This window comes from Limnobacter thiooxidans (assembly GCF_036323495.1).
Taxonomy (GTDB): domain Bacteria; phylum Pseudomonadota; class Gammaproteobacteria; order Burkholderiales; family Burkholderiaceae_B; genus Limnobacter; species Limnobacter thiooxidans.
The window spans coordinates 1375784-1491126 of the sequence record NZ_AP028947.1 but is presented as its reverse complement, the minus strand read 5'-3'; the positions used below and the strand labels follow the sequence as shown (position 1 = coordinate 1491126).

Genomic DNA, 115343 nt, shown 5'->3' with positions numbered 1-115343 from the left:
CTTCAAGGAAAGCGCGAGCATAAATACCGGGGGACACGTGGCCCTGGAGGTAAAGCAAATCGCCACCATGGTTTTCGTCTTCTGCATGCCAGAAATGATTGAAACCCACACCCAGCATGGTCGCCAGCGAAGCGAAGGACGCAATGTGGCCACCCAGATCGCCGCCATCAGGTGGGCTTTTCTTGTTGGCACGCACCACCATGGCCATGGCATTCCAGCGCATCCAGGAGCGCAGACGTTCTTCGTATTCCATGTTGCCGGGGCAACGGGTTTCCTGATGAACGGGGATGGTGTTGACGTATTCAGTGTTGGCAGAGAACGGAATGAAAGCACCACTCAAACGGGCTTTGGCAATAAGCTGTTCCAACAGGTAATGCGCACGTTCTGGGCCTTCACGCTCAAGTACGGCCTCCAGGGCATCAAGCCATTCTTGGGTTTCTTGGAAATCAGGATCGTCTGATCCGGGGAAATTGAGTTGCGCTGACATTGCTTCCTCCTGGGGTCTCTGGGTTTCTTATAAAGAAATACAAACTTTTGGCCGTATTTCCTGTTGAGATTAGAGTATCACACCTAATCCAGAAAGTTTCAAAATGTGAGTTGCGATTTCGTATCGTGGAATTTATAAGGATTTTCCCCAATCCCCTTAAAAGGCCTGACCGGTGCTGCTGCATGTTTTGTACACTGCTGTCATCATCTGGTTTTCGAGACAAATTCAACCGTGCGCCTGAGCGAACAACCCCGTACGAGCCCACTGGTTTGGGCTACCCCGCTGGTGGGTATCATCCTGTTCCTGTTGGCCATGGGAGCGTTTTTCTACACGCTTCACTCGGAAGACCAAAACCAGACCCAGTTGCGTGTAATCCGCGATGTCGAACTGGCGCGCCAAACCATCCGAACACGCCTGCTTTCAGCCCAGGAACGCTTGGGCCTGATTTCACGGGGGCTGGAGGAGAGCAGTGCTGACATGGACCGCTTTCGGGCCTCGTCTGCAGCCCTGATGAATGAATTTCAGGAAGTCAGCACGGTGCTGGTTGTGGACAATGAAAGGCGGGTCACGCACCTGTCACTGCCTGCCCTGCGATCTACAGAAATATTGCACCCGCTGTATGAAACCATTGAGGACGCTGAAAGTTACTGGGCCTTCAACACGGCCTCGGAAACACGCCTTCCGGTTTTCTCACGCCCTTTCCTGGGCCCCTCTGGCAAGGTGTACATAGAAATTCACAGTCCGATCATGTCGAAGGGTGAATTTCAGGGCACGGTTGCAGCCACTGTGCCGATGGCTTCCCTGTTGAATGATGCAGTGCCTGATTCATTTGTGCAGCTTTACCTGGTCAGCATTGTGGACGGGGGTGGCAACCCGGTGGCCTCCAACGTCAGTAGATCAATCGACAACGCCAAACTAAGTCACGAGGTGCCACTCGACCCACCCGGGCACGGCCTGAAGTTGCGGGCGGTGCTCTATAAAACCAATACGGAACTGTTCTCCAACATGTTGGCCTGGGCAGTTTTCGGACTGTCGCTGGTGATCGTGTGGAGTTTTGTTCTCTTGTTCCGGCATGCAAAGCTGCGCAGCCAGGCCGAGAAGCGGCTTCTTGCGGAAACCAAGTTCCGGCGCGCCATGGAAGACTCGGTGATTACCGGTATGCGTGCGATTGACATGCAAGGTCGCATTACCTACGTGAACCCGGCCTTTTGCCGGATGACGGGGTATCTGGAAACAGAACTGGTGGGTATGGCCCCGCCCTTCCCCTATTGGCCCGATCGGTCCTATGAAGAACAGCAAGCCAGCCTGGACCTGATTCTTTCAGGCAATGCACCCCAGAAAGGCATTGAAGTTCAGGTTCGCCGTCGGGATGGCAGCGTGTTCGATGCCCGCATGTATGTGTCACCGCTGGTGGACAGCGAAGGGCAGCAAAGCGGCTGGATGACCTCCATGACCGACATCACCGAACCCCGCCGGGTGCGCGATGAACTGGCCGCTGCTCACCGTCGCTTTGTACGCATTCTGGAAGAACTGGATGCGGCTGTGTGTGTCCAGGGTCCCGATGCCGGTGCCGATGAATATATTTTCGTGAACCGCCTGCACCGCGAATGGTTTGCAAGCGCCACCCCGCCCCGCATGTCCAAGAGTCGGCGTAACCGCGCCAACCAGTTTGAACCGTTTGAGTGGCTCAACACCAACTCGCAACGCTGGTACGAAGTTCGCCGCCGCTCGATTTCCTGGGTGGACGGGGTCACCGTGATCATGCAGGTGGCCACCGATATTTCTTCACGCAAGGAAGCGGAGAATATGTCGCGGCAGCAGCAGGAGAAATTGCAGTTCACCTCCCGTCTGATCACCCTTGGAGAACTGGCCTCCTCGCTGGCCCATGAGATCAACCAGCCACTGGCTGCCATCTCGAATTACAACATGGGGAGTGTCGCCCGGCTTAAATCGGGCAAAGTCAGCCCGGAAGAATTATTGCCTGTGCTGGAAAAAGTCAATGTGCAGGCCCAACGCGCAGGCGATGTGATTCGCCGCATTCGTGAATTCGTCAAACAACAGGAGCCCAAGCGTAGCCCCTGCCCAATTGGCAAAATCATTGAAGATGCGGTCAGTTTTTCTCAGCTGGACGCCAAACACCACATGGCACGCATTGAAATGGACATTCCCGATGCGCTGTTGTCGGTGTTGGCCGACCCCGTGCTGATTGAGCAAGTCTTGATGAACCTGATCAAAAACGGCTTCGAAGCCATGGGACATCTGATTGGCGACCAAAAGCATGTGGAGATTCGGGTCAGCCAGTCAGCCCAGTTTGCGCTGGTGGAGGTTCGAGACCACGGTGTGGGGGTGCCGGAAGAAATCCGTCAACGGCTGTTCGAGTCGTTTTTCACCACCAAATCTGACGGAATGGGCATGGGCTTGAATATCTGTCGTACTATTATTGAGTATCATCAAGGCCAATTGTGGGTAGAACCCGCGCAAGGCAGTGGCAGCGTGTTCAAGTTCACTTTGCCGCTGGCCGAAGAAGCGGCTTTGCCCGCGTGAACTGTTTTGTTATGGATGAAAGCCAATGCTGCACACGCAACCCCGACCCACAGAAATGCCCGAAACCGTGTTCATTGTGGATGACGACGAGGCGGTGCGGGACTCCCTGCAATGGCTGATCGAGACAGAAGGCTACCAGGTCAAGACTTTTGAGGACCCCGAACTGTTCCTGAGCCAACTGCAATGGCCCCAGCCTGGCGTGTTGTTGCTGGACATTCGCATGCCGAAAATGTCAGGCATAGAAGTACAGAAGATTCTTAACGAACGCGGAATTCCAATCCCTATCGTGTTCATTACCGGGCATGGCGACGTCACCCTGGCGGTGGAAACCATGAAAAACGGGGCCGTGGACTTTCTGGAAAAGCCGTTTGATGAAACCAAGATCAAGGAACTAATCCAACAGCACATGCAACTTGCACATGGTCTGGCACACGCCTCCAAGCTGGATGAACAGATCAACAAGCTCTACTCCAGATTGACCACGCGTGAATTGCAGGTGCTTGAGCGAATCGTATCAGGCAGGCTGAACAAGCAGATCGCCGACGACCTGAACATCAGCATCAAGACCGTGGAAGCCCACCGCGCCAACATCATGGACAAACTGCAAGTCACCACCGTGGCCGATCTGCTTAAAATCGCATTGAGAAAGTCACCGGAAATGGCCCAGTCTTAACCACCTTGCCTGACAGGGTCTGCACTGCAGGCCTTGTCGACCCCAACACCACCGAACACCCTCTATTAAAGAAAACATTCCGACATGTCTGCACAAATCATCAGCGGCACTGAACTGGCCGCTTCCATTCGAGAAACCATTGCAACCCGCGCTGCCGAATTGACCGCACAGGGACACCAGCCGGGCTTGGCTGTTGTACTGGTGGGCGAAGACCCAGCCTCACAAGTGTATGTTCGCAACAAAGTGTCGGCCTGCGAAAAGGCCGGGTTCAAATCGGTAATGCACCGCATGCCCGAAAACACCAGCCAGGATGCACTGGTTGGCCTGGTGGAGCAATTGAATGCCGACCCAACGATCCACGGCATTCTGGTTCAGCTTCCATTGCCCCGGCACCTGGATTCTCACCTGGTGATTGAGTCTATCAGCGCAGAAAAGGATGTGGACGGTTTTCACATCAGCAATGCCGGTTTGTTGATGACCGGCAAACCCCTGTTTCGCCCGTGCACCCCTTACGGGGTCATGAAAATGCTGGAATTGACGGGCATTGACTTGCGTGGTGCGGAAGCGGTTGTCATAGGCGCCAGCAATATTGTGGGCAAGCCCCAAGCCATGCTGTTGTTGCAACAGGGTGCCACGGTTACCCTGTGCAACAGCAAAACCAAAGACCTGAAATCGCATTGTTTGCGCGCGGACGTACTTGTAGTTGCGGTAGGTCGTCCCAATATGATTACTGGTGACATGATCAAACCCGGCGCGGTGGTGATCGACGTGGGCATCAACCGCCTGCCAGACGGCAAGTTGTGCGGCGATGTCGACTTTGAATCTGCCAGTGAAGTAGCTGGCTGGATTACCCCCGTGCCCGGTGGCGTTGGTCCCATGACCATCACCATGCTGCTGCAGAACACCATTGAAGCCGTAGAACGTAGTATTTAAGCGCAGCCATTAAGAATTTTTTAGCAGGACCCAAGACCATGAGCCAAGACATCAGCACGAGTGCGAACAACCCCCTCCTCGACTTTTCCGGACTGCCCCGGTTTTCAGACATCAAGACCGAGCACGTGGAACCCGCAATTGATGCATTGCTGGCAGCGGCCAAACAACAGCTTGAAATCACGGCCAGCACCGCACCTGAACAAGCTACTTGGGACAACACACTGCTGCCGCTGGATTCAGTCTGCGAGCAACTAAGCCGCGCATGGGGCGTGGTCGGGCACCTGCATTCAGTGGCTGACACTGAGGAATTGCGTGCGGCTTACAACGCCTGCCTGCCCAAAACCACGGAATTCTGGACCATGGTTGGGCAGGACGAGCGCCTGTACGCCATTTACAAAGCTGTTGAACAAAGCGAAGCAGCGAAAGGTTTCACCCCTGCGCGCTTGAAAGTATTGGCCAACTCCATCCGTGGCTTCAAGCTGGGTGGCGCAGAACTGCCTGCGGAACAAAAACCGCGTTACGCTGAAATACAGGATCGACAGGCTGCCATCACGGCCAAGTTTTCTGAAAACGTGCTCGATGCCACAAGTGCCTTTGAACTGATCGTAACCGACAAAGCCGACCTGGCGGGTATTCCTGAATACGCAGTGCAGGCTGCAGAGGAATTGGCCAAATCCGAAAACAAGGAAGGCTACAAATTCACCCTGCAGTTTCCATCCTATTTTCCTGTGCTTCAGTACGCAGACAAACGCGAACTGCGTGAAACGCTCTATGAAGCTTATGCCAAACGCGCATCCGAGTTTGGCCCGGCCGAACTCGACAACACCGCATTGATTCGCGAACTGCTGCAATTGCGCAAGGAAGAAGCCCAGATGCTGGGATATGCCAGTTTTGGCGAGCTGAGCCTGGTACCGAAAATGGCTGATACTCCCGATGAAGTGATCAGCTTCCTGCGAGAACTGGCCGTAAAAGCAAAGCCATTCGCCCTTCGCGACCTGGAAGAAATTCGTGAATTCGCAAAATCCGAACTGGGCCAGGAAGACCTCCAAAGCTGGGACATCAGTTACGTTTCAGAAAAGCTCAAGGAAAAGAAATACGCCTTCAGCGACCTGGAAGTGCGCCAGTATTTCCAGGAAGACCGCGTGCTGGATGGCCTGTTCAAGCTGACAGAAAAACTGTTCAGCGTGAATATCGTGAAGGCTGAGGCCGACAAATGGCACGCCGATGTGCGCTTCTTCGAGGTGCAGAAGGACGGCAAAGCCATTGCACACTTCTACCTCGACCCCTATGCCCGTGCCAGCAAACGCTCCGGTGCCTGGATGGACGACGCCCGTGGGCGCAAGCGCACCGAGCAAGGTGTGCAGACCCCCGTGGCCTACCTGACCTGCAACTACACAAAACCCGCTGCAGGCAAGGCCGCGCAATTGTCGCACGACGATGTGCAAACGCTGTTCCACGAATTTGGACATGGCATTCACCACATGCTGACCCGCATTGACGAACTGGATGTTGCAGGCATCAACGGTGTCGAATGGGATGCCGTGGAATTGCCCTCCCAGTTCATGGAAAACTTTGCCTGGGAATGGAGTGTGGTGGAATCACTGACCGCGCACGAAACCACGGGCGAGCCCATGCCAAAAGCTCTCTTTGACAAAATGGTGGCCGCCAAGAATTTCCAGAGCGGTTTGCAAACCCTGCGCCAGGTTGAATTCTCGCTGTTCGATATGTTGGTACACACGGAATTTGATCCACACGGCGAACGCGACATGCTCGACCTGCTGGCCCAGGTTCGCAAGGAAGTGGCAGTGATGGTGCCACCCGCCTACAACCGCTTTCCCAACTCGTTCAGCCACATTTTTGCGGGTGGATATGCTGCTGGGTACTACAGCTACAAATGGGCAGAAGTGTTGTCAGCCGACGCGTTTGCCATGTTTGAAGAAAACGGTGTGGTCAGCCCTGAAACCGGTCGCAAGTTTCTGGAAGAAATTCTGTCTGTGGGCGGCAGCCGCCCCGCTGCAGAATCATTCAAAGCCTTCCGCGGACGCGAACCCAGTATGGACGCCCTGCTTCGCCATACCGGCATGGTCGACAACCGGCAGGCGGCTTGATGAACGCAGTTCTCGACACCTCCACCATGGACACATCGGCTGGTCATTCGATTCAGCTGGCCACCTGGAATGTGAATTCACTCAAGGTGCGCTTGCCCCACCTGCTGCAATGGCTTGAAACCAACCCGGTCGATTTGCTCGGGTTGCAGGAATTGAAGCTGACCGATGAAAATTTTCCGCTGGCCGAACTTGAAGCTGCAGGGTATGGCGCCGTGTTTGCTGGTCAAAAAACCTACAACGGTGTAGCAATTCTTTACAAAAAAGCCACCATGCCCGTGCCGGTGGACGTGCAGGTCAACCTGCCCAGCTTTCCCGACGAGCAAAAACGGGTCATTGCCGCCACGTTTGGCGAATTGCGCTTCATCAGCGCCTACGTGGTCAATGGTTCAGAGGTGGGTTCAGACAAGTTTGAATACAAGAAAGCCTGGTTGGATGCCTTGCTGAAAGACTGCCAAGGCTGGCTTGCCCAATACCCAAAGCTGGCACTGGTCGGTGACTACAACATCGCCCCAGATGACCGCGATGTGCACGACCCCAAAGCCTGGGCAGGCCAGGTGCTGTGTTCAGAAGACGAGCGCAGCCGTTTCAACACTTTGTTGGGTTTGGGTTTGACTGACAGCTTCAGGCTGTTCGAACAACCCGAGAAAACCTATTCCTGGTGGGATTACCGCATGCTGGGCTTTCAGAAAAACAAGGGCTTGCGTATTGATCATGTGTTGCTGTCTTCACCACTGGCTGCACAATGCACCGCCAGCGTGATTGACCGCGTTCCCCGCAAATGGGAAAAGCCTTCTGACCACGCGCCTGCTGTTGCAACACTGTCCCTTTAAAGCGGTGACCACTTCTTCCACAGCAGGAATGGTCACACGCCCTTGAAATAGGGTGAATTACCCCTCTAATTGGCCAATTAAGTTGGGGGAGACGATGCGATGATCGAAATTGTCCTTCATCACACTTCAGCTGCTAACCATGAACCTCAAAACCCTGCCCCTGGCCAAACAGATCAGTTTTACCAGCGCTGCCCTTGTGGCTTTGATTGTTTTAAGCCTGGTCGGTATTACGGCTTGGTCTACCTTCAAGGCAGCCACACAGCGTACTGAACGCGCGGTATCCACACAAGCTGAAGGTTTGCGGCAAACCATGGAAATTGCCTACAAACTTTCAGAAAACTCAGCCACCCAGCTTGCAGATTTGTTTGAAAAACAGTTCAAAGGTGAACTGGTTGTTGATCCCTCGCAAATGATTTCAATCAATGCGGAAGTACAAGGGCCATTGGTCACGCTGAACTCGAGTCCTGTCACTGGCAATTTTGCAATTGCTGACAACTTCACACGCGTGACCGGCGGTGTAGCCACCGTGTTCGTGCGCACCGGCGACGATTACCTGCGAATTTCAACCAGCTTGAAAAAAGAGAACGGTGACCGTGCGGTAGGAACCAAGCTTGACCGAAACCACCCTGGATATGCCAAGGTCATTCAGGGTGAAACCTATGTGGGCGAGGCCCTGTTGTTTGGCAAACGCTACATGTCGAAATACCTGCCCATCAAAAGCAGCGATGGCAAGCACGATTTGATCCTGTTCATCGGCTTTGACATGACCCAACTGTTTGGTGATGTTCAAAATGCCGTGTTGAATACACGCATCGGTGAAACTGGCGTGCCTTATGTGCTGTACACCAAGGGCGCGGCCAGCAACAAAGTGATGATCCACCCCACGCTCAAGGGCGATGAGTTCAAGGAACTGGCTGCAAGCCAGCCCGACCTGCAAACCCTGCTGGACACAATCAGCAAGGAAGACTCGGGCATGACACAAGTCAGCTGGACCGAACCCGCAACGGGCGAACAACACACCGAATTTGTCGCATTCAGCAAGGTGCCGCAATGGGGCGGTGCAACCATCATTGCACCCGCCCGCACCTCTGAGGTGTTCAGCAGCATCTATTCCATGACCACGCTGATGGTCGTGATGGGTCTGATTGCAACTGCGGCCATTGCCTTGATCCTGTTTTGGGTCACTGGTCGCTTGACCAGTTCTACAAAAGGCTTGACCGCATTGGCATTGAAACTGGGCAACGGCGACATGACTGCCCGCGCGGCGGATGAGGTGACGCTGGGTAATGTGCCCACTCGCAACGAAATCAGCTTGCTGGCTCGTAGCATGAACCGCATGGCAGAAAGCATGGAACAAGCCCTGGGCGCAGTGAAGCGCAGCACCGACCAGGTTCAGGTGGCTTCCGAAGACCTGGTAGAAACAAGCGACGAACTGAGCAAAGGTGCCGCAGCGGAAAGCGACGCAGCATCAGGAATGGCCGCAGCAGTGGAGGAAATGTCTTCTTCGATTTCCAGTGTGGGAGAGTCTGCAACCCAGGCCAAGGAAGTGAGCAACAAGGCCCGCCAATTGGCCGACGATGGCTTGGGTGCGATCAATTCCGCCACCCAGCAAATGCACAAGATTTCAGAAAACGTACAGGGCACCGCACAGGCCATTCAACAACTGGGTGAGCAGTCGCGTGAAATATCGGAAATTGCGCTGATCATCAAAGGCATTGCCGAACAAACCAACCTGCTGGCCTTGAATGCAGCCATTGAAGCAGCCCGTGCTGGCGAACAGGGCCGCGGTTTCTCGGTGGTGGCCGATGAAGTACGCAAACTGGCGGAGCGCACACGCAAGTCCACTGACGACATTCACGGCATGATTGAAGCGATTCAATCGAGTTCAGGTGTTGCCGTGAACAACATGGATATGGCTGTGCTGAGCGTTAAAAAAGGCGTCGAGCTGGTCGATCAGGCCGGCCGGGCCATGAACCAGATCACAGCCGATTCATCCGCAGTGGCCCACTCGGTTGAAAACATTCACGCTGCCCTGCTTGAACAGAATCAGGCCTCTGAAAGTATCGGCCAACAGGTAGAAGTGGTGGCCCAATTGTCGGAAGGCAACCTGGACATGGCCCGCCGTGCAGCCAATGCAGTATCGGGCTTGAAAACAGTTGCGACTGACCTGTCGAGTATCCTGAAGAAGTTTCAGGTCAAGAATATGTGATGCTTGCAATTTGAGCTGTGACGTTTGTTCAAACAAAAAAAACCTCTGCATGCAGAGGTTTTTTTGTGGGCGTCAGATCAAAAACTCAATCAATGTCTTTCACATCAATATTCAGATCCTGGATTTTCCGTGTGATGGTGTTGCGCCCTATTCCCAAGCGCTGAGCCGCTTCGATACGCTTGCCATGAGTGGCTTTCAGGGCAGCCTGGATCATCGTGGTTTCAAACTGGGCCGTCAGCGCATCCATGACATTCGGTTGGCCGCCTTCCAGTGCTTTTTCGGCCTCGATGAACAACAAATCCAGCCAGCTCGCTGCGTTGATCGGTTCTGCCAGCACTGAAGCCAGATCGGACGGCACGGCATCAAAAGGATACTTGCCAGCAGACATGGCTGACACACTGACAGGGGCTGAGGGCGTAGACGCAGGCAGCACAGGTTCAGCCAACCACAGGTTGGGGCTTGGCGAATTGCCAGCCATTTGCTCAAGCGCCATATTTCCACCCGACTGAAACGCTTTCAGTTCAGGAGGCAAATCACGGGCCTCAACCAATTGGGCTGGAGCCATTACGGTGATCCAGCGGCAGACGTTTTCCAGCTGACGAACGTTGCCTGGAAAAGGAAACTCGCTAATGATGCGCACAGCCGACTCGGACAAACGCTTGGTCTCGGTACCCAGTTCCCGGGCAGACACATTCAGGAAATGCTTGGCCAGAATGGGAATGTCCTCCTGGCGCTCACGCAGGGGTGGCAATCGCAAACGGATCACGTTCAGGCGGTGATACAAGTCTTCGCGAAACAAACCCAGCTTGACCCTTTCGTCCAGGTTCTGGTGCGTAGCCGCGATTACCCGGACATTGGCCTTGATGGGCTGTTGACCACCCACGCGGTAAAAGTGTCCATCGGAAAGTACGCGAAGCAGGCGGGTTTGCAACTCGGCTGGCATGTCACCAATTTCATCCAGAAACAGCGTGCCGTTTTCAGCCTGTTCAAAACGCCCACGCCGCAGGGCTTGGGCACCGGTGAATGAACCACGCTCGTGACCGAACAGTTCAGATTCCAGCAAGTCCTTTGGAATGGCTGCGGTATTCAGGGCGATGAAAGGCTGCGAAGCGCGAGGGCTGTGACGGTGCAAGGCGCGTGCAACCAGTTCCTTGCCTGCACCACTTTCACCGGTAATCAATACGGTGACATTGGACTGGGACAGGCGACCAATGGCGCGAAACACTTCCTGCATGGCGGGTGCCTGCCCCAGAATTTCGGGGGCTGCGGACTCGGCCTCTTCAACAAACTCCTCGGTTTGCGATTCCCGAACCGCGCGCATGATCAGCTCAACCGCTTTTTCAATGTCAAACGGCTTGGGCAAATACTCGAACGCACCGCCCTGAAAGGCAGACACGGCACTATCCAAATCTGAATATGCGGTCATGATGATGACTGGCAAATCCGGATGAAGATCGCGTACCTTGGATAGCAGGCTCAAGCCACTTTGACCGGGCATTCGAATGTCGGAAACCAGCACCTGCGGCACTTCGGTTTCCAGTCGTTCTAACACTTCGGCAGCTGACGAAAATATTTCGCAGGGTATTCCTTCGCGGGAAATTGCCTTTTGCAATACCCAGCGAATGGAGTGGTCATCATCAACAACCCAAATTGGACGCATTAAATGTTGTTCCTTAAGCCGCTCAGTTGGTAGCGTGATCAAACTGCAACGGCAATGTGACTTTGAAAATTGTTTTTCCCGGCGTGGAGCTGCATTCAATAATGCCCTCGTGCTGTTGCACAAAGGTTTGCGCGAGGGTCAGGCCCAACCCACTGCCCCCTTCCCGCCCAGAAACCAGGGGGAAAAAAATTCTTTCCATGATTTCTACAGGCACACCAGGACCGTTGTCGATTACTTGCAAGTCTAATGCCAGCCTGTGTTGTTTGCGATTTACCGTGACTCGACGCACCACCCTGGTGCACAAAGTAATCTTCGCGGTGCCTTCTTCAATTTGAGGTGCCAAGGCTTGTGCAGCATTGCGCACTATATTCAGGATGGCCTGAATCAATTGTTCAAGATCACCCAGAAACTCGGGGATGGATATGTCGTAATCCCGAACAAATTTCAAACCTTTGGGGTGCTCGGCCAGGATGACTGAACGCACACGCTCGCACACTTCGTGAATATTCATCATCGACACAATGTGCGGCTTTCTGTGTGGAGCCAGCAGGCGGTCTACCAGGGTTTGCAGCCGATCCGACTCTTTGATGATGACTTGGGTGTATTCCTTCAAATCTGGCGAAGGCAGCTCTACTTCCAGCAGCTGGGCTGCACCCCGAATTCCGCCGAGCGGATTCTTGATTTCGTGAGCGAGGTTTCGGATCAGTTCTTTATTGGCAAGCGATTGGTCCAGCATGCGCGCTTCACGGTCCACCTTGAGTTGTTGCTCGATTTCCCGAAGCTCAATCAGTGTGAAACCATTGGCCCCATCCGGACAGGACAGGGTGACATGCACATGTTCGGACGCACCACTGGGCCTGATCAACTCAAAGACTTGGCGCTTGACGCCGAAGGGATCAGCCAGAGACTTGCGCAACAGGTCCCGAAAGGCCTGTGCCTCAACAAACAGGGCCGGAAAGGCCTGTCCATCCAGGCTGCGCATGGAAACCTCAAGAAGGGTTTCTGCGGAAAGGTTGGCGTACAACACCAAACCATCCTGATTACTCACCACCACTGCCGTGGCCAACAATTCAAGACCTTGAAACCGTTCTTTTTTCAATTCACCCTCGTGCTGACCCTGCCCGAATCACACCGTTCATCGAGACAGTCGGATCAGTTCAGTTTTCAGTATTTCAATGTTGTCATTGGTCACCATGATCTCCTGCTCAAGGCGGGCTACACGATCCAGGTATTTCTGGTAGTTGCGCTCATTGCCTTGTCGATCCGGTTGACCGTTCTTGTATTCGTCCTGCAAGGACTTCAATTTACTTTCTTCGATGCGCAGTTCTTCCTGCAAAATTTTCATTCGATCGTCTTTTGCATTGAAATCTGCAGCAGTACGTCCATCATATTCTGCCGGTGCACGCCTTGCTGGACGAGTGCCCGTTGAATCGCCGCCAGCCCTTGGCGCTACTGATTTGGGCGCCGGCACAACCGTGATTGGGTTCAGGTTCAGCGAAACACACCCGCTTCCACCATCGGAATTCTGATAGGTTCGAACCCCGTCAGCACCGGTACACACGTACATTTCAGTGCCTTTGGCCTGAACTGCCGACCACTGTAACAAACCGAACGCCAGCACAAGGCTGGAGCGCCGAAAGACCGAATGATTCGCCATGCTTGCATCTCAGGAGATTCTTTAAACAGTGTCAATCATACTCGATCACCCGGTGAACACCCTCCCCATTGAAGGCGAGTGTTGATACCAGGTGGGTGACACTTTCGGTCTACAAAGCACAAATAAAAATGGCCCTTTTCAGGGCCATTTTCAGATCGCACGAAAGCACTCAGGCAATTACAGGCCGTAGTACATGTCGTATTCGATGGGGTGTGGTGTCATGCGCATGCGCTGAACTTCTTCCATCTTCAAAGCGATGTACGCTTCGATCATTTCCTTGCTGAATACACCACCACGGGTCAGGAACTCGTGATCTGCTTCCAGTGCTTCCAGAGCCTGTTCCAGGCTGTGGCACACGGTTGGTACCAATGCGTCTTCCTCTGGAGGCAAGTCGTACAGGTTCTTCGTCGCAGCTTCACCTGGGTGAATCTTGTTCTGAACACCGTCCAGACCAGCCATCAACAAGGCAGAGAATGCCAGGTAGGGGTTGGCCATAGGGTCCGGGAAGCGCGCTTCGATACGACGGCCTTTTGGATTGGCCACGTGTGGAATGCGAATTGAAGCGGAACGGTTCTTGGCAGAGTAAGCCAATTTTACCGGTGCTTCGTAACCAGGCACCAAACGCTTGTAGGAGTTGGTGGATGGGTTGGTAATCGCGTTCAGTGCACGTGCGTGCTTGATGATACCGCCGATGTAGTACAGGGCGAAATCAGACAAACCTGCATAACCATTGCCTGCGAACAGGTTAACGCCGTCTTTCCAGACTGACTGGTGAACGTGCATACCTGAACCGTTGTCACCCCACATTGGCTTGGGCATGAATGTCGCTGTTTTGCCATAGCTTGCAGCAACGTTCCACACGGTGTACTTCAGAATCTGGGTCCAGTCAGCGCGCTTGGTCAGCGTGGAGAACATGGTACCGATTTCGTTCTGGCCAGCGCCGGCCACTTCGTGGTGGTGCACTTCAACGGGCACGCCTTGCTGTTCCAGCAACAGACACATTTCGGAACGGATGTCCTGGAAAGAGTCGGTAGGGGAAACCGGGAAGTAACCGCCTTTTACTGTTGGGCGATGACCCAGGTTACCGTGCTCGTAGTCAATACCAGTTGACCATGCAGCTTCTTCGGACTTGATCTTGAAGTGGCAACCGGACATTTCGTCTGTCCATGTCACGCTGTCGAAAATGAAGAATTCGGGTTCTGGACCGAAGTAGGCTGTGTCGCCCAGGCCAGATGACTTCAGGTACGCTTCAGCGCGGCGTGCGATGGAACGTGGGTCACGGTCGTAGCCCTTGCCGTCAGTTGGCTCGATTACGTCGCAAGTCAGGATCAGGGTAGGCTCTTCACGGAATGGGTCCATGCGAGCTGTATCTGGATCGGGCATCAACAACATGTCGGAGGCTTCAATGCCTTTCCAACCCGCGATGGAAGAGCCGTCAAATGCGTGACCAGACTCGAACTTGTCATCGTCAAACATTTTAACAGGCACGGAAACGTGTTGTTCTTTGCCTTTTGTGTCGGTGAATCGGAAGTCAATGAACTTGACTTCGTTTTCCGCAACCATCTTCATTACATCTTGGGCGGTCGCCATTGAAAATCTCCTGGTATGTGAGGTGGATAGTGATCTAAAAAAGTTCCGAGTGAAACGCATCAAATTAAGCGAAACAATAACACGTTCAACATTGCTATATATGACTCTTAGCGCGAATTCACTCAACGACGTGGAGGGTTAAAGCAAAGACCATACCAACAAAACATCAACGGCAAAGCGCGCATCTTGAGTCAGGTGACTCTCACCCGTCCGGGTTATTTGCCCCATCTTGGAGCATCGCGCACTAATATGGTGCATTTTTGCTTTTGGTTTAGTCTAGCGCATGCTTGTATTACAATACACTCATTCAAAACACACACCTCAAGAGAGCAGAACATGTCTAAAACTGCCCAGCAATTACTCGATTTGGCGAAGAATCGGGCTACAGAGAAAGAGCTGACCTACTTGGGCGCGCTCACCCCGCGAGAAGCCTGGGAACTTCTCAAAGCCGATGAAAACGCGGTGCTGATCGATGTGCGCACCGATGCGGAACTGGATTGGGTTGGGCAAGTCAGTTTTTCAGAAGACCGTTCATTTCATGTGGAATGGAACAATTACCCGGATGGCGTACGCAACCCCGACTTCATCACGCAGGTGGCGGACCGGGTACAAACCCACCAACCAGTCCTGTTTCTTTGCCGCAGCGGTGCACGCTCACACCACGCAGCCACCCTGGCAGCCAAACACGGTTTCGAGTTTGCAATCAATGTGCTGGAAGGTTTTGAAGGGGATAAGAACGATGAACACCAGCGCTCCAGCCTGAACGGATGGCGTTTCAGTGGCCTGCCTTGGGAGCAGCACTGAACAGTGCCGGGTTTAATGCCCAAGTACTGAGAACAATTTGCTGGCGATGAAAAATGCAAGCAGACAGCCCAGCACGTGCACTGCGGCGTGACCAAGCGCGAGTGCGGGTTTGTCGAGCAGCAAATTGGCGCCTTCCGCCGTGAAGGCTGAAAACGTGGTCAGGCCACCCAATACACCGGTCATGAGAAACAACCCCATCGGGTTGGCTTTCAACCAGGCCGGGCCCAAAGTGGCAAACAAGGCGCCCGCCAAAAAGCCACCAATCAGGTTGACCGCCAAGGTACCCACTGCGAATGGCAACCAGGCGGGCTGACCCAATATCCACCCAAGGGCGTAACGGCCTACTCCTCCCAAGCCTGCCCCTACAAAAACGGCCAAAGCATTCAGGGCATTCACTGGTCTTGCTCCCAGCGCTTCATGGCGGTGTCGTCGCTATCGCGTGCGGACACCCAGCGCGCGCCCTGCGGCGTGTCTTCCTTTTTCCAGAAAGGCGCTTCAGTTTTGAGGTAGTCCATGATGAATTCACAGGCCAGAAAAGCCTGCTGGCGATGCGCACTGGTCGCGGCTGCAAACACGATCTGGTCTTCCGGATACAAGGGGCCCACCCGGTGAATAATCATCGCCGAGCTGATTTCAAAACGCGAATCGGCAACTTTCAGGATATTTTCCAGCGCTTTTTCGGTCATGCCCGGGTAATGCTCAAGTGTCATGGCCTGAACCATGCTGTTTTCATTCATGTCACGAACCGTACCAATGAAGGTGGCCACCGCACCAATTTCGGGCAACCCTTCCCGAAGCCAGCGAACCTCCGTTGACACATCGAAATCAGCCTCTTGAACCAACACTTTGGATCGCAGCATTCAACCCCCCGTTACAGGTGGAAAAAAGGCCACTTCGGCCACTTCAGGCACGGGGGTGTTGTCATCAGCCATGTCCTGATTGACCGCTGCACGCAAGCGCCCAGCCTGCTCAAACACTTTGGCAAAAGCTGGGTCGCTACACAGGTGGGCACGCAGGCCTGCCACGGTGGCGGGCGAAAAATCAGCCTCAACATCCATGCTGTCTTGCCCCAGTTGTTCTTTCAAACTGGCAAAAAACCGTACTTTCACTTTCATGACATCAAATCCCGATACATCACACAATCAACCCACTCACCGGGACTTACCACCTGCCCCTTGGCCAGACGAACCAAGCCATTGGACTGGGCCAGTGAGGTGAGCACGCCCGAACTCTGGTTGGCAAACAGCCGCGCTTTTCCGGATTGTACATGGACACGCAAAAACTCCTCCCGGCGCTCATCGGGCTTCAACCAGGCGAAATCCGCCTGCACCTGCTGCATGCGCAAACGCCAATCCACCTGGGTCACGGCCTGCCCCTGCAATAGATCCAAAAAAGGCTTCACGATCAGCTTGAATGCAACCGCACTGGAAACCGGGTTACCCGGCAAGCCAAAAAACCAGCTGTAGCCACCTTGCAGGCGGTTGATGTGACCAAAAGCGATCGGTTTTCCCGGCTTCATGGCCACTTTCCATGAACGCAATTCACCCACTTTTTCAATGGCAGGCTTCACATGGTCTTCTTCGCCCACGGACACCCCGCCGGAACTGATCACGGCGTCACAATCGGCCAGTGATTCAAGCGCTGCGCAGGTGGCCTTGAAGTTGTCGGGCACAATACCCACCGACACCACGTCCACGTTCAAGGCACTCAGCAAACCACACCACACATACTCGTTGGAATTGTAGATTTGACCGGCTTTCAAAGGGCTTCCCGGGCGTTGCAGTTCGCTGCCTGTGGCCATCACGCCCACTTTCAGTCGCCGGGCCACAGCCACTTCTGCCACTCCAATTGAGGCCAGCAAACCCACGTGAATGGCATCCAGACGCGTGCCTTTGGACAACACAACCTGGCCTGTGGCAATGTCTTCGCCCGCGCACCGAATCCACTGCCCTGCTTTGGGCAAGGCATTGAAAACAACCTGACCATCACCCAGTACTTGAACGTCCTCTTGCATGACCACGGAATCCGAACCTGGCGGAATGGGGGCACCCGTAAAAATCCTGGCCACCGTACCCGGCAACAAAGCGTCAGGCGAGGCACCAGCCGGAATACGTTGCGACACCTCAAATTGCCTTTGGGCAACAAAATCTGCACTGCGCACTGCATAGCCATCCATGCCGCTGTTGTCATGCTGCGGCACATCCAGCGTAGAGATCACATCTTGAGCCAGAACACGCCCAAGAGCCTGTTTCAATTCAACTTGCTCAATGCCCACAGTTTGCTGAACAGCCAAAGGCCAAATCTGGGCAAGCAGGTCATTCAGTTCAATCATTCAAAAAGTGTTCCAAAATAAATTGCGCAATCGTGGGTGGATCATTCAGCGGCAGAACGGGCAAACCGCGGCACTCGATTTCCGCATCACAGGCCACCGCCACGATATTGGGGTCTTGAGGATACAACATTGGCTTGCCGTTTGCCTCACGCCAGATTTCGATTTTTGGGATATCGGCCCTTTTGAAACCTTCAACAATCACCAGATCGCAAGGTGAAAGGCGAGTTAATTGTTCTTCCAGGGTAGGCTCTGCTTCATCCCGCAGCTCATGCATCAATACCCAACGCTTGTTGGCCGTAATCAATACTTCATAGGCGCCGGCCTCACGGTGTCGATAGGAATCCTTGCCGGGCCGGTCAATGTCAAAGTCGTGGTGGGCGTGCTTGATGACTGACACGCGCACACCTTTGCCAATCAGGATCGGCAACAACTGCTCGATCAATGTGGTCTTGCCTACGCCGGAAAAACCGGCAAATCCAAACACCTTGGGCACTTCAGTTTCCTTGTGACAGTTGCTTTTCAATCAACAGGATCTGTTGACCTGTTTCCTTCAAGATATCGGCTGAAGGTTTGGCCTTGCAACGCAAAACAATTTCAAAACATGCGCCCCATTGCGGCTTGCTTACGGGCACAACCGGGCTTTGCGCGATCAGATCACCACCGTAGCGCTGCACCAGCATGCGCGACACAGGCAAACCCAAACCGGTACCCCGCCCTGCCTGCTTGCTGGTGTAGAACATCTTGAAAATCAGCTGCAATCGTTCGGCGGGGATGGGCTCGCCATTGTTTTGTACGCGTATCCGAACTTCGGCGTGGCCATCTTCAGATGTGGCATTGAAAGTTTCGATGAAAATGGTGGCAGGTTCATCAGGCGATTTGTCTTCCCCATCAAACGGCCCTTCCAGTGCATGTGCCGCATTGATCAATAAATTGACCATGACCTGCTGCAGTTCAGTCCTGCTGATCTGGACGGTTTCAGTGGCATTGAAGTCGAGCTTGAGCCGCGCACGCGCCATTTCAATTTCGCTGCGCACAAACAGGATGCTGTCCTGAATCACTTCATTGACATTGACTGCCTCGGTATAGGAGGCGTATTCATCGGGCCGGCAAAACTGCAACAGCTTTTGAACAATGTTGCGCATTCGGTGAACCTGCTCGTCCAGCAAGCGCAGGGTTTTTGCGCTTTCTGGGTCAAGCAGCGTCATGCGAAGCAAATCCAGGTGGCCCATCATGATGGCCAGCGGGTTATTGAACTCATGCGCAATGCCTGCGGTTAACTGCCCCAGGGCAGCCAGTTTTTCTGAAGCCAGCAATTGCGCAACAGCCTGGTGCAACTGCTGGTTGGCAGCCTGCAGGTCGGCTGTGCGTTCTCGCACCCGCACATCTAGCGCTTCATTCAAGCCAACCAGCTCTGCGCGGCGAGCATCCAGTTGCGCCAGCAAGGCATCAAAGTGGCTGGCAAGGTCGGCAAATTCATCGGCACGCCGCAAGTCGCCCACGCGCGCGCAGGTGTTACCCTGTTCCTGCAAGCTCATGATGTAATTCATTCGCCGAAGTGGGTAAAAAATGCCCGAGGTCAAGCGCACCACCATGAACGCCCCCAACACTATGGCCGCAGCCACCGCAAGCAGGAAAAGCACCAGCAAGCGAGTTTTGATGCTGGCGTAAGGCGCTTCCAGAAAACCCACGTAAAACATGCCGATGCGGTCTCCATCCGGACTCAACAAGGGCGCATAGGCGGCCACATACCAGTCATTCACTACGAATGCCCGCTCGAGCCACACTTCACCGCGCCCCAACACACTTTGCCGCACCACATCGGAAACCCGGGTGCCCAACGCGCGCAGTTCACCCTCACGCCTTACCGTGGTGGCCACGCGCACGTCTTCGAGAAACACGGTAGTGGTACCAATTGACCCTTCAAGCAAAGTATTGGGCGAGTAAATCAGGTTGTTGATTTCATCAACCAAGCCCAAATTACCATTGAGCAGCAAACCGCCCTCCAGATAACCGAGCAAGGCACCTTCATGAAACAAGGGCTGCAATACCTGAACCACCAGCGCGCGATCCTCAGTTATTTTGCTTGAAGGACTTGCGTTGGAGGTGGGGACAATTGCCTGTACTGCGCGTGTGGCCAGTGCGGGTGAAATATCGCTCAGCTCGGCGTTCGACAACAGTACCGTGTAGCTTCCAGATTCGCGAAGCTCCACCGACCGCTGTGCTTCCGGTTCAAGCATGTACGGCAATCGGGCTGGGAACGAACTCAACACCATGCCGCCTGGGTTGATCAGCCGCAGGTAAGCAAATCCCATTTTCTCGGCCTGCACGGCCAGCTCGGCATTGCCCAGGTTGCCGCCATGCCGCTGCAGTACGTTTCGCAGGTAAGCACTTTCAGACCAGGCTTTCAATGCCAGGGATTTGCTTTCCTGAACATCATTGAATTTTTGCTGTGCCAGCACCAGATCGCTGCGTACTTTGGAAATCAGGATTTTCGTATACGCGGCCTGCCCGGCGGACCACACCAGCAGGGCCACAATCGGGATGAGTACAATCAAAGGGATGCAGGCTGTCACCACCAGTTTGGTTTTGACAGTCCAGTGGCTGGGCCAGAAGTGCCCCCGTGGCGGAAACGGCCGCTGACCTATTCCTGGCTCCACGCCATGCACTTTCGTTCAAGAGTTTTTCGGGACACACCCAAACGCCGGGCGGCCTCTGACTTGTTGCCACTGCATGCATTGAGCACACGCAGTATGTGCGCCCGCTCTACAAGCTCCAGTGACTCGTCCTGCGGCTCTTCTGTGGACTCGGCGCGCTCGTCAAGATTCAGGTTCAAAGGCAGGTCTTCCTTGGGGAAATAACCCAGAATCAGGGAACGTTCAATGAAATTTCGCAATTCGCGTACATTGCCTGGCCACTCATAAGCCTGAAGCCGGGCCAGCATGTCGGCACTGATTTTCAAAGGCTCGATGCGCAACTTCCGGGCGAAAATCTTGATGAAATAGTTGGCCAACAGCTCAACGTCTTCCTGCCGGGAACGCAGCGGCGGCATTTCAATCGGCATCACTTGCAAGCGGTAGTAAAGGTCTTGCCGAAAACGGCCGCGCTTGACCTCTGTATCCAGGTTCACGTTGGTGGCGGCAACAATGCGCACGTCCACATCCACTTCACGCGTACTGCCCACCGGGCGAATGCGCCGGTCTTCGAGTACTCGAAGCAGTTTGGTTTGCATGCTCAGGGGCAACTCACCAATTTCATCGAGAAACAGGGTACCGCCCTGGGCGTAATAAAAAAGACCTTGGTGCGATTCATTGGCACCTGTGAATGCGCCTTTGGCATGGCCAAACAATTCGCTTTCGATCAGTTCCGGGGAAATGGCACCGCAGTTGATGGGCACAAAGGGCCGCTCACTTCGAAGACTCATGCCATGAAGGGTACGGGCCAACACTTCCTTTCCGGAACCAGACTCACCGGTCAGCAAGACGGTTGAATCGGTCGGCGCCACCTTGGCGATCAGTTTTCGAAGGTGACGGACGATCGGACTTTCACCCACCATGACCTGTTCGTTTTGCTGAAAAGTGGAAACAGCCCTTTTCAGCACGAAGTTTTCGCGTTTCAGGCGGTTTTGATCCGCGGCCCGGTCAAGGGCATACCAAAGCTGGTCGATTCGAAAGGGTTTTTGCAGAAAATCCTGTGCACCTGCCCGCAGGGCACCAATGGCGGTGTCCATGTCGGCATAACCGGTAATCAGGATGACATCACCCTCATACCCCACCTGGCGAAGCTCGTTCAACCAGGCCAGCCCACTTTTGCCCGGCAAGCTGACATCGAGCACAATGGTGCTGTAATCATGCCCCTCAAAAAGTGCCTGGGCCATTTCCACTGATCCCGCGGTATCTACTCGGGAAAACCGGGTTTCAAGCGCCTTTTCAAGAAAATGGCGCATGCCCGGCTCGTCGTCCACGGCCAAAGCGGCCAAACCTTTCTTGGGCTGGGCGTCAAAGCCTTGGCCCTGAATGGTTTCGGGTGGATCGAGAAGTTTGGAGGACGAGGTCAAAACAATGGGTTCACGGGGTGTTTCTCAACCCCGTCATTGTTCATGATTCCGTTTTGACCCGCAAGTTAGGTAAACCCTATTTACAGGCCAGTGTTGACCGCAATAAAGGCCTTCACCTGATCAACAGACACGGGCATTTCCACCACACGTTGCGGCAGTTTTTCAATACCTTCGAATGCAGCCGGAACCGGCGGTGTTTGACCAGTTGCTTCTTCGATGGTTTCAGCAAACTTCACGGCCAGTGCCGTTTCAAGCACCACCATGGGGACGCCGGGTTCCACGAGCTCACGTGCCACTTTCACTGCGTCGGCCGTGTGGGTGTCGATCAATGTACCAGTGCGTGAATACACTTCGCGAATGGTGTCCAAGCGGTTCTGATGATTCGAGCAACCAGACTGAAAACCAAAGGTTTCTTCAACGCGCTTGAACCGGGCGTCCTGGGACAAATCGAACTGGCCTTCTTTGGCCAGGTCTTGCCACAGGGCTTTCAAAGCCTTGGGGTCACGACCCAGCAAATCATACACAAAACGCTCAAAGTTGGACGCCTTGGAAATGTCCATGGACGGGCTGGAAGTGATGTAAGTTTCGGCAGACTTGCGCGGGCGATACACACCTGTTTTGAAAAACTCGTCCAGCACATTGTTTTCATTGGTGGCCACAATCAGCTTGCGAATCGGCAGGCCCATTTGACGCGCAATGTGCCCAGCCAGCACGTTGCCGAAGTTGCCGGAGGGCACGGCAAAACTGACCGGATCGCCGATTTTTTCAGCCGTGCGAAGGTAGGCGTTGAAGTAGTACACCACCTGTGCAGAAATGCGGCCCCAGTTGATGGAGTTGACCGTGCCGATTTTCTGGCGTGCCTTGTACTCTAGGTCTTCGCTGACTGCCTTGACAACATCCTGACAGTCATCAAACAAACCCTCAACGGCAATATTGAAAATGTTCGGGTCTTGAAGGCTGTACATCTGGGCTCGCTGAAATGCGCTCATCTTGCCCAAAGGGCTCAACATGAAAACACGCACACCCTTTTTGCCGCGCATGGCATATTCAGCCGCAGAACCGGTATCGCCACTGGTGGCACCCAGAATATTCAACTCGCGGTTGGTGCGGGCCAACTGGTATTCAAACAGATTGCCTAGCAACTGCATGGCCATGTCTTTGAAGGCCAGCGTGGGGCCATTAGACAGCTCCAGAACCTTGATGCCATCAAACAACTCGCGCAAGGGTGTAATCTCGGCCGTTCCGTACACCGCTTTGGTGTAAGTTTTCGTGGTCAGTGCTTTCAGGTCTGCTTCGGGAATGTCGGTGGCATAGGCCTTCAACACTTCAAATGCCAACTCACCGTAATTCAGGCTTTTCCAGCTTTCCAGAACAGACAAAGGCACTTGCGGGTAAAACTCGGGCACGGCCAGGCCACCGTCAGGCGCGAGGCCTTCCAGCAGAATTTCGGAAAAATCCTGGGGCTCCATGCCCCCGCGGCTGCTGAAGTATTTCATTTCAGCTCAAGTCCTCTACACGAATACGGGTCAATGGGCCATGCACACTGTCCAAGGCCTCGATTCTGGAAATGGCCTTGTTCACATCGCCTTCAACACAACGGTGAGTCAACAACACAATTTCTGCTGTTTCCTTTTCGCTGGTGGCCTGGCGCTGAATCATGGCTTCAATGGAAATCTGGTTGTCGGCCAGCAGGCGTGTGACTTCAGCCAACACACCTGGGCGGTCGTCCACAGCCAAGCGCAGGTAAAACGCAGTCACCACTTTGTCCATGGCCAGCACTTCCAGATTCTGAACGCCTTCTTTCTGGAAAGCCAGTACAGGTACCCGGCTGGACAATGGAGCCTGGCTTGTTCGAGCAATTTCAATCAGGTCAGCCACAACTGCCGACGCGGTTGGCAAACTGCCGGCACCCGCGCCGTAGTACAAAGTTGGGCCTACCGCATTCGCCTTAACCAACACCGCATTCATGACACCTTCCACGTTGGCGATCAGGCGTTTGCTTGGGATCAAGGTGGGGTGAACACGCAATTCAACGCCCTGCTCGGTGCGCTTGGCAATGCCCAACAATTTGACGCGATAGCCCAATTGCTCGGCAAATTGAATATCTTCCTTGGTCAGCTTGGTGATGCCTTCAATGTACGCTTTGTCGAATTGAACCGGCACACCAAAGGCCAATGAACTCAACAGGGTAATTTTGTGGGCAGCATCCACGCCTTCAATGTCGAAGGTGGGGTCTGCTTCAGCATAGCCAAAGGCTTGGGCTTGGGCGAGCACATCGAGGAAAGGCAGGCCCTTGTCACGCATTTCCGACAAAATGAAGTTGCAGGTACCGTTGATGATGCCGGCTACATACTCAATCTTGTTAGCAGCCAAGCCTTCCTTGATCGACTTGATCACCGGAATGCCACCAGCCACAGCCGCTTCAAACGCCACCATCACGTTGTTGGCTTCTGCGGCTGCAAATATTTCATCGCCATGCACCGCCAGCAAGGCCTTGTTGGCCGTGACCACGTGCTTGCCGGCATTGATCGCAGCCAGCACAAGTTGCTTGGCAATGGTGTAGCCGCCAATCAGTTCAACCACCACGTCGATGTCGTCGCGCTTTACAGCCTCGAAGGCATCGCCCAACACGTCCACGCCGGGACCGGCCAGTTCGCGGGCTTTTTCAGTGTTCAGGTCGGCGATGACTTTGATCTGAATGGGAAAACCCACACGGCGTTCAATTTCACTCGCATTGTCTTTCAGCACATTGAAAGTGCCGGAACCGACAGTACCCAAACCCAGCAGGGCCACTCGAAGAGGTTTGTTCATTTTTAAATCAGCCAAGGTGTTGTTTTCGATAACTTTCCAGGAAGCGAGCAATTCTACCAACTGCGTCTGTCAAATCATCTGTGTTGGGTAGGAAAACCACCCGGAAATGATCAGGATTGATCCAATTAAAGCCTGTTCCCTGAACCACGAGCACTTTTTCAGCCTCCAGCAGTTCAAGAACAAAGCGCTGATCATTCTTGATGGGGTAAATCTTCGGATCCAGGCGCGGGAACAGGTAAAGCGCCGCCTTGGGCTTTACGCAGGTAACGCCAGGGATGGAAGTCATCAGGTCATAGGCCAGGTCGCGTTGACGGGCCAGGCGCCCGCCGTTGCCCACCAGGTCGTTAATGCTTTGGTAGCCACCCAGCGAAGTTTGAATTGCATATTGGCCAGGCACGTTGGCACACAGGCGCATGGACGCCATGATGCCCAAGCCGTCGATGTAATCGGTGGCGTGGCGCTTGTCGCCGGAAATCACCATCCAGCCTGCCCGGTATCCGCAGGCGCGGTAGTTTTTGGACAAGCCGTTCATGGTGATGAACAGCACGTCGTCAGCCAGCGAGGCAATCGAGGTGTGCTCTGCCTGGTCGTACAACATCTTGTCGTAAATTTCGTCAGCAAAAATGATCAGCTGGTGTTCACGGGCAATCTGCACCATTTCCAGCAACACTTCCTCGGGGTACAAGGCACCTGTTGGGTTGTTGGGGTTGATGATGACCATTGCCTTGGTTTTTTCATTGATCAGGCTGCGCAGGTGCTTGGTATCGGGGTACCAGTCGCTTTGCTCGTCGCACAGGTAGTGCCTGGGGGTGCCGCCGGAAATGCTCACCGCCGCAGTCCACAAAGGGTAGTCAGGGGCAGGCAGTAACACCTCGTCGCCATTGTTCAGCAAGCCCTGCATGCTCATCACGATGAGCTCAGACACACCGTTGCCCACGATAATGTCGTCAAGGGTGACGCCCTTGATTTTCTTTTGCTGCGTGTAATGCATGATGGCTTTGCGGGCCGCGAACAGGCCTTTGCTGTCGCTGTAGCCTGAAGCATCGCCCAGGTTCATGATGACGTCTTGCCGAACTTCATCGGGGGCTTCAAAGCCAAAGGGTGCCAAATTGCCGATGTTCAGCTTCAGGATTCGGTGCCCTTCCTCTTCCAGCTGCCGCGCTCGCTGCATCACCGGACCACGGATGTCATAGCAAACATTGGCCAGCTTGGCAGATTTGAGAATGGGTTTCATGTCGACCTGTGTGTGGATTGTTTGGGTGGTTATTAAGGTGCTTATTCTTTTGCTTGCGCAAAGTCTTATAATTTAACCGTTTAGGCCAGTACCTGCAAAGGTCTGGCAGCATCCTGGAGCATCTTTCGAATGAAATTTCAACCTGAATCGCTTGGCGATCAATTCGTTGTTCAGCGGTATGACGAAGAAGGTGTCGTGATCAGCGGCAGGCTTCAAACAGAAAGCGTGGTGTTTGGCACCGATTTCACCCCACGGATGTGGGAAAACGCGGGCTCCGGTCCCCTGACCCTGGCTCATTGCGAGTGGTTATATGACCAATGCCCATCGAGCATGGAAGTGCTGTTGATCGGCACAGGGCCCAAACAGGTGTTTCCTGCAATGGATATTCGCAAGTTTTTCGTCAACAAGCGCTGCCCCGTGGAATACATGGACAGCCAGGCGGCCTGTCGCACCTACAATATTCTGATTGGCGAAGGCCGGCATGTTGTGGCGGCGATTCTGCTATGACCACATACGCAGCCATTCTGGTGTTGGCAGGGGTGCTGTTGAATGCAGTGGCACAATTGCTTTTAAAAATGGCAACCAACAAGGTCGGGGTTATTGAGGCATCGAGTGCCTTGAGCCTGGGGGCCATGTCCGCCCTGTTCCTGCAATGGCCCATGATTCTTGGCCTGTTTTGCTATGGCTTTTCGCTGCTGATCTGGCTGATGGCCTTGTCCAGGGTCGATGTGACGCTGGCGTACCCCATGCTGGCAATTGGATACGTTATCAATGCATTTGCCGCCCAGCATTTTCTGAACGAACCGGTCAGCATGCAGCGCTGGATCGCCATCGGCGTGATCGTGCTTGGGGTGGCCCTTTTGGCGCGTTCCTGACACCACCTGCATTTTCAAGCCCGGCGCTGTGGTTATACTGAGCCATCAAAGTACAACCGCAGACGCTCAGGAGCAGTATCGTGTCGCTTGAAATCAATAGCAAAGTCCCCGATTTTTCAGCTACATGCACCGGCGGTGCAGAATTCAGTCTGGCCGCGCATGCAGGTAAAAATCTTGTCATTTATTTTTACCCAAAAGACAGCACACCTGGCTGCACCACAGAAGGCGAGAACTTCCGCGATTTGCATGCCGAATTTGCGCAATCGGATTGCCTGATTTTCGGGGTGTCTCGGGACTCACTGAAGTCACACGAGAATTTCAAGGCGAAACTGGAAATGCCTTTCGAGCTTATTTCCGACCCCGAAGAAAAAGTGTGTGCAATTTTTGACGTCATGAAGATGAAAAACATGTACGGCAAACAGGTGAGAGGCGTCGAAAGAAGTACCTTTGTTATCAACAAGAAAGGTCTTCTTGTGCAGGCCTGGCGCGGTGTGAAGGTGCCGGGTCACGCACAGGCGGTGCTTGACTTTGTACGCACAATCAAGGACTAATATCCTTACGGGCGCGGGAGTGACGACCCCGCGCGATTCATGAGCTTCCTACTTCAGATCGTTGACAATGCCTCTGCCCAAAGAACCCAGCAAACCCGCAACCACACTGAACGAAATTCCTCCAATTTCGGTGCCCAGAACCAAAAAGCCGGCCCGAAGCACAGAATCACTCGAAGTACCCAACAACGCAGCGAAAACCCCATTGGTTCTGGCGAGCAATAACGCTCCGACAGCGAAGGCGCCAGAGTCCAACCGAACACGCAACATACCCAAGGCCGCTTCGTCAAAAGCCAAAATACCTGCACAGACTCCCGCTGGGAAACCACGCCGCCAGGTCACACTCACTGGCAAAAAGATATTTGTGCTCGACACCAATGTGTTGATGCACGACCCGATGTCCTTGTTCCGGTTTGAAGAACACGATGTTTTCCTGCCGCTGATTACGCTGGAAGAACTGGACAATCACAAGAAAGGCATGTCGGAAGTAGCACGCCATGCACGGCAGGTGAGCCGCTCGCTGGACGCATTGATGGAAAACATCGATGACATCGAGAAAGGCGTGGCATTGGACCGACTGGGCAATGTGGACGCACTGGGCCGCCTTTTGGTGCAAACCACTGAACTGGCTGCTGAACTTCCAAAAACCCTGCCCGTTGGGAAAGCAGACAACCAGATTCTGGGTGTGGTGTTTGCCCTGAGCAAACTTCACCCTGAACGTGAAGTTGCCCTGGTGTCCAAAGACATCAACATGCGCATCAAGGCCCGCGCGCTGGGTTTGTTGGCTGAAGACTATTTCAATGACCAGGTACTTGAAGATCGGGATTTGCTGTATTCAGGCATCATGGAATTGCAGTCCGATTTCTGGGAGAAGAACAGCAAAGGCATTGAAAGCTGGCAACAAGGCGGGAGCACCTACTACCGCGTCAGCGGTCCCGCTGTAAAAGACATGATGGTCAACCAGTTCGTGTATTGCGAAACTGGAATCCCCTTGATCGCACAAGTACTTGAAGTCAATGGCCGCACCGCAGTGCTTAAAACCCTGCGCGATTTCAGCCACAACAAAAACAGCGTGTGGGGAATTACTGCAAGAAACCGCGAACAGAATTTTGCACTGAATCTGCTGATGAACCCGGAATGTGACTTTGTCACCTTGCTGGGCCAGGCAGGTACGGGCAAAACCTTGCTGGCCTTGGCTGCTGGCTTGTCGCAGGTGCTGGAAAGCAAGCAATATTCAGAAATTATTGTGACCCGCGCCACCGTGCCGGTGGGTGAGGATATCGGCTTCCTGCCGGGTACGGAAGAAGAAAAAATGGCCCCCTGGATGGGCGCGTTTGAAGACAACCTGGAAGTGCTGAACAAGCCCGACCCCAGCAGTGGCGATTGGGGCCGCTCAGCCACGACCGACCTGATTCGCACCAAGATCCGGATCAAGTCCATGAACTTCATGCGCGGTCGTACCTTCATCAACAAGTTCCTGATTATTGATGAAGCACAAAACTTGTCACCCAAGCAAATGAAAACCCTGATTACCCGGGCTGGCCCCGGTACCAAGGTGATTTGCCTGGGTAACCTGGCGCAGATCGACACACCCTACCTGACTGAAGGCTCATCGGGCCTGACGTATGTGGTGGATCGATTCAAGGGCTGGCCACATGCCGGGCACATCACCTTGCAGCGTGGAGAACGTTCGCGTTTGGCTGATTTTGCGTCGGATAACCTTTAAGTCGCATTGAACTGTGCCTTGCAAGTTGATTGCAAGGCGCAAATTTCTTCGCTTACTCAGACGCAAATCCTAAGGCGTATGTCCAAAAGCACAGCTTTTTATTCGTTTGCTCAGGCGCATGCCGTCTTCCGCCTGAAAGCCTGAACTCTCCCTTGTTGTTGATCCCACGACCTAAGCGCACCCGCTAAAAAGAGGGCGGGCTGCGCTTTCGGCTTTCAGCCGAACGGTCGTGGAATTCAACACAAGGGCAGGCTTTCTTGAATGGCGGTGCGAGGGCAATGCAGCCTTTGCAAACTTGAAGTGGCTGCGCCTGCGACTTGCGATTTAAAGGATGCACGCCGTTTTTATCCCCCGGGGGGAATTGCCAGACAAAAAATTGGTACCCCATGAACTGAATATGTTGGTATGTGCGGTCAATTCAAAATCGGTAATTATTCATGACCTTCAACATCAACAAAGCAATAAAGAAGCTCGTCAGCATTGCAAATACCTCGTCCCAAGGCAAATGCGCACTTCATGTGCGCTTGGCTCTGGACGCTGGCGGCATTTAAATCAGACCAACTCTTGGGCAGGCCAAGCTTTATGATCCAGTACTATCAAGGTACGGATTGAAACTAAATCGATACAGCAAAGGGGTATTGATTGATTCATCAAGTTGCAAGAATTATTCACCTGAAGCTGGCGATATTGCAGTCATCCCCAACGTTGAGGGTGGCAGACCGGAGGGACATATCGCAATGTTCACAGGAAAGGAATGGATTTCAGATTTCAAACAACGTGACATGTGGGGTGGTCCGATATACAGAAAGGCAGATCCCGATGTAGCCATCTATCGATTCCCCAAGGACAGTAAATGAAATTTTCACGGAATTTTTCAGTTGTAATCGGGCTGCTTTCCGCTCTTGGCCTTGCAGTTGTTTTGTGGTTTTTAAATGAAAAATCTGAGCCTAAAGGCGTAGATTTTGTTCAGCATACATATGCTGAGCTGTACCACGAAAACTCAAATTCTTCCTCGTTGGACAAAGCTGATGAAATTTACTCATCAACACTTCTGGGGCTGATTAGAAAAGAGCAGCAACAACAAATTGCATCCGGAGAAATCGGCAAAATTTCTGCCGATCCATTGTGTAATTGTCAGGACCCTGCATCAGTTCAAATTGTTGAAATAACACCTGGAGTTTCAAAAGATGGTCAGGTAACAGTTCGGGTTACCCTCTTGGTTTCCGGAATGACTGAAAAGCTAAGGCTTGATCTGGTTCGAGAAACCGGAAGATGGAAAATTGATGATGTCACTGGTGAACAGACTACAAGTTTGCACAATAGCTTGATCGAGGACTAAACAGGGTCACAGAGCTTACCGAGGATGCAAACTAGCGACTTGTGACTTGCGACGTTGAGTGAATCCCCGCCCTTTCACCGACGCAAGTTCACAGCCTGTGAGGTGTTCGTTTGCTGCATCAACTTGCCGATTCAGGACAAGGCTTCCCTGCTGATTCGCAGCGCGGGGCGATTGCGCTAGCAATCGATGCGAAGACGCTTTGCGTTTCGCATACCCCAAGCCAGAATCAACAAGACGGGAAATCAGCCTTGTCCAAGGCGAGATGAGCAGCAACGAGACCGAAATAGGCTTGCGATACATTGCCTTGTCAAAGGTGGGACACGCAATAACGAACGCCGAACAGGAACGTTATTCGCTTTCGGGTTGCGGGCCAGCGTAGTTTTCAAACTTGGTGTACATACCCAGGAAAGTCACGCGAATGGCGCCAATCGGTCCATTACGTTGTTTGCCGATAATGATTTCCGCCGTGCCTTTGTCCGGCGAATCGGGGTTGTACACTTCATCGCGGTAAATGAACAAGATCACATCCGCATCCTGCTCGATCGCACCGGATTCACGAAGGTCACTCATTACCGGGCGCTTGTTGGGTCGCTGTTCCAAAGAACGGTTCAACTGCGAAAGCGCAATCACCGGGCAATTCAATTCCTTGGCCAAACCTTTCAATGAACGGGAAATTTCGGAAATTTCAGTGGCGCGGTTTTCACCCGGCGACGAAGAACCCATCAATTGAAGGTAGTCGATGATCACCAAACCGAGCTGGCCACATTGGCGCGCCAATCGGCGGCAGCGCGCCCGCACTTCCATGGACGACAAGGCAGGCGTTTCATCAATGAACAGCTGCGCGTTCTGCATTTTCTCGACCGCATAGGTCAGGCGCGGCCAGTCTTCGTCAGTCAAGCGGCCTGTGCGCAACCTATGCTGGTCCAACCTTCCGACAGAGCCCAACAAACGCATGGCCAACTGCGTGGCACCCATTTCCATGGAGAACACGGCCACTGCGTGGCCCTCCTCCACAGCCACGTGTTCGCCAATATTCAAGCTGAAGGCGGTTTTTCCCATTGAGGGTCTTCCAGCCACGATGATCAAATCGCCAGGCTGCAAACCCGATGTTTTGCTGTCCAGGTCCACAAAACCTGTGGAAATACCCGTGATGTCGCTGGTGCTGTCACGATGGTACAACTCGTCGATTCGTTCAACCACTTTGCTGAGAACAGGCTGCAAATCCTGAAAACCACCCGCGCCGCGTGCACCGTCTTCAGCAATCTTGAAAATCTTGCTTTCGGCTTCATCGAGAATGGTTTTGGTGTCTTTGCCCTGGGGATTCAGCGCGGTGGTGGCGATGTCATCGCTAATCGTGATGAGGCGGCGCAACACTGCGCGGTCGCGCACAATTTCCGCATAGCGGCGAATGTTGGCTGCTGATGGGGTGTTGGTGGCCAAGGTATTCAGGTAAGCCAACCCGCCGACGTCCTCGGCTTTGCCCGAGGACTGAAGCGATTCATACACGGTGATCACGTCGGCCGGCTTGGACCCGTCGATCAGCTTGGCAATGTGCTCAAAAATAACCCTGTGGTCATAGCGGTAGAAATCATCAGCTCGAATCACATCACCGATTCGGTCCCAGGCCTGGTTATCAAGCAGCAAGCCCCCCACAACCGACTGCTCGGATTCAAGCGAGTGCGGCGGTACGCGAAGACCCGTCATTTCTTGTTCTGTAAGTCGATTCTCGGACATAGGTTCACAATAGAAAAAGGCCACCTTGGGGTGACCTTTTTTGTTGGTTCAGGCAGACCAAAAGTATAACCGAATGTGGCTTGACCCTTGGACTTAAATAGGATGTTTCACCCAGCCTGAAACCGATGCTGTCAGCTGGCCTTGATCAGGCAGCTTCGCCAGCCACTACAACCTTCACATCCACAACCACGTCGGGGTGCAGTGATACGGTTACAGTGTGCTCGCCAGCAATTTTGAGTGCGCCGTTGGGCATGCGAACCTGTGCTTTTTCAACTTTCAGGCCAGCAGCATTCAAAGCAGCAGCGATGTCGTGGTTGGTTACAGAACCAAACAGACGACCGTCCACCGCAGCTTTTTCGCTAAGGCGAACAGTGGCTTCAGCCAACTTTGCGCCCAAGGCTTGTGCAGCAGACAACTTGTCAGCAGCAGCTTTTTCCAGCTCGGCACGGCGTGACTGAAATTCAGCGATTGCTGTTTCAGTGGCGCGCTTGGCTTTGCCGTAAGGAATCAGGAAGTTACGCGCATAGCCGTCTTTTACACGAACCACGTCACCCAGTTGACCCAGATTGGGCATTTTCTCAAGAAGAATTACTTGCATTGTGAGCTCCCGAGCTGCTTAGTGGTTATCGGTGTAAGGCACCAAGGCCAGGAAACGTGCGCGCTTGATCGCTGTGTCCAACTGGCGCTGATAGTTCGCCTTGGTACCAGTGATGCGAGCAGGCATGATCTTGCCGTTTTCGCCGATGAAATCTTTGAGCGTGTCGATGTCTTTGTAATCAATCTGCTCTACTTTGCCCACTGTGAAGCGGCAAAACTTCTTGCGCTTGAACAGGGGGTTCTGTTGTGGACGACGTCCCTTGCGATCATTTTTACGACCAAAAGCCATAATATTCTCCAACTAATTCAAGTCTTCAACATTCGCGCACTGCGCAAACATGGAATCGAAGACTTTTTGATTTGTGCGAACGAAGAGCAACAAATCCAGACCAGTTCTTCAGGCTTCCCAATTCCAGTCCATTCACTTGGCTAGCTGCAACCCCAAGCGCGAGCGCTTGAACGGTACATTTCACCAATCTTGGCTTGGAGGCTTCAAGCTGTTCACTTTCGTGTTCGAGCTCAAACTCGCAAATGGGCAAACCTGCCGGGGTGTAACGCAACACAGATTTCGCAATCAGTGTGCCGGTCAAGGTAAGCTGGTTGATACCTGCCTTTCCTTCTTCCCCGAACTTGCTTGAATTTGGTTTCTCTTCCTCCTGATTCATCGATTCAGTCAATGGGTTTGACGATTTACTCGTCGTCACCTTCGTCTGAATCGGCGCTGTCGTCATTTGAAGACGCAGTGGCAGAAGCGGCTTTGCGCTCTTGCTCACGCTGAACTTCCTTCATCATTGGAGAAGGTGCTGTTTCAGCTTTTTTCATCTTCACGGTCAGGTGACGCAGTACGGCATCGTTGAATTTGAACGCAGTTTCCAGTTCGTCCAGAACTTCCTGGCTGCATTCGATGTTCAACAACACATAGTGTGCTTTGGCCAGTTTCTGAATGGGGTATGCCAATTGGCGACGGCCCCAGTCTTCGTGACGGTGAACTTTGCCGCCGTTGGCTTCGATGATTCCACGATACTTCTCAACCATGGCTGGCACTTGCTCGCTCTGGTCGGGATGCACGATGAAAGCAATTTCATAGTGACGCATTGATTAACTCCTATGGATTTTCCACAATTGGAAAAGCCACCACACCCCCGTGGTGTAGTGGCAGGTAACCCGAAAGTATAGTGGGTTTTTGCTCACCTGACAATGTTAAAGCCAATTGGCAGGCGAAATTTCAATGAAATCAGGCGTTTTGATCCTGCAAACGCTTCTTTTCCATGTCACGCAGCTCGCGGCGCAACACCTTGCCCACGGGGCTCTTGGGCAGGTCTTTCATGAATTCCACGTGGCGTGGAATTTTGTAGGCTGTCATGTGCTTGCGGCAATGCTCGATCACCTGCTCGGCTGTCAGGTTGTTGTCTTTCTTGACGACGAACAACTTCACGGCTTCGCCAGTTTTGCCATCTGGAACGCCAACCGCTGCCGCCTCGAAAACGCCTTCCAGCATCGTGGCGACGGCCTCAATCTCCTTGGGATAGACATTAAAGCCCGACACCAGAATCATGTCTTTCTTGCGATCGGTGATGTAGAAATAGCCGTTTTCATCCATGTAAGCGATATCGCCAGTCTTCAACCAGCCGTCCTGGGTCAGAATTTCGGCTGTTTCACGCGGCTTGTTCCAGTATCCGCGCATCACTTGCGGGCCTTTGACACACAACTCCCCTTCCTGACCAACTGGTAACTGATTGAAGTCGTCGTCGCGAATGGTGACGTCTGTGGACGGTACAGGCAAGCCAATAGAGCCGTTGTATTCTTCGTGGAGCGGATTAATACACACTGCAGGGGAGGCTTCTGTCAGGCCGTATGCTTCCGACAACCGTGTGCCGGTGACCTTTTTCCAGCGGTCAGCCACAGCGGGTTCAATGGCAGCACCGCCGCCAAGTACAAGCTTCACATGTGAAAAATCAACCTGCTCAAATCCGGGCGTATTCAACAAACCGTTAAACAGGGTGTTAACCCCTGTGAGGGCCGTGAAAGGCACAGCAGTCAAGGTTTTGACAAACGCTTTCATGTTGCGGGGGTCTGTGATCAGCAAGCTATGCCCGCCCACTTTCAGGAACACCAGAATATTGGCTGTCAAACAGAAGATGTGGTACATCGGCAGCGCCGTGATGGCGATTTCCTTGCCTTCTTCAATGTCCTGGTTAAGCCAGGCCGAGGCCTGTTGTAGATTGGCCACAATATTGCCATGGGTCAGCATGGCGCCTTTGGCCACACCTGTGGTGCCACCTGTGTATTGCAAAAAGGCCAAATCGTCCTGGGTGATATTGACCTTTTTCAGTTCATTGTTGGAACCCAGCGCCAACGCTTTCTTGAAAGTAATGGCGCCGGCAATTTTGAACGCAGGCACCAATTTCTTGACATATCGAACCACGAAATTGAGCAACACGCGCTTGAAAAAACCGTGCATTTCGCCCATGGAGGCCAGCACAATGTGCTCAACTGGCGTGTTTTTCAGTACTTTATCCAGTGTGTGGGCCACATTCTCGAAGACCACGACCACCTTGGCGCCGGAATCACGAAGCTGATATTCAAGCTCGGTGGGGGTGTACAGCGGGTTGACGTTCACTACCACGAAGCCCGCCCGGATCGCGCCCAATATGGCGACAGGGTACTGCAACAGATTCGGCATCATGAAAGCAACACGATCGCCCTTTTTCATGCCAGGCAAACTTTGCAGGTAGGCACCGAAATCGCGTGTGAGCGCATCAAGCCGGGCATAGGTCATGCCCGTGCCCATGTTGCTGAATGCGGTGTTATCCGCGAATTTGCGACTGGCATCCTCGAAAATATCCCGAATGGAGGGGTACTGATTCAAATCAACCGCCGTGGGTACTCCGGGTGGGTAGCTTTGAATCCAGGCTTTATCTGTCACAAACGTCTCCTTCATTGCGCACTGCCGTGCTTCGCGACTGGTTGGTATTGGGTGGCAACAATACCGGATTATCAAAGAACATGGATTCTAAAGCACTCAAAATGCAATGTGTACCTGCCAGCAAGCTCAGATCAAGGAAATTTCGACAAGGTACCTTGTCGAATACCGGACAAAATTGACATTTCACGTTCCTGAATAATCTGGAAAAAAAGCGTGGGCTTGTCCAGCGCCGAAAAGGCTTCAAGGCCAATACTCAGAAAATTGTGGAAATCTTCTAAACCTGCCTTTTGCGCTGCACCACGGGTCATCCGCATCAATGCGCCCAGAAACGGCAATTTGACAAGCTTTCGCAAAGATTCACCCACCTCTTGAACCAGAAATACCTGCTTTTCCCGAACGGCAAACTGCGCCTGGCGTTTGAATGCGTCAATGTACATCTTTTCCTGAAGTGATTTATCAGAAAACCATTCTTCAGCATTGATTAAGCTGCTTATTTCATCATCCATCAATTCTGCAAGGTAATCCATGTAAATCACTTTGCGCACGGTATCTACAGCACCACCGGGCAACAGTTTTTCGAGCTTGGGCAGCACCCGTTCCACTTGGTGATCGCGCAGGCTGACATCGTGGGTGCAATACAGTTGGTCCAGAAAAAAGCGACAAGCCTTGTGCATACCCTTGCTTTCAAGTAAATCCTGATAAGTATTTTCCAACCGATTGTTTTGAAATATTTTTACATCTTTTTTCAAGAGTAAAAACTCTGCTGATCTGCCTTCACCACGGCGCAAGGCAGTGATGGCTTTTTGAAGCTCCAAAGGAGAGGAATGAATGTCGATCATGGCGGCAAGATAAAAAGTAGATTGGCGGAGCTCCAGGTCAATTGCTGCAAGGCAGCACAAATCAGACATGGAAAATAGTCAAAATTTATGTTTACATTCGTTAATGTTAATCCGAAGAGTGAGACAACCATGAATGCCCCATCCAAAGCACACGGACAAGAATTAACAGCAGCAGAACTCAAAGCAACTTTGGAATCACTGAAACAGGCCTGTCGAATCAATCCATTTCCGGAGTGGGAACAGCGAAAAGCATGGCTTTTGGCGCTGAGCGACATGATCTACGACAACAAACTGCGTTTTGCGGAAGCTATTTCTGCCGACTTTGGTTACCGGTCACAAAATGATACGTTGCTGGCCGAGGTGTTTCCCTCTCTGGAAGGAATTCGCCACGCGGTGAAGTATGGCAAAAGCTGGATGAAGCCGCGCAATCATGGCGCGAGTATCTGGTTCAAACCAGCCAGCACCCGTCTGATGCCGCAGCCTTTGGGTGTGGTTGGCGTGATCGTTCCCTGGAACTACCCCCTGTTTTTGACCATCGGCCCCATGATTGCAGCGCTAACAGCGGGCAACCGTGTGTTCATCAAGATGAGTGAATACACCCCCCGCTTCAGCGCCTTGATGGATGAACTGCTCAGCAAAACCCTGGGCCGTGACCTGGTACAGGTCATTAATGGCGGTCCTGAAGTGGCTGCTGAATTCTCACGCCTTCCCTTTGATCACCTGCTATTCACGGGTTCCACGCCGGTTGGCAAGATGGTCATGAAAGCGGCCAGTGAAAACCTGGTGCCCGTTACGCTTGAACTGGGCGGAAAAAGCCCCGTAATCATCACGGCACCCACGGTGGCGAACCGGGGCCGATTCGAAAACGCGATTGCCCGTACGCTGTCAGGCAAGTCGATCAACGCCGGCCAGACCTGTATCGCACCCGACTACCTGATGGTTCCGGAAGGCTGTGAAGAAGAACTGATTTCACACGCCAAGGCAATTATTGCCAGACGCTTCCCGGATGGCATTTTGTCCAAAGACTTCACTGGAATTGTGTCGGATCGCCATGCTGCACGCTTGCAGCGCTTGCTGGATGAAGCAGCGGAACAAGGCGCTCGCATTGTGACACTGATGAAAACAGCTGAAGGCGCTGGCCGCAAGGTGCCCATGACGCTGGTGTTCAACGCAAAACCCGACTCCATGCTGATGAAGGAAGAAATTTTCGGCCCGGTACTGCCAGTTGTGACCTACAAGCGACTGGACGATGCACTGGATTACATCAATGAAAGGCCGCGTCCCTTGTCCCTGTATTTGTTCGATGACGAATCGAAGACACAAGACCTGGTCATGAAACAAACGATCGCAGGTGGAGTTTGCTTGAACGAGACCCTGTTCCACATCGCGCAGGAACACTTGCCATTTGGCGGGGTGGGCGATTCTGGCATGGGCCATTACCACGGCAAGTTTGGTTTCGACACCATGACGAAACTCAAGCCCATATTCAAACAGAACCGTTTCCACGTGATGGAAATGTTGTCACCCCCCTATGACAACAAGATGTTTGCATTCATGACCAAACTGCTGACCCGCAAGGTATAAGCTCGATATTCATGAACAGACGTCGATTCATTAAATTGGGTGCCACTGGCTTGTTGATGGCTGGCGGCCTTGGGTGGCTAGGCAGGCATTTTGCGAAAGTGGATGTGGTGGCAGGGCGTTCCGTGGTTTTGCCACAGCACCGTCCCATGCTGCATGCGTTGGCCGAAGGCTTGCTGGATCCGGCATTGCCTGCCACTGGCAGGCAGGAAGCCATTGAAGTGGCGGTGAATGCATTCATCGAAGCCACAAAAACACTGGCAGCAAGCGCACAGGCCGAGTTGGGGCAACTGCTGAACATTCTGGAGAACCCAGTAGGCCGCAGGTTGATTGCTGACCTTGGCACAAACTGGGAGAAGGCCACACCGGCTCAAGTCCAGGCGTTTCTGATTTCATTCAGAGACCACCCTATTCCCGCACTGCAACCCGGCTACCACGCGCTTCACGACCTGATGATGGCTGGCTGGTATGGCCAGCCTGGCCAATGGGTTGACATGGGTTACCCCGGCCCACCCTTTCAAATTGCCTGACCTGTTTGACCACCTAGCCAACCAATGAACGAACAAGAAATCAAGCCTATGGGTACTTTGGTGCCTGACACTTTTGCCGCGGGTATTGCAAGCGGCTGGAATGCGTTTGAAGCGCATTCACGCGAGCTACCCAAACAGATGACAGCCGATGTGGTCATTGTCGGCACCGGTGCGGGGGGAGGTATCACGGCCGAAATTTGTGCGAAGGCCGGACTCAAGGTGTTAATGATCGAGGAAGGTCCACTTAAAACCTCGAAAGATTTCAAGATGCTGGAATCGGTGGCCTACCCCACCCTGTACCAGGAAAGCGCAGGCCGCAAAACCGCAGACAAGGCCATCAATATCTTGCAGGGTCGCACGGTGGGTGGGTCCACTACGGTGAACTGGACTTCCAGCTTCAGGACACCGGCGGACACGCTTGCATTTTGGCAAAGCCGGTTCGCCCTGAAAGACATGACAGTTGAAAACATGGCACCCTGGTTTGAACAGGCTGAACGTCGCCTGAACATTGCCGACTGGCAGGTACCACCCAACGAGAACAATGACATATTGCGTCGCGGTGCCGAAGCCAAGGGCATTTCCTGGGGCGCCATTCGCCGCAATGTGAAAGACTGCTGGAACCTGGGCTACTGCGGCATGGGTTGTCCAACCAATGCCAAGCAATCGATGCTGGTGTCCAGCATCCCGGCGGCGCTGGAGCAAGGCGCACAATTGATTGCATCCCTGCGTGCGCATTCATTCAAGATTTCTCAAGGCAGCATCCGTTCGCTTCGCTGCCAAGTGATGAATCCGGACGGTGTGCTGCCCTCGGGCAAGGAAGTGGAAATTACAGCCAAACATTTTGTGCTGGCAGGTGGTTCCATCAACAGCCCTGCCGTCTTGCTGCGATCCAACGCACCCGACCCCCATGACCATCTGGGCGAAAGAACCTTTTTGCACCCGGTGCTGGTTTCTGCTGCAAAAATGGCCGAAGAGGTTCGCGCCGATGCCGGTGCACCGCAGACCATTTACAGCGACCATTATTTGCACACCGATCCGATTGATGGCCCGCTGGGTTTCAAGCTGGAAGCCCCACCCTTGCACCCCGTGATTTTTGCATCGACCCTGCCTGGTTTTGCCAAAAAGCATGCGGACATCATGCGCAACTTTTCCAAAACCCACATGCAACTGGCCCTGCTTCGCGACGGCTTCAATTCAGACAGCCAGGGCGGGCGCGTGCGGCTGAACAGCGATGACACACCCGTGCTGGACTACAAACTGACACCCGCAATCTGGAACGCAGCAAGGCGCGCACTGGTGGCCATGGCCGAACTGCAACATGCTGCAGGCGCGGAGTTCACCTTGCCGGTACATGAACATGCCAAACCAGCCAACAACATTGACGAAGCATTGAAGCAGATCAACGCACTGGAAATGAAGCCCTTGATGATGAAAGTGGTTTCCGCACATGTCATGGGTGGATGTGCTATGGCCGGTGAGGAAAAGCTGGGCGTGGCCCGCCCGGATGGCCGACACTGGCAGATTGAAAACCTGTCAATTCACGACGGTTCCCTTTTCCCGACCAGCATTGGGGCCAATCCACAGCTGTCCATTTACGGATTGACCAACAAGCTCAGCCAGCAACTGGTGGCCGAGTTGACGGGTCAAGCTGCACCGGCCTTGGCCTGAACATGATCCGGCACCTGAACAGGCTTTACTGGATCGGCTACCTGACCGCCCTGCTTGGTCTGTACTGGGTGTTGAAAAACTGGTTTGGCATGGCCATGGATGACGCTGCGATTGGCGCCCTCGCCCTTGTCATAGGCTCGCTTTTTCTGGCTCACGTGGGTTTCAATATTTCCGGTTTTGCCTTGTCGTACAGTGTTCGTCAAATCCCTCAGATTCGCGACAAGGGCATGCCATTTCACAGCACCGAAGGGGAGGGCTTTCATCGCCTGAACGTCCCGCGGTGGATCAAGGCTGTCACCGTTGAAAGCCTGGCATCATTGAAACTGGTGACACTGCTGCAACCGTGGGCACCCAACCCGGATGGCATCGCACTGGCGGGCAAAACCTGGCGCAAGAAAAAACCCCTGCCCGTGCTGCTGGTGCACGGCTACCTGTGCAATTCGGCTGTTTGGGCGGGCACCCGTGCGCTGCTGGAACGGGCGGACGTGAGTACCCACGCCATTACACTGGAACCGGCCATCGGCTCGATTCGCAGTTATTCCGAGGCCATTCACGAGGCAATCGACGAATTGCTGGTGGCCACAGGTGCACCCCAGGTCAAAATCATCGCACACAGCATGGGTGGCGTGGCGGTGCGTTACCACGCAACCGAGTATGGCCACCACCGCATTGCAGGAATGATTACCGTGGGCAGCCCGCATTACGGCACTGCATTGTCTACCTTGGGGATTGGGAAGAACGTGAAGCAGATGGCATGGGGAAGCTACTTTCTGAAAACACTGCGTGAACACCCCACTGACCGGGAATTTCAAACCAAAATATGGTCGCTGTGGAGCCCGCAAGACAACATCGTGTGCCCACCCGTGTCCAGCAAACTGGAATTTGGAAAAAACACCGCCGTGCCCGGTTGCGGGCACGTGGCCTTGTTGAACGACTCCACCACGGAAGACCTGATTCTCAACTGGCTTGCAGAAGATGCACAGGCCTACCCTTTGGCAGAAAACCGCGCCTGAGCGATTTCCTGCCGCACCAACCCTTAGAAGTGAATACCTTGCATCAGGGTTGAGAAAGCCACCTGTTCTGCCGACGGCCCGCCTCCCTTTTTGCCCTTGGCTGCCGATTCGGAATCGGGGAACATCCTGAACGAGGTGTTCATCAGAATTTGCGCGGGTTTGGGTATCAGCGCATGCATCACCTGCCCCAGCACGCCCAACCGTGTAGCAATACGCACTGGCTTGTGAATCACCGCTTGGGCAATCAGGTCGGCAGCCTGTTCAGGGCTAAGCGTGGGCACATTGTTGTACAGCTTGGTGGGCGCAATCATCGGGGTGCGCACCAAGGGCATATTGATGGTGGTAAAGGTAATATTCAAATCCGCAAATTCAGACGCGGCACAACGCGTCCAGGAATCAAGCGCACCCTTGGACGCCACATAAGCTGAAAAGCGTGGTGCGTTGGTCAGCACACCAATGGAGGAAATGTTGACCACGTGGCCTTTGCGCCGTTCCATCATCTTGGGCAGCAAACCGTACGTAACCCGCAAAGCCCCAAAGTAATTCAACTGCATGGTGCGCTCCAGGTCGTGGAAACGGTCAAAGCTGTTTTCAATGCCACGGCGAATTGAGCGGCCCGCGTTGTTCACCAGCACATCCACATGGCCAAAATCATTCAGAAGTTGCGCAACAAAGCGGTCGCAGTCCTGCATGTCTGCAATGTCCACTGAATAGGTATGCAGGGTATTGCCTTCCGACTTGATCAAGGCCTTGGCTTCAGCCAGCTTTTCCTCATCTCGACCACAAATAATGGTGATGGCACCTGCTGCCGCAAATTTCTGCGCTGCGGCCAAGCCAATGCCCGATGAACCCCCGGTGATCAGCACCACCTTGTCCTTGACCTGGCCATTCAGGCTGCGGTCAATGAACAAATCGGGGTCCAGGTGGCGTTCCCAGTAATCCCAAATGGCCCAGGCGTAATCTTCAAGGCGTGGGCATTCAATGCCGCTGCCATCCAGTGCCGCCAAGGTTTGCCGGCAGTCGTAGCGTGTTGGCCAATTGATGTAGCCAAACACTTCTTCGGGCAAGGCCAGATCTTTCAAAAGAGCATTGCGAATACGGCGCACCGGGGTCAAGCTCATCAAGCCTTTCTTCACGGCACCCGGCACGAAACCAAACATGGCCGCGTTGATGCGCATTTCCATTTTCGGCGCATGGGCCGCGCGCGCAAAAATATTCAGCACATCACCAATTCGACCGGGGTTTGGGTCCACCAGGTGAAAAGCCTTGCCATCCTGATCGGGCAAGTGGGCAATGTAATCCATGGCGTTCACCACGAAATCAACGGGTACGATGTTGATGCGACCACCTTCGATGCCAATCGTAGGCACCCATGAAGGCAGCAGTTTGCGCATTTTCTGGATCAGCTTGAACAGGTAGTACGGCCCGTCAATCTTGTCCATTTCACCGGTTTTTGAATCGCCCACCACGAAGCCCGGGCGATATACGCGCCAGGCACCTTTGACTTTCTTGCGAACAATTGCCTCTGAATCGTGCTTGGTGCGAAAGTATGGGTGATCCAGGTTCTCGGCTTCCTCGAACATGTCTTCACGGAAAATGCCTTCATACAAGCCCGCCGCTGCAATTGACGAGGTCAACTGAAAACAGCCCGCTCCAACTGCATTGGCCAGGTCCACCGCATTCTCGGTCCCTTTGATATTGGTCTCGTGTTGGCTGTCTGCATCGGCTGCCAAATCGTAAATGGCCGCCAGGTGAAAAAAGTGAGCGATGTTCTTGCTGAGTTCCTTGATTTCGGTGGCCTTCAAACCCAGCTTTGGTTTCGTCAGGTCCCCCACCACAGGCACACACTGCCCTTTTTTGGCTCCCCAGTACTTTTGCAAACCAGCAACCTTGTCCAAGCTGCTTTCTCGTATCAGAAAGTAAATGGTCCCTTTGCGCTTTTGTTCAACCAGGCGCTTGACCAATCGTTTACCAATGAAGCCCGTGGCTCCGGTTACAAAATAATTCATAGATGTCTTCTCCGCGCAGGGTTTATTTTTAGAAGTTTTGGGCAATGCGAATGGTTACTATAACTGCCTGCCCTGATTTCGCAAACAGCCACCACTTAAGGTCGCACATGTGTAAGCAGGCTGCTTACGGGAAAACACGTGGTAGGGTTTAGTGTGCCTTCTCTAGTGCGTGATCGATAAACTACTACAATAAGGAAAAAGGCAGTGGTCTGACCTGGCCGCTTTGCCATCACAAGGAGAGACAACATGGCCGGTAAGAAAAAACCCATCAAGGACGCAGTCGACAGCGCACAGCAATTGTGGAGCGCGGGCGTAGACGCCATCAACAAGGCACAGGAAGAAAGCAACCGAGTGCTTGAGAATTTGGTCAAGGAAGGCCAGGAAATCCAGGAGCGAACAGTGAAATTTGCAGATCAGAAAGTAGTTGAAGTGACAGGCAAAGTCAGCAAGCTTGCGGGCTCCATGTCCAGCAAAGCCACACAACATTGGGACAAGCTTGAGCAGGTGTTTGAAGAACGTGTGGCCCGTGCGCTGAGCCGCTTGGGTGTACCTACCAACAAAGACGTGCAACAGTTGACGGAACGCATCGACCAGTTGTCAGCAACCATCCAGGAATTGACTGGCCAAAAAGCAGATCCCAAGTCAGCCCCAGCCAAGCGCCCTGCCGCACGCACCAAGAAGTCTGCTGAATAACACAGCACGCTGACGACTGCAAGACCAATGGCGGTCTTGCAATTCAAAGCCAGGGTTCGGAGTCAACACCTGCATGAACAATAAAAACTCAAGCCCAAAAATCGGGCTGGCACTGGCGGGCGGCGGCCCGCTGGGTGCAATTTACGAGATTGGGGCCTTGGTTGCCCTATCCGAGGCCATTGAAGGCCTCGACCTCAACGACATGCAAGTCTACGTGGGCGTATCAGCCGGTGGCATTGTGGCAACTGGCTTGGCCCATGACCTGACACCTCTGCAAATTTACAAATTATTCATAGAAGGCGAGCCTGAAGAGCTGGCATTCGACCCGTCCATTCTGCTGCGCCCGGCCTGGAAAGAATACTGGTTGCGCATGCGCAAAGTGCCGGGTCTGCTGGGCACGGCTGTTTCCGACTATTTTTTGCGTGATGATGTCACTTGGGTCAGCTGCATTGAACGCTTGGGGGCAGCCATACCCACTGGTTTGTTCAACGGCGATGAACTGCACGAATGGATGGCCGACCTGATTGCCAAAGGTGGCGGCACCAACGATTTTCGCAGCCTACGCAACCGCTTGATCCTGGTTGCAACCGACCTGGATTCGGGCGATTCCATCCCTTTCGGCATGCCCGGTTTTGATGACATGCCAATTTCCAAGGCAGTTCAAGCATCGGCTTCCCTGCCAGGCCTGTTTCCACCCACGCGAATTGCAAACCGGCATTACGTGGATGGTGCACTGAAAAAAACATTGCATGCCTCTACCGCCTTGAAAGAAGGCGTGGAACTACTGATCTGCCTGAACCCGCTGGTGCCTTACGACGATCGGCTGAACCCCAAGAACCACCGCCGCCGCACAAAGGGAAAGGCGTTTCAACCGGGCTCGCGCCTGTATGAAGGCGGGTTGCCACTGGTGCTGTCACAAACATTCCGCTCCATCATTCATTCGCGCATGGACATCGGGATGGAACGCTACGGACACCAGTACCCCAACGCAGACATTGTGCTGTTCGAACCCCAGCATGGCGACGGCGAGTTCTTTTTCACCAACCCATTCAGTTATGCAAGCCGACGCCGCCTGTGTGAACACGCGTACCAGCGTACCCGAGAGGAACTCTGGAACCGGCGTTACGACTTGGCCGAGAAGTTTTCGCGCCACGGCCTGGAGTTGAATCTGGATGTCTTGAAAGACCCGGCACTTCACCTGACCCACAAAACCAGCAAAAAACCGGCACGTGCAGGTTCCATGGTTTCCAAGTTCGACCAGCTCGAAGACTCGCTGAACGAGCTGGATCGTTATCTTCGTGTCGCAAAAACACGGAATGCGGCATAAACAGCTGTATCGGTGCTGATTTATCAAGGGATCAGCACCACAAAATGCTATAAAACAACGTAGACTTACACGATTAATAAAACCAATAATGACTTGCTGAAAAAAGTTTTTGATTCATCCGAAACTTTGGCCAGACAGGAGACGACCCGAATATGGAACGCAAGCCTCCAAGAAGAACAAGAGAACGAATTCTTGATTTGTCACTTCGACTTTTCAACGAATTCGGCGAGCCAAACATTACAACCACCGTGATCGCTGATGAAATGAACATCAGCCCGGGCAACCTTTACTATCACTTCCGCAACAAAGACGACATTGTCAACAGCATCTTTGCAAGCTTCGAAAAAGAAATCGATGGTTTGCTGGATGTGCCCGGCAACCGCCAAGCCAATATCGAGGACGCCTGGTTGTACCTGCAGGTATCTTTTGAGCTGATTTGGCGCTACCGCTTTTTGTACCGAGACCTGAACGACCTGCTGTCACGCAACCGCACACTGGAAATCCACTTCAAGCGCATTCTCAAGCACAAGGTGGATGTTGCACGCCGTCTGTGTGAGGGGCTGGTTGAATCGGGTGACATGATGGCTTCCCAAACCCAGATCAACGCACTGGCCACAAACATGGTGGTGGTGGCAACTTACTGGTTGTCGTTTGAATATGTGCGTGATCCACGCCACTTCAATGACGAGGCCACGATGAGTGCCGCACTGGCCAATGGCGTTTACCAGGTGATGTGCCTTTTGGCGCCCTATTTGCAGGGCAATGCCAAGGAACTGTTTGAAAGCCTGGCGCAATCCTTTATTACTGACGAAAACACATAACAAGACCTAGGAGATTTTATGAGCGACTTGAAAGCCCGTTTCGAGAAAGCAGTGGCAGAATCCAAATCACTGCCTGCCCGCCCCGACAATTCAACCCTGTTGAAAATTTATGCTTTGTACAAGCAATCAACAGATGGCGACAACACAGGCAAGCGCCCCGGTTTTACCGACTTGGTAGGCCGCGCGAAGTTTGATGCCTGGAAAGGCATGGAAGGCACCAGCAACGAACAAGCGATGCAAAATTACATCGACCTGATTGAGTCATTGAAATAATCAAGTTGATTACAAAAAAAAGACCAGCTTGAAGCTGGTCTTTTTTTGACTGTTCGTTTCAGCCAGTCGTTAAGGCTGCTTGAAAAACTCGGGGAAATCACGCGGGCTTGCAGACACCACATCCAGTTTTGCCGCCACATGCACGCACACTGTGCGGCACAGTTCCACCACGGTGGGCTCTTTGACCTGGTAAAGCACCAGCGTTCCCTCTTTACGGCGTTGTAGCACACCCGCCCGGTACATCAGATTCAAATGGCGGGAAATGTTGGATTGCGTGGAGTCCACTTCATCCACAATGTCATTGACCGACTTTTCACCATTGCAAAGGGCATGAATGATTTTCAGGCGTGTGGGCTCAGAGAGCACAGCAAAATAGCCAGACACTTGTTCAAGCAGGGAATCCAGTTCACTCATAGCATGACCATCGTTTTTGGTGTTGCAGACATTGTACCCCCGTTTTCAATCGGGGGAAGTGTCATTGATTGGCCAGCAGCAAGCCTGCATGCTCCCGCATGGGGTGGAATTCAATGGTTTCCCAGCGTTTTTGCATCACATCCAGATCGAACCGGGACGTGGCCAAAAAAGCATGTGTTTCAGCTGCATCGGTCACCATGCGACCCACATTGGCATCCATAAAGCGACGCAGGTCATTTGCATTCTTGCTGGTCACCCAGCGCGCGCAACTGTAGCGGCTGGGCATCAAGCGAACCTCAACGCCATACTCCCCTTTCAAGCGTGCCTGCACCACTTCAAACTGCAATTGGCCAATCGCGCCCAGCAACATTTCTGAACCCAGCAAGGGTTTGAATACCTGAATGGCGCCTTCCTGACCCAACTCCATCAAGCCTTTTTGTAGCTGCTTGCTGCGCATCGGGTCTTTTAGTTCAACCGCTGCAAACAACTCCGGGGCAAAGAAAGGCAGTCCTGTGAATTGCAGGCTTTCACCTTCACTCAAAGAATCACCAAGCTGCAAACCACCATGGGTGGTCAAGCCAATGATGTCACCTGCATAGGCTTCATCTACCCGGTCCCGGCGCTGCGACAGGAATGTCACGACACTGGTGGGGCGAAAATCCTTACCTGTACGCAGCACCTTGAACTTCATGCCATGCTCGAACCGACCTGAAAGTACCCGTACAAAGGCAATGCGGTCACGGTGCGAAGGGTCCATATTGGCCTGAATCTTGAAGACCACACCGCTGAACTTGCCTTCGGTTGGTTTCACTTCACGTTCAATGGCTTTGCGCGGGCCTGGGTGTGGTGCAACATCCACCAGGGCGTCCAGCACTTCCTGCACACCAAAGTTGTTCACCGCCGAGCCAAAAAACATGGGGGTTTGTTTGCCCGCCAAGAACTCGTCCGCGTCAAAACTGGGAGCTGCAGTGGTCACCAGGTCAATTTCCTGCTCGGCCTGCTGGAATTCTGCGCCAAAGCGGCTTCTCAGCAAATCGCGGTTGTCGCCGGAAATGACTTCGTCGTCTTCGCGGCGGCGGTCGGCACCCGGCGTGAACACCCGCATGTGGTTCTTGCGAATGTCAAAAATTCCGTGAAAAAGCTTGCCCTGCCCCACAGGCCAAGCAAATGGCACACAAGGGATACCCAAAGTACTTTCAATTTCATCCATCAACTCAAGTGGATCGCGTACCTCGCGGTCCATCTTGTTGACAAAGGTAATGATGGGGGTATTTCGTGCACGGCAAACTGCAATCAAACGCAGTGTTTGAGGTTCAACACCGTTGGCAGCATCAATCACCATCAAGGCGGCGTCCACCGCGGTGAGAACCCGATACGTGTCTTCCGAAAAGTCCTGGTGCCCCGGTGTGTCAAGCAGGTTGATGACCTGGTCGCGGTATTCCATCTGCATCACGGAACTGGCCACGGAAATGCCCCGTTGCTTCTCAATCTCCATCCAGTCGGAGGTGGCATGGCGGCTGGCTTTGCGGGCCTTGACGCTGCCCGCAATCTGGATCGCACCCGCGAACAGCAGCAACTTCTCGGTCAGCGTGGTTTTACCCGCATCCGGGTGGGAAATAATTGCAAACGTCCGGCGACGCTTTACTTCGGATTCAATGGACACAGCAGCCCTTTGGCGCAAAAGCGGTGATTTTACACGGCCAGCGCCTTAAATTCACGTTCTTTGATTTTCATATCGATTAATGAATCATTACCATGTGACAAACCCGCATGCGGACATCCCGTATTGCCATATAAATCATTAACGAACAAATTACACCGGTGTTTTCAAATATCAAATTAATTCATAAAACGAATAATAAGTCGATCCATGAATTCAAACCCAACTCCAGTCGGGTTTGGCTTCTCTACAACATAGGGGATAAACATGAAATCAATCCTGGCGAAATCTGCCCTTGCAATCAGCATGGCCGCACTGGCCATGGGAACGGCCTATGCCGACAAATCCAAATGGCCGAAAAGCTTCACTGTTGGCACTGCCTCTCAAGGTGGCACCTATTACGCCTATGGTGCAGGTTGGGCCAACCTGGTTGCAGAAACGGTTGGCATCACGGGCGGCGCTGAAGTCACCGGTGGTCCCACCCAGAACCTGGCCTTGGTGCACACCGGCAAACTGGCCTTTGGAATGACCACCATGGGCCCAGCCCGGGAAGCATTGGACGGCAAAAGCCCCTTGGCACCCGGATTGAAAATGAACAAGGTTTGCGCCATGTTCCCTATGTACGAAACTCCGTTTTCAGTCACGGTGCTGTCCTCAAGCGGCATCAAGTCCATCAAGGACATCCCGGCCGGTGCGAAGATCGGCTTTGGCCCCGCGGGATCTACTTCTGATACTTATTTCCCAAAAATGCTTGAAACACTCGGTGTGAAATTTCAACGCCGCAATGGCGGCTGGGGCGACCTGGGCGGCCAACTTCAAGATGGCTTGATTGACGTGGTGGCCTTTGCCGCGGGCGTACCCATTCCAGCCGTGACCCAGCTTGAAGTGCAAACCAAGATCAATATTCTGGAATTCACCGAAGAAGAACAGAAAAAGATCATGGACGCCTACCCTGTTTCTGCATTCCCCATCAAGGCCAATACCTACAAAACCCTGAACAAGGATGCAAGGGCCGTGTCCATGTGGAATTACGCCATTGCCAATTGCGACCTGCCAGAAAGTTTTGTTTACGAAGCCACGAAGGCAGTTCTGGACAACAATCCGAAAATGCAAACCATCCACAAAGGCGCGCGCACCACACTGGCAGAAAACTGGGACAAAAACACCTTCATTCCATTTCATCCGGGTGCTGTGAAGTACTACGAAGAAAAAGGCTTCAAGATTCCCGCCAATCTCCAGCTGAAGAAATAAGCGCAAGCTTTTTATCTGATCGACGCATCACGGCGAGCCAACAACATGGTTCGCTGTGGCTGGCGTCGTCCTTATCCCATTACTTTTTGAATCGGTTCCCACCATGTCCACTTCAACCCGTGCCCCCAATGCCGTCGAAGAAGATCGTCTTATTGCTCAAGGCGTAGACGACGAACCCCCAGCCAATAACCAGCGCACATTCGCACAGCGGGCAGCCTTGTTTGTCTCGGTGCTATCGGCCGCCTATGCCTTCTGGCATGTGTTCACATTGAATGTTTCACCCGTTGAAACCTGGGCTTTTCGAATTCTTCACGTGGCAGGCGCCTTGTGCATCGGCTTTTTGGCCTATTCAGCAGCCACTGTGGATGCGCCTTCGCGCGGCAACCCCAAGCTGATCAAGGTTCTGGCGGCGTTGTTGGCTTTGCCAGCCCTATATTCTCTTGTCATTGTGTTCCAAATGAGCCAATTGATTGCCGCTGGAGAAATGATTGAACCCGACATGGAAACCTGGCAATTTGGCATTCCGTTGGCGGTGACTACCGTGGGCGCGGTGCTTTGTACCTGGCTCTTGCGGCCTGAAGGCAACAAATTCAACTGGCTTGACGCCACACTGGTGCTTGCTGTCATCACCAGCACTGCCTATTTGATGGTTCACTTGGATGGCTCAGCCTTGCGTATGCGCGCCGGCACGCCGTTCGCGTCCCCTGGCAACGCTTGGGCTGCCATGACTGGCCTGATTTTGATTCTGGAACTGACACGGCGTGTAGCGGGCGGCGCCTTGGTCGTAATTTCAGCCATCTTTGTTCTGTACTCGTTCGTTGGCCCGTACTTACCTGGCTTCCTGACCCACGATGGTTTCGACTTCAGCCGTTTCTTCTCGTACATCTACACTGATGCGGGCGTTCTGGGTGCCACCACGGCGGTGTCATCCACCTACATTATTCTGTTCATCGTGTTCGCAGCCTTCCTGCAGGCCTCGAAGGTCGGCGATTATTTTGTGAACTTTGCGTTTGCAGCGGCGGGCCGCGCACGCGGTGGTCCCGCCAAAGTAGCCGTGTTTGCTTCCGGCTTGATGGGCATGATCAACGGGACCAGTGCTGGCAATGTGGTCGCCACAGGTTCCCTGACCATACCACTAATGAAAAAAGTCGGTTACAACGGCAAAACAGCAGGTGCTATTGAAGCCGCAGCCTCCACGGGTGGACAGATCATGCCGCCCATCATGGGCGCGGGTGCCTTCATCATGGCCGAAATTACCGGCATTCCGTATTCGGACATTGCGATTGCCGCAATTATTCCTGCCGTGCTGTATTTCCTGTCCACTTACCTGATGGTGGATTTCGAAGCCGCCAAGCTCGGCATGCGAGGCATGCGTTCCGATGAATTGCCACAGTTCTCGAAAATGGTGAAACAGATTTACCTTTTCATCCCGATCATCATTCTGATTGTCGCCTTGTTCATGGGGTATTCCGTCATTCGTGCCGGTACACTGGCGACTACTGCCGCAGCAGTAGTTAGCTGGCTCACACCCGTCAAGATGGGTCCAAAAAGCATATTCAAGGCTTTTGACATGGCGGGCGTCATGTCCATCCAGATTATCACCGTGTGTGCCTGTGCAGGTATCATCGTTGGGGTTATTGCGCTGACAGGCGTGGGTGCCCGCTTCTCCTCCATCTTGCTGGATATCGCAGAAAACTCGCAGTTGATCGCTCTGTTCTTTGCCATGTGCATTGCAATCCTGCTTGGCATGGGTATGCCGACCACTGCAGCGTATGCCGTTGCTGCGTCGGTGGTTGCACCGGGGCTGATCGAGCTTGGCATTCAACCGCTGGTGGCACACTTCTTTGTTTTTTACTTTGCAGTCATTTCAGCAATTACTCCTCCAGTTGCACTGGCCTCGTACGCCGCCGCCGGCATTTCCGGAGCCAACCCGATGGCGACCTCTTTTACGTCTTTCAAAATCGGCCTGACGGCATTTATTGTGCCATTCATGTTTTTTTACAACGCTGCGTTGCTTATGGAAGGTGAATGGTTTGTCATCCTGCGCGCATTCGTGACCGCATGTATTGGCGTGTTCTTTTTGGCGGCTGCCATTCAGGGCTGGTTCTGGGGTGCACATGCCAACTGGATAGTGCGGGGTATCTTGCTGATCGCCGCACTGTGCATGATTGAGGGCGGTTTGTACACCGACATTGGGGGTGCCCTACTGGCAATTGTTGCAATCATTCTTAATAAGTTTTTTAAAGGAAAAGCTGCACCTAACCCCATGGTTTCTACGCGGGGAATGGATTAAAAAGCCACACAACCTGGGGCTTACACGACTGCTTTTAGTGTAGAGCCTCAGGTTCAAACCCTTTCATTGCGGAATCGATTTCCCTATAGTGCGAAGTGTCACGAAATTTGAACCACCCGCTACCCCAAGGAGATTCCACATGTACGCATTCGAGAAAACTGCTGAGCTGCTGACAAAGACCAACACTGAACTGAAGAACCAGCACCAGGTTGCTGCCAAGGCCTTGAATAGCCTGGTACAAGCCCAGTTTGGTTTGTTGTCACAAGGTTTGGGCAATGCATTCACAGCCGCTGAAAAGCTGCCATTGGCCGACAAGCCAGTTGTAGTTAACGCGCGCACCGAGATCAAGCAAGGCTTGGAAAAAGTAGTGGGTGTCAGCCAGGTTTATACACAAAAGGGTGTTGAGCTGTTTGAACAGCAATTGCCTGTTGTAATCGACAAAGGTTTTTCTTATGCAGCCTTGGCCCTGTCACAAGCCGAGTCTTTGACAGAAAACGCGATCACCATGGGTGTTAGCGCGCTGGAACAAGCCAAGAAAAACGAAACCCTTAAGCCTGCTATTGAACAAGCTGAGCAAATCGCTGCCCAACTGTTCGAGAAGATTGGTGTTAAAGGCGAAGCCGCTGCCAAGAAAGCAGCCAAGAAGCCTGCCGCCAAGAAAGCTGCTGCTCCACGCGCAAAGCGTGCAGCTGCTGCCCCCAAGGCATCTGTTTGAAACGGCATGGCCTAGCTTGCGCTGGGCTTTGACTAGAAAAACCCCCTCGATGATTGTTTCAGGGGGTTTTTTCATTGACGGTCGTCATTCAACACAGCCACAAAATCAATCCATAACAAAAACTTCCACCCAAAACACCTACCATCCATTCGCGGCGTGACTCCAGTTCACCCAGCGTGTGCATGTCGGTCACTTTGTTTGTAAAATCGTCCATGTCGAGTACTCCTGTGCGTCAAGAATGCGATGTTGGTTTGAACATTTAAAGCCAGAAAACATCGCTTGTCTTTCCCACAACAGGGGCCACCTTTTTCGACTAGACTCGTCAATCCTTTAGCAGGTATCGCCATGCCCCAAAACCCGGCATTCGCCTTTGCAGTTGTTGCAGCAGGTGCATTTCTTTTGACAGGTCTGTTCAGCGGGCTCTGGAAATTTATTCAAATGTGGAAAAGTCCGCAAGGCGTGGCTCACCCTTATGTGGACATCGCGCACCGCGCAAGCTTGATGTACGGCTTTGCTTGTCTCGTGCTGGCGGCCCTGGCCCATTTCAGCATGTACAGCGCTTCGTCCAACTTCGTGGCTGTGGTGCTGGTCATCACCTTTTTTGCCTTGGCTGTACTGGGTTACCTTCTACAGGCTGCATTGAACGGGCCTGACAACCAGTTGCGCCAACCTCACCGCATGGGGCGCCACCCCATGCCACGTGCCGGCTTGATGGTCTTCATGGTGGCCTTGATTCTCTGTGAAATTGGAGGAACCCTCTATTTGTTTGCTGGCGCAATGCGGAATCCTTTGCTTCAATTCTGGTCATAGACCGAGACGATTGAACATTCCAGCTTGGATCACCCCATGACGACATTCAAAGCCGTGCTTCTTGCCTGTGTACTTGCCCCCTTTGGCCTGGGCGCATGCAGCACCAGCCAGCCACCAGGCCAGTACACCGCCAAGAGCAACTGGACAAGTTCTTTCATCAGCCAGGTAGTGGGAGGCCAGGCCATGCCCGATGGTGTCAACAATTGGGCATGCAAGCCTGCACCCGATCAAAACCCGGTGGTGCTGATACATGGTACGTTTTCAACGACCATGTATTCCTATGGCGCACTGGGGCCATCACTGGCCAATGAATCGCTGTGCGTGTACGCCATGGACTTCGGCGAAGCCAAGGCTGGAGACTGGTTCAAGGGCGTTGGTCCGGTGGATGAATCTGCCCAACGCATCGCCGATTTCGTGATTTCAGTGAAAACAGCAACCGGGCGCGACAAAGTAACCTTGGTTGGCCATTCGCAAGGCGGGTTAATTGGTTTTTATTACCTGAAAATGCTTGCAGGCGCGAAGCATGTTGACCGGTTTGTGGCCTTGGCACCCAGCGTGAATGGCACCTCCATCGCAAAAACACCCGATCGCAAACTGGTTGAATACTGCCTGGCCTGCGCCGACCAACATCCGAAATCCGCTTTGATGCAGCGTTTGCAGGAAGGCCCAATCACCGTGCCTGGCGTGCAATACAGCATCGTGGTCACCAAGAACGACCTGGTGGTGTTACCGATCGAAAACCAGTTTGTTCGGGAACCTGGGGTTCAGAACATTTACATTCAGGATCTGTTTCCGGACAAAAAGGTGTCTCACAGCGGAATGCTTTACGACCGGGAGTCACTGGGATTGATCACCCGGCTGGTTAAAGGCGAACCCGTGCAGCCAGGTGCCCAACAGGTTCAGGCCAATTGATCGTATGTTTGAGTGACCGCGTTAAATCGATAAACCGTCTCATCGAACAGGGCTTGATCAATCCCCTCCTTTTTTAACTGAACCTTCTGGTACTTGAACGTCCCCGTGGTTTCAACTCCTTTTAACTGACGCACAAACTGTGGCACCGCATAAGTCGGCAGATTTGACACGAGGTGCCGCGCCATTTCGGCCAGGTCCAGTGTAAAACCTGGCTTAACAGACACCGCAGCCATACCGGCACGCCCATCGAAACCCTCCAGTTTCACGCCATACACCACGGCATGCTCCAGAAACGGCAGCTTGGCCAATACCCCTTCCACCTCAGACGTGGCGACGTTTTCACCTTTCCAGCGAAATGTGTCGCCCAACCGGTCCACGAACTGAATATGCTGCCAGCCTTGCCTGCGAACCAGGTCACCGGAGTTAAACCAGCAATCACCCTTCTCAAACACATTACGCAACAGCTTTCCCTCATTGGCCTTCGGGTCGGTGTAACCATCAAATGGACGCAAGTCGGTTACTTCACTGATCAACAAGCCCACTTGCCCCCGTTCAACTGAAGTACAAAAGCCGCGCGGGTTACGTATCACCTGCTCTGTGTCTGGATCACAGGCCACCACTTCAAATGGCATGGGGCAAAAGCCTACGGTTTCCCTCAAACCAAATGCATTCATGAAACCCAGATTGGATTCACTGGCGCCATAAAACTCGAAAATGTGATGAATGCCAAACCGGTTTTCAAAATCACTCCAGATCTCGGGGCGCAATCCGTTGCCCAAAATCAAGCGAACCTCGTGGTTCTGGTCTTCCATGTGCCCGGGCTGATTCAACAGATATCGCAGCAACTCACCGATGTAGCAAAATGCAGTCGCCTGATAGTGCGAAATGCGTTGCCAGAATTTGCTGGCGCTGAATTTTTCATCCAATGCAAAACAAGCCCCTGCAGCCAATACTATTCCCAGCGACACGGTCAATGTATTGTTGTGATACAGCGGCAAGCAACAATAGAACACATCCTTCGAATTCAGTCGAACCGCGCTGTTCATCCCCGAGGCCGCCTGCAGCCAACGGTAATGGCTCATGACCGAAGCTTTTGGCAAACCAGTTGTACCCGAGGTGAAAATATAAAAACAGGGTGAACTGGCTACGATCTGCGCCGTGTGGGCTAGATTGTGCGATGGTTGCGTGCACCAGGCACTGCGAAAGTCGCTGATACGAAGGCTGGAACTGTCTGCTTGAAGCGACAGCACATCGACATCTTTAAGCGCATCATGTTGACCGGAATCAAGCGATTGAATGATTTCAAGTCCCTTGTCACAAGCCAGGAGGAGCCTTGGCTTGACCAGGTTCAAACTATGAATCTGCACTGCCCCCTGTTGATTGATGTTCAACAAAGCGGCCACTGCACCCAGCTTCGCGCAGGCAATCACAGCCAGAAGTGTTTCAGGCCGGTTGGCCGACAACAAACCCACCGTGTCGCCTTGGCTGATACCCATGGACATCAAGCCACGGGCCATTTGATTGCAGATCGCATTGGCCTGTGCATATGTCCAGCTTTGGTCACCGCTTCGCAGAAACACCCGCTTGGCATGTTTTTGCGCAGTTTCCTGAAACAGCAAACCCAGTGATCTGCGCGACTGTGGGCGAAGCAATGCAAGGTTGGCCAGGGAAGGCAGAACCTTGGGCATGTCAGGCAAAAACGCCAAGGCGCCCTTTGCAATCTCGAAAGCAGATACAGTTTTGTCACGCGCTGTCATTTTGTGCGGTCTCCAGGGTGCTTATTGTGTTTTTTTATACAGAAAAAGATACACTCATTGGGTCAACTAAACTTGCATACACACCGTTTTTATCAATGTCTTCAGGCTGCCCAGTCCAGTATTCTTCCATGTCCATTGTCAAAGTACGCCATAACACTGTTCTTTGTCTGCTCGCACTTTTAACGGCATTGCCAGCGCAATGGGTCCACGCCAAAAATTTCATCGGTTACACAGGCAAGGGATGGGTCAGCGACTTTGGAGTTTTGAGAGGTCAATGTGATGCAAAAGGGGTTCAGGGTGAAGCATTGAAAGGCACCTTGGTTCAGCAAATGGCTCATGTTCAGTCCGGTCCCGCTTTCCAATCGATTTTTCCCCAATCAACCTTGGTTGATGCACTTGCCGTGGATTCCCATTGCTTTGGTCACACCATGGAACTTGTTCCTTCAGGTCAGGCCGTGCGCTGGCTTAACCCGGTGAATGGTGTCGGGGTTTACCTGTCGCCGGGTGCGAAGTCTGACACCTGCCGAACATTCTTGGGCGTAACCATTGTGAACGGCGAAAAGAAAAAATTTCGCGGCGAAGTGTGCTCGCCCAGCAAGGGTGCGTGGCAAATTCAGTAGTGAATGGCACCGCGCAGCCTGGCCAACGTGTCAGTCTGCCCCACCAGTATCAACAACAGTTTGGCGCGGGTCATGGCCACAAATAGTTTCCTGAAATCAGATTCCGTAAAATCATCAAAAGCCAATTCCGTCACCACCACAGCTTGCGCTGATTGCCCTTTGAATCGATAAACCGATTCCGCATGTACATTGCCTTCAGTGAAAATCTGGCTCCCGTGCGTGTCATAACGGCCGGTGAAATGTCTCAAGCTGTGGGGCCCCAGGCTGGCCTGTGCCAGAATTCTGGATTTTTCATGTCCGCGCATGCTGAGCACAGCAATCTGGTTGCGTGTAAAACCGTGCCTCAAGCACGCCGTAATCGCTTTAGCGGTTTGCGCAAGCAAACCTTCTTCGCTGTCATACTCAAAAAACTCCAACGGCAAACCTTCCAGCGGACAAGCCGCTTCCACATCCAGATCCAGTTGCGAATCGAACTGGAACGCCTGTTGCATCAACAACAAAGCCTGCACCACCCTTTTCGGATTTCGGAAATTCATGGGCGTGTGCAAATTCACCCAACCGGGAAGGCTGATTGCAGGCTTGCCGTACAGATTTTGAATCGGATCTTCCAGCCAAAGCCAGCGCGTTCCCGAATGGGCGCAACGTTGAAGTACTGGCAACCAGCTTTGATCAAAGTCCTGCCCCTCATCCACCACAATTGAATCAAATACCCAGCGCTTGTCCAGCTGTGTGGCCAAAACCTGCTCGGCCAACCGGCCAAATACACCAGGTGCGGAATAATCCACTTCCTGCCCGGCATCGCGCAGCATGCGGTCGCACAAGGCGTGAAAATTGAAAACAGCCGCACCCATCAAAGCGGCTTCACGAACCTGCTGCGCCATATGAGAAGACAAAGGCCGGTTGTAACACACGTAAAGTGACCGGGCTTTTAGCGTGTGATTGCGCTGAAGCTCTGCAAAAGCCAGCTGGGACTTGCCACTGCCCGCGGTGCCACTGACACGCAAGCGAAAGGGCTCGAAACTGAGCCGGGCCACCCATTGCTCCAGGCCATGCGACAAACGTGTAACCAGAGTTTCCGCAGCCTGAGCAAGCGCCCCCACCTCTGGCACCAGGTTCAGTACATTGCACAAAAAAGAATGAATTTGCCTGTTGCGTGTTTTATCAAACGGCAACTGCACGCTGGAATCAATCGTTTGTAGAAGCCAAGCCAATTGGTCTTTTCTGCGAGCGTCCACTACGCGCTCTGCATTCACGGTTAAACCCGTTAGCTCGGGCACCGTGAAATCGGGGCAATAGAAAATTGGCTCAAGTTGCAAACTCATTGAATGCTGCTGCCGAAACTTTTGAGCCAGCAAAGCGCCCTGCTCAGCCAAGGCATGAAATACATCCTGACGCTGTTCACCCAGTTGTTTGAATACCCGACCTTCTTCCACCTTCATCAAGCCAGTCTTCATCAACACAATAAATACAAGACCGCTGGGGCTTAACACCAAAAACTGGATTCGCCCAGTCACAGTCAGGCCGTGCTCTATGCGCGACCAGTGTATGCCGTGGTAAATCGTGAAATCTCCAGGTAGTTGAGCCTGCAGCTGCAGCAGTACATCCCGTTCACGGGCCTGTGCGCCATCCAGCGCCAAAGCGCTTGTGTCTGAGGGATATACTGTTGCGGGCAAGTGCTTAAACCTCTTTGAACTGTTGTTTCAACTCGGCGCCCGAATAACGGTCAACACCTGCCTGAATTCGAAAGCCCAACATGATTTTGTCCTTTGTACAGTACACCTGCTCACGCAACCATTCGATCACTTCCTTGCCCTCTGAAAACCCGACCGCTTCATATTCCCAAACACGGTCACCCGCGTTCCAGCGAAAGCCCCGGGACTTCAGGAAATCCTTCTTTTCAAATGGCGCTTTCAATGCGGCAATTTGATAAATCGATTCATTCGCACTGTCGAACAAAACCTGAAACGGCATGCGTTGAGAGGTCTTCAATGGTTGAGCGAGAACATGCAGCAGCGCGTTGCAATCTTCCACTGCACGGTGTGCGCCATGAAAAAAACCGCAGTCGGACAACAGATACTCCAGTTTTCGACCCGTGTAACCTTCCTGGGCCCAGGGCAGTTCCCGGAAGGTGCAGGCCCAAGTGGTTTTTTCAAGCCAGGGAAAGCGGCGCAGCATGAAAGGCTTGTCAAACGCCGCATTGTGAGCGACAAAAAGTACAGCCTCATCGCACAAGGCCTTCAAAGCCTGCTCGTCAAAGGTGTGCCCTTTGACCATGTCGTTGGTAATGCCATGAATGGCAGAATTCTCGGGAGAAATAGGCTCCTTTGGCTCTTCAAGCCCGCCAAAGCTGCCCAGCACGACGCCCACTTCTCCGGTATCCGGATCCACTTCCACCAGCAGTGCGCCCACCTCGATGACTTCACAGGTTTCAAAGTCAAGGCCAGTGGTTTCCGTGTCCACAACCAGCACTTTCACCGGGCTGCTGACGGGCCCGCCAAAACGTTCGCGCATCTGAATGCGACGCAACACCTTGTAGTCACCGCTTTTTTCAAGCCATTGGGCCACTGTTTCAGGGTCGATGTTGCCGATGCTTTCTGTTGCGTCATTGCTGTTCAAAGCCAGTGTCCTTTTGTAGGGTATATTGCAGCCGGGCCAAGCCTTTGCTCACTTTGACCGCCCAGCCTTTGTTGACTTGCCTTACACCACCTTTCCTGATCCGCAGTTGCCGGGCCAATTCAAGCAGTTTCAATTTGCCACATCGCACACCCTGCCCCAGCAGCCAGTGGCGCAGGGTCGTCAATTGCACGCTTTCATCCAAGGCGAGCCAAGGTTCAAGCAGCAATTCGCCAGTTGAGCCGACTGCCTGTTGCGCAGCCTCATCGGCCCGGGCATCTTCGTTTGAATAGTGTGCCTGAAAATGCGCAGCCAGTTGCAACAAGGCCTTTGGGCCTTGTGGAAAGTGTTCAGCCAGGCTGGGCAACAACTCGTGTCGAACCCAGTTGCGACGCAAGGTGATGTCTTCATTGCTGAGGTCTACAACATGGCCCAGTTGGTGTTCCCGGGCATAGTTCAGAATGTCAGCCTTGCTGCAAGCCAGCAAAGGTCGCCCCAGCCGCAATTCTGGGTGCAAGTGGCGATCAACACCGACCGGGCCCAACGCCCGCATGCCGCCCACACCGCGCAGGCCCGACCCGCGGAACAATTGCAACAGAACTGTTTCCAGTTGATCATCAAGGTGGTGCGCACACAGCAATACCGTGTGGCCTTGCAGCTTCATCCATTCAAAAATGGCACGGTAACGCGCAAGACGGGCCGCGCCCTCAAGGCCGTCACTTCCTTGGTGCACATCCACCCGCAAAGCGGTGAACGGCACACCAAGCTTTTGGCATTGGGTTTCGCAATGCAATTCCCAATCATTGGCTTGGGGCTGAAGACGATGATTCACATGCACCGCATGCAAGGGCATATGCAAGGCCCGAAGCGCATGAAGCAGCACCGTGGAATCCACACCGCCAGAATACGCAACAACGAAACAGGCAGGCGGTGATTCATCGTGCTTGAAGTTGCTTAAAAACCCTTCAAGCAAAGCCCTCAATTACTTGCTCACCTTGAAATGTCCGTAACTCATCAAACGGTCGTGGCGCGCGTCCAGCAGTGTTTTGGGTTTGTAGGTCACCAGCAAGGTCAATGCAGACTTGATTGACGATTTCAGGTTGCTGGCTGTTTGCGCGTGGTCCCGGTGGGCACCACCAAAACTTTCTTTGACGATTTCCTGAATCAGCCCCAAGTCGCGCAAGCGTTTGGCGGTAATGCCCAAAGCTTCTGCCGCATCGGATGCACGCTCGGCACTGCGCCACAATATGGATGCACATCCTTCAGGAGAAATCACGGAATAAGTCGCAAACTCCATCATGATGACATGGTCGGCTACAGCCAGCGCCAAGGCACCACCAGAGCCTCCTTCACCAATAACGGCACTGACGATGGGCACTTGAATTTGCGCCATTTCAATCAGGTTTCGCCCAATTGCCTCTGACTGTCCGCGCTCCTCAGCATCAATACCAGGATAAGCGCCGGGGGTGTCCACCAGGGTGACAATCGGAATGCCGAACTTTTCAGCGGTTTTCATCAAGCGCAACGCCTTCCGGTACCCTTCGGGGCGCGGCATGCCGAAGTTGCGCAAGGTGCGCTCCTTGACATCACGGCCCTTCTGGTGACCAATCACCATCACACTTTCGCCATCCAGACGGGCCAAACCGCCCACAATGGAAGGGTCGTCCGCAAAATGCCGATCGCCATGCAATTCGTGAAAGTCAGTGAATGCGTGCGCGATGTAATCCAGGGTGTAAGGGCGCTGCGGGTGGCGGGCCACCTGCGAAACCTGCCAGGGTGTCAATTTGCCGTACAGCTCTTTGGTCAATACATCGCTCTTGCCTTCAAGACGACGAATTTCCTCCGACAAATCCACAGCCGAGCCGTCTTGTACCAGGCGCAGCTCGTCAATTTTGCCCTTGAGTTCGGCAATCGGTGCTTCAAAATCAAGAAATGTTTGCTTCATGAGGCTCTCTTAATAGTCAACCACGACAGGGTCAAGGCTGCGCCACAAATACCACGCTGCCACAGTACGCCAAGGTTTTAATTTTTCCCCGAATTGTAGTGCTTCTTTCGGTCCGATGGGTTCGCCTTCGAAAAATTGGCGGGAGATACCGCGCTGCACGCCAATGTCATCCACGGGCCAAACATCGGGCCGGCGCAAACAGAACATCAAGAACATCTGGGCTGTCCAGCGGCCTACGCCCTTGATTTCACAAAGATGTCGGGTGCAGGCTTCGTCATCCATGCTGTCAAGCAAATTCAATTCGAGAAGGCCTTTTTGCTCAAATTCGCTCAAGGCCCGTGAGTACGCAATTTTCTGGCGGGAAAGACCTGTCGCCTTCAAGATGTCATCATTTAGAGCGAGCAAGACCTGACTGCTCAATTCGCCATTCAGGGCTTGCACAACCCTTAACCAAACAGCTTCAGCAGCCTTGACTGAAATTTGCTGACCCACCAGCGAGCGCAGCATGGTTTCATAAGGTGCCCCTCGGGATCGAAGGGCGCGGTCGGTGTGGCGATTGACCAGTTCAGCCCACACAGGGCTTTGCAAAGCCAACGCAGTGCAAGCCTCCTGCCAATAGGCAGGTGCCTGAGGGTCCAGATTCAGGTTCAGGCCCGGCGCCATTCGGTGGCACCGCCCCGTTTGTCTTCCAGAATGACTCCAGCATCTAGCAATTGCTGGCGGATGGCATCGGATTTGGCGAAGTCACGGTCAGCTTTGGCCTGGGTGCGCGCATCAATCAGGGCCTGAATGGCCTGTTCATCAAGCCCGCCAGGCAGTTCACCCACTTCCGCCTGCTGGAACGCTTGTGCGGTACGACCCAGCAAACCCAGAAGATTGGCCAGCGCCTTCAAACGCGAAGCCAGTGCAAGGTCGGTGGTGCGATTCACTTCAGCGGCCATGTCAAACAACACCGACACGGCAATTGGCGTGTTCATGTCGTCGTTCATGGCTTCAGCAAACCGGGCCTCGAACTCCTGATCCCAGTCGATCGATTCAGCAGCAGGCGCATCACCCACGGCGGTGTACAGGCGAGCCAAAGCAGATTTGGCGTCCTGCACATGGCCTTCCGAGTAAGTGAGCTGGCTTCGATATTGGGCGCGCAAGATGAAAAACCGCACCACCTCTGCATCATAAACTTTCAAAATATCGCGAATCGTGAAGAAATTATTCAACGATTTCGACATTTTTTCAGACTGGCCGTTAGTTTCAACCCTCACAAAACCGTTGTGCATCCAGTATTTGGCAAAATCTTCGCCCGAGGCACCCACGCTTTGGGCAATTTCATTCTCATGATGGGGAAATTGCAAATCGGCACCACCGCCATGAATGTCGAATGAATTGCCCAGTAATTTGCAACTCATGGCGGAGCATTCAATATGCCAACCGGGGCGACCCACACCAAAACCGGATTCCCATTTGGCATCTTCAGGCTCTTCGGCCTTCGCACTTTTCCACAGCACAAAGTCTAGCGGATCATTTTTGTTGCCTGAAACGCCTACCCTCTCACCGGCACGCAGTTCATCCAGGCTTTTGCCCGACAATCGGCCATACTCAGGAAAAGCGCGAACGGCAAAATTCACATCGCCGGAATCGTCCCGATATGCCAGACGCTTGTCCATCAGCGTTTGAATCATTTCCTGCATTTCCGCCACATACTCAGTAGCACGGGGCTCGTGGTCGGGCCGCTCAATGCCCAATGCATCGGCATCTTCGTGCATCGCCGCAATAAACCGGTCAGTCAACGCACGAATGCTTTCCCCGTTCTCAACTGCTCGGCGAATGATCTTGTCATCAATGTCGGTGATGTTGCGCACATAGGTCACAGGATAGCCCGAGGCGCGCAACCAGCGTTTGAGCAAATCGAACACAACCATGACCCGGGCATGGCCCAGGTGGCAGAAGTCATAGACTGTCATGCCACACACGTACATCCGGACGTTCTGCGGATCAAGGGGCGAAAATGCCTGCTTTTTCCTTAGAATTGAATTGTAAATTTGGAGAGACGATTTCATTGGACTCGGAAAAAGGACGGACATGGCCGTTCAAAGCGTTACAATCTAAGACAGGATTTGACAGGAAACCCCGTTCAGAAGCCAACCCGCTCTGGGGCTTGCTACAATAGCTGTCGAGTATATCATTACGCATGATCGAGTTTTTCCCAACCAATCAGATGAAACGGGTAACCCCGCAAAGGCGCAACCGAATGCAGGCAAAAAAAACAATCACGTCGTCAATCAGTGGCAAATTCGTAAAAAGCAAGTATGCCTTGCTGTTTGCGCTCATGGGTTTGGCATTCGCCGGTGCGCCCAGCCATGCCGATGAAGCGGATGAAGTGTCCAGGCTCATTCAACGAAGCCAGTTTGAACAGGCACAAGCCCGTGCAGACGCGTATCTGGCCAATCGCCCCAATGACGCACAAATGCGCTTTCTGAAAGGGTTGATCCTCACCGAGCGCAACAAAACCGCTGAAGCGATCACCATTTTCACGAAGCTGACCGAAGATTTCCCTGAGTTGCCCGAGCCTTATAACAACCTCGCCGTGCTGTATGCAGGCCGCGGTGAATATGAAAAGGCACGCGAAGCACTGGAAATGGCCATTCGCACCCATCCAAGCTACGCCACTGCTCATGAAAACCTGGGCGATGTGTATGCCAAGCTGGCCAGTCAGTCTTACGACAAGGCTTTGCAGCTGGATGGCAGAAATTCCACCGCGCAAACCAAATTGTCGTTGGTTCGTAACCTGATCGCAGGCAAACCGGAAGCAGTGGCTGTTGTCGCAGCCGCAGCGCCCTCCGGCAAATCAGCGCCAGCACCAGCACCAGCGCCAGTGGCAAAACCACCCGTGGTCAAGGAAGAACCCAAGGCTGATCCTGCGCCTGTAGTATCCGCCCCGGCACCCGTTGTTGTCGCACCACCGGCTGTTGCTGTAGCGCCTTCCAGACCTGCCCCTGTACCCGCGCCAGCCATTACGGCCAGCAATCCGGCTGAAACGAAAGCCAACACGATTGGCATGGACAGACAAGTATTGGCTTCTGTTGAAGCATGGGCAAAAGCATGGACTGACCAGGACATCGCAGGCTATTTGAACGCTTACAGTCAGGATTTCGACACCCCAGGAAAGATGAGCCGAGCCAACTGGGAAAAAATGCGTGAACAGCGCATTGTTGGCAAGGAAACAATTCGGGTTGTAGTTGAAAACCCATTGATTACCATCACTGGCGATGAAGCCGTGGTGAAATTCAAGCAGAGCTATTTCTCCAACCGACTGAACAACATTTCCAGCAAAACATTGACCATGAAGCAGGAAGGTGGCACCTGGAAAATTGTCAGCGAGCGGGTGGGCAGCTAAATGTTTTCAAAAAGAACGCTACACCGAATTTTCCGGGGCGCCAGGCTTACCCTGCCTCTCGTGTTCTGGACTTTCACGGCAGCGCCCTCTTTTGTTGACTCCAGCTCAAACGATTCAATTCAATTGGCTGGCTATTCTGGTGCTCAGGGCCGGTCGGGCTCACTGGCCGGTCGATTGTTTGAAAGCGAAACTTACAGACCTGTGATTGACACCGCAGTGGAAGACATTTACACCGCGTTAAGCAAGCACGACCTTGACAGGGCGTTAACCCTGACCGACCGGTTACTTGCCGAATTTCCGAACTTTTACCTCGGACACATGCTGAAAGGCGACATTTTGTCGTTGAAAGCTGGCAGACCACTGAAAAACATCGGGGACATGCCGAATGTTCCACGCGGCAAACGAGATGAACTGGCCGAATTGCGAGAAGAAGCAATAGCCCGTTTCAAAGCCGTGAAAGACCGACCTCAGCGAGACCTTCTGCCAGCTGAGTTGATGCAAATGCACGACGATCAGCGCTATGTAATTCTGGTGGACACCACCCGGTCGCGCCTGTTTTTGTATGAAAACGCATTCCCGCAACCGCGTCTGGTCACCGACTTTTACGTGTCACAGGGCAAAATGGGTGCGGTCAAGGTTCGGGAAGGCGACAAACGCACCCCCATCGGTGTTTACACCATTACCGAACTGTTGCCCAAGGAAAAGCTGACTGATTTTTACGGACCCATGGCCCTGCCCATTGATTACCCCAACTCTTGGGACAGGCGTTTGGGCAAGACCGGCTACGGCATTTGGTTGCACGGCATGCCCAAGAATTATGTGAGCCGCCCTCCAAAAGCGAGCGATGGCTGCGTCGTATTGGCCAATCAGGATTTGTTGGCCTTGAAAAAATTTGTGGACATCGGTAACACACAAGTGGTTATCAGCGAACGGCTTGATTTCGTGCCATTGGAAGTCTGGCAAAGCCATCGCAAAGCGGCGCTTCGCATGGTGGACACCTGGAAAAAAGACCTTGAGAAAGGCTTTTCAAAAGGAATTTATCACTACGCCAGCAATGTTAAAATCGATGGTCAGGGCCTTGTTGAATGGCAGCGTAGTAATCAGATCGCAAACAAGTCATTTGGTAAAATCAAGATCGACGATCTGACAGTAATGCGCTACCCCAGTGACAAAGACATGATGCTGATTTCCTTCAAGCAAGCCGACAAGCTGTCTGGTGAAAGACGGAAGCAACAGTATTGGATGAAGGTCGGAACCCGCTGGCAAATTGTTCAGGAAGACACCTATAAACTGTAAGGGAATCGTCTGTGACTCAAAGCAAACGTGTTTTTCTCAAGTGGTCGATGTTCTCAGCGTTTGCTGCCGGCATCGGCAATTTTTCAATCTCCTCTGCGTTTGCAAAAACGAAAAAACAAACCATGGTCAAACTTAAAACAAATTTTGGTGACATCACAATCACCCTCGACGCTGAAAAAGCACCTGCCACAGTGGCCAATTTTCTTGAATATGCAAAAAGCGGCTTTTACACCAACACCATTTTTCACCGCGTGATTCGCGGCTTCATGGTTCAAGGTGGCGGTTTTGAATCCGGCATGAAACAGAAGCCAACCAAAGACCCCGTTAAAAACGAAGCGGACAATGGATTGAAGAACGAGAAGTACACCCTGGCCATGGCCCGCACGAATGATCCTCATTCTGCTACCGCCCAGTTTTTCATCAACGTGGAAAACAACGAGTTCTTGAACTTCAATAGCCCGACACCACAGGGCTGGGGCTATTGCGTCTTTGGCAAGGTCACTGAAGGCCAGGACATCGTCGACAAAATTGTGGGCGTAAAAACCGGTTCCAAAGGCTTCCACCAGGATGTGCCCGTTGAAGACGTGATTATTCAAGGCGTCGAAGTACTTTAATTTTGTAGACCCGAAAAAAGCCCTGTGAAAAGGGCTTTTTTTAAGTCCAATTCTTGTCAGGCAAGACCTTGATCGAAATTCCGCAACACGGTGCCGCATTTTTTGCATCAGACCTGCATTTGTCTGAACACACTCCCAAAACACTCGACGCATTTGAAAACTGGCTCGCTAGCGTGGCTCAAGATGGCGCTTTGGTGTTTCTGCTGGGTGATCTGTTCGAAGTCTGGTACGGCGACGATTACGGCGACCGCACCATAGAACGGGTGGCACAGGCCGTTCAAAGTGCGCAGTCCGCAGGGGCTCGGGTGTTTTTCATGCACGGTAATCGCGACTTTCTATTGGGCGAAAGTTTTGCTGAATCCGCCGGGCTGGAACTGCTGCCCGACCCAGAATTCCTGATGGTGAACCACCACGTCGTGCTGATCACCCATGGCGATCAATTGTGCACAGACGACAGGGCCTATCAGCAATTTCGCATTCAAAGCCGCAGTGAACAATGGCAAGCCAAGCTATTGGCTTTACCCCTTGAACAAAGAATTGAAATGGCCAAGTCCATTCGCAGCGAAAGCAAAATGCACAAGGCCAACAGTGCCTTGAACATCATGGATGCCAACCGGCAAGCCGTTGCCGATTCATTTCAAGGCAAGTGGCCGGACGGTTACTACGTGGGCAAAAGCGACGTGATTCTGCACGGGCACACCCACCGTTGTGCCATACACCCTACCCTTGACAGCAAAGCACCGGAAAAACCGGAAAGCACACAGGCTTTCCTTCAGAAGGGTTTGAGAATCGTGTTACCTGACTGGGACTTCGATCAGCCCGAAAAAAACCGCCACACGGGCGGTTTTGTCAAAATGTTGTCAAACGGTGATTTCAGCCTGACCTTGTTTAATCGGGCGGCCTGAAGCGCGGAGTTAACAGCTGACTCAAGGGCTGACTTAGTGACTTCATTAAAGGCTTACCAAGCTCAACCGACTTAATTGTCTACCAGTTTGTTCAGGGCCTTCAGTTCTTCGCAGTCTGCCACGCCTTCGCAATCTGCTTCAGGTTTGCCCTTATTCAACAGTTTTTCCAGTTGATCAATGCGCTGCTGCTGGGCAATGGCTTGATCAATCAAGCCGTGCATGGCCTTGATCAAAGGGTCATCGCCGTTTTTGGATACGCCGTAAGCTGAAAACTCTTCCTTCGTTCTGGCAGCACCGGTCAGTTCCTCACCCGGAGCGCGCTCTTCGGCCTTCACTATCATTCGGGCGGGGTTACCCACCGCAGTGGCGCCCGCAGGTACCGGCTTTGTTACGACCGCATTCGAACCAATCTTGGCGCCTTCACCCACAGTGAACGGACCCAACACTTGCGCACCCGCACCCACAACAACGCCTTTTTCAAGGGTCGGGTGGCGTTTGCCTTTGGCCAGGGATGTACCACCCAAAGTTACGCCTTGGTAAATGGTCACGTCGTCATGAATTTCAGCGGTTTCGCCAATGACCACACCCATGCCATGATCAATGAACACACGACGGCCAATTGTTGCACCGGGGTGAATTTCTATCCCGGTGAAAAAACGCCCCAGGTGGGACAGAAAACGCGCCAGTGTGGTCAAGCCCGCATTCCACGAACTGTGGGCCAATCGATGCCACATCAATGCGTGCAGCCCGGGATAGCAAAGGAAAACTTCCAACCTGCCGCGGGCAGCGGGGTCCTTTTTCAAAATCGTGTCGATGTCTTCTCGTAATCGAATCCACATGCGCGAAAAGCCTTGAATCAGTGGTTGTGCCAAGCCGCCAATGGCGATTTGCAGAATGCCCAAAGGGCGTCGCCGCAGTGTATCACGGCTGCACTAGGGCTTCTTGCGCTCAAATTCATGGGGATACAGGCGGTTGTCCACCACGCGAATGATATCCGAGAAAAAACCGCGCAGCATGTCAACCTCTTCCTGTTCAAGCGGGGTTTTGGCCAGCATGCGGGCCAGGCGTTGAACCACTTTCTTGGGCTTGTCCGGGTTAATGAAATCCACTGCCTCCATGGCTTGCAACCAGTGGGCCTGCAAATCGGCAACAGCTTTCACGGTGGCCAGCCTGTCGCCCTTCTCCAGAACACTGGAAAGCGATGCTGAGCCTGTGCTTTCAACACCAACGGTTTCAACACCCGAGGCCCATTCAGTTCGCAAGGCATACGCCACAATCTGCACGGCTTGCGACAGGTTCAAGGAACTGTAAACCGGATTCGCTGCAATGGTGACCTGCCGGTTACACACCAGCAACTCGTCATTGCTGAGCCCCGTGCGTTCGGCACCAAACACAAAAGCAGCACCCACACCCTGGCCCGTCAACGCCAATGCCTCTCGGGCAGCTTCTTGTGGACTTTGCAAGCCAGGCCCCAGCTCGCGCAAGCGGGCAGACAGTGCAAAAGCCACGCTTCGGTCAGCCAACGCATCGGGCAGGGAGTCATAAATACGCGCCTTCTCCAGCACATCGGCTGCGCCACTTGCCAGCGAAATGGCCTCTTCAGCGCTGCAAATATCTGCTGTTTTGGGGCAAACAAGTCGTAAATCGCTCAAGCCCATGGTTTTCATGGCCCTGGCCACCGAACCCACATTGCCCGGATGACTTGTTTTTACAAGAACTATTGAAATGGCTTCAAGGGAAATGGCTGCGGTCATTTATAATGTCAGGTTAAACGTATTCAAATTGAAAGGAAAGGCCATGCATCCGATGTTGAACGTGGCGGTGAAAGCCGCTCGCGCTGCGGGAAAAATCATCAACCGAGCGGAGCTTGACCTCGATCAGGTAAAAATCGGGGTCAAAGGCCCCAACGATTTCGTCACCGAAACCGATCAGGCTGCTGAAAGCGTCATTATCGACGTTCTCAAGCAGGCTTTTCCGGACCACGCCATTCTAGCTGAGGAAAGCGGTGCCTCCGGCAAATCCGATTACGAGTGGGTGATTGACCCAATCGATGGCACGGCCAACTTCATTCACGGCTATCCACACTACGCGATTTCCATCGCCTTGCGTGTTCATGGCCATGTGCAGCAGGCTGTGGTTTACAACCCGGCGACAAACGACCTGTTCACCGCATCCAAGGGTGAAGGTGCGTTTTTGAACAACCGCCGCATTCGCGTCTCCAAGCGCAGCAAACCCAATGAATTTCTGGTCGGTTTCGCATTTCCAAGCGGTCAGAACGAAGGCTCGCTGGGCGTCAAGCGCAAGATGCTGGCACTGACTGAAAGCACAGCGGGCATCCGCAAATCCGGCTCGGCAGTGCTCGACCTGGCTTATGTGGCCTGCGGCCGTCTTGATGGCTACATGTGCTTTGGTTTGAAGCCTTGGGACTTGGCAACGGGTGTTCTGCTGGTGTCTGAAGCCGGTGGATTGATCACCGACCCACAAGGCAATGACACCTACATGGAAACAGGCAACGCCGTTGCCGGCAACCCCAAAGCGCTTCAATACCTGTTGAGCTTCAAGTAAGTTGACCCGGCCCGCGAACACCAACAATCAGGCTGCATCACAGGCGTTTGAAAACCACACGCCGATGATGCAGCAGTACCTCACGCTCAAGGCGGAATACCCCGACAAGCTGCTCTTTTATCGCATGGGCGATTTCTACGAGCTGTTTTTCGATGACGCCCAACTGGCAGCGCAACTACTGCGTATCACCCTGACACACAGGGGTCAATCAGCTGGCCAGCCTATTCCAATGGCTGGCATTCCCTTTCATGCAGCCGATCAATACCTGGCCAAGCTGGTTGCACTGGGCCATTCAGTGGCCATTTGCGAGCAGGTCGGTATCCCAGGCGCAACCAAGGGCCCCATGGAGCGCAAAGTGGCGCGGGTGGTCACACCTGGCACTTTGACAGAATCCACCCTATTGCCTGACCAGGAAAACAAAACCCTGCTCAGCCTGTATTCGGAAGATGGCAAATACTGGGGCGTGGCATGCCTGGCTTTGTCGGCTGGTTCAATTCGATTACTGGAATGCGATTCAGGCGCACTGGCTGCACACCTGAGCCGCTTCAATGCAGCCGAGGTGCTGGTGAACAACCGCAACTGGGCGCAGCAAAGCCAGATCACCGGCACGATTGAGCGCCCTGCTTGGCACTTTGATGCGGGCTTTGCCCAAACCCATTTGCAAGCGGTTCTGCAGGCTGCCAACCTTGAAAGCCTGGAACTGCAAGATGCCAAGCTCGCGGTACCCGCCATGGGTGCTGCCTTGCAGTACGCCAAGGAAACCCACCTCAGCACGGACACGTTCAAACATGTTTCAGACATTCAGGTTGAACATGAAAGCGACTTTCTTGTACTGGACGAAGCAGCACGGCGCAACTTGGAGCTCACCGAAACCCTGCGAGGGGAAGCGGCACCCACCCTGTTCTCCCGCCTGAACAGAACGGGCAGCGGTATGGGTGCCCGCAGGCTGAGGCAATGGCTCCTTGAGCCCTTGCGTAACATTGCCCACATCGAAGCCCGGCAAGGCAAAATCGCACACCTGCTGGGTACGCTGGGCAGTGCACCCGACCCTGCCTGTTTCGGATTGGTCAAAACACTTCGGGCCATGGCTGACATTGAGCGCATCAGCAGTCGTGTGGCCATGCAAACCGCAAAACCACGCGACCTGCTGGCCCTGCGGGAAAGTCTGCAAGCACTGCCGCAAGTGGCCGAGTTGATCCGCAGCTTTGGCGATGGTGAGTTCGATCTGGCGTTGCAAGCATTGCAATCACCGCCAGAACTGCTCGCGGAACTGGTGCAGGCCCTGGCCGACAACCCACCTGTGCTGATCCGTGATGGAGGCGTGATTGCGGATGGCTACCATGCCGAACTCGATGAACTGCGCAACATTCAAACCGGCAGCGGCCAGTTCCTGATTGAACTGGAAAAACAGGAACGCCAGGCCACAGGCATTGCCAACCTGAAAGTTGAATTCAACCGGGTGCATGGTTTCTACATTGAGGTGAGTAGCGCCCAGGCCGACAAGGTGCCCGCGCACTACATCCGCCGGCAAACCATGAAGAACGCCGAGCGGTACATCACCGAGGAATTGAAAGCCTTCGAGGAAAAAGCCCTGTCCGCCAAAGACAAGGCGCTGAATCTTGAAAAAGTCATTTATGAACACCTGATGGTTTGGCTGGGTCAGTTCACTCCTTTTCTGCAACGTTGTGCAAAAGAGTTGTCAGAACTGGACGCACTGGCGGCGCTGGCAATGGTGGCTTTTGAAGCCAATTGGGTTCGTCCACACATGGTGCCCCACGCACTGTTGAACATTCAGCAAGGCCGCCACCCCGTGCTCGAAGTGCAGGTTGAACAGTTCACCCCCAATGATTGTGGCCTGTACCCCGGCAAGCACATGGCCCTGATTACCGGGCCCAACATGGGCGGCAAAAGCACGTACATGCGCCAAACCGCGCTGATTGCACTGCTGGCCCACATGGGCAGCTTTGTGCCAGCCGCTTCGGCCCAAATCGGCTTGCTTGATCGAATTTTCACACGCATCGGTGCATCAGACGACCTGGCGGGCGGTCGATCTACCTTCATGGTAGAAATGACCGAGGCAGCAACCATCGTTCGCCAAGCCACTCCACAAAGCCTGGTCATCATGGATGAAATCGGGCGTGGCACTTCCACCTTTGACGGCCTGTCACTGGCCTGGGAAATTGCCAAGCGGCTTGCCAACACCAACAAGTGCCTGACCTTGTTCGCCACCCACTACTTTGAAATCACAGCACTGGGCAATGAACTGGACAGCGTGTTCAACGTGCATTTGTCGGCCACTGAACACCAGGGCAAATTGGTGTTCTTGCACCGCATTGAAGCTGGTCCGGCAAGCCAAAGCTATGGTTTGCAGGTGGCCAAACTGGCAGGTCTTCCAGCCCTGGTCGTGAAAAACGCCCAAAAGCGCCTGGACCAGCTTGAAGCTGAAAAACGCGCCATGACCGCCCAGGTCGATCTTTTTGATACGCCTGAACAAGCTGAAGCTGAAACACCAGCCAGCGCGCACAGCATCAACCTGATTCTCGAAAAACTCAATGAAACTGATCCCGATGAACTGAGTCCAAGGGATGCATTGCAGCTTGTGTTTCAGTTGAAAGGATTACAAGGTTGATAGGAATATTCAGGTTACCAGAAAGTTGTCGTGTGCTGCTCTGGACACTCGCAGTGGCCTGGCTGGCTTTGTTACCCGTAACACAGGCCAAAGCCACGCCATTCAGCTTTGCATTGATGGGAGACCAGCCCTACAACAACCTGCTTGAAACAGCCACAGACAGCCTGATTCAACACATGAATCAGGATACGAACGTGCATTGGATATTGCACGTCGGAGACATCAAGGGCGGCGGGGAACCCTGCACCGATGAGTTGTTGGCACGTCGCATAGAACAACTTCAACGCAGTGAAAGGCCACTGCTTTTCGTACCCGGTGACAACGAATGGACCGATTGTCACCGTGACTCAAATGGTAGTTTCGATTCACAAGATCGGCTGGCGCACCTCCGCAAATTGGCGTTTGCTCAATCAACCTCGCTTGGCAAACAAAACTTCCCCGTACGTCAGCAAACCTCGGCACCTTTTCCAGAACACTTGATGTGGCGCCAGGGCAGCACTCTGTTCATCAGCTTGAATATTCCAGGCAGCAACAACGATCTGGACCACCCCTCCTCCAGAAAAACCAGCAAAGCCGAGGTACAGCGCCTTTTCAAAGAAAGAGAGAAAGCCATCAACGCCTGGCTAAGTGAAGCAGAGAAAGCATTTGGCACAGGCCAAGGATCACCCACTGAAACAGTCATTGCGATTCAAGGCAATCCGATCGATGGTTCTGGAGGGATGTTCAACAATGGCTACAAGAATTTCATGAACCGTTTGGTCAAATACATCAACCAAACCAAGCGCCCCGTGCTGTTGATTCATGGTGACACGCACCGCTTCAAATGGGACAGGCCCTCGTTGAAAAAATTCGGTGGCTCATCTGAAACGGACGCGCTGTTTTACCGGCTAGAGGGCTGGGGGCACCCCTTCGTGAACTCCTGGGTCAAGGTGACCGTCACGCCAGGCACGGACAAGCCCTTTCAGGTCAACAGCATCGCCCAAACCACACAGCCCAACAACTAGGTCGGGCTGCTTTCCTGACTGATTTACCGTATCTCAGTTCAGCTTGTGCGCACCTGGGTTGGGCGCCACGCTAAACAGGGATTGCGCTGCTGCCCCTTGCGCCTTTTCTTCCTCGTTGGCTGAGCGAATATCCAATACCTTGAGATGATAACGCAAGGCCATACCGGCAAAAGGATGGTTACCATCCAGTACCACTTTGCCTTCGGCAATGTCAGTCACTGTCCACACCCGGCCAAACCCAGTGTTCTCTTCAGTGGCCTGTTCGTCTGGCTCATTCTCGTCTTCAACCGGCACCTCTTCAAGCTGCATGCCGATTTCCAGTTCTTCACCAAAGCTGTCCAGGTCTTCCACGCGCATCAGTTCGGGATCGAAATCACCAAAGGCGTCCTCAGGTTCAAGCTGGACGAACACTTCATCGCCCACAACCTTGCCGTCCACGGCTTCCTGCAGTTTTGGGAACACTTCATTTTCACTGCCATGCAGGTAAATGATAGGCTCACCACCGTGTTCCTGAATCAGTTCACCCTGCGCATCACGCAGCTCAAAATCAAGGGTAACCACCGTGCCGTGCTCAACAATCATCGTACATAACTCCAGAAATCAGCGCCCCAACAGTGGGCAGTCTTTTAAGGTGGCCTATGATACCCGTAATCCACAAATCGCCCAAATTGAACCAACAAGCCCATGATTAAACCCCTCAAGCATATTGCAGACCTTTCCGTAGAACAGTTCATGCGGGAACACTGGCATAAGAAACCTAAGTTGTTCCGACAAGCCTTTCCCGATTTTGAACCCTTGTGTGATTTCGACACCATTGCGGAAATGGCCTCGGATGAAGACATCGAAAGCCGGCTGATCCAGCATGGCAAAACAGGTTGGACACTGGAACACGGTCCGTTCGAAGAATTGCCGCCCATGAACAAGAAGGCGTGGACAGTGTTGGTGCAGGGTATCGATCACCATCTGCCGGAAGCGTATGACCTGCTTCAATTGTTCAGATTCATCCCTGATGCGCGCCTCGACGACGTCATGCTCAGCCTGGCCAGTGACGGCGGCGGTGTTGGGCCGCATTACGATTCCTATGATGTATTCCTGTTGCAGATGCATGGCAAGCGGCGCTGGAGAATCGGCCCCCTGCAGGACAAACAAATCGAAGAAGGTGTACCCCTTAAGATTCTCAAGAACTTTAAACCCACTGAAGAGTTTGTTCTTGAACCGGGGGACATGTTGTACCTGCCACCCAACTATGGACACGATGGCACGGCAGTTGACGTATGTTCGACGTTGAGTATCGGATTTCGTGCACCCACACAGGCAGAGGTGCTGAGTGGCATTCTTCGCGATCTGGCCGATCAGATCGACAAAGACCCGGAGATGACCAATTGCCTGTTTTCAGACCCGGGAAGAAGCGTTCAAAAGAACCCCGCAGAAATTCCTGACGACTTGCTGAATTTTGGATTGAATTCCTTGGCCCGGTTCGGCGCTGAATCGCACCAAATCCAATGCAGCATGGGCGCTTTGCTCACAGAACCGAAATCTCATGTGTATTTTGTAAACAACACAGAAGATCAGGAAATACACGAAATAATCAGTGTTTTAGGCGAGCGTGGGATTGCTTTGAGCATGAAAACTAAAATGTTGTTCAAGGAACAGACTTTTTTCATCAATGGCGAGATTGTCAACCCAAAGGCTTCTCTTACCGTTAAACAACTGCAAATGCTCGCAAACCAGCGTGAAATGGAGCCTTCAGACGCGGCAGAAGCTTTAAAAAATCCTGAATTCCAGTATTTTTTAATTGGTTTTGCAAAAGCGGGTTGGGTGGAAACCCTAATGTGATTAATTTCATTTAGGATTTGAAACGACTCGGCAAAGTCAATAGAATTTTGCTTCCAAAATAAGGTCGAAACAATGACTTGAATTTGACAGGCTATTCGTTAGAATTTGCAGAGTTTTCCGCTTGAGTGCTTGAACACCCGGCAGGAAAATGGGTGATTCTGGGTTCTCTTGTGAGCCTATTTGCTCTAAAAAAGGCGCTTGAATCGGCGCCTAGTTCGTGACCCCAAAAGGAATAAACATGAAAAATTCAATTCTGATCGCATCTTTGTTTGCTGTTGCTTTGGCCGCTTGTGGCAAGAAAGAAGAAGCAGCTCCAGTTGAACCAGCAGCACCAGCAGTGACTGAACAAGCTCCTGCTGCACCTGCAATGGAACCAGCAGCACCAGCCGCTGAACCAGCACCAGCAACTGAGCCAGCTCCAGTTGACCCAGCTGCTGCTCCAGCCGAAGAAAAGAAGTAATTTCAATGCGCTTTCAACAAGCGCTTGAATATGAAAAAGCCCCAAGCGAAAGCATTGGGGCTTTTTTTATGTCTCAATTAGAAGTGAGTCAAAAGTCAATTTGTAACAATCAGACCAATCAAGCAGCAAAGGCAGTTGGGTCAAGGCTGCGCCAAGCAAATCCAGCTTCCTGACAGGCAATGTCGAATCCGATTCCCCGAGGGCTCAGCACCTCGTGCCACATTTGCTGCACCACGTCTTTACAATTGGTTGTCTTGCTCAAATGGGCAGCCACCACGAAACGTAAGTTGCCTGAAGTCAGCCTTTTCAGAATGTCACAGGCCACCTGATTGCTCAAATGGCCGTAGTCCCCACTAACCCGTTTTTTCAAACTGGGTGGGTAAGGTGAATTGGACAGCATTTCCGGGCAGTGGTTGGATTCCAGGATCAAGGCATGGGCACGGTTCAACATACCCACCAAATGCGCTGTAGCACTGCCACAATCGGTCAGAATACCCGTAATGAAACCAGCACTTGATTCAATCAGCATTTGAATGGGTTCAGCTGCGTCATGCGGCACAGGAAATGGGTGCAGGGTTAGTTTTTTGATTTGGATTGGGCTGTGGCTGTCTATCAACACCACCCTGCCCGTCTCCAGATAATCTGGTTCCGTTAAACGAGAACGCAGGGCTGCACGCCAAGTGCCGTGGGTAAGGTAAACCGGTGTTCCAAACTTGCGGCTGAATTTGAATACGCCACCAATGTGGTCGCCATGTTCGTGAGTCACAACGATGGCATCAACAGCCTGCGGATCGATTCCGACTCGCTCAAGCCGGGCCACAGTCTCTTTGACCGCAAAACCGCAGTCGACCATCAAACGGGTTGGGGCCTTTTCGGCCCCACACTCGAACAACCAGCAGTTGCCTTCGCTACCACTGCCCAAACTTGCAAATTTCACGTCAATTACCGCAATTTGCCAGCCAGTTTCGTTGCTGCTTCGTCGGAAACAGCGGCATCAACAGCACCACCACGCTCTGAGGTAAATTTGACCGTTGTCGACTTGTCGTTTTCAGGCGCAACAACCACCTGGAAACGTTGATCCGCTTTCAACGAATTGGAACCACCTTTGCCGCTGCCACCAAAGATCTTGCCGAAGAAACCCTTTTTTTCACCTTCGGCTGAAGCGGAGTCGGGGATGTACTTCACGTAATACACGCCATTCGAACGGTCGCGGTCCTCGACAATGAAACCAGCTCGGTCCAAGCCGAACCCCACGCGGCGCCAAGCCTGAGGGAAGTCTTCAGCCAACACAATGGCGGTACCTTCCGGCTTTTTCTGAACCGAGATCAAGGCTTGCCCTACCGGGCGGCCTGATGCCTCTGCTGCTTTTTCGTCACCTGTCAGCTTGACCATCAAACGGTTCAGCATTTCAGCTTCGAGCTCAGGGTCTGCTGGACGGTTCATCCATTGCATTACCGCCTGCGACGGGTTGCTATCAGTGTAATTTTCTTCCATGCCACGGTGTGTCACGAAAATTTCCACCCCACCTTCAACAGGCTCAATCCGCGTGCGATAACGGTCACGGGTATTGCTGGAATAAACACCGTCGAACACAGTACCAATAATCTTGCGCAAGCCGTCTAATGGAATATTGGCGCGGTTTTCCGCCCAATTGGTTTCCATCAGACCAATCTTCGGATCGTCAACTGCCAACTCGAAACCTGTTTCTTTCCAGAAATCACGCAGTTTCGGCCAAAGTTGCTCGGGCGTCATCTTGACTTCCAGCGAGCGCACATTGCCCACACGTTTGATCTTGACATCCTTGCTGTCCACCAGGACAGGTTCGGACGGTTGAACGCGCGCACCCGCGGGGCGCGCTGCTCCACCACTGTAAAACGAAGAGGCGGAAACAGAACCCGAACCTGACTCGCCCGGAATCAGAAACTGTTCATCGGCAGACTGTGCAGTTAGGTCAGGAGGAACCTCCAGACCCAATTCACGCTTTTCAGCCGTTCTGTAGGCAGTTTTCTGACCCTCGACCGCTTCTTTGTAGGAAGCACATCCCGCAGCGGCAGACACAGCGGCTGCAATCATCAGCAATTTGAAAGGGGTTGTCTTGTTCAATTCCATTTGTTTCACAGCCTTAAGTGATCTTTAGTCAATCAACCGGTGTGCGCGCAAGGCAGCATCTACGGTTTGGTGAAATCCGGATTCCAGTCTGGTTAATGGCAAACGAATACCCGGTGCCATCATTCCCATCTTGCTCAATGCATACTTCACTGGAATTGGGTTGGCCTGCACAAACATGGCCTGGTGCAAATCCAGCAAGGAAAGATTCAGTGCATGTGCCGCCTTTGCTTCGCCTGCGATTGCAGCCGCACACAACTCATGCATCAGCTTGGGCGCCACGTTGGCGGTCACGGAAATGTTGCCCTTGCCTCCCATCAACATCAAGTTGACTGCAGTTGGATCATCGCCACTGTACACCGCAAAGTCGGGCGAGGTGTCGCGAATCAGCCAGGCGCCGCGTTCAAGATTGCCTGTGGCTTCCTTGATGCCTACGATACCGTCCACCTTGCTCAGGCGAACGACAGTTGAATGCGCCATGTCAGCCACGGTGCGGCCAGGCACATTGTACAAAATGACTGGCAAATCAACTGCTTCAGCCACTTTGCGCATGTGCAGGTAAATGCCTTCCTGAGTCGGCTTGTTGTAGTAAGGCACTACCTGCAGGCTAGCAGCCGAACCAACCTTGCGAGCGTACTCAGTCAATTCAATCGCCTCGGTGGTGGAGTTGCCACCCGTGCCTGCGATGATCGGAATGCGCCCTGCAGCCTGTTCAACAGCCACACGAATCAGTTCGCCGTGCTCTTCAACATCCACGGTGGGCGATTCGCCGGTGGTACCTACGGCCACGATAGAATCGGTGCCCTGTTCAATGTGCCAATCAATGAGTTTGCGGTAGCTGTCATAGTCCAGCGAACCGTCTTCAAACATCGGCGAAACAATCGCGACAATGCTGCCAGTGATCATTTAATCCCTTTGAGTGAGTGTTATTGTTCCAGATTGTATCTCAGACCATGCCCCTGTAATGCCCATGGCCCGTTGAATCATTGCAGGGCTTGTAGTGCCCCGCAACCCTTGTTCGAATCGCAAAATAGTCAGGCCCGAAAGTCGGGATAAAAGCTCGCCCGGTTGCAAGAGAAAATCGGGGCTTCTTGGTGAACCGAACTTCGCGTTTCCATCCATGAATGTCTCGTACACCAATACAGCATGTTCAGACTTCAAGTTGGCCAAAAGGTTCTCAAAGTGCGGACGGTGCAAGTAATTGGTCACGACAATCAGATCATATTTCTGACCCGTCAGCGGCCAATCGGGTTGCTCCAGATCCATGCACTCAAACTGCACATTGGCTGGCCATTCAGTTTCTGGCGTATTTTTATCCACGGCATGTACGCTGTAGCCTAAACTGGCCAGGTAAAGCGCATGGCGACCCCCGCCACAGGCCAGGTCCAGCGCACGCAGGCCGGGCTTGACAGCACCGGCTGCTGCCAAGCTATCCACACAGGTGCGTACCCAGGGCGACGGGGCCATGGCTGGGTTGCTATGGTGTTGCACCATGTCAGGAATAATCCAGGCCCATGTGCTTGCGCACGTCCTTCATGGTATCGCTGGCCAATGCGCGGGCACGTTCACACCCTTGATCAATGATGCTGCGCACCAGGGCCGGGTTGTCAGCATACATGGCTGCGCGTTCACGCATGGGGGCAAGCTCGCGGGTAATGGCATCAATAATGGGTTCTTTGCATTGAATACAGCCAATTCCGGCGGACTTGCAACCTTCCTGCACCCACTGCTTCGTGGTGTCATCGGAATACACTTCATGCAGTTGCCACACCGGGCATTTGGCAGGGTCGCCAGGGTCGGTGCGGCGTACGCGCGCAGGGTCGGTTGGCATCTTGCGCACTTTCTGGGAAATATTTTCCGGAGTCTCTCGCAAGGCCAGGGTGTTCTGATAACTCTTCGACATTTTCATGCCGTCAAGGCCAGGCATCTTGCTGGCTTCTGTCAACAGGGCCTTGGGCTCAAGCAGAATTGGCTTGCGGCCAATTTCAACGCCCTTGGCGTCGAGCAGCTTTTCCCGGCTGTAGAAATGATTGAAGCGGCGCGCGATTTCACGCGTCAACTCAATATGGGGAACCTGGTCTTCGCCCACAGGCACTTGCGCGGCCCGGTAAATCAATATGTCCGCTGACTGCAAAAGTGGGTAACCCAGAAAACCGTAGGTGCCCAAGTCCTTGTCGCCCAGTTTTTCCTGCTGATCCTTGTACGTGGGTACACGTTCAAGCCAGCTCAACGGTGTATTCATGGACAGCAGCAAATGCAGCTCAGCGTGTTCAGGCACCTTGGACTGAATAAACAGAGTCGCCTTCTCAGGATCAACACCCGCGGCCAGCCAGTCGATGACCATGTCCCACACGCTTTCCTTGATCACTTCCGGTGTTTCATAATGCGTGGTCAGCGCATGCCAATCGGCCACAAAGAACAGGCAGGGAAACTCGTTCTGGAGTTTCACCCAGTTCTTCAACACACCATGGTAATGACCAAGGTGCAACAAACCGGTGGGGCGCATGCCCGACAATACGCGTTCAGGAAACATGGTAATTTAAAAGTTAAACAAGAGAGTTAATGCGCTCAACCCGGCAGTCACAATGGGTTGAATGAACATGGGCAAAATACCCAGCATCAATAGTGCAATGAGCACGATCATGCCATAGGGCTCGGTCCTGCTGAAACTGTACGCTGCAGAACTGGGCAGCAAGCTGAACAGAATGCGTCCTCCGTCCAGCGGCAGGATCGGCAGCAGGTTCAGCGCAGCCAGCACCAGGTTGACAACAATCCCCGCCTTGGCCATTTCTTCAAAAAAGGGCTCGTTCAAGCCTGTGATGAATTGCAGCTTCAATGCCAGCGCCCACATCAAGGCCATCACGAAATTTGCACCGGGCCCGGCAAAGGCCACGTAGCGGATGTCTTTCTTGGGATTGTTCAAGTTGTTAAAATTCACTGGCACTGGCTTGGCCCAACCGAACAGGAATGCGCCAAGGCCCATCAGGCTGGACGACACCAGGATCGCGATCGGCACCAGAATGGTTCCAACCGGGTCAATGTGCTTCAAGGGATTCAAGGTAATGCGCCCTGCGTACATCGCAGTGTTGTCACCATACATGCGCGCCACGTAACCGTGTGCAGCCTCATGGAGCGTGATGGCAAACAACACCGGCAGTGCATACACCGCAATGGTTTGAATAATGCTTGAATCCATTACAGTTCGTCCTGTTCTTCAATGTTCACGGGTTCAAGCGACCCTGTCAACGGGCCAGCCCCGACGCGAACCACTACAGGGTCCTCGCCAGTCCAGTCAATCACGGTGGTGGGAAAAGCGCCGCAGTATTCGCCATCGTCGACAATCAGGTCAACATCATTGCCAACTGCCTCTTGAGCTTCCCAGCCACTGCGCGCAGGCTCTTCCATTCCGGGCATCTGAAGTGTTGTGGCGATAAGGGCACCTTCGGTGTGTTCGAGTATGGCCTGTACCACCGCATGGGCAGGCACGCGCAAACCAATGGATTTCTTGGAAGGATGGGACAGCCGTTTCGGCACTTCCTTGGTGGCTTCCAGAATGAAGGTGTAGGGGCCAGGAAACACGGATTTCAACAACCTGTATTGCACGTTGTTGACCTTGGCATAGCTGCCCAGTTCACTCAAATCCTTGCACAGCAGGGCCAAGTGCTGCTTCTCTGAAATACCCTTGAGCCTGCGCAGTCTTTCCACCGCGTTTTTGTCATCCATGTGACACACCAAGGCATAGCAGCTGTCGGTGGGAATGGCGGCAATTCCACCCCCATTAATGAGGTCTGCAGCCTGTTTGCACAAACGGGCTTGCGGATTTTCAGGGTGTACGTTGAATAACTGGGGCAATGGGGATCCTGTTAACTGAACAACTTGCCCCAATTATCCCAGATTGGCACGCAACCGTCCGGCAGACGGGGCAATTCACCCAAATTAACCCTTGATTCGGTGGGCCCATGAAAATCAGAGCCCCGCGATGCCTTTAATCCCGAGCGAACAGACTTGCGCGCGTAAGTGGCGTATTGGTCCGTGGTGTGGCTACCGGTGACTACTTCAATGCCAACGCCGCCCATCTTCACAAACTGTTCGACCAGCTCGTCCATCTGCATGGGCTTCAAATCGTAGCGACCGGGGTGGGCAATTACGGGAAGTCCGTTTGAATCGAGAATCCACTCCACGGCCTGCTGCAAGCTCGCCCATTCGTGGGGCACATAGCCGGGCTTGCCCGGTGTCAGAAAACGCTCAAACACCTCCCGGATGTCTGTGCAAACCTTGCGCTCAACCAGGCAACGGGCAAAGTGTGTGCGGCTGATCAGGTCTGGATTGCCTACATATTTCAGCGCCCCTTCATAAACGCCGTCAATACCCACTTTTTCAAGCTGACGCGACATTTCCTTGGCACGCTCGGTGCGACCACTGCGCACACTGGCCAATCCATTGGACAAAGGCGAGTCAATGTAGTCCACATTCAAACCCACAATGTGCAAAGTGACCGCAGACCAGGTCACGGAAATTTCCACACCAGGTACAAAAATCATGTTGTGCTCGGCAGCGGCTTTGGCCGCACGGGCCAAGCCACCCACTTCATCGTGGTCAGTCAATGACCAGATTTGAACGCCATTGGCGGCTGCGCGCGCAGCCAACTCTTCGGGGGTCAGGGTGCCATCGGAGGTGGTGGAATGGCAATGCAAATCCGCGTTAATGAGGTGCGGATCGCTCCAGTCAAGGTGTGCTGCTGTACTCATACTCTTGCGATCCACTTATTGGGCGGACTGCTCCAATTCAACTTGCATCAACCAGGCCAATTCTTCTTCAGAAAAACCAGCCTGCGCGCGGGCCTTGAAATTGAAAGGAGATCGGGGTTGCGGTGCAGTGTATTCGCGCAGGCAAGTCTCGAATGCTTCAATGGGGTCGCGTGATTCATTGTGGCATATTTCATTGAACCAGCGATTGCCAATGGTCACATGGCCGATTTCATCGCGCAAAATGATGTCCAATACTTCCGCACTTTCCGTGTCACCGACAACAGCCAGTTTTTCACGGATGGCAGGCGACACATCCAGCCCACGCGCCTCCAGCAAACGGGGTACCAAAGCCAGACGGGCCAACAGGCTGCCCTTGGTTTTCTCGGCCATTTGCCACAGCCCGTCATGGGCCAGGTAATCGCCGTAACTCAATCCCAAGGCTGCCAGGCGACTGCACAGCAAGGTGTGGTGGTAGGCCTCTTCTTTGGCAACTTTTAGCCAGTCGACGTAAAACTGCGGGGGCATTTCAGGAAAACGTACAAGCAAATCCAGCGCCAGGTTGATGGCATTGAATTCAATATGTGCCAGGGAATGCAGCAAGATGCCACGGCCTTCAGGATGAGCCAGTTTGCGGGTGGGCACACGCGAGGGGTGAACCAATTCGGGCCGCTGCGGGCGCCCCACTGCCGACTCCAGAACTTCCATTTCACCCAAAGGCAAGTCCTCCGCAATCGCATGCACAAGCTGCACTTTCTCAAGCGCATTTGCACATTCCAGCGCCTGCAATGCAGCCCGCCTTAACGTAAGTTTCTGTTCACTGCCCATGGCCACACTGCGAAAGCTTCGATGCATGTTATTTTAAGCCAAACAGCCAAAGGCATACTTGAAAACAGGAGACGAATATGGCGAAGTACAAAATCAACGGGCAAGCGCCCACAGTTCATCCAAGCGCCTATGTGGCCGAAATGTCCAGCATCATCGGCAAAGTACAGCTCGATGAAAACACCTCGGTGTGGGACTTCGCCGCCATTCGAGGCGACAACGAGCTGATTCACATCATGGAAGGCAGCAATGTGCAGGAAGGTGCCGTGTTGCACACCGACATTGGCTACCCCATGGTGGTGGGCAAGAATGTGACTGTGGGCCACCAGGCCTGCCTGCATGGCTGCACCATTGGCGAAGGCAGCCTGATTGGCATACGGTCCGTGGTACTGAACGGTGCGAAGATCGGAAAAAACTGTATCATCGGCGCCGGCGCACTGATCACCGAGGGCAAGGAAATTCCTGACCGCTCACTGGTGGTGGGGTCGCCGGGCAAAGTCATCCGCACCCTGAATGACGAGGAAGTGGCCCGCCTGATTGGTGCTGCTTTTTATGTGCAAAAAGCCAAGCTGTTCAAGGACACGCTTGAAAAAATTGACGACTAACATTTTGTACCCATGACAGACACATTACGCACCCTGATTTTCGATCAATCCAGTTGCCGCGCCCACCTGGTGCAACTGACCGAGGCCTGGCAACGGGTGGTCGGCAACAACAGCTACCCCTCAGCCGTGCAAAAGGTATTGGGAGAACTGGTGGCAGCGAGCGCCATGTTGTCTGCTTCATTGAAGTTCGAAGGCTCCCTGATCATCCAGATTCAGGGTGATGGCCCCATTCGTTTGCTGGTGGCCGAATGCAACAGCCGCCTGGGCTTGAGAGCCACCGTAAAACTCGCGGAAAACGCAGTCATTGAAGACAACAGCACGTTCAAGGACCTGGTCAATGCCCGCGGAAAGGGCATTTGCGCCATCATCCTTGATCCGCGCAACAGGTTGCCGGGGCAAGCGCCCTATCAAGGCATTGTGCCCTTGGCAGGCCACACAGTGGCCGATTCGCTGGAAGCTTATATGCACAGCAGCGAACAGCTTGAAACACACCTGGTTTTGAATGCAGATTCAAACACCGCGGCAGGGCTGATGCTGCAGCAAATGCCGCAACACGGCGGTGTGGTGTCCACCCGTGAATTTGATGCCGATGGTTGGGACCGCCTGAAAGCCCTGGTGAACACGGTGCAAAGCGATGAGCACCTTGCCACCGACACCGATGAACTGGCACGTCGATTGTTCTGGGAAGAAGATCCGAGTGGACTGGCTGAACGGCCAGTGCATTTCGAATGCACTTGCTCACGCGACAAGGTCAGCCGAATGCTGGTGTCTCTGGGTCAAACAGAATTGAATGATGCCTTGTCTGAAAACCCGACCGTGGAAATCCAATGCGATTTTTGCAATGCGAACTACTCATTCACCCGGGATGAATGCGACGAACTGTTCGTCGACAGCTCACCAACTCAGCCTGAATCAGGCCCACCCACTTTGCATTGATCAATCCAGAGAGCAGCGCGAGACAACGACATTGCGTTGTCTTGTTCCTGCTACCTGGGAGCGGATGGCGAAGGTGGGTTGTTACCCGCGGATTCACCACGTGGCTCAATCAGCTGGATGAACACCTCTTCTTTCTTGATCATGCCAAAGTCATTGCGGGCACGCTCTTCAATGGCTTCCACACCTTCAGTCAAACTGCGCACATCCCCTTCAAGCTGTTGATTGCGAAGCCGCAATCCTTCATTAACCTGCTTTTGCTCATCCAGTTGCTGCTGCAAATCATTGACGCGCAGCATCCCGCCTTTGCCAAACCACAGAGGGTATTGAAGCAAAAGCAGCAAGGCAAAGAGAATGACGGAGATCAGCCTGGGGTTCATATACAAGAAAGCCCCGCAGAAGCGGGGCCGCCTTTGATTGGTGCCGATTAATCCAGGTTGTAGAAGGCTGAACGACCTGGGTAGTAAGCGATGTCGCCCAAGTCTTCTTCAATGCGCAACAATTGGTTGTACTTGGCGATGCGGTCTGAACGGCTCATGGAACCGGTCTTGATTTGCATGGCATTCGTACCCACCGCGATATCGGCAATCGTGCTGTCTTCTGTTTCGCCTGAACGGTGAGAAATCACCGCGGTGTAACGTGCACGCTTGGCCATTTCAATGGCTGCGAAAGTTTCAGTCAACGTACCAATCTGGTTGATCTTGATCAGGATTGAGTTGGCAATGTTCTTTTCAATGCCTTGCGCCAAAATTTTGGTGTTGGTCACAAACAAATCGTCACCCACCAACTGCACCTTGCGGCCCAGTGTTTTGGACAGGTAGGCCCAACCTTCCCAATCGTCCTCGGCCATGCCGTCTTCAATAGAAATGATGGGGTACTTGTTGCACCAGCTTTCCAGCAGGTGTGAAAATTCCTGTGAGCTCAGTTCCATGCCTTCACCGGCCAGCTTGTACTTGCCACCCTTGTAGAACTCGGAAGCAGCACAGTCCAGACCCAAGGCCACTTGCGTGCCTGGCTCGAAACCAGCAGTGTCAATCGCCTGAATGATCATTTGAATGGCCGCTTCGTGGTTGGCCACTGAAGGCGCGAAACCACCTTCATCGCCCACGGCTGTGGACATGCCCTTGTCATGGATGATTTTTTTCAGGGCGTGAAATACTTCTGCGCCGTAACGAATCGCTTCACGGAAAGAAGGCGCACCCACTGGCAAAATCATGAACTCTTGCAAGTCCAGGTTGTTGTTGGCGTGTGCCCCACCGTTGATCACGTTCATCATGGGCACGGGCAAGCTCATGCCACCCATGCCGCCGAAGTAACGGTACAAGGGCAAACCTGTTTCCTCGGCTGCCGCGCGGGCAACAGCCATTGACACAGCCAAGGTGGCGTTGGCACCCAGGCGTGACTTGTTTTCAGTACCATCCAGATCGATCAGGTTTTGATCCAGGAACACTTGTTCCTGGGCATCCAGACCCAAAATGGCTTCGGAAATTTCAGTATTGATGTTTTCAACAGCACGCAAAACACCCTTACCCAGATAACGGGACTTGTCGCCATCGCGAAGTTCCACGGCCTCGCGGGAACCTGTGGAAGCGCCGGAAGGCACCGCCGCACGTCCCATTGCGCCGCTCTCCAGCAACACGTCACATTCCACAGTGGGATTTCCACGGGAATCGATCACCTCACGGCCAATCACGTCAACAATCGCGCTCATAATTTCCTCTTGGATGGATTAAATTCTTGTTTCTGTTCGACTTGCTTACCGCATCAAGTCGGTTTCAGCCAACGGGGCTGATTTCACCAACCGGTCCAGCTCTTGCAAAGTAGCCAACAGCGCTTTCATGCGCGGCAAAGGCCAGGCATTGGGGCCATCTGACATGGCCTTGGCCGGGTCAGGATGGCTTTCCATGAACAAACCTGAGATACCCACAGCCACGGCTGCCCGTGCCAACACGGGTACAAATTCTCGCTGGCCGCCTGACACTGTACCCTGCCCGCCCGGCAACTGCACACTGTGCGTGGCATCAAAAACCACTGGGCAACCCGTGTTGCGCATAATAGCAAGGCTGCGCATGTCAGACACCAGGTTGTTGTAACCAAAGCTGACACCGCGCTCGCAAACCATGATGTTCTTGCCATCACCGCCTGCATCAATGGATGCCGCACGGGCCTTGTCCACCACGTTCACCATGTCACCTGGGGCCAGAAACTGGCCTTTCTTGATATTCACCGGCTTGCCACACGTAGCAACCGCTTCGATGAAATCGGTTTGGCGACACAGGAAGGCTGGCGTTTGAAGTACATCCACCACACTGGCCACTGCTCCAATTTCTTCAATAGCATGCACGTCGGTCAAAATATTGACGTTCAGGGTTTTTTTGACATTGGCCAGAATGTCCAGACCCTTTTCCATACCCAGGCCACGGAAGCTTTTTCCAGAACTGCGGTTCGCCTTGTCATACGAACTTTTATAAATGAATGGCACGCCCAGCGACTCACAAATTTCCTTGAGTTGTCCGGCGGTGTCCATGGCCATCTGTTCACTCTCGATCACGCAGGGACCTGCTATCAAGAAAAACGGTTTGTCCAGACCCACTTCAAAATTGCAAAGTTTCATATGATGTTCTCCTGTTAGATCCAGCTTATAACGCTTTGCCCAACTTATGGGCCAACGCGGCTTTCACGTAGGCCAAGAACAAGGGATGGCTGTCACGTGGTGTACTGGTGAACTCGGGGTGAAACTGCACGCCAAAAAACCAGGGGTGCTCGGGCAACTCCATGATTTCAGGCAAATCTTCAGTGGGTGTGCGGGCTGAAATACGCAAACCGGCGGCTTCCAGCTGTGGCACGAAGTTGTTGTTCACTTCATAGCGGTGGCGATGACGCTCATTCACCTCAGGACCGTAAATGGATTCGGCCAGGGTACCAGGCTTGATCGGGCAACGCTGTGAACCCAGGCGCATGGTGCCACCCAAATCGGATTGGTCGGTGCGCAATTCAACCTTGCCTGTGCTGTCTTTCCATTCGGTGATCAAGGCAACCACGGGCGTGTCGGCCTGGCTGTCAAACTCGGTGGAATTGGCCTTGGGCAAGCCAGCGCAGTGCCGTGCAAATTCGATCACGGCCAGCTGCATGCCCAAACAGATTCCCAAATAAGGTACCTTGTTTTCACGGGCATATTGAATGGCCTTGATCTTGCCTTCCGTACCGCGCTTTCCAAAACCACCGGGAACCAGAACAGCATCCAGCTTTTTCAGAACTTCGGTTCCAGCTGCTTCAACTTCTTCGGAATCAATGTAATTGATATTGACCTTGGTGCGGGTGTGCAAACCAGCGTGGTTCAAAGCCTCAATCAGCGACTTGTAGGATTCGGTTAGATCAACATATTTGCCCACCATGCCAATGGTGATGTTCTGCGCCGGGTTTTCCTGCGCGTACACAATTTCAGCCCACTTGGACAGGTCTGCTCGTGGCGCTTCGATGTTCAGCTTTTCCAGAACAATGTCGTCCAGCTTTTGCGCTTCCAGCATGGCTGGAATCTTGTAAATGGTGTCAGCGTCCCACACTGAAATCACGGCTTCAAGCTGCACGTTCGAGAACATGGAAATCTTGGCCCGTTCATCATCGGGAATTCGGCGATCTGCGCGACAAAGCAAGGCGTCGGGGAAAATGCCAATTTCACGCAACTTTTGCACACTGTGCTGGGTTGGCTTGGTTTTCAACTCACCTGCTGAAGCAATAAAGGGCACCAGGGTCAGGTGTACAAAACAGGCACTGTTGCGGCCCAAACGCAGGCTCATCTGGCGAACGGCTTCAAGAAATGGCAGGGACTCAATGTCGCCGACCGTGCCACCGATTTCAACAATGGCCACATCGGTTTCGCCGCCCCAGGCAGCGCGCGCGCCTTTCTCGATAAAGGCCTGGATTTCATTGGTGATGTGCGGAATAACCTGTACGGTTTTACCCAAGTATTCACCGCGGCGCTCTTTGCGAAGTACAGATTCGTAAATCTGGCCGGTGGTGAAGTTGTTGGATTTTTTCATCTTCGTGGAGATGAAACGCTCGTAGTGGCCCAAGTCCAGATCGGTTTCTGCACCGTCTTCGGTTACAAAAACCTCACCGTGCTGAAATGGGCTCATGGTGCCTGGGTCCACGTTGATGTACGGGTCCAGTTTGAGCATGGTGACTTTCAGGCCACGACTTTCGAGAATCGCGGCCAATGATGCTGCGGCAATGCCTTTGCCAAGGGACGAGACTACCCCGCCGGTTACGAATACATATTTGGTCATGGTGCCAAGCGGCGCTCAGTTGGGCGCACAATTCAGGAAATTGCGCGCTGTTGGAAACCGGAATTATAACTGAGCACGCTTGGTCCATGCCAGAGAACTTAACCAAACATTAACCAAAGACCAAGTCACAGGCGGTTTTTTCCTGGAGTTCTTCTCGACTCACCCCGGGAGCAATTTCCAGCACTTTCAGCCCATCTGGTGTGACGTCCATCACCGCAAGATCAGTGATGATGCGGTTAACCACGGCCTTGCCGGTCAAAGGCAAGGTACATTCAGGCAAAATTTTCAGGTCGGTTGTTCCGTCTTTCTTGCGCGCCACATGTTCCATCAGCACGATCACCCGAGACACACCTGCAACCAAGTCCATGGCGCCGCCCATGCCCTTCACCAGCTTGCCGGGAATCATCCAGTTGGCCAAGTCGCCCTTGTGGCTGACCTGCATCGCGCCCAGAATGGCCAAATTGATGTGACCCCCACGTATCATCGCAAAAGACTCTGAACTGGAAAAAAATGCGGAGCCCTCCAAGGTGGTCACGGTTTGTTTGCCAGCGTTGATCAGGTCAGCATCCACTTGTTCTTCAGTTGGAAACGGGCCGATTCCGAGCAAACCATTCTCACTTTGCAGCATCACATCCATGCCTTGCGGAATGTGGTTGCTCACCAAAGTGGGCAAACCAATACCCAGATTCACATAAAAACCGTCTTGCAATTCCTGCGCAGCACGGGCTGCCATTTGATCGTGATTCCACGCCATTGTTATTCTCCTTATTGTGCCGTGGCGGCCAGGGTTCGTTTTTCAATCCGCTTCTCGGGATTGGCATTCAACACCACGCGCTGCACATAAATTCCGGGGGTGTGAATGAAATTGGGATCCAGTGCACCTACTTCCACGATTTCTTCCACTTCGGCCACCGTGAACTTGGATGCAGTTGCGCATTCCGGATTGAAGTTGCGCGCGGTCAAACGGTAAATCAGGTTGCCGGACGTGTCGGCCTTCCAGGCTTTCACCAAGGAAATATCGGCCTTCAGGCTGTGCTCAAGCACATAGTTTTCGCCATCAATGACACGGGTTTCCTTGCCCTCTGCGATTACAGTACCAAAACCGGTTTTCGTGAAAAAAGCTGGGATACCCGCGCCCCCTGCCCGCAGTTTTTCAGCCAGGGTGCCCTGGGGTGTAAACTCAAGCTCGAGCTCGCCACTTAGAAACTGGCGCTCGAACTCCTTGTTTTCACCCACATAGGAGGAAATCATTTTGCGCACCTGGCGTGTCTCAAGCAGCCGCCCAAGACCGAAACCATCCACACCTGCGTTGTTTGAAATAACCGTCAGGTCTTTGGCGCCCGAAGCGCGAACCGCTTCGATCAGCGCTTCCGGAATGCCGCAAAGTCCGAAACCTCCCACCGCCAGCGTCATTCCATCCCTGATTTTGTCAGCCAAGGCCTCGGTGGCGCTGGCTGCTACTTTATTCATCCCCATGTGTTGATCCCTTTTGCTTTGAGTTTGTTCGACTAGTTTAACGTTTTGAGGCTTACACTCAACTTGCTGCAATGCACAAAATCAAGTTTCTCAGACTAGAGATCAAAGTCAACTATTTTCTGCGGTTTTGCAATAAGCTTTCGGCTTAAAATCAAAGCAGCACAACGCTGTTGTACCCGCGACAAATTTTAAGGAGAAGCACCCAATGTCGGCTGTCGAAAGAGACATGATGGAATACGACGTATTGGTCGTTGGTGGAGGCCCTGCAGGTCTTGCAACAGCCATTCGCCTGAAACAAGTGGCCGCAGAAAAAGGCCAGGAAATCAATGTGTGCGTACTCGAGAAAGGCTCGGAAGTTGGCGCACACATTTTGTCAGGCGCCGTCATGGACCCCCGTGCAATCACCGAACTGTTTCCAGACTGGAAAGAGCGTGGTGCGCCACTGCACACCGAAGTGACCGAAGACCAGTTTTTGTTCCTGACAGAAACATCTGCCAAGAAAGTACCCAATGCCCTGCTTCCTGAATGCTTTCAGAACCACGGCAACTATGTAATCAGCCTGGCCAATGTGGTCCGCTGGTTGGGCGAGCAAGCCGAGGCCTTGGGCGTTGAAGTGTTTCCAGGCTTTGCAGGTGCAGAAATTCTGTACGACGACAAAGGTGCTGTGAAAGGCGTTCAAACCGGCGACATGGGCATTGGCAAGGACGGTGAACACACTCATGCCTACCAGCCCGGCATGGAACTGCACGCCAAGTACACCGTGTTTGCGGAAGGCGTGCGCGGCCACCTGGGCAAGCGCGTCATTGAAAAATTCAACCTGAATGAAGGCCGTGACCCACAGGTGTACGGCATTGGCTTGAAAGAACTGTGGGAAATTGACCCCGCAAAACACAAGCCAGGTCTGGTCATTCATTCTGGCGGTTGGCCGCTGGACGCCAATACCTACGGCGGATCATTTTTGTATCACTTGGAAAACAACCAGGTGGCCGTTGGTTTCGTGGTTGGTTTGGCCTACGAAAACCCCTACCTGTCTCCATTTGAAGAATTTCAGCGTTACAAAACCCATCCCGAAATTCGCAAGTATTTCGAAGGTGGCAAACGCATTTCCTATGGCGCACGGGCCATCGCTGCTGGTGGCTTGATGAGCCTGCCCAAGCTGGTATTCCCGGGTGGCGCCTTGGTGGGTTGTGATGCAGGCTTCCTGAATGCTTCACGAATCAAGGGTAGCCATGCAGCCATCAAGAGCGGCATGCTGTGTGCTGACGCCATTGCAGAAGCCCTGGCCCAAGACCGTGCAGGCGATGAACTGGAAGCCTATCCAAAGGCATTCCACGATTCATGGCTGTTCGATGAATTGTACCGCGCACGCAACTTCAAGCAGTGGATGAGCAAAGGCTTGTACACCGGCACCATGATGGTGGGTATTGAGCAGAAACTGTTCAAGGGCAAGGTGCCTTGGACACTGCACCACAAGCACGCTGACCATGAGTGCCTGCGCCCTGCCTCGGAATTCCAGCCGATCAACTATCCAAAGCCTGATGGCAAAATCACCTTTGATCGTTTGAGCTCCGTGTTCATTTCAAACACGAACCACGAGGAAAACCAGCCTGCGCACCTGACGTTGAAAAACGCATCTGTGCCAGTGGCCACCAACCTGGCCACTTATGCAGGGCCCGAGCAGCGTTACTGCCCGGCAGGCGTGTACGAGTATGTGAAAAAGGAAGATGGCAAAGACCAGTTGCAGATCAATGCGCAGAACTGCGTGCATTGCAAAACCTGCGACATCAAAGACCCCACGCAGAATATTGTGTGGGTGACACCGGAAGGTGGTGGCGGGCCAAATTACCCGAACATGTAATTGTAAAAATCAACGCCGGCTAAAAAGCCGGCGTTTTTATTTGGCACATAGAGTAAACACAACACATATCAAATCAGGAAGACAGATCACTCTCGGTTTGATCTAGCAACTGCAAGTTTTCATTCGCATCAATCTCGAAAACGAAGTCGCCCTGAATTCCATCAACAGCATACGCAAATCGTCCATTTACCGTGAAGCCATCCATCTTCAGCTCGTAATAACAGGCGCCAGGTTGCATGCAACCAGTTTCAAAAATTTGCCGACTTGTTTTTTCATCTATCCAGTCAACTGAATATTTTTGATCCTGAATATAAAGCTTTACCGGCTTCCATTCCGTTTCGCAAAAATTCTCGATCACCTGCACGCCCCGAGCCTTGTACACCAACTGACAATCCGTTTTTGCAAAATAAGGCAGCTTCAAATTGGACGTTTCTGGCGAATTGGTACAGGCCGAAATCACCAACACACACGCGCCAACAATGCTGCCGAAAAATACTTTCATGATGCAAACACCCTAATGAATTTTTTAACTACAACGCGGCAGCTTGTTTAAGGTAAACAAGCACCGCATACAGACACAATCGAGGGAAGGATGGGAGGGCTAGGTAACTGCGTGGGCAGCAAGCTTGAATACAACGGTGTCAGAGTCGCCGAGGGCGAAATGCTTCAGCCTTTTGGCGAACGCCACAAAAACCGATACACAAAACCGGGAAATGCAAACACAAGAAACAGACAGCCAGTGAGCGCGTAAAACTCCCATCGCTGCGGGGTGACCTGGCTCAAGCTGCCCTCAATCGCAAAGCCGACAAGGCCCACAATGAAGTAACCTGCTATAACCTCAAGTACCCGCGTCCAACCGCCTTTGTTTGCAACGGGAAGAATGCCCATGATGCGGTTACTGACAAACGGCAGGTTCGCAAACAGCAAGGCCAAGCCGAACAACAACCAGTGCCCAATCGTCTGCGTCAAACCTGCCTCCTGTCCAATGTATTTCTTGTGATAACCGGCAAAATCAACCAGCCAGTGTTTGTTGAATAACGGTCATGCAATATGCCATCAATGGTGCAGGCAGCAAACCAAGTGCAATTACAGCCAAACCATTCAAACCCAGTACTGCACGTGCATCATTGCCCATCACGATTTCTGTGTTGTCGCTTGGTGCTTCAAAATACATGGTTTTTACAATCCGGATGTAATAGAACGCACCAACAAGACTGAACATGACCGCATACACGGTCAACCAGACCTGGCCAGTGGCCAACAGTGCCTTCAAGACGGACAATTTGGCCGCAAAACCCATCATGGGGGGAATACCCGCCAGCGAGAACATCAACAGCAGCATGATCAAAGCCAGCCAGGGTGCGCGTTTGTTCAACCCTTTCAAGTCACTGATGTTCTCGACCTCAAAGCCTTTGCGAGACATCACCATGATCACACCGAAAGTGCCCAACGTGGTCAGCACATAGGTGATGCTGTAGAACATGGCTGCAGAATAAGCCTGCGCAGCGTTGCCTGTGTCTTGCCCGGTAACACCCGAAAGAAAGCCCAGCAACATGAAACCCATTTGCGCAATGGTTGAATACGCCAACATGCGCTTCAAACTGGTTTGTGCAATCGCCGTCAGGTTACCAATGGCCAGCGAAGCGATGGCTAGCACCATCAGCATGTTCTGCCAATCAAAGGCCATGACGAACAGACCATCCACCAACAGACGCATCATCATCGCAAATGCAGCCAGTTTGGGTGCACCGCTAATCAGCAGTGTCGAAATGGAAGGCGAGCCCTGATACACATCGGGTACCCACATGTGGAAAGGCACCACCCCCAGCTTGAACGCCAGACCCGCCACCAGAAACACAATACCAAACACGAAAATGATGGACTTCTGCCCTGACACTGCAGCGGTTGCCGCAAACGCGATGTCAGAATGGTTCAGTGAACCAGTTGCACCGTAAATCATGGACATGCCGTACAGCAGGAAACCTGAAGCCAATGCACCGAGTACGAAGTACTTCATGGCTGCTTCCGTGGCGCGAACATTGTCACGCTGCATGGCCACTGCGGCATACAGGCTCAGTGACAGCAATTCAACGCCCAGATACACCAGCAACAGGTTGTTTGCTGAAATCATGATCATCTGACCAAGCAGGGTGAACAGCACCAGCGCGTGAAGTTCGCCTTTGAACATGTCACGGTCTTTCGCATAGTTCGCACCCACAATCAGAGTGAAGGCGATGGCCAGCGCTGAAAAGCCTTTCAGAGCCAAGGCCATGCTGTCGGCGATGTACATGTTGGAGAAAGCCAGCTCAGTGCCCTCTGAAGGCACTTGCGCCAGGCAATATACGCCCAGCCCGATACAGAACAGCACAACAATGTTGTGCAAGATCGGCAAAATGCGGCCCTTGGTTACACTGTCAGCAATCAGAAATGCGCAGGCGAAAAGCGCCAGTGCAATTTCAGGAATAGCGAGTGAGAGATTCATCTGATCCACGAACATTCCTCAATTAAAGCTTGGACTGAGCCACATGTTGCAACAGGGCATCTACAGAAACCTGCAACACATCAGTAAATGGTTTGGGATAAAGGCCCATGGCCATCACCAGAATTGCCAACGCACCCAGCATCAGAAATTCGCGGGTATTCACGTCAGTCAACTCTTTCACGTTGTCATTGGCCACATCGCCAAATACCACTCGCTTGTACATCCACAGGGAGTAAGCGGCACCAAAAATCAGCGTAGTGGCAGCCAGCAAGCCGATCCAGAAGTTGTATTTGACTGCGCCCAGAATAACCATGAATTCACCCACGAAACCGCTGGTTGCAGGCAACCCTGAATTGGCCATGGCGAACAACAGGAAGAACGCTGCAAATTTGGGCATGGTGTTGACCACGCCACCGTAGGCGGAAATTTCACGGCTGTGAACGCGGTCGTAAAGCACACCGATACACAGGAACATGGCGCCTGAAACAAAGCCGTGGGAAATCATCTGAATGATGGCGCCCTGCACTGCCAAGTCCTGGAACATGAAGAAACCCAGCGTCACGAAACCCATGTGGGCAATCGATGAGTAAGCCACCAGCTTTTTCATGTCTTTCTGAACCAGTGCCACAACACCGATGTAGACCACGGCAATCAGTGACAGGGTAATCATGAAACCTGCCAGTTCGTGGCTCGCGTCAGGGGCAATTGGCATACTGAAACGCAGGAAGCCATAGGCGCCCAACTTCAACATGATCGCAGCCAGCACCACTGAACCCCCTGTGGGCGCCTCAACGTGTGCATCGGGCAACCAGGTGTGAACGGGCCACATGGGAACCTTCACCGCGAAAGCCATCAGGAAAGCCAGGAAAATCAGGATCTGCTCGGTCATGCCCAATGGCAGCTTGTGCCAGGCAGCAATTTCAAAAGTACCCGACTGGAATTGCAGGTAAATCAGGGCCACCAGCGTGAGCAATGAACCCAGCAAGGTGTACAGGAAGAACTTGAAGGCTGCGTAAATGCGGTTTGGACCACCCCAAACACCCACGATGATGTACATCGGGATCAATGTGGCTTCAAAGAACACGTAGAACAGCAAACCGTCAGTGGCGGAAAACACGCCAACCATCAAGCCCGACAGGATCAGGAATGCAGCCATGTACTGGGCCACTTTTTCGGTGATCACTTCCCATGCAGCAACCACCACGAACACGGTGATCAGGGCTGTGAGGATCACGAACCACACCGACAGTCCATCCACACCCAGTCCATAAGTGGCGCCAAAGGCTTCAATCCAGGGCAGGCTTTCAACAAACTGCAACTGCGCAGTGCTGGTGTCGAAACCAAAGTACAGCGGCAAGGTGACCACGAAGCTGATCAATGAGGCCACCAAAGCGGCACCACGGACCATCCCGGCGTTCTTGTCATTGCCCAAGGCCATGATCAGGACACCAAAGGCGATTGGCAACCAGATCGCCAAGCTTAGATAAGGAATATTGTTAGACATTGATATTTTCCAATCGTAAGAACCGAGGTTCCGCCTTGTTTATTTGAGTGTGATGAAAGTAATGATCATGGCCAATACGCCCAGGATCATCGCAAACGCATAGTGGTAAATGAAACCGCTTTGCGCGAATCGAACCACACCCGAGATCAAACCAACCAGTTTGGCGCTGCCGTTAACCAACAGGCCGTCGATCAGCATGCGGTCGCCGAACTTCCATAGCCCCTCGCCCAATTTGCGTGCGCCACCGGCAAACACCACTTCATTGAACTTGTCCATGTAGTACTTGTTGTCCAGCAGCGTGTGCACTGGCTTCAAGACCTTCATGAATGCCGCGGGAATTGCAGGCACCCACAGGTAGCAAACAGCGGCGGAAACCACACCACCCAAGGCCAGCCAGAAAGGCAGGGTATGCAAGGCATGCACGCCCATTTCGGCTGCGCCGTGGAAGATACCACTCAAACCAGCCATGGCACCATGCTCTGGCCTGATGGTGATCACACCGTCAAAGAAAGTACCGTGCAACATCGGCTCAACTGCGATGTAACCAATGATCACAGATGGAATCGCCAGCAAAATCAGGGGCAAGGTAACAACCCAGCGTGATTCATGCGGCTGTACCGGGCCATGGTGGGCATGGCTGTCGTGGTCGTCATGGCCATGGTCGTCATGGTGTTGAACGTCGTGAAAACGCTCTTTGCCGTGGAACACCAGGAAATACATGCGGAAGCTGTAGAAGGCTGTAATGAATACACCCGCCACCACTGCAAAATACGCGAAGTCCGCTGCAGGCAGGTTGCTGAAGTGCACTGCCTCGATGATGCTGTCCTTGGAATAGAAGCCGGAGAAAAATGGCGTACCGATCAATGCCAGTGAACCCAGCAAAGAAGTAATCCAGGTAATTGGCATGTACTTCCACAGGCCGCCCATGTGACGAATATCCTGATCATGGTGCATGCCGATGATGACGGAGCCCGCACCAAGGAACAACAGCGCCTTGAAGAATGCATGCGTCATCAGGTGGAAAATCGCAACCGGATAAGCAGACACGCCCAAAGCGACAGTCATGTAACCCAACTGGGACAAGGTGGAATACGCCACCACACGCTTGATGTCGTTCTGGATAATGCCCAGAAAGCCCATGAACAAAGCTGTAATGGAACCAATCACCAACACGAAGTTCAAGGCAATGTCGCTCAGCTCGAACAATGGGGACATGCGACTGACCATGAAAATGCCGGCCGTAACCATTGTTGCTGCGTGAATCAGCGCAGAAATCGGTGTTGGACCTTCCATGGAATCAGGAAGCCAAACATGCAGGGGAAACTGCGCCGATTTGCCCATCGCACCAATGAACAGGCAAATGCAAGCCACTGCCAACAAGGGCCAATCGCTGCCAGGCATGGTTTGACCTGCCAGGCTGTCTGCTTGGGCAAACACTTCCGCGTAGTTCATTGAACCAGCTGAAGCCATGATCAGGCCAATGCCCAGGATGAAGCCGAAATCGCCAACGCGGTTCACCAGGAATGCCTTCAGGTTGGCATAAATTGCAGTCGGTTTGGTGTACCAGAAACCAATCAACAGATAAGACACGAGGCCAACAGCTTCCCAGCCAAAGAACAGCTGGAGGAAGTTGTTGCTCATCACCAGCATCAGCATGGAGAAAGTGAACAGGGAGATGTATGAGAAAAAGCGCTGATAGCCTTCATCCTCTTCCATATAACCAATGGTGTAGATGTGCACCATCAATGACACACTGGTGACCACCAGCATCATCGTGGCAGTCAGGGTGTCAATCAGGAAACCCACTTCAAAAACCAGCGTACCCACCACAGCCCATTCATACAGAGTGCCGTTGAAGGTGTTGCCTTCCATCACATCCATGAATACAAGAATGGATGCAATCAGGGAGATTGCCACACCGGCAATCGTGACGGTGTGGGCACCGGTACGACCAATCTGCTTGCCGAAGAAACCGGCAAGAATGGAACCGACCAGCGGAGCGAACGGAACGATCAAATACAAGGGATTCATTCGCTTGTTACCCCTTCAGCTGGTCGAGGTCTTCGACGTTGATTGAATTCATGTTGCGGAAAAGGACCACCAAAATTGCCAAGCCAATAGCAGACTCGGCAGCAGCCACTGTAAGGATGAAGAAAACGAACAACTGCCCGGACAAATCGCCCAGGAAGTGAGAGAACGCCACGAAGTTCATGTTGACGGCCAGAAGCATCAGTTCGATGGCCATCAAGATAACGATCAGGTTCTTTCGGTTCAGGAAGATCCCGATCACGCTGATCGAGAACAAAATCGCGCCCAGCACAAGGTAGTGAGAAAGTGAAATCATTGTCGTTTATTCCCGTTTAGGCTTGGCGGCCACTGTTGGTATTACCGGCGGTATCGCTTTTTGTTTGCTTGCGATCCAGATCAGCAGGCATGCTCACCAGTTTCACCCGGTCCGCGGACTTAACTCGAACCTGATCTGAAGGCACTTGGCCCTTGGTGTCCTTGCGCTTGCGCAAAGTCAGGGCAATCGCGGCGACCATGGCCACCAGCAAGATCAAAGCTGCCACTTCAAATGGATACAGGTATTCGGTGTACAGCAACTTGCCCAGTGCCAGTGTGTTGTTGGAGGCCTGCTCAGGGGTTTCCATATTGGGATCCCAAAAACCGCGAAGCAGTACAACCGACATCTGGAATGCAATCAATGAACCCACAATGGCGGCCACTGGGAGATTCTTCCAGAAACCGGCCCGTACCTTGTCCATGTTCACATCAACCATCATCACGACGAACAGGAAAAGCACCATCACGGCACCGACATACACCAGCACAAGCGAAATGGCCAAAAACTCCGCTTCCAGAAGCATCCACAAAGCGGACGCAGAAAAGAAGGACAGCACCAGGTACAACGCAGCATGCACTGCATTGCCTGCCGTGATGACGCGCAAGGCAGCGAACACCAAAATTGCGGCGAACACATAAAAGAAACCGGTTATTGCATCCATGACATTGAGTCTTCTAAGTTTTGTATCAAGTTAACGGTAAGCCGCATCGGCTTGGCGGTTGGCTGCAATTTCAGCCTCATAGCGATCGCCGACAGCCAGCAACATTTCCTTGGTGAAATAAAGGTCACCGCGCTTTTCACCGTGGTACTCGTGAATGTGGGTTTCTACGATGGAATCCACAGGGCATGACTCTTCACAGAAACCGCAAAAAATACACTTGGTCAGATCAATGTCGTAGCGGCTGGTACGGCGAGTACCGTCTTCACGCTGCTCGGATTCGATGGTAATGGCCATGGCAGGACACACCGCCTCGCACAGTTTGCAGGCGATGCAACGCTCTTCCCCGTTTTCATAGCGGCGAAGTGCATGCAGGCCACGAAAACGTGGAGACATTGGTGTTTTTTCCATGGGATACAACACCGTAATCGGCTGCGTGAACATGTAGCCCATCGTCAACGCCATGCCCTTGAGCATTTCACGCAACAACAAACTGTTCAAAAACTCTTTAACAACTTGAAACATGGTTCGCTCTCAATTAATTCCAAATGTTCCAGGGGGTCTGCATCCAGGCAGCAACCACAACCAGCCAAACCAAGGTCAGCGGAATGAACACTTTCCAGCCCAGACGCATGATCTGGTCATAGCGGTAACGTGGAAATGACGCACGGAACCAGATGAACATGGACACCAGCAAGAAGGTCTTGAGACCCAGCCAGATCCAGCCAGGAATAAAGCTCAGGAATGCCACCGGTGCGTCCCAGCCGCCAAAGAACATGATCGCAGCCAGGCAAGACAGCAGAATCATGTTGGCGTATTCGGCCAGAAAAAATATGGCAAAGGTCATGCCTGAGTATTCGACCATGTGACCAGCCACGATCTCCGATTCACCTTCCACCACGTCAAACGGGTGCCGGTTGGTTTCAGCCACTGCCGAAATCATGTAGATCACCAACAAGGGCAAAAGGGGCAGCCAGTTCCATGACAGGAAGTTCAAGCCCATATCGGCAAACTGACCAACAGTCTGTGACATCACGATGTCTGTCATGTTCAGGCTACCAGCCACCAACAGCACGGTGACCAACACAAAGCCAATCGCCAGTTCATAGGAAACCATTTGCGCAGAAGCACGCATCGCGGCCAGGAAGGCATACTTGGAGTTGGACGCCCAACCCGCGATGATCACGCCGTACACTTCCAGTGAAGTGATGGCCATCAGGTACAGCAAGCCCGCATTCACATTGGCCAGAACAGTTTCCGGACCAAAGGGAATCACCGCCCAGGCAGCCAGCGCCGGCATGATGGTCATGATCGGGGCAATGATGAACAAGCCCTTGTTAGCGTTCATCGGCACGATGATTTCCTTGAACATCATCTTGACCGCGTCCGCGATAGGTTGAAGCAAACCCATAGGACCAACATAACTTGGGCCCATCCGGATGTGCATGCGGCCGATCATCTTGCGTTCCCAATAGGTGAGGTACGCAACTAGGCCCAGCAGCGGCAAGGTGATGCAAAGGATCTTTACCAAAGTCCAGACTGGTACCCAAGCCGGACCAAGCAAATCAGCACCAAAGGTGGTGATCATGTCAACGGGTGAGCTCATGCCTGCACCTCGCTGGCCACTACTGCTTCCAGAACGGCGCCACCGAATACGGTACGCAGGCTTTGCGTTTCAATCCGGCCCATTGGAATCAGAACGGTGTTTTCTGCAATAGTCTTGTTCACAAGTACAGCGGCTTGCAAGCTGCCGCCCTCAGAGTCTTTCAATTGAACTTTGTCGCCAGTCTTGAGCGCCAGCGCGTTCGCGGTTTGCACACCGATTTGTACCATGGCAGGCTTGGCGGCTTTGGTTTTGCGCAGAGATTCTGCACGACGCACCAAAGAGTCCGTGTCATAGATTGGCGCATAAGCCGCCAATTCCAGCTTGCCATTCAGTACGGTTCCTGAAACTGTTTGCTCAGGCACGACGTTGTTCAGCAGAGATGCCAGATTGGTCGGCATAAAGGCCTTCAACACTTCTTCAGAACTGTTGAATTCAAAACCATCCAGGCCCAACAGGTTGCCCAGCACGCGAAGCACTTTCCAGCCTGGACGAGTTTCACCAAGCGGGCGAACCGCAGCCTTGAAGGATTGAACCTGCCCGGCGATATTGATGAAGGTACCGGACGTTTCGGTGCTTGGTGCAATCGGCAACAACACATCCGCGTATTGCTTGGCATTGCCGACAAAGGCACTGGCCTGAACCACGAACTCTGCGTCGATCAAACCGCGCACGATTTTCTGGCCTTCCACAGAATCCAGATCAGGTTCCGTGCCAAAAACGATTGCCGCCTTGGCTTTTCCGGCGAGCATGGCTTTGGCGTTTTTACCGCTAGTGGCACTGGCTTGCAGGCCCGTCACGAAAGAACCCACCCAGTTGGCCCCATCACCCAGGAAGCCCAGGGTGGAACCAGTGGACTTGGCCAACTCGGCGGCCTTGGCCAGCACTTGGCCTGCAAACGGGCTCATCAGTACTTGCTGACCAACCAATACAAACTTACCGCCTTCAGGCGCGCTCAATGCATTGGACACTGCGTCGTGACCCAAAGCATCCGCCCATGTGGAAGGTGCGGCTTTCAGCCACACAGCTTTCGGCATCAAGGGATCAAGACCACCTGCGTTCACGATCACCACGCGGGCGCCCTGCTTTGCAGCCTGGCGAATGCGTTGTGTCAAAAGCGGTTGGTCATTGCGGGGGTCTGCGCCCACGACAACGATGGATTCTGCATCAGCCAATTGCTGAACAGATGCGCCCAGCCAAGGCATTGCGCCTGCAAGGTTAAGATTCGCACTGTGGCGCAAACCTGCATCAATGCTTGTGGAACCCACACCATTCATCAAGGCTTTGGCAAGGGCCATTTCCTCGAATGTGCTGTTAGGTGACATCAGCATGGCAATGCTGTTCAAGTCAGCAGATTCACGACGGGCTTTCTTGATGCCTTCAAACACGACATTCAAGGCAGTTTGCCAATCGGTGGTCACCCACTGGCCATTCTTCTTGATCATGGGTTCAGTCAAGCGGTCAGCGGCTTGCAGACCTTCATAGCTGAAACGGTCACGGTCAGAAATCCAGCACTCGTTGATGCTTTCATTTTCTTGCGGAACAATGCGCATGACCTTGTCAGCTTTCACCTGCACCACTACATTGGAGCCCAGGCTGTCATGGGCACCAACTGACTTGCGTCGCGCCATTTCCCAAGTGCGGGCTTGATAACGGAATGGCTTTGAAGTGAGCGCGCCCACGGGGCAAATATCGATCATGTTGCCTGACAACTCCGAATCCACAGAATTGCCGACAAAACTCAAAATTTCTGAATGCTCACCACGATTGGCCATGCCCAGTTCCATCACGCCTGCCACTTCTTGGCCAAAACGTACGCAACGTGTGCAATGAATGCAACGGCTCATTTCCTTTGCAGACACCAACGGCCCGATGTCCTTGAAAAACACCACGCGCTTTTCTTCCTGGTAGCGGGAAGACACACCGCCATAGCCCACGGAAAGATCTTGCAACTGGCATTCACCGCCCTGGTCACAAATCGGACAATCAAGTGGGTGGTTGATCAACAGGAATTCCATCACGCTTTTCTGTGCGTTCACTGCCTTCTCAGACTTTGTGCGCACGATCATGCCGGGTGACACAGGCGTAGCGCAGGCCGGCAACGGCTTCGGCGCTTTTTCCACATCGACCAGGCACATGCGACAGTTCGCCGCAATTGACAACTTTTTGTGATAGCAAAAGTGGGGCACATAGCTGCCAGCCTTTTCCGCAGCAGTAATCAGCATGCTGCCTTCGGCCACTTCAACTTTTACGCCATCAATCTCTAATTCAACCATTTGTATTTACCCGCAGGGAATCAAACGTAAGCCGGCACGATGCACGACTTGTGTGTGATGTGATGCTCAAATTCTTCGTGGAAATGCTTCAGGAACGCACGAACCGGCATGGCTGCTGCATCGCCCAGCGCACAGATTGTGCGTCCCTGGATGTTGTCAGCAATCGAATTCAACATGTCCAGATCTTCAGGACGACCTTCGCCGTGTTCAATGCGGTTCACGATGCGATACAGCCAACCTGTGCCTTCACGGCAGGGTGTGCACTGTCCGCAACTTTCTTCGTAGTAGAAATAGGACAGGCGCAGCAAGCTTTTCACCATGCAACGTGTTTCGTCCATCACGATAACCGCGCCGGAACCCAGCATGGAACCAGCTTTGGCGATTGAATCGTAATCCATGTCGGTCGCCATCATGACATCACCGGGCAACACGGGCATGGAAGATCCACCGGGAATTACGGCCTTGATCTTGCGACCACCTTTCATGCCGCCCGCCATTTCCAGCAGTGTTGCGAACGGTGTGCCCAGTGGAATTTCATAGTTACCGGGTTTTTCAACGTCACCGGAAATCGAGAAAATCTTGGTGCCACCGTTGTTGGGCTTGCCCAATTCCAAGAACCAGTCGCCACCGTTTTGAATGATGAACGGAACAGCAGCGAATGTTTCTGTGTTGTTGATGGTTGTGGGCTTGCCATAAATACCGTAAGAAGCCGGGAATGGTGGCTTGAAACGAGGCTGGCCTTTCTTGCCTTCAATGGATTCGATCAGGGCTGTTTCTTCACCGCAGATGTAGGCACCATAACCCTGGTGCGCATGCAACTGGAAATTGAAGTTCGAACCCATGATCTTGTCGCCCAGGTAACCTGCCGCGCGAGCCTGCTCCAGAGCTTCTTCAAAGCGTTCGTAGGTTTCCCAGATTTCGCCGTGAATGTAGTTGTAACCCACGCTGATTCCCATGGCAAAGGCGGCAATGGCCATGCCTTCAATCACGGAATGCGGGTTGTAACGCAAAATGTCGCGATCTTTGAATGTGCCTGGCTCACCTTCGTCAGAATTGCAGGCCAGGTATTTTTGTCCTGGAAACTGACGGGGCATGAAGCTCCACTTCAAGCCTGTCGGAAAGCCCGCGCCGCCACGGCCGCGCAAGGCCGATTTCTTGATCTCAGCAATGACATCTTCTTGAGAAATACCTTCAGTCAGGATTTTGCGCAGGGCTTTGTAACCACCGCGTGCCTCGTAACCTTTCAGGTCCCAGTTGCTGCCATCGAGACCGGCCAGAATCACCGGGTTAATGTGCCGTCCGTGCAAACAAGTCATGACTTCAACTCCTCTACCAACGCATCAATTTTTTCGTTACTCATGAAACTGCACATGCGGTGATTGTTCACCAGCATGACCGGGGAATCACCACAGGCGCCCATGCACTCACCTTCTTTCAAGGTGAACAGGCCGTCTTTTGTGGTCTCGTTATAATCAATACCCAATTTCTTTTTCAAATATTCAGCAGCATCCGTTCCACCCGACAAAGCGCAAGGCAAGTTGGTGCACACCACAATTTTCGATTTGCCGACTTTCTTGGTGTCGTACATGTTGTAAAACGTGGCCACTTCATAGGCAGCAATCGGCTGGATTTCAAGGTATTCAGCCACCGCTTCAATGGCCTCGGAAGACAACCAGCCCAACTCCACCTGCGCAATGCGCAGGCCAGCCATGACCGCAGAAATTTTCTGGTCTGCCGGATATTTGGTCAGTTCCTTGTCGATCAGGCGACAGGCGTTTTCGCTCAACTTCATGATTCTGTTTAATCCTTAGCGATCAATTTCACCGAACACGATGTCCTGGGTACCAATGATGGTGACCACGTCAGCCAACATGTGGCCGCGAGACATTTCGTCCAAACCTTGCAGGTGCGCAAAACCAGGCGCGCGAATCTTCAGGCGGTAAGGCTTGTTGGCCCCATCGGCCACCAGGTAAATACCGAATTCACCCTTGGGATGCTCCACCGCTGCATACGACTCCCCTTCAGGCACATGCATGCCTTCGGTGAACAGCTTGAAGTGGTGGATCAGCTCTTCCATATTGGTTTTCATGTCCACGCGCTTGGGCGGAGTCACCTTGTGGTTGTCGCTCATCACGGGGCCGGGGTTGACACGCAGCCAATCCACACACTGCTTGATGATTTTGTTGGACTGACGCATTTCTTCGACACGCACCAGGTAGCGGTCATAGCAATCGCCATTCTTGCCAACAGGAATATCAAAATCCAGACGGTCGTAAACCTCATAGGGCTGCTTCTTGCGCAGATCCCAGGCAATGCCGGATCCACGCAACATCGGGCCGGTGAAACCCATGGACAAAGCGCGCTCGGGTGTAACAACACCAACACCCACCAAACGCTGTTTCCAGATCCGGTTGTCGGTCAGCAGTGTTTCATATTCATCCACATACTTGGGAAAGCGCTGGGTGAAATCGTCAATGAAATCAAGCACCGAACCCTGACGGTTCTTGTTCAATTCGTCAACTTTCTTGGCCGAACGCACTTTGGATGGTTTGTACTGAGGCATGCGGTCTGGCAAGTCACGGTACACACCGCCAGGGCGGTAATAAGCTGCATGCAAGCGCGCACCCGAAACTGCTTCGTAGCAGTCCATCAGGTCTTCGCGCTCACGGAAGGCGTACAAAAACACCGCCATGGCACCCACGTCGAGACCATGCGCACCCAACCACAGCAGGTGGTTCAAGATACGGGTGATTTCATCAAACATCACGCGAATGTACTGAGCGCGAACAGGTACTTCAATGTTCAGCAACTTTTCAATGGCCATGCAGTACGCATGTTCATTGCACATCATGGACACGTAATCAAGACGGTCCATGTACGGCAGAGCCTGAATAAATGTTTTGTGTTCAGCCAGCTTTTCGGTACCGCGGTGCAGCAAACCAATGTGCGGATCGGCACGCTGAACGACTTCGCCGTCCAATTCCAGTACCAGGCGCAATACACCGTGAGCGGCAGGGTGCTGAGGGCCAAAGTTGAGGGTGTAGTTCTTGATTTCAGCCATGATTATTTCGCTCCGCCGTATTGAGGTTCGCGAATGATTCGAGGTGTAATTTCACGTGGCTCAATGGTGACGGGTTGATACACCACGCGGCCAAGCTCAGGGTCATAGCGCATTTCAACATGGCCAGACAGGGGGAAATCCTTGCGGAAAGGATGGCCTACAAAACCGTAGTCGGTCAAAATTCGACGCAGGTCTGGGTGACCTTCAAACACGATGCCGTACAGGTCGAATGCTTCGCGCTCGTACCAATTGGCCGAAGACCACACATCAATGACGGAGGCCACTGTAGGCAGGTCGTCATCCTGGCAACATACTTTCAAACGAACACGCAGGTTTTTTGACACTGACAACAAGTGGCAAACAACCCAGAAGCGTTGTGATTCATTCAACTCGTTCCCGTATTCGCTGCGATCAAGACCACACAGGTCAATCAATTGCTCAAACTGCAGGCTTTCGTGATCACGGAGGATAAAACAGGATTCGAGATACGAATCAGCTTTGATGGTCAGATTGACTTCGGCAAATGCAACGCTGCATCCGACAACACGATCACCCAAGGCTGCGATCAAGGCAGCACTGAGTTGTTCAAGATTCTGGGATTGGTTCTGAGACATCACTAGAACCCCTTATCGCGCAATGGTGGAAGTGGTCTTGATCTTGTTCTGCAATTGCAGCAGACCGTACATCAAGGCTTCAGCAGTTGGGGGACAGCCCGGTACATAGACGTCAACAGGCACGATACGGTCGCAACCACGAACCACAGAGTAGGAATAGTGGTAGTAGCCGCCACCATTGGCGCATGAGCCCATGGAAAGAACCCAGCGGGGCTCGGCCATCTGGTCGTAAACCTTGCGCAAGGCAGGTGCCATTTTGTTGCAAAGCGTTCCTGCCACGATCATGAGATCGGACTGCCGTGGGCTGGGACGGAAAATGATACCAAATCGGTCCAGGTCATAACGACTGGCACCCGCGTGCATCATTTCGACCGCACAGCAAGCCAAGCCAAATGTCATTGGCCACAGCGAACCGGTTCTGCCCCAGTTAATCAGCTTGTCAGCTGTTGTGGTGATGAAACCTTCGTTTAAAACGCCGTCAATACCCATTGCATACTACCTTCACGAAAGTGGAGCAAACCATTTGAATCGGTTGCCCATAAATAGCCCGCTTGTCGGCCAGCTTATTGGCCGCTTATTCCCAATCCAGTGCACCGCGGGTCCATTCGTAGATGAAACCCACGACCAGCACACCGAGAAAAATCATCATGGCCCAAAAGCCGACTGGACCAATTTCCCGATAGGCCACAGCCCAGGGAAAAAGGAACGCGATTTCCAGATCAAACAAAATGAAAAGAATGGCAACGAGGTAGTAGCGCACGTCAAATTGCATGCGAGCGTCTTCGAACGCTTCAAAACCACACTCGTAAGGAGAAAGTTTTTGCCCGTCTGGGCGATGGGGGGCGAGGACTCGCCCAGCCAGCATGGCACCGCCGCCAACACCGATACCCACAAGGATGAACAACAAGACTGGAAAATAAGACTCTAAATTCACTGTGACTCCCGTGTAAACCCTAACGACCTTGTATTGGCCCGAAAAAAAGCCGGTCATTGCTTACTAGACCGGCTTTTATTTAAACCTTGGTGCCGACGGCGAGACTCGAACTCGCACAGCCTGTGGCCACTACCCCCTCAAGATAGCGTGTCTACCAATTCCACCACGTCGGCATATGTCTTACTTTGGAATTTCCTGAACTGGTGTTTTTGGTTCGGAGGGCTTGCTCGCTGCAGGGGTTGCCGTTCCCTCAGCAGGAGAAGCCTGAATTGCTTCCATTACACCGCCAGATTCAGCTTCAACACCGGCTCGCGAATAAAACGCCAAACCCAATGTGCAAAGCAGGAAAATTGTAGCACAAAACCCTGTTGCCCGGCTTAAGAAATTCGCAGATCCCGTTGCACCAAAAAGGCTGCCCGATGAACCGCTACCGAAGGCTGCGCCCATGTCTGCGCCTTTGCCGTGCTGCAACAAAACGAGAACAATGACCGCAATTGCGGACACAACCTGCATGACAACCAAAAATGTATTGAAGATGCTCATAATTTAATTAACCCCTCGCGGCGCGTATTATTCCAGAGAAATCGTCAGAAGACAAAGCCGCACCGCCAATTAGGCCACCATCAATGTCAACTTTTGAAAAAATCTCGCTTGCATTGCCCGGCTTGACACTTCCACCGTACAAAATTCGTGTGCTTTGGGCAACTTCTGTCCCCAACATGGCCTGAAGGCGATTGCGGATCATGGCGTGAACCTCTTGTGCCTGATCCGGACTGGCTGTAACACCGGTTCCAATCGCCCAAACAGGCTCGTATGCAATGACCAGATTCCATGCACCGTTTTCAACAAACTTCGCGCAGTGTTCCACAACAGGATCCAACTGGGAAGCAATCACCGCCTCAACCTGTCCGGCTTCCCGTTCTGCAAGGGTTTCACCCACGCAAACAATGGGCGTAATACCGGCCGCCAGGGCAGCCACCGCTTTTTCAGCCACAGCCACACTGGTTTCTGCATGATATTGGCGACGCTCGGAATGGCCAACCAACACCTGCGTAACCTCAAACTCTTTCAACATATCCACGGACACTTCACCTGTGTAGGCACCGCTGGCCTTGGACGACACATCTTGCGCACCGTGAGCTACGCCTTGTTCCTGCAAGAGCTTGGCCACTTGCGCCAGGTAAGGGAAAGGACAAAATACGGAAACATCCACCAGGTCATCAACTTCAGGCAAAAAACCAAGAATCAGCGCTTCATTGGAGTCGAAGCTGCCATTCATTTTCCAGTTCCCAGCTACCAGTTTTTTTCTTGTTTGTTTTTCTGTTGCGTTACCCATGCTTGTCCTTAATCTACAATCCTAATCTTCAATACTAAGTACGATTTTGCCAAACGAGTCGCCCGATTCCATCAGATCATGTGCACTGGCTACTTCATCCAGTCCAAAAGTGGCCTGCACTAGTGACCTTAAGGCGCCTGAGGCAAATCCTTCCTGCAACTGCCGCTCGACCTGCCGCGCCAATTCAGCCTTGAATTCGGGTGAGCGTGGCCTGAGCGTGGTACCAGTAAGCACCACCTGCTTGGTCAACAGCTTTGCAGCATCGATGTTTGCAAAGCGTCCGCCCAACAAGGCGATGACGATCACCATGCCCTGGGGTTTGACACAATTCAAATCCTTGTTCAAATACTCGCCGGCAACCATGTCGAGAATCAAATCGACACCCTGATGCGCGGTATCTTGCAATACAAGCTGCTCCCAATCCTGGGATTTGTACAGGTAGGCCTTATCAGCCCCCAATTGCGTACAAAAATCAGCCTTGTCCTGACTGCCCACTGTAACCAGAGTGCGCAGTCCGTGTTTCTTGCACAACTGGATGGCAGCGGTACCAATGCCACTGCTGCCCCCATGAATCAATACGGTTTGACCTGCTTTGGCACCACCTTTCATGAAAAGGTTCTGCCACACGGTCATGTAAACTTCGGGCAGACTTGCTGCCTCGGTGAAACCAATACCTTCAGGAATCTGCATGCACTGCCTTGCAGGCGTGCACACATACTCCGCATAACCCCCGCCATTGCACAAGGCCATGACGGGTTTGTTCAACATGCTTTCAGAGACGCCCTGCCCCACAGCCACAACCACACCCGACACTTCAAGACCCAAATTCGGATTGGCGTCAGGGGGTGGAGGGTACAAACCCAGACGCTGAAGCACGTCGGGACGATTCACCCCAGCGGCCACAACCTGAACAAGCACCTCTCCAGGCTTGGGAGAAGGCACTGGCAGTTCAGTCAGCTCAAGCTGATCGACCCCGCCAGGGGCCTTCACACGTACCGCCTTCATGCTGACAGGCGGTTGCGCGGCCGGCTTACTCATCAGCCTTCGCTAGAACCTTCACCAGCCTGCTCGGCGGGTGCGTCTTGCGTCAGCAATGCTTTCATGGACAAGCGCAGGCGGCCTTTTTCGTCGGCTTCCAATACTTTGACTTTGACAACTTGGCCTTCCTTGAGGAAATCACCAACGGTGTTGACGCGCTCGTTTGCAATCTGGGAGATGTGCAATAAGCCGTCTTTGCCTGGCAACACGCTGACAATTGCACCAAAATCGAGCAATTTCAACACTGTGCCTTCGTATACGGCGCCCACTTCCACTTCAGCTGTGATGCCTTCGATGATCTTCTTGGCACGCTCGCCTGCGTCGCCATCCACGGAAGCGATGGTGATTGAACCATCTTCCTTGATGTCAATGCTGGCGCCGGTTTGCTCAGTGATGCCACGAATGGTTGCACCGCCCTTACCGATCACATCACGAATTTTCTCGGGATTGATTTTCATGGTGATCATGCGGGGCGCGTAAGCAGACAATTCACCCACGCTGCCACCTGTTGCTTCTTTCATGATGCCCAGAATGTGCATGCGGCCTTCGCGGGCCTGAGCCAACGCAACCTGCATGATTTCCTTGGTGATGCCCTGAATCTTGATGTCCATCTGCAAAGCAGTCACACCGTTTTCAGTACCAGCCACCTTGAAGTCCATGTCACCCAGGTGATCTTCGTCACCCAGAATGTCGGTCAATACGGCGAATTTGTTGTCTTCCTTGATCAAGCCCATGGCGATACCAGCCACCAGTTGCTTCAAAGGAACACCAGCGTCCATCAAGGACAATGCGCCACCGCAAACGGAAGCCATGGAGCTTGAACCATTGGACTCAGTGATTTCTGACACCACACGCATGGTGTACTGGAAATCTTCAGGAGCTGGCAGCATCATTTCAACTGCACGACGGGCCAAACGACCATGACCAATTTCGCGGCGCTTTGGTGCACCCATGCGACCACATTCGCCGGTGGCGTAGGGGGGCATGTTGTAATGGAACATGAAGCGGTCACGGTATTCACCAGCCACTGCATCAATCATTTGTTCGTCGCGGCCTGTACCCAAGGTGGTTACTACCAAGGCCTGTGTTTCACCGCGTGTGAACAAGGCTGAACCGTGCGCACGTGGCAACACGCCAGTGCGAACAGTAATGGGGCGCACGGTGCGTGTGTCGCGGCCGTCAATACGTGGCTCGCCATTCAGGATTTGACCACGAACAATTTTCGCTTCCAGGCCAAACATGATGTCGCCCACGTCGGCATTGGTAATGCCGGCGCGTTGCTCTTCAGTCAGCTTGGAAGGCAGTTCGGCAGCCACTTCCGCTGAAATTTCTTTCAGGCGCTGGCTACGGGCCTGCTTTTCGGTCATTTTGTACGCAGCAGCCAGCTTCTCGCCAGCCAATTCTGTGATTGCGGCAACCAGTGGCTCGTTGGCAGGTGCTGCTTTCCAGTCCCACTCGGGTTTGCCGGCTTTGGCAGTCAATGCATGGATCGCATTGATGGCAGCTTGCATTTGTTCGTGACCGAACATGATGCCGCCCAGCATGATTTCTTCGGTCAGCTCGTGGGCCTCGGATTCAACCATCAACACTGCAGCCTCAGTACCTGCAACAATCAGGTCCATCTTGCTGTCTTTCAGCTGAGTTGCCGTGGGGTTCAACACGTACTGGTCGTTGATATAACCCACGCGTGCGCCGCCCACTGGGCCATTGAAAGGAATGCCGGCAATTGACAGGGCCGCAGAAGCACCCAGCATGGCTGGAATATCGGGGTTCACTTCGGGGTTGATTGACATCACTGTCAGGCAAACCTGCACTTCGTTGAAGAAGCCTTCAGGAAACAGGGGACGCAGTGGGCGATCGATCAAGCGGGCATTCAGGGTTTCCTGCTCGGTGCCCTTGCCTTCACGCTTGAAAAAGCCACCAGGGATACGACCGGCGGCGTAAAACTTCTCAACATAATCGACGGTGAGAGGAAAAAAATCTTGGCCAGGCTTGGCTGACTTGGCGGCAACTACAGTTGCCAGAACAACGGTGTCTTCTACACTAACAATGACAGCGCCGCCAGCTTGGCGGGCAATTTCACCAGTTTCGATGGTGACGGTATGTTGACCGTATTGAAACGTTTCTTTATGGATTTCAAACACTTTGTCTTTCCTTTTAGTAATCTCGCCAGGTCAATACCTGGACGCGAGAGCCCGCTGGTTTTAAAACACAAATGCCCACAACCGGGGTTGCAGGCATTTGAGTCAAATCAACGGCTTGTAGCAGCGACCAATTACTTGCGTAGACCCAAGCTGCTGATCAGGTTGCGGTAAGCATCTGCGTTTTTGCGCTTGAGGTAGTCAAGCAGCTTGCGACGACGAGACACCATGCGCAGCAAACCGCGGCGTGAGTGATGGTCTTTGGCGTTGGCCTTGAAGTGATCGGTCAACGAGTTGATTCGGGCTGTCAACAATGCCACTTGAACCTCGGGGGAACCAGTGTCACCCTTGGCGCGTTGATATTCGGCAAGAATTGCCGCTTTGTTAATTTCTGACATCTTTATTACTCCACTTGCGTGAACTTGCAGCCCGATTTTGAATAAATGGTGACCGCAGTTCCGTGTAAAAAGACCACCTATTTAAAAAGGTGGTCGCCTGAACCCACTATTGTAGGGGAAAACCGGTAAAAATCAAACCTGTGGGTTCAACTTTTCATGTTTTGACTGCAATTTGTTCAGTGCAGACAGGTAAGCCTTGGCCGAAGCCACGACGATATCGGGGTCTGCACCCACGCCATTGACAATTCGCCCGCCTTTTTGAAGGCGCATGGTCACTTCACCCTGAGACTCTGTTGTACCTGATGTAATGCCATTGACCGAGAACAGAAGCAGTTCCGCCCCACTTCGCACCTCGGCTTCAATGGCTTTCACTGTTGCATCCACAGGGCCGTTGCCTTCGCTTTCAGACACCACTTCGCGACTGTCCACTGAGAAAACCACACGGGCCTTGGGTCGCTCGCCGGTTTCTGAATGCTGAACCAGCGAAACATACCGATAGAATTCGGATTCTCCGCCCGTGCCATCACCCGACACCAAGGCATGAATGTCTTCGTCAAAGATTTCTGCTTTGCGATCAGCCAGATCCTTGAAACGTTGGAATGTGTCGTTCAGGGCCTGTTCGCTGTCCATCTCGATACCCAAGGCCTCGAGGCGTTGTTTGAAGGCATTTCGACCCGACAACTTGCCGAGTACGATTTTATTGGCAGACCAGCCCACATCCTCTGCCGTCATGATTTCGTAGGTCTGGCGGGCCTTCAACACGCCATCCTGGTGAATACCAGAAGCATGGGCGAACGCATTCGCACCCACAATGGCTTTGTTGGGCTGAACCACGAAGCCGGTGATGTTGCTGACCAGGCGGCTTGCAGACACAATCTGGGTCGTATCAATGCCCACATCCAGGTCGAAAAAGTCACGGCGGGTTTTTACAGCCATCACGATTTCTTCGAGAGAACAGTTTCCTGCGCGCTCACCCAAGCCATTGATGGTGCACTCCACCTGCCTTGCACCACCGATGGCTACACCAGCAAGGGAATTGGCCACAGCCATTCCAAGGTCGTTATGGCAGTGCACCGACCACACTGCCTTGTCGCTGTTTGAAGTCATTGTGCGCAAGTCGCGCATGAATTCACCATAGAGCGATGGCACGGCATAGCCCACCGTGTCGGGAATATTGATGGTTTTGGCACCCGCCTTGATGACGGCTTCGCACACCTTGGCAAGGAAGGGCAATTCCGAACGGTAGCCGTCTTCTGCCGAAAATTCCACATCATCGGTGTACTGCAAGGCCAGCTTCACTGCTTTGACCGCTTGCTCAAGCACTTGATCGGGTGTCATGCGCAGCTTCACTTCCATGTGCAAAGGTGAAGTGGCAATAAAGGTATGAATTCGTCGACGTTCAGCGGGAGCCAGGGCATCGCCTGCACGCATGATGTCTTTGTCATTGGCACGGGCCAGCGAACACACGGTGGACTCTTTGATGACCGAGGCAATCGATTTGATGGCCTCAAAGTCACCATTGCTGGATGCAGCAAAACCCGCTTCAATGACATCGACCTTCAGCTTCTCCAGCTGCTTGGCAATCCGGATTTTTTCTTCGCGGGTCATGGAGGCGCCAGGGCTTTGTTCACCGTCGCGCAAGGTGGTGTCGAATATGATGAGGCGGTCTGACATGTTGTTCTCCTGAATATCTGGCAAGGATACAACAAGGCAGCCCCTCGGAGGCAACCCCTTGGTCGACCGAAAGCCCTCATCCCACAATTGCTTGTGCGGCTGTCATATGCGTGGTGGAAAAGGCTCGCCTTCAGAGGCAATCCCTTGGTAGACCGAAAGCCCTTTTCTCCCAATTGCCCCCCTGCCCGGCTGAAGGTTTGCCTCCAAAAAAGAGGGTTGGCCAAACCTTCTCGCGCCGCGCGCGACCGCCTTGGCAAAGGGGAAATTGGGTGGGCTTTCTGACCGGTCGACAAGGGATATGCCAACTGAAGACCGCCTTTTCGAACACTGC

At 53.1% G+C, this 115343-nt stretch carries 111 protein-coding genes and 1 tRNA gene (1 of these 112 cut by a window edge); 38 read left to right on the top strand and 74 right to left on the bottom strand.

Annotation, left to right across the window (positions count from 1 at the left end):
* Positions 1 to 487 carry the 5' portion of a pyruvate dehydrogenase (acetyl-transferring), homodimeric type gene (aceE, locus tag RGQ30_RS06795; RefSeq protein WP_130556635.1) on the bottom strand. 2219 nt of this gene lie to the left of the window's left edge, so the window shows 487 of its 2706 coding nt (coding positions 1-487); it begins with the start codon at positions 485 to 487; its stop codon lies beyond the left edge, outside the window.
* A 231-nt stretch (positions 488 to 718) separates the two neighbouring features.
* On the opposite strand from aceE, the gene RGQ30_RS06790 reads away from it, so the two are divergent.
* From RGQ30_RS06790 to RGQ30_RS06765, 6 genes are all read left to right on the top strand, one after another.
* The gene (locus RGQ30_RS06790; RefSeq protein WP_130556636.1) at positions 719 to 3031 is read left to right on the top strand and encodes a PAS domain-containing sensor histidine kinase; all 2313 of its coding nucleotides are present in this window, start codon (positions 719 to 721) and stop codon (positions 3029 to 3031) included.
* A 25-nt stretch (positions 3032 to 3056) separates the two neighbouring features.
* Positions 3057 to 3704, top strand: a complete 648-nt coding sequence (locus RGQ30_RS06785; RefSeq protein WP_298217358.1) for a response regulator transcription factor — start codon at positions 3057 to 3059, stop codon at positions 3702 to 3704.
* Positions 3705 to 3788: 84 nt separating this feature from the next.
* A complete protein-coding gene (gene folD, locus RGQ30_RS06780; RefSeq protein ID WP_130556637.1) occupies positions 3789 to 4637 on the top strand; it encodes a bifunctional methylenetetrahydrofolate dehydrogenase/methenyltetrahydrofolate cyclohydrolase FolD in 849 nt (282 codons plus the stop codon).
* Positions 4638 to 4675: 38 nt separating this feature from the next.
* Entirely contained in the window at positions 4676 to 6745 is a 2070-nt protein-coding gene (locus RGQ30_RS06775; protein WP_130556638.1) for a M3 family metallopeptidase, read from the top strand.
* A 50-nt stretch (positions 6746 to 6795) separates the two neighbouring features.
* Entirely contained in the window at positions 6796 to 7575 is a 780-nt protein-coding gene (locus RGQ30_RS06770; protein ID WP_130556996.1) for an exodeoxyribonuclease III, read from the top strand.
* A 139-nt stretch (positions 7576 to 7714) separates the two neighbouring features.
* A complete protein-coding gene (locus RGQ30_RS06765; RefSeq protein WP_130556639.1) occupies positions 7715 to 9784 on the top strand; it encodes a methyl-accepting chemotaxis protein in 2070 nt (689 codons plus the stop codon).
* A gap of 85 nt (positions 9785 to 9869) precedes the next feature.
* On the opposite strand, the gene ntrC is transcribed toward RGQ30_RS06765, so the two are convergent.
* The 4 genes from ntrC to glnA form a co-directional block, all read right to left on the bottom strand.
* Positions 9870 to 11444 (bottom strand): nitrogen regulation protein NR(I), encoded by a 1575-nt coding sequence (ntrC, locus tag RGQ30_RS06760; protein ID WP_130556640.1) that lies wholly within the window; start codon positions 11442 to 11444, stop codon positions 9870 to 9872.
* A gap of 22 nt (positions 11445 to 11466) precedes the next feature.
* Positions 11467 to 12543 (bottom strand): nitrogen regulation protein NR(II), encoded by a 1077-nt coding sequence (gene glnL / locus RGQ30_RS06755; protein WP_130556641.1) that lies wholly within the window; start codon positions 12541 to 12543, stop codon positions 11467 to 11469.
* A 36-nt stretch (positions 12544 to 12579) separates the two neighbouring features.
* On the bottom strand, positions 12580 to 13101 hold the full coding sequence (locus RGQ30_RS06750; RefSeq protein ID WP_130556642.1) for a DUF4124 domain-containing protein: 522 nt from the start codon (positions 13099 to 13101) through the stop codon (positions 12580 to 12582).
* 177 nt (positions 13102 to 13278) lie between these two features.
* Positions 13279 to 14691, bottom strand: coding sequence for a type I glutamate--ammonia ligase (gene glnA, locus RGQ30_RS06745; RefSeq protein ID WP_130556643.1), 1413 nt, complete (start codon positions 14689 to 14691; stop codon positions 13279 to 13281).
* Positions 14692 to 15027: 336 nt separating this feature from the next.
* On the opposite strand from glnA, the gene RGQ30_RS06740 reads away from it, so the two are divergent.
* Complete coding sequence (locus RGQ30_RS06740; protein ID WP_130556644.1) at positions 15028 to 15495, top strand: rhodanese-like domain-containing protein; 468 nt, start codon at positions 15028 to 15030, stop codon at positions 15493 to 15495.
* A 12-nt stretch (positions 15496 to 15507) separates the two neighbouring features.
* Here RGQ30_RS06740 and RGQ30_RS06735 read toward each other — a convergent pair whose 3' ends face one another.
* From RGQ30_RS06735 to RGQ30_RS06690, 10 genes are all read right to left on the bottom strand, one after another.
* A complete protein-coding gene (locus tag RGQ30_RS06735; RefSeq protein WP_338284854.1) occupies positions 15508 to 15891 on the bottom strand; it encodes a fluoride efflux transporter FluC in 384 nt (127 codons plus the stop codon).
* Positions 15888 to 16355: a molybdopterin synthase catalytic subunit MoaE gene (gene moaE / locus RGQ30_RS06730; RefSeq protein ID WP_130556645.1), complete on the bottom strand. Its 468-nt coding sequence runs from the start codon at positions 16353 to 16355 to the stop codon at positions 15888 to 15890. Before moaE ends, RGQ30_RS06735 begins: the two co-directional genes overlap by 4 nt.
* On the bottom strand, positions 16356 to 16610 hold the full coding sequence (gene moaD, locus RGQ30_RS06725; protein ID WP_130556646.1) for a molybdopterin converting factor subunit 1: 255 nt from the start codon (positions 16608 to 16610) through the stop codon (positions 16356 to 16358).
* On the bottom strand, positions 16607 to 17827 hold the full coding sequence (locus RGQ30_RS06720; protein ID WP_130556647.1) for a molybdopterin molybdotransferase MoeA: 1221 nt from the start codon (positions 17825 to 17827) through the stop codon (positions 16607 to 16609). The genes moaD and RGQ30_RS06720 overlap by 4 nt, the downstream gene beginning before the upstream one ends.
* Complete coding sequence (gene mobB / locus RGQ30_RS06715) at positions 17820 to 18320, bottom strand: molybdopterin-guanine dinucleotide biosynthesis protein B (RefSeq protein ID WP_338284853.1); 501 nt, start codon at positions 18318 to 18320, stop codon at positions 17820 to 17822. Before mobB ends, RGQ30_RS06720 begins: the two co-directional genes overlap by 8 nt.
* 1 nt (position 18321) lies before the next feature.
* Entirely contained in the window at positions 18322 to 20382 is a 2061-nt protein-coding gene (locus RGQ30_RS06710; RefSeq protein WP_130556649.1) for a cache domain-containing protein, read from the bottom strand.
* A gap of 86 nt (positions 20383 to 20468) precedes the next feature.
* The gene (locus tag RGQ30_RS06705) at positions 20469 to 21881 is read right to left on the bottom strand and encodes a sigma-54-dependent transcriptional regulator (RefSeq protein WP_130556650.1); all 1413 of its coding nucleotides are present in this window, start codon (positions 21879 to 21881) and stop codon (positions 20469 to 20471) included.
* 80 nt (positions 21882 to 21961) lie between these two features.
* Positions 21962 to 23377, bottom strand: a complete 1416-nt coding sequence (gene thrC / locus RGQ30_RS06700; protein ID WP_130556651.1) for a threonine synthase — start codon at positions 23375 to 23377, stop codon at positions 21962 to 21964.
* Position 23378: 1 nt separating this feature from the next.
* Positions 23379 to 24692, bottom strand: a complete 1314-nt coding sequence (locus tag RGQ30_RS06695; RefSeq protein WP_130556652.1) for a homoserine dehydrogenase — start codon at positions 24690 to 24692, stop codon at positions 23379 to 23381.
* Between the two features lie 7 nt (positions 24693 to 24699).
* Positions 24700 to 25926: a pyridoxal phosphate-dependent aminotransferase gene (locus tag RGQ30_RS06690; protein ID WP_130556653.1), complete on the bottom strand. Its 1227-nt coding sequence runs from the start codon at positions 25924 to 25926 to the stop codon at positions 24700 to 24702.
* Between the two features lie 129 nt (positions 25927 to 26055).
* Here RGQ30_RS06690 and RGQ30_RS06685 point away from each other — a divergent pair, with 129 nt between their 5' ends.
* The 5 genes from RGQ30_RS06685 to RGQ30_RS06665 all read left to right on the top strand — a co-directional run bounded on the left by RGQ30_RS06685 (position 26056) and on the right by RGQ30_RS06665 (position 30414).
* Positions 26056 to 26433, top strand: a complete 378-nt coding sequence (locus RGQ30_RS06685) for an Mth938-like domain-containing protein (RefSeq protein WP_130556654.1) — start codon at positions 26056 to 26058, stop codon at positions 26431 to 26433.
* Positions 26430 to 26801, top strand: coding sequence for an SMR family transporter (locus tag RGQ30_RS06680; RefSeq protein WP_130556655.1), 372 nt, complete (start codon positions 26430 to 26432; stop codon positions 26799 to 26801). The genes RGQ30_RS06685 and RGQ30_RS06680 overlap by 4 nt, the downstream gene beginning before the upstream one ends.
* An 80-nt stretch (positions 26802 to 26881) precedes the next feature.
* Complete coding sequence (locus tag RGQ30_RS06675; protein ID WP_130556656.1) at positions 26882 to 27352, top strand: peroxiredoxin; 471 nt, start codon at positions 26882 to 26884, stop codon at positions 27350 to 27352.
* Positions 27353 to 27419: 67 nt separating this feature from the next.
* Positions 27420 to 29075, top strand: a complete 1656-nt coding sequence (locus RGQ30_RS06670) for a PhoH family protein (RefSeq protein ID WP_130556657.1) — start codon at positions 27420 to 27422, stop codon at positions 29073 to 29075.
* Between the two features lie 853 nt (positions 29076 to 29928).
* Positions 29929 to 30414, top strand: a complete 486-nt coding sequence (locus tag RGQ30_RS06665; RefSeq protein WP_130556659.1) for a DUF3828 domain-containing protein — start codon at positions 29929 to 29931, stop codon at positions 30412 to 30414.
* A 348-nt stretch (positions 30415 to 30762) separates the two neighbouring features.
* Here the strand turns inward: RGQ30_RS06665 and RGQ30_RS06660 are convergent, their stop codons facing one another.
* The 7 genes from RGQ30_RS06660 to RGQ30_RS06630 all read right to left on the bottom strand — a co-directional run bounded on the left by RGQ30_RS06660 (position 30763) and on the right by RGQ30_RS06630 (position 36579).
* Positions 30763 to 32148, bottom strand: coding sequence for a replicative DNA helicase (locus RGQ30_RS06660; protein ID WP_130556660.1), 1386 nt, complete (start codon positions 32146 to 32148; stop codon positions 30763 to 30765).
* Between the two features lie 145 nt (positions 32149 to 32293).
* Positions 32294 to 32746, bottom strand: coding sequence for a 50S ribosomal protein L9 (gene rplI, locus RGQ30_RS06655; RefSeq protein WP_130556661.1), 453 nt, complete (start codon positions 32744 to 32746; stop codon positions 32294 to 32296).
* An 18-nt stretch (positions 32747 to 32764) separates the two neighbouring features.
* Positions 32765 to 33034, bottom strand: a complete 270-nt coding sequence (rpsR, locus tag RGQ30_RS06650) for a 30S ribosomal protein S18 (protein ID WP_130556662.1) — start codon at positions 33032 to 33034, stop codon at positions 32765 to 32767.
* A 25-nt stretch (positions 33035 to 33059) separates the two neighbouring features.
* Entirely contained in the window at positions 33060 to 33410 is a 351-nt protein-coding gene (priB, locus tag RGQ30_RS06645; protein ID WP_298217383.1) for a primosomal replication protein N, read from the bottom strand.
* Between the two features lie 25 nt (positions 33411 to 33435).
* Positions 33436 to 33840 (bottom strand): 30S ribosomal protein S6, encoded by a 405-nt coding sequence (gene rpsF / locus RGQ30_RS06640; RefSeq protein WP_130556664.1) that lies wholly within the window; start codon positions 33838 to 33840, stop codon positions 33436 to 33438.
* A 139-nt stretch (positions 33841 to 33979) separates the two neighbouring features.
* Positions 33980 to 35671 (bottom strand): AMP-binding protein, encoded by a 1692-nt coding sequence (locus tag RGQ30_RS06635; protein ID WP_338284852.1) that lies wholly within the window; start codon positions 35669 to 35671, stop codon positions 33980 to 33982.
* Positions 35672 to 35802: 131 nt separating this feature from the next.
* On the bottom strand, positions 35803 to 36579 hold the full coding sequence (locus tag RGQ30_RS06630; protein ID WP_130556666.1) for a DUF8198 family protein: 777 nt from the start codon (positions 36577 to 36579) through the stop codon (positions 35803 to 35805).
* 60 nt (positions 36580 to 36639) lie between these two features.
* On the opposite strand from RGQ30_RS06630, the gene RGQ30_RS06625 reads away from it, so the two are divergent.
* From RGQ30_RS06625 to RGQ30_RS06610, 4 genes are read left to right on the top strand one after another with little or no spacing between them, the layout of a single operon-like run.
* Positions 36640 to 38094, top strand: coding sequence for a coniferyl aldehyde dehydrogenase (locus RGQ30_RS06625; RefSeq protein ID WP_130556667.1), 1455 nt, complete (start codon positions 36640 to 36642; stop codon positions 38092 to 38094).
* An 11-nt stretch (positions 38095 to 38105) separates the two neighbouring features.
* Positions 38106 to 38621, top strand: coding sequence for a hypothetical protein (locus tag RGQ30_RS06620; protein ID WP_130556668.1), 516 nt, complete (start codon positions 38106 to 38108; stop codon positions 38619 to 38621).
* A gap of 24 nt (positions 38622 to 38645) precedes the next feature.
* Complete coding sequence (locus RGQ30_RS06615; RefSeq protein WP_130556669.1) at positions 38646 to 40289, top strand: GMC family oxidoreductase; 1644 nt, start codon at positions 38646 to 38648, stop codon at positions 40287 to 40289.
* A gap of 2 nt (positions 40290 to 40291) precedes the next feature.
* Positions 40292 to 41302 carry an alpha/beta fold hydrolase gene (locus RGQ30_RS06610; protein ID WP_130556670.1) on the top strand — a complete coding sequence of 337 codons (1011 nt, stop codon included), beginning with the start codon at positions 40292 to 40294 and terminating at the stop codon, positions 41300 to 41302.
* 23 nt (positions 41303 to 41325) lie between these two features.
* Here the strand turns inward: RGQ30_RS06610 and RGQ30_RS06605 are convergent, their stop codons facing one another.
* Complete coding sequence (locus RGQ30_RS06605) at positions 41326 to 43311, bottom strand: SDR family oxidoreductase (RefSeq protein WP_130556671.1); 1986 nt, start codon at positions 43309 to 43311, stop codon at positions 41326 to 41328.
* Positions 43312 to 43557: 246 nt separating this feature from the next.
* On the opposite strand from RGQ30_RS06605, the gene RGQ30_RS06600 reads away from it, so the two are divergent.
* From RGQ30_RS06600 to RGQ30_RS06585, 4 genes are all read left to right on the top strand, one after another.
* Positions 43558 to 44004, top strand: a complete 447-nt coding sequence (locus RGQ30_RS06600; RefSeq protein WP_130556672.1) for a phasin family protein — start codon at positions 43558 to 43560, stop codon at positions 44002 to 44004.
* A 73-nt stretch (positions 44005 to 44077) separates the two neighbouring features.
* The gene (locus RGQ30_RS06595; protein ID WP_130556673.1) at positions 44078 to 45331 is read left to right on the top strand and encodes a patatin-like phospholipase family protein; all 1254 of its coding nucleotides are present in this window, start codon (positions 44078 to 44080) and stop codon (positions 45329 to 45331) included.
* 152 nt (positions 45332 to 45483) lie between these two features.
* Positions 45484 to 46152: a TetR/AcrR family transcriptional regulator gene (locus tag RGQ30_RS06590; protein ID WP_130556674.1), complete on the top strand. Its 669-nt coding sequence runs from the start codon at positions 45484 to 45486 to the stop codon at positions 46150 to 46152.
* An 18-nt stretch (positions 46153 to 46170) separates the two neighbouring features.
* Entirely contained in the window at positions 46171 to 46425 is a 255-nt protein-coding gene (locus tag RGQ30_RS06585) for an acyl-CoA-binding protein (RefSeq protein WP_130556675.1), read from the top strand.
* 69 nt (positions 46426 to 46494) lie between these two features.
* Here RGQ30_RS06585 and RGQ30_RS06580 read toward each other — a convergent pair whose 3' ends face one another.
* Together RGQ30_RS06580 and RGQ30_RS06575 are read right to left on the bottom strand one after the other, a co-directional pair.
* Positions 46495 to 46839 (bottom strand): ArsR/SmtB family transcription factor, encoded by a 345-nt coding sequence (locus RGQ30_RS06580; RefSeq protein WP_130556676.1) that lies wholly within the window; start codon positions 46837 to 46839, stop codon positions 46495 to 46497.
* Positions 46840 to 46900: 61 nt separating this feature from the next.
* Positions 46901 to 48502 carry a peptide chain release factor 3 gene (locus tag RGQ30_RS06575; RefSeq protein WP_130556677.1) on the bottom strand — a complete coding sequence of 534 codons (1602 nt, stop codon included), beginning with the start codon at positions 48500 to 48502 and terminating at the stop codon, positions 46901 to 46903.
* A 264-nt stretch (positions 48503 to 48766) separates the two neighbouring features.
* On the opposite strand from RGQ30_RS06575, the gene RGQ30_RS06570 reads away from it, so the two are divergent.
* The 3 genes from RGQ30_RS06570 (at position 48767) to RGQ30_RS06560 (ending at position 52758) form a co-directional block, all read left to right on the top strand.
* The gene (locus RGQ30_RS06570) at positions 48767 to 49750 is read left to right on the top strand and encodes a TAXI family TRAP transporter solute-binding subunit (protein ID WP_130556678.1); all 984 of its coding nucleotides are present in this window, start codon (positions 48767 to 48769) and stop codon (positions 49748 to 49750) included.
* Positions 49751 to 49853: 103 nt separating this feature from the next.
* The gene (locus RGQ30_RS06565) at positions 49854 to 52043 is read left to right on the top strand and encodes a TRAP transporter permease (protein WP_130556679.1); all 2190 of its coding nucleotides are present in this window, start codon (positions 49854 to 49856) and stop codon (positions 52041 to 52043) included.
* 139 nt (positions 52044 to 52182) lie between these two features.
* A complete protein-coding gene (locus RGQ30_RS06560) occupies positions 52183 to 52758 on the top strand; it encodes a hypothetical protein (protein ID WP_298217408.1) in 576 nt (191 codons plus the stop codon).
* 88 nt (positions 52759 to 52846) lie between these two features.
* Here the strand turns inward: RGQ30_RS06560 and RGQ30_RS06555 are convergent, their stop codons facing one another.
* Positions 52847 to 52972: a hypothetical protein gene (locus tag RGQ30_RS06555; RefSeq protein ID WP_298217410.1), complete on the bottom strand. Its 126-nt coding sequence runs from the start codon at positions 52970 to 52972 to the stop codon at positions 52847 to 52849.
* Positions 52973 to 53103: 131 nt separating this feature from the next.
* Between RGQ30_RS06555 and RGQ30_RS06550 the strand changes: the two genes are divergently transcribed.
* Entirely contained in the window at positions 53104 to 53568 is a 465-nt protein-coding gene (locus RGQ30_RS06550; RefSeq protein ID WP_130556680.1) for a hypothetical protein, read from the top strand.
* 36 nt (positions 53569 to 53604) lie between these two features.
* Positions 53605 to 54480: an alpha/beta fold hydrolase gene (locus RGQ30_RS06545; protein ID WP_130556681.1), complete on the top strand. Its 876-nt coding sequence runs from the start codon at positions 53605 to 53607 to the stop codon at positions 54478 to 54480.
* Here the strand turns inward: RGQ30_RS06545 and RGQ30_RS06540 are convergent.
* Entirely contained in the window at positions 54468 to 56237 is a 1770-nt protein-coding gene (locus RGQ30_RS06540) for a long-chain-acyl-CoA synthetase (protein WP_130556682.1), read from the bottom strand. The two genes, RGQ30_RS06545 and RGQ30_RS06540, sit on opposite strands and share 13 nt — an antisense overlap.
* A 17-nt stretch (positions 56238 to 56254) precedes the next feature.
* Here RGQ30_RS06540 and RGQ30_RS06535 point away from each other — a divergent pair, with 17 nt between their 5' ends.
* Entirely contained in the window at positions 56255 to 56857 is a 603-nt protein-coding gene (locus RGQ30_RS06535; RefSeq protein ID WP_130556683.1) for a hypothetical protein, read from the top strand.
* Here the strand turns inward: RGQ30_RS06535 and RGQ30_RS06530 are convergent.
* Genes RGQ30_RS06530 through cysS form a run of 6 tightly spaced genes read right to left on the bottom strand, consistent with a single transcriptional unit; the run spans position 56851 to position 63469 of the window.
* Positions 56851 to 58530 carry an ATP-binding domain-containing protein gene (locus tag RGQ30_RS06530; protein WP_130556684.1) on the bottom strand — a complete coding sequence of 560 codons (1680 nt, stop codon included), beginning with the start codon at positions 58528 to 58530 and terminating at the stop codon, positions 56851 to 56853. The genes RGQ30_RS06535 and RGQ30_RS06530 overlap by 7 nt on opposite strands.
* Positions 58531 to 58534: 4 nt before the next feature.
* Positions 58535 to 59473, bottom strand: a complete 939-nt coding sequence (locus tag RGQ30_RS06525; RefSeq protein ID WP_338284851.1) for a 3'-5' exonuclease — start codon at positions 59471 to 59473, stop codon at positions 58535 to 58537.
* Positions 59460 to 60452, bottom strand: a complete 993-nt coding sequence (tilS, locus tag RGQ30_RS06520) for a tRNA lysidine(34) synthetase TilS (RefSeq protein WP_130556686.1) — start codon at positions 60450 to 60452, stop codon at positions 59460 to 59462. The genes RGQ30_RS06525 and tilS overlap by 14 nt, the downstream gene beginning before the upstream one ends.
* Positions 60453 to 61415 carry an acetyl-CoA carboxylase carboxyltransferase subunit alpha gene (locus tag RGQ30_RS06515; RefSeq protein ID WP_130556687.1) on the bottom strand — a complete coding sequence of 321 codons (963 nt, stop codon included), beginning with the start codon at positions 61413 to 61415 and terminating at the stop codon, positions 60453 to 60455.
* Between the two features lie 9 nt (positions 61416 to 61424).
* Positions 61425 to 62078 (bottom strand): DNA-3-methyladenine glycosylase family protein, encoded by a 654-nt coding sequence (locus RGQ30_RS06510; protein ID WP_130556688.1) that lies wholly within the window; start codon positions 62076 to 62078, stop codon positions 61425 to 61427.
* Positions 62063 to 63469, bottom strand: coding sequence for a cysteine--tRNA ligase (gene cysS / locus RGQ30_RS06505; RefSeq protein ID WP_130556689.1), 1407 nt, complete (start codon positions 63467 to 63469; stop codon positions 62063 to 62065). The genes RGQ30_RS06510 and cysS overlap by 16 nt, the downstream gene beginning before the upstream one ends.
* 191 nt (positions 63470 to 63660) lie before the next feature.
* Between cysS and RGQ30_RS06500 the strand changes: the two genes are divergently transcribed.
* The 4 genes from RGQ30_RS06500 (at position 63661) to RGQ30_RS06485 (ending at position 67621) form a co-directional block, all read left to right on the top strand.
* Positions 63661 to 64806: a nuclear transport factor 2 family protein gene (locus tag RGQ30_RS06500; RefSeq protein WP_130556690.1), complete on the top strand. Its 1146-nt coding sequence runs from the start codon at positions 63661 to 63663 to the stop codon at positions 64804 to 64806.
* On the top strand, positions 64807 to 66102 hold the full coding sequence (locus RGQ30_RS06495; protein ID WP_130556691.1) for a L,D-transpeptidase family protein: 1296 nt from the start codon (positions 64807 to 64809) through the stop codon (positions 66100 to 66102).
* 122 nt (positions 66103 to 66224) lie between these two features.
* Positions 66225 to 66716 carry a peptidylprolyl isomerase gene (locus RGQ30_RS06490; protein ID WP_130556692.1) on the top strand — a complete coding sequence of 164 codons (492 nt, stop codon included), beginning with the start codon at positions 66225 to 66227 and terminating at the stop codon, positions 66714 to 66716.
* A 68-nt stretch (positions 66717 to 66784) separates the two neighbouring features.
* A complete protein-coding gene (locus RGQ30_RS06485) occupies positions 66785 to 67621 on the top strand; it encodes a UDP-2,3-diacylglucosamine diphosphatase (RefSeq protein ID WP_338284850.1) in 837 nt (278 codons plus the stop codon).
* Positions 67622 to 67692: 71 nt separating this feature from the next.
* Here RGQ30_RS06485 and cysE read toward each other — a convergent pair whose 3' ends face one another.
* Both cysE and RGQ30_RS06475 read right to left on the bottom strand, forming a co-directional pair.
* Positions 67693 to 68460, bottom strand: a complete 768-nt coding sequence (cysE, locus tag RGQ30_RS06480) for a serine O-acetyltransferase (protein WP_130556998.1) — start codon at positions 68458 to 68460, stop codon at positions 67693 to 67695.
* A gap of 93 nt (positions 68461 to 68553) precedes the next feature.
* The gene (locus tag RGQ30_RS06475) at positions 68554 to 69375 is read right to left on the bottom strand and encodes an RNA methyltransferase (protein ID WP_130556694.1); all 822 of its coding nucleotides are present in this window, start codon (positions 69373 to 69375) and stop codon (positions 68554 to 68556) included.
* A gap of 43 nt (positions 69376 to 69418) precedes the next feature.
* Between RGQ30_RS06475 and RGQ30_RS06470 the strand changes: the two genes are divergently transcribed.
* The 3 genes from RGQ30_RS06470 to RGQ30_RS06460 all read left to right on the top strand — a co-directional run bounded on the left by RGQ30_RS06470 (position 69419) and on the right by RGQ30_RS06460 (position 73819).
* On the top strand, positions 69419 to 70186 hold the full coding sequence (locus tag RGQ30_RS06470; protein ID WP_130556695.1) for an inositol monophosphatase family protein: 768 nt from the start codon (positions 69419 to 69421) through the stop codon (positions 70184 to 70186).
* 64 nt (positions 70187 to 70250) lie between these two features.
* Complete coding sequence (gene mutS, locus RGQ30_RS06465) at positions 70251 to 72815, top strand: DNA mismatch repair protein MutS (protein ID WP_130556999.1); 2565 nt, start codon at positions 70251 to 70253, stop codon at positions 72813 to 72815.
* 32 nt (positions 72816 to 72847) lie between these two features.
* A complete protein-coding gene (locus RGQ30_RS06460) occupies positions 72848 to 73819 on the top strand; it encodes a metallophosphoesterase (RefSeq protein ID WP_130556696.1) in 972 nt (323 codons plus the stop codon).
* A gap of 33 nt (positions 73820 to 73852) precedes the next feature.
* On the opposite strand, the gene RGQ30_RS06455 is transcribed toward RGQ30_RS06460, so the two are convergent.
* Positions 73853 to 74401: an FKBP-type peptidyl-prolyl cis-trans isomerase gene (locus tag RGQ30_RS06455; RefSeq protein WP_130556697.1), complete on the bottom strand. Its 549-nt coding sequence runs from the start codon at positions 74399 to 74401 to the stop codon at positions 73853 to 73855.
* Positions 74402 to 74503: 102 nt separating this feature from the next.
* Here RGQ30_RS06455 and RGQ30_RS06450 point away from each other — a divergent pair, with 102 nt between their 5' ends.
* Positions 74504 to 75655 carry a cupin domain-containing protein gene (locus tag RGQ30_RS06450; RefSeq protein ID WP_130556698.1) on the top strand — a complete coding sequence of 384 codons (1152 nt, stop codon included), beginning with the start codon at positions 74504 to 74506 and terminating at the stop codon, positions 75653 to 75655.
* A gap of 238 nt (positions 75656 to 75893) precedes the next feature.
* Positions 75894 to 76115: a hypothetical protein gene (locus tag RGQ30_RS06445; RefSeq protein WP_130556699.1), complete on the top strand. Its 222-nt coding sequence runs from the start codon at positions 75894 to 75896 to the stop codon at positions 76113 to 76115.
* 118 nt (positions 76116 to 76233) lie between these two features.
* On the opposite strand, the gene RGQ30_RS06440 is transcribed toward RGQ30_RS06445, so the two are convergent.
* Genes RGQ30_RS06440 through RGQ30_RS06400 form a run of 9 tightly spaced genes read right to left on the bottom strand, consistent with a single transcriptional unit; the run spans position 76234 to position 83821 of the window.
* On the bottom strand, positions 76234 to 77052 hold the full coding sequence (locus RGQ30_RS06440; RefSeq protein WP_130556700.1) for an MBL fold metallo-hydrolase: 819 nt from the start codon (positions 77050 to 77052) through the stop codon (positions 76234 to 76236).
* A gap of 5 nt (positions 77053 to 77057) precedes the next feature.
* Positions 77058 to 78224, bottom strand: coding sequence for an outer membrane protein assembly factor BamC (gene bamC, locus RGQ30_RS06435; RefSeq protein ID WP_130556701.1), 1167 nt, complete (start codon positions 78222 to 78224; stop codon positions 77058 to 77060).
* Between the two features lie 24 nt (positions 78225 to 78248).
* On the bottom strand, positions 78249 to 79127 hold the full coding sequence (gene dapA, locus RGQ30_RS06430; RefSeq protein WP_130556702.1) for a 4-hydroxy-tetrahydrodipicolinate synthase: 879 nt from the start codon (positions 79125 to 79127) through the stop codon (positions 78249 to 78251).
* A complete protein-coding gene (locus tag RGQ30_RS06425; protein ID WP_338284849.1) occupies positions 79128 to 79688 on the bottom strand; it encodes a class I SAM-dependent methyltransferase in 561 nt (186 codons plus the stop codon).
* Positions 79689 to 79716: 28 nt separating this feature from the next.
* A complete protein-coding gene (gene trpS, locus RGQ30_RS06420) occupies positions 79717 to 80754 on the bottom strand; it encodes a tryptophan--tRNA ligase (RefSeq protein WP_130556704.1) in 1038 nt (345 codons plus the stop codon).
* 6 nt (positions 80755 to 80760) lie between these two features.
* Positions 80761 to 81417, bottom strand: a complete 657-nt coding sequence (locus RGQ30_RS06415) for a site-2 protease family protein (RefSeq protein ID WP_130556705.1) — start codon at positions 81415 to 81417, stop codon at positions 80761 to 80763.
* Positions 81417 to 82073 carry an L-threonylcarbamoyladenylate synthase gene (locus tag RGQ30_RS06410; protein ID WP_130556706.1) on the bottom strand — a complete coding sequence of 219 codons (657 nt, stop codon included), beginning with the start codon at positions 82071 to 82073 and terminating at the stop codon, positions 81417 to 81419. The genes RGQ30_RS06415 and RGQ30_RS06410 overlap by 1 nt, the downstream gene beginning before the upstream one ends.
* Before the next feature lie 11 nt (positions 82074 to 82084).
* Entirely contained in the window at positions 82085 to 82969 is an 885-nt protein-coding gene (locus RGQ30_RS06405) for a 3',5'-nucleoside bisphosphate phosphatase (protein WP_130556707.1), read from the bottom strand.
* A 15-nt stretch (positions 82970 to 82984) separates the two neighbouring features.
* A complete protein-coding gene (locus tag RGQ30_RS06400) occupies positions 82985 to 83821 on the bottom strand; it encodes a ferritin-like domain-containing protein (protein ID WP_338284848.1) in 837 nt (278 codons plus the stop codon).
* Between the two features lie 50 nt (positions 83822 to 83871).
* Here RGQ30_RS06400 and RGQ30_RS06395 point away from each other — a divergent pair, with 50 nt between their 5' ends.
* Together RGQ30_RS06395 and hslO are read left to right on the top strand one after the other, a co-directional pair.
* Positions 83872 to 84396, top strand: a complete 525-nt coding sequence (locus tag RGQ30_RS06395; RefSeq protein ID WP_130556708.1) for a gamma carbonic anhydrase family protein — start codon at positions 83872 to 83874, stop codon at positions 84394 to 84396.
* Positions 84397 to 84408: 12 nt separating this feature from the next.
* The gene (gene hslO / locus RGQ30_RS06390) at positions 84409 to 85332 is read left to right on the top strand and encodes an Hsp33 family molecular chaperone HslO (RefSeq protein WP_130556709.1); all 924 of its coding nucleotides are present in this window, start codon (positions 84409 to 84411) and stop codon (positions 85330 to 85332) included.
* A 50-nt stretch (positions 85333 to 85382) separates the two neighbouring features.
* Here the strand turns inward: hslO and ftsB are convergent, their stop codons facing one another.
* From ftsB to RGQ30_RS06360, 6 genes are all read right to left on the bottom strand, one after another.
* Positions 85383 to 85709, bottom strand: coding sequence for a cell division protein FtsB (ftsB, locus tag RGQ30_RS06385; protein WP_130556710.1), 327 nt, complete (start codon positions 85707 to 85709; stop codon positions 85383 to 85385).
* Positions 85710 to 85756: 47 nt separating this feature from the next.
* Positions 85757 to 87040, bottom strand: coding sequence for a phosphopyruvate hydratase (eno, locus tag RGQ30_RS06380; protein WP_130556711.1), 1284 nt, complete (start codon positions 87038 to 87040; stop codon positions 85757 to 85759).
* A gap of 45 nt (positions 87041 to 87085) precedes the next feature.
* Positions 87086 to 87943, bottom strand: coding sequence for a 3-deoxy-8-phosphooctulonate synthase (gene kdsA / locus RGQ30_RS06375; RefSeq protein ID WP_130556712.1), 858 nt, complete (start codon positions 87941 to 87943; stop codon positions 87086 to 87088).
* Positions 87944 to 87968: 25 nt separating this feature from the next.
* The gene (locus RGQ30_RS06370; RefSeq protein WP_130556713.1) at positions 87969 to 89615 is read right to left on the bottom strand and encodes a CTP synthase; all 1647 of its coding nucleotides are present in this window, start codon (positions 89613 to 89615) and stop codon (positions 87969 to 87971) included.
* A 109-nt stretch (positions 89616 to 89724) separates the two neighbouring features.
* Positions 89725 to 90369: a 3-oxoacid CoA-transferase subunit B gene (locus tag RGQ30_RS06365; RefSeq protein WP_130556714.1), complete on the bottom strand. Its 645-nt coding sequence runs from the start codon at positions 90367 to 90369 to the stop codon at positions 89725 to 89727.
* A gap of 11 nt (positions 90370 to 90380) precedes the next feature.
* Positions 90381 to 91085: a CoA transferase subunit A gene (locus RGQ30_RS06360; RefSeq protein ID WP_130556715.1), complete on the bottom strand. Its 705-nt coding sequence runs from the start codon at positions 91083 to 91085 to the stop codon at positions 90381 to 90383.
* 211 nt (positions 91086 to 91296) lie between these two features.
* Between RGQ30_RS06360 and RGQ30_RS06355 the strand changes: the two genes are divergently transcribed.
* On the top strand, positions 91297 to 92949 hold the full coding sequence (locus tag RGQ30_RS06355) for an electron transfer flavoprotein-ubiquinone oxidoreductase (protein WP_130556716.1): 1653 nt from the start codon (positions 91297 to 91299) through the stop codon (positions 92947 to 92949).
* A 73-nt stretch (positions 92950 to 93022) separates the two neighbouring features.
* On the opposite strand, the gene RGQ30_RS06350 is transcribed toward RGQ30_RS06355, so the two are convergent.
* The 23 genes from RGQ30_RS06350 to RGQ30_RS06240 all read right to left on the bottom strand — a co-directional run bounded on the left by RGQ30_RS06350 (position 93023) and on the right by RGQ30_RS06240 (position 115012).
* Positions 93023 to 93451, bottom strand: coding sequence for a hypothetical protein (locus RGQ30_RS06350; protein ID WP_130556717.1), 429 nt, complete (start codon positions 93449 to 93451; stop codon positions 93023 to 93025).
* A 164-nt stretch (positions 93452 to 93615) separates the two neighbouring features.
* Positions 93616 to 93918, bottom strand: coding sequence for a DUF2818 family protein (locus RGQ30_RS06345; protein ID WP_298217466.1), 303 nt, complete (start codon positions 93916 to 93918; stop codon positions 93616 to 93618).
* 43 nt (positions 93919 to 93961) lie between these two features.
* Entirely contained in the window at positions 93962 to 95431 is a 1470-nt protein-coding gene (gene nuoN, locus RGQ30_RS06340) for an NADH-quinone oxidoreductase subunit NuoN (protein WP_338284847.1), read from the bottom strand.
* A 22-nt stretch (positions 95432 to 95453) separates the two neighbouring features.
* Positions 95454 to 96935, bottom strand: a complete 1482-nt coding sequence (locus tag RGQ30_RS06335; protein ID WP_130556719.1) for an NADH-quinone oxidoreductase subunit M — start codon at positions 96933 to 96935, stop codon at positions 95454 to 95456.
* Between the two features lie 39 nt (positions 96936 to 96974).
* Positions 96975 to 98966: an NADH-quinone oxidoreductase subunit L gene (nuoL, locus tag RGQ30_RS06330; RefSeq protein WP_130556720.1), complete on the bottom strand. Its 1992-nt coding sequence runs from the start codon at positions 98964 to 98966 to the stop codon at positions 96975 to 96977.
* 7 nt (positions 98967 to 98973) lie between these two features.
* Complete coding sequence (nuoK, locus tag RGQ30_RS06325; protein ID WP_008251215.1) at positions 98974 to 99279, bottom strand: NADH-quinone oxidoreductase subunit NuoK; 306 nt, start codon at positions 99277 to 99279, stop codon at positions 98974 to 98976.
* A 16-nt stretch (positions 99280 to 99295) separates the two neighbouring features.
* Entirely contained in the window at positions 99296 to 99940 is a 645-nt protein-coding gene (locus RGQ30_RS06320; protein ID WP_130556721.1) for an NADH-quinone oxidoreductase subunit J, read from the bottom strand.
* A gap of 30 nt (positions 99941 to 99970) precedes the next feature.
* Entirely contained in the window at positions 99971 to 100462 is a 492-nt protein-coding gene (gene nuoI, locus RGQ30_RS06315; protein ID WP_130556722.1) for an NADH-quinone oxidoreductase subunit NuoI, read from the bottom strand.
* A gap of 13 nt (positions 100463 to 100475) precedes the next feature.
* Positions 100476 to 101525, bottom strand: a complete 1050-nt coding sequence (gene nuoH, locus RGQ30_RS06310; RefSeq protein ID WP_420915171.1) for an NADH-quinone oxidoreductase subunit NuoH — start codon at positions 101523 to 101525, stop codon at positions 100476 to 100478.
* A gap of 14 nt (positions 101526 to 101539) precedes the next feature.
* On the bottom strand, positions 101540 to 103816 hold the full coding sequence (nuoG, locus tag RGQ30_RS06305; protein WP_130556724.1) for an NADH-quinone oxidoreductase subunit NuoG: 2277 nt from the start codon (positions 103814 to 103816) through the stop codon (positions 101540 to 101542).
* Between the two features lie 20 nt (positions 103817 to 103836).
* On the bottom strand, positions 103837 to 105132 hold the full coding sequence (nuoF, locus tag RGQ30_RS06300; RefSeq protein ID WP_130556725.1) for an NADH-quinone oxidoreductase subunit NuoF: 1296 nt from the start codon (positions 105130 to 105132) through the stop codon (positions 103837 to 103839).
* Positions 105129 to 105608 carry an NADH-quinone oxidoreductase subunit NuoE gene (gene nuoE, locus RGQ30_RS06295; protein WP_130556726.1) on the bottom strand — a complete coding sequence of 160 codons (480 nt, stop codon included), beginning with the start codon at positions 105606 to 105608 and terminating at the stop codon, positions 105129 to 105131. Before nuoE ends, nuoF begins: the two co-directional genes overlap by 4 nt.
* A gap of 15 nt (positions 105609 to 105623) precedes the next feature.
* Positions 105624 to 106877, bottom strand: a complete 1254-nt coding sequence (locus tag RGQ30_RS06290) for an NADH-quinone oxidoreductase subunit D (protein ID WP_130556727.1) — start codon at positions 106875 to 106877, stop codon at positions 105624 to 105626.
* A 2-nt stretch (positions 106878 to 106879) separates the two neighbouring features.
* Entirely contained in the window at positions 106880 to 107491 is a 612-nt protein-coding gene (locus tag RGQ30_RS06285) for an NADH-quinone oxidoreductase subunit C (RefSeq protein WP_130556728.1), read from the bottom strand.
* 12 nt (positions 107492 to 107503) lie between these two features.
* Entirely contained in the window at positions 107504 to 107980 is a 477-nt protein-coding gene (locus RGQ30_RS06280) for a NuoB/complex I 20 kDa subunit family protein (RefSeq protein ID WP_008251188.1), read from the bottom strand.
* Positions 107981 to 108065: 85 nt separating this feature from the next.
* Positions 108066 to 108425, bottom strand: a complete 360-nt coding sequence (locus RGQ30_RS06275; RefSeq protein ID WP_130556729.1) for an NADH-quinone oxidoreductase subunit A — start codon at positions 108423 to 108425, stop codon at positions 108066 to 108068.
* A gap of 87 nt (positions 108426 to 108512) precedes the next feature.
* Positions 108513 to 108598, bottom strand: a tRNA-Leu gene (locus RGQ30_RS06270).
* A 7-nt stretch (positions 108599 to 108605) separates the two neighbouring features.
* The gene (gene secG / locus RGQ30_RS06265; protein WP_130556730.1) at positions 108606 to 108968 is read right to left on the bottom strand and encodes a preprotein translocase subunit SecG; all 363 of its coding nucleotides are present in this window, start codon (positions 108966 to 108968) and stop codon (positions 108606 to 108608) included.
* A 7-nt stretch (positions 108969 to 108975) separates the two neighbouring features.
* Entirely contained in the window at positions 108976 to 109761 is a 786-nt protein-coding gene (tpiA, locus tag RGQ30_RS06260) for a triose-phosphate isomerase (protein WP_130556731.1), read from the bottom strand.
* Between the two features lie 21 nt (positions 109762 to 109782).
* The gene (locus RGQ30_RS06255; protein ID WP_130556732.1) at positions 109783 to 110799 is read right to left on the bottom strand and encodes an NAD(P)H-quinone oxidoreductase; all 1017 of its coding nucleotides are present in this window, start codon (positions 110797 to 110799) and stop codon (positions 109783 to 109785) included.
* The gene (gene pnp / locus RGQ30_RS06250; RefSeq protein WP_130556733.1) at positions 110799 to 112943 is read right to left on the bottom strand and encodes a polyribonucleotide nucleotidyltransferase; all 2145 of its coding nucleotides are present in this window, start codon (positions 112941 to 112943) and stop codon (positions 110799 to 110801) included. Before pnp ends, RGQ30_RS06255 begins: the two co-directional genes overlap by 1 nt.
* Before the next feature lie 131 nt (positions 112944 to 113074).
* Entirely contained in the window at positions 113075 to 113338 is a 264-nt protein-coding gene (rpsO, locus tag RGQ30_RS06245) for a 30S ribosomal protein S15 (protein ID WP_008251166.1), read from the bottom strand.
* Between the two features lie 132 nt (positions 113339 to 113470).
* Entirely contained in the window at positions 113471 to 115012 is a 1542-nt protein-coding gene (locus RGQ30_RS06240) for a 2-isopropylmalate synthase (RefSeq protein ID WP_130556734.1), read from the bottom strand.
* Between the last annotated feature and the right edge of the window lie 331 nt (positions 115013 to 115343).

Coding starts and splice junctions, on each gene's coding strand:
- RGQ30_RS06785 (WP_298217358.1), top strand. CDS start 3,057: ATGCTGCACACGCAACCCCGACCCACAGAAATGCCCGAAACCGTGTTC.
- folD (WP_130556637.1), top strand. CDS start 3,789: ATGTCTGCACAAATCATCAGCGGCACTGAACTGGCCGCTTCCATTCGA.
- RGQ30_RS06775 (WP_130556638.1), top strand. CDS start 4,676: ATGAGCCAAGACATCAGCACGAGTGCGAACAACCCCCTCCTCGACTTT.
- RGQ30_RS06765 (WP_130556639.1), top strand. CDS start 7,715: ATGAACCTCAAAACCCTGCCCCTGGCCAAACAGATCAGTTTTACCAGC.
- ntrC (WP_130556640.1), bottom strand. CDS start 11,444: ATGCGTCCAATTTGGGTTGTTGATGATGACCACTCCATTCGCTGGGTA.
- RGQ30_RS06750 (WP_130556642.1), bottom strand. CDS start 13,101: ATGGCGAATCATTCGGTCTTTCGGCGCTCCAGCCTTGTGCTGGCGTTC.
- glnA (WP_130556643.1), bottom strand. CDS start 14,691: ATGGCGACCGCCCAAGATGTAATGAAGATGGTTGCGGAAAACGAAGTC.
- RGQ30_RS06740 (WP_130556644.1), top strand. CDS start 15,028: ATGTCTAAAACTGCCCAGCAATTACTCGATTTGGCGAAGAATCGGGCT.
- moaE (WP_130556645.1), bottom strand. CDS start 16,355: ATGCTGCGATCCAAAGTGTTGGTTCAAGAGGCTGATTTCGATGTGTCA.
- moaD (WP_130556646.1), bottom strand. CDS start 16,610: ATGAAAGTGAAAGTACGGTTTTTTGCCAGTTTGAAAGAACAACTGGGG.
- RGQ30_RS06720 (WP_130556647.1), bottom strand. CDS start 17,827: ATGATTGAACTGAATGACCTGCTTGCCCAGATTTGGCCTTTGGCTGTT.
- thrC (WP_130556651.1), bottom strand. CDS start 23,377: ATGAAATACTTCAGCAGCCGCGGGGGCATGGAGCCCCAGGATTTTTCC.
- RGQ30_RS06695 (WP_130556652.1), bottom strand. CDS start 24,692: ATGAACAAACCTCTTCGAGTGGCCCTGCTGGGTTTGGGTACTGTCGGT.
- RGQ30_RS06690 (WP_130556653.1), bottom strand. CDS start 25,926: ATGAAACCCATTCTCAAATCTGCCAAGCTGGCCAATGTTTGCTATGAC.
- RGQ30_RS06685 (WP_130556654.1), top strand. CDS start 26,056: ATGAAATTTCAACCTGAATCGCTTGGCGATCAATTCGTTGTTCAGCGG.
- RGQ30_RS06680 (WP_130556655.1), top strand. CDS start 26,430: ATGACCACATACGCAGCCATTCTGGTGTTGGCAGGGGTGCTGTTGAAT.
- RGQ30_RS06670 (WP_130556657.1), top strand. CDS start 27,420: ATGCCTCTGCCCAAAGAACCCAGCAAACCCGCAACCACACTGAACGAA.
- RGQ30_RS06665 (WP_130556659.1), top strand. CDS start 29,929: ATGAAATTTTCACGGAATTTTTCAGTTGTAATCGGGCTGCTTTCCGCT.
- RGQ30_RS06660 (WP_130556660.1), bottom strand. CDS start 32,148: ATGTCCGAGAATCGACTTACAGAACAAGAAATGACGGGTCTTCGCGTA.
- rplI (WP_130556661.1), bottom strand. CDS start 32,746: ATGCAAGTAATTCTTCTTGAGAAAATGCCCAATCTGGGTCAACTGGGT.
- rpsR (WP_130556662.1), bottom strand. CDS start 33,034: ATGGCTTTTGGTCGTAAAAATGATCGCAAGGGACGTCGTCCACAACAG.
- priB (WP_298217383.1), bottom strand. CDS start 33,410: ATGAATCAGGAGGAAGAGAAACCAAATTCAAGCAAGTTCGGGGAAGAA.
- rpsF (WP_130556664.1), bottom strand. CDS start 33,840: ATGCGTCACTATGAAATTGCTTTCATCGTGCATCCCGACCAGAGCGAG.
- RGQ30_RS06630 (WP_130556666.1), bottom strand. CDS start 36,579: ATGTCTGATTTGTGCTGCCTTGCAGCAATTGACCTGGAGCTCCGCCAA.
- RGQ30_RS06625 (WP_130556667.1), top strand. CDS start 36,640: ATGAATGCCCCATCCAAAGCACACGGACAAGAATTAACAGCAGCAGAA.
- RGQ30_RS06620 (WP_130556668.1), top strand. CDS start 38,106: ATGAACAGACGTCGATTCATTAAATTGGGTGCCACTGGCTTGTTGATG.
- RGQ30_RS06615 (WP_130556669.1), top strand. CDS start 38,646: ATGAACGAACAAGAAATCAAGCCTATGGGTACTTTGGTGCCTGACACT.
- RGQ30_RS06610 (WP_130556670.1), top strand. CDS start 40,292: ATGATCCGGCACCTGAACAGGCTTTACTGGATCGGCTACCTGACCGCC.
- RGQ30_RS06605 (WP_130556671.1), bottom strand. CDS start 43,311: ATGAATTATTTTGTAACCGGAGCCACGGGCTTCATTGGTAAACGATTG.
- RGQ30_RS06600 (WP_130556672.1), top strand. CDS start 43,558: ATGGCCGGTAAGAAAAAACCCATCAAGGACGCAGTCGACAGCGCACAG.
- RGQ30_RS06595 (WP_130556673.1), top strand. CDS start 44,078: ATGAACAATAAAAACTCAAGCCCAAAAATCGGGCTGGCACTGGCGGGC.
- RGQ30_RS06590 (WP_130556674.1), top strand. CDS start 45,484: ATGGAACGCAAGCCTCCAAGAAGAACAAGAGAACGAATTCTTGATTTG.
- RGQ30_RS06585 (WP_130556675.1), top strand. CDS start 46,171: ATGAGCGACTTGAAAGCCCGTTTCGAGAAAGCAGTGGCAGAATCCAAA.
- RGQ30_RS06580 (WP_130556676.1), bottom strand. CDS start 46,839: ATGAGTGAACTGGATTCCCTGCTTGAACAAGTGTCTGGCTATTTTGCT.
- RGQ30_RS06570 (WP_130556678.1), top strand. CDS start 48,767: ATGAAATCAATCCTGGCGAAATCTGCCCTTGCAATCAGCATGGCCGCA.
- RGQ30_RS06565 (WP_130556679.1), top strand. CDS start 49,854: ATGTCCACTTCAACCCGTGCCCCCAATGCCGTCGAAGAAGATCGTCTT.
- RGQ30_RS06560 (WP_298217408.1), top strand. CDS start 52,183: ATGTACGCATTCGAGAAAACTGCTGAGCTGCTGACAAAGACCAACACT.
- RGQ30_RS06555 (WP_298217410.1), bottom strand. CDS start 52,972: ATGGACGATTTTACAAACAAAGTGACCGACATGCACACGCTGGGTGAA.
- RGQ30_RS06550 (WP_130556680.1), top strand. CDS start 53,104: ATGCCCCAAAACCCGGCATTCGCCTTTGCAGTTGTTGCAGCAGGTGCA.
- RGQ30_RS06545 (WP_130556681.1), top strand. CDS start 53,605: ATGACGACATTCAAAGCCGTGCTTCTTGCCTGTGTACTTGCCCCCTTT.
- RGQ30_RS06540 (WP_130556682.1), bottom strand. CDS start 56,237: ATGACAGCGCGTGACAAAACTGTATCTGCTTTCGAGATTGCAAAGGGC.
- RGQ30_RS06515 (WP_130556687.1), bottom strand. CDS start 61,415: ATGAAGCAAACATTTCTTGATTTTGAAGCACCGATTGCCGAACTCAAG.
- RGQ30_RS06510 (WP_130556688.1), bottom strand. CDS start 62,078: ATGGCGCCGGGCCTGAACCTGAATCTGGACCCTCAGGCACCTGCCTAT.
- cysS (WP_130556689.1), bottom strand. CDS start 63,469: ATGAAATCGTCTCTCCAAATTTACAATTCAATTCTAAGGAAAAAGCAG.
- RGQ30_RS06500 (WP_130556690.1), top strand. CDS start 63,661: ATGCAGGCAAAAAAAACAATCACGTCGTCAATCAGTGGCAAATTCGTA.
- RGQ30_RS06495 (WP_130556691.1), top strand. CDS start 64,807: ATGTTTTCAAAAAGAACGCTACACCGAATTTTCCGGGGCGCCAGGCTT.
- RGQ30_RS06490 (WP_130556692.1), top strand. CDS start 66,225: ATGGTCAAACTTAAAACAAATTTTGGTGACATCACAATCACCCTCGAC.
- cysE (WP_130556998.1), bottom strand. CDS start 68,460: ATGTGGATTCGATTACGAGAAGACATCGACACGATTTTGAAAAAGGAC.
- RGQ30_RS06475 (WP_130556694.1), bottom strand. CDS start 69,375: ATGACCGCAGCCATTTCCCTTGAAGCCATTTCAATAGTTCTTGTAAAA.
- RGQ30_RS06470 (WP_130556695.1), top strand. CDS start 69,419: ATGCATCCGATGTTGAACGTGGCGGTGAAAGCCGCTCGCGCTGCGGGA.
- mutS (WP_130556999.1), top strand. CDS start 70,251: ATGATGCAGCAGTACCTCACGCTCAAGGCGGAATACCCCGACAAGCTG.
- RGQ30_RS06455 (WP_130556697.1), bottom strand. CDS start 74,401: ATGATTGTTGAGCACGGCACGGTGGTTACCCTTGATTTTGAGCTGCGT.
- RGQ30_RS06450 (WP_130556698.1), top strand. CDS start 74,504: ATGATTAAACCCCTCAAGCATATTGCAGACCTTTCCGTAGAACAGTTC.
- RGQ30_RS06445 (WP_130556699.1), top strand. CDS start 75,894: ATGAAAAATTCAATTCTGATCGCATCTTTGTTTGCTGTTGCTTTGGCC.
- bamC (WP_130556701.1), bottom strand. CDS start 78,224: ATGGAATTGAACAAGACAACCCCTTTCAAATTGCTGATGATTGCAGCC.
- dapA (WP_130556702.1), bottom strand. CDS start 79,127: ATGATCACTGGCAGCATTGTCGCGATTGTTTCGCCGATGTTTGAAGAC.
- RGQ30_RS06425 (WP_338284849.1), bottom strand. CDS start 79,688: ATGGCCCCGTCGCCCTGGGTACGCACCTGTGTGGATAGCTTGGCAGCA.
- trpS (WP_130556704.1), bottom strand. CDS start 80,754: ATGTTTCCTGAACGCGTATTGTCGGGCATGCGCCCCACCGGTTTGTTG.
- RGQ30_RS06415 (WP_130556705.1), bottom strand. CDS start 81,417: ATGGATTCAAGCATTATTCAAACCATTGCGGTGTATGCACTGCCGGTG.
- RGQ30_RS06405 (WP_130556707.1), bottom strand. CDS start 82,969: ATGAGTACAGCAGCACACCTTGACTGGAGCGATCCGCACCTCATTAAC.
- RGQ30_RS06400 (WP_338284848.1), bottom strand. CDS start 83,821: ATGCATCGAAGCTTTCGCAGTGTGGCCATGGGCAGTGAACAGAAACTT.
- RGQ30_RS06395 (WP_130556708.1), top strand. CDS start 83,872: ATGGCGAAGTACAAAATCAACGGGCAAGCGCCCACAGTTCATCCAAGC.
- hslO (WP_130556709.1), top strand. CDS start 84,409: ATGACAGACACATTACGCACCCTGATTTTCGATCAATCCAGTTGCCGC.
- ftsB (WP_130556710.1), bottom strand. CDS start 85,709: ATGAACCCCAGGCTGATCTCCGTCATTCTCTTTGCCTTGCTGCTTTTG.
- eno (WP_130556711.1), bottom strand. CDS start 87,040: ATGAGCGCGATTGTTGACGTGATTGGCCGTGAGGTGATCGATTCCCGT.
- kdsA (WP_130556712.1), bottom strand. CDS start 87,943: ATGAAACTTTGCAATTTTGAAGTGGGTCTGGACAAACCGTTTTTCTTG.
- RGQ30_RS06370 (WP_130556713.1), bottom strand. CDS start 89,615: ATGACCAAATATGTATTCGTAACCGGCGGGGTAGTCTCGTCCCTTGGC.
- RGQ30_RS06365 (WP_130556714.1), bottom strand. CDS start 90,369: ATGGCGTGGAATCACGATCAAATGGCAGCCCGTGCTGCGCAGGAATTG.
- RGQ30_RS06360 (WP_130556715.1), bottom strand. CDS start 91,085: ATGAATAAAGTAGCAGCCAGCGCCACCGAGGCCTTGGCTGACAAAATC.
- RGQ30_RS06355 (WP_130556716.1), top strand. CDS start 91,297: ATGTCGGCTGTCGAAAGAGACATGATGGAATACGACGTATTGGTCGTT.
- RGQ30_RS06350 (WP_130556717.1), bottom strand. CDS start 93,451: ATGAAAGTATTTTTCGGCAGCATTGTTGGCGCGTGTGTGTTGGTGATT.
- nuoN (WP_338284847.1), bottom strand. CDS start 95,431: ATGAATCTCTCACTCGCTATTCCTGAAATTGCACTGGCGCTTTTCGCC.
- RGQ30_RS06335 (WP_130556719.1), bottom strand. CDS start 96,935: ATGTCTAACAATATTCCTTATCTAAGCTTGGCGATCTGGTTGCCAATC.
- nuoL (WP_130556720.1), bottom strand. CDS start 98,966: ATGAATCCCTTGTATTTGATCGTTCCGTTCGCTCCGCTGGTCGGTTCC.
- nuoK (WP_008251215.1), bottom strand. CDS start 99,279: ATGATTTCACTTTCTCACTACCTTGTGCTGGGCGCGATTTTGTTCTCG.
- RGQ30_RS06320 (WP_130556721.1), bottom strand. CDS start 99,940: ATGGATGCAATAACCGGTTTCTTTTATGTGTTCGCCGCAATTTTGGTG.
- nuoI (WP_130556722.1), bottom strand. CDS start 100,462: ATGTTTCAAGTTGTTAAAGAGTTTTTGAACAGTTTGTTGTTGCGTGAA.
- nuoH (WP_420915171.1), bottom strand. CDS start 101,525: ATGATCACCACCTTTGGTGCTGATTTGCTTGGTCCGGCTTGGGTACCA.
- nuoG (WP_130556724.1), bottom strand. CDS start 103,816: ATGGTTGAATTAGAGATTGATGGCGTAAAAGTTGAAGTGGCCGAAGGC.
- nuoF (WP_130556725.1), bottom strand. CDS start 105,132: ATGACTTGTTTGCACGGACGGCACATTAACCCGGTGATTCTGGCCGGT.
- nuoE (WP_130556726.1), bottom strand. CDS start 105,608: ATGAAGTTGAGCGAAAACGCCTGTCGCCTGATCGACAAGGAACTGACC.
- RGQ30_RS06290 (WP_130556727.1), bottom strand. CDS start 106,877: ATGGCTGAAATCAAGAACTACACCCTCAACTTTGGCCCTCAGCACCCT.
- RGQ30_RS06285 (WP_130556728.1), bottom strand. CDS start 107,491: ATGTCTCAGAACCAATCCCAGAATCTTGAACAACTCAGTGCTGCCTTG.
- RGQ30_RS06280 (WP_008251188.1), bottom strand. CDS start 107,980: ATGGGTATTGACGGCGTTTTAAACGAAGGTTTCATCACCACAACAGCT.
- secG (WP_130556730.1), bottom strand. CDS start 108,968: ATGAGCATCTTCAATACATTTTTGGTTGTCATGCAGGTTGTGTCCGCA.
- tpiA (WP_130556731.1), bottom strand. CDS start 109,761: ATGGGTAACGCAACAGAAAAACAAACAAGAAAAAAACTGGTAGCTGGG.
- RGQ30_RS06255 (WP_130556732.1), bottom strand. CDS start 110,799: ATGAGTAAGCCGGCCGCGCAACCGCCTGTCAGCATGAAGGCGGTACGT.
- rpsO (WP_008251166.1), bottom strand. CDS start 113,338: ATGTCAGAAATTAACAAAGCGGCAATTCTTGCCGAATATCAACGCGCC.
- RGQ30_RS06240 (WP_130556734.1), bottom strand. CDS start 115,012: ATGTCAGACCGCCTCATCATATTCGACACCACCTTGCGCGACGGTGAA.